Annotated in this window: 98 protein-coding genes, 1 tRNA gene and 2 rRNA genes (1 of these 101 only partly in view); 55 read left to right on the forward strand and 46 right to left on the reverse strand. The window is 67.8% G+C overall.

Annotated features, from left to right (window positions below; all coding sequences use genetic code 11):
* A protein-coding gene (locus tag VYI76_RS16060) for a M28 family metallopeptidase (RefSeq protein WP_326525819.1) crosses the window boundary here: on the reverse strand, positions 1 to 139 show its beginning. Its footprint begins 1523 nt before the window's first position; the window shows 139 of its 1662 coding nt (coding positions 1-139); its start codon is at positions 137 to 139; its stop codon lies beyond the left edge, outside the window.
* Between the two features lie 128 nt (positions 140 to 267).
* On the opposite strand from VYI76_RS16060, the gene VYI76_RS16065 reads away from it, so the two are divergent.
* Positions 268 to 2259, forward strand: a complete 1992-nt coding sequence (locus tag VYI76_RS16065) for an alpha/beta hydrolase family protein (RefSeq protein ID WP_326525820.1) — start codon at positions 268 to 270, stop codon at positions 2257 to 2259.
* Positions 2260 to 2391: 132 nt separating this feature from the next.
* Here the strand turns inward: VYI76_RS16065 and rpsD are convergent, their stop codons facing one another.
* From rpsD to VYI76_RS16085, 4 genes are all read right to left on the reverse strand, one after another.
* Positions 2392 to 3006: a 30S ribosomal protein S4 gene (gene rpsD, locus VYI76_RS16070; RefSeq protein ID WP_326525821.1), complete on the reverse strand. Its 615-nt coding sequence runs from the start codon at positions 3004 to 3006 to the stop codon at positions 2392 to 2394.
* 158 nt (positions 3007 to 3164) lie between these two features.
* On the reverse strand, positions 3165 to 3434 hold the full coding sequence (locus VYI76_RS16075; RefSeq protein WP_326525822.1) for a hypothetical protein: 270 nt from the start codon (positions 3432 to 3434) through the stop codon (positions 3165 to 3167).
* A 111-nt stretch (positions 3435 to 3545) separates the two neighbouring features.
* Entirely contained in the window at positions 3546 to 3803 is a 258-nt protein-coding gene (locus tag VYI76_RS16080) for a hypothetical protein (protein ID WP_326525823.1), read from the reverse strand.
* Positions 3804 to 3908: 105 nt separating this feature from the next.
* Positions 3909 to 4631 carry an RNA methyltransferase gene (locus VYI76_RS16085; RefSeq protein ID WP_326525824.1) on the reverse strand — a complete coding sequence of 241 codons (723 nt, stop codon included), beginning with the start codon at positions 4629 to 4631 and terminating at the stop codon, positions 3909 to 3911.
* A gap of 88 nt (positions 4632 to 4719) precedes the next feature.
* Here VYI76_RS16085 and VYI76_RS16090 point away from each other — a divergent pair, with 88 nt between their 5' ends.
* Both VYI76_RS16090 and VYI76_RS16095 read left to right on the forward strand, forming a co-directional pair.
* On the forward strand, positions 4720 to 5100 hold the full coding sequence (locus VYI76_RS16090) for a VOC family protein (protein ID WP_326525825.1): 381 nt from the start codon (positions 4720 to 4722) through the stop codon (positions 5098 to 5100).
* A complete protein-coding gene (locus VYI76_RS16095) occupies positions 5097 to 5282 on the forward strand; it encodes a hypothetical protein (protein WP_326525826.1) in 186 nt (61 codons plus the stop codon). The genes VYI76_RS16090 and VYI76_RS16095 overlap by 4 nt, the downstream gene beginning before the upstream one ends.
* A gap of 429 nt (positions 5283 to 5711) precedes the next feature.
* Here VYI76_RS16095 and VYI76_RS16100 read toward each other — a convergent pair whose 3' ends face one another.
* The 3 genes from VYI76_RS16100 to thrS all read right to left on the reverse strand — a co-directional run bounded on the left by VYI76_RS16100 (position 5712) and on the right by thrS (position 11379).
* Entirely contained in the window at positions 5712 to 8489 is a 2778-nt protein-coding gene (locus tag VYI76_RS16100) for a TonB-dependent receptor (protein WP_326525827.1), read from the reverse strand.
* Positions 8490 to 8761: 272 nt separating this feature from the next.
* Positions 8762 to 9292, reverse strand: coding sequence for a translation initiation factor IF-3 (gene infC / locus VYI76_RS16105; protein WP_326525828.1), 531 nt, complete (start codon positions 9290 to 9292; stop codon positions 8762 to 8764).
* Positions 9293 to 9372: 80 nt separating this feature from the next.
* Complete coding sequence (gene thrS / locus VYI76_RS16110) at positions 9373 to 11379, reverse strand: threonine--tRNA ligase (RefSeq protein ID WP_326525829.1); 2007 nt, start codon at positions 11377 to 11379, stop codon at positions 9373 to 9375.
* Positions 11380 to 11523: 144 nt separating this feature from the next.
* Between thrS and VYI76_RS16115 the strand changes: the two genes are divergently transcribed.
* A complete protein-coding gene (locus VYI76_RS16115; RefSeq protein ID WP_326525830.1) occupies positions 11524 to 11895 on the forward strand; it encodes a hypothetical protein in 372 nt (123 codons plus the stop codon).
* 83 nt (positions 11896 to 11978) lie between these two features.
* Here the strand turns inward: VYI76_RS16115 and VYI76_RS16120 are convergent, their stop codons facing one another.
* On the reverse strand, positions 11979 to 12809 hold the full coding sequence (locus tag VYI76_RS16120) for an LD-carboxypeptidase (RefSeq protein ID WP_326525831.1): 831 nt from the start codon (positions 12807 to 12809) through the stop codon (positions 11979 to 11981).
* 57 nt (positions 12810 to 12866) lie between these two features.
* On the opposite strand from VYI76_RS16120, the gene VYI76_RS16125 reads away from it, so the two are divergent.
* Positions 12867 to 14261, forward strand: coding sequence for a glutamate ligase domain-containing protein (locus VYI76_RS16125; protein ID WP_326525832.1), 1395 nt, complete (start codon positions 12867 to 12869; stop codon positions 14259 to 14261).
* 6 nt (positions 14262 to 14267) lie between these two features.
* Here VYI76_RS16125 and VYI76_RS16130 read toward each other — a convergent pair whose 3' ends face one another.
* Positions 14268 to 14564 (reverse strand): hypothetical protein, encoded by a 297-nt coding sequence (locus tag VYI76_RS16130; protein ID WP_326525833.1) that lies wholly within the window; start codon positions 14562 to 14564, stop codon positions 14268 to 14270.
* Between the two features lie 131 nt (positions 14565 to 14695).
* Between VYI76_RS16130 and VYI76_RS16135 the strand changes: the two genes are divergently transcribed.
* From VYI76_RS16135 to VYI76_RS16185, 11 genes are all read left to right on the forward strand, one after another.
* On the forward strand, positions 14696 to 15109 hold the full coding sequence (locus VYI76_RS16135; protein ID WP_326525834.1) for a hypothetical protein: 414 nt from the start codon (positions 14696 to 14698) through the stop codon (positions 15107 to 15109).
* A complete protein-coding gene (locus tag VYI76_RS16140; protein WP_326525835.1) occupies positions 15106 to 15315 on the forward strand; it encodes a helix-turn-helix transcriptional regulator in 210 nt (69 codons plus the stop codon). Before VYI76_RS16135 ends, VYI76_RS16140 begins: the two co-directional genes overlap by 4 nt.
* Positions 15312 to 16214 (forward strand): alpha/beta fold hydrolase, encoded by a 903-nt coding sequence (locus VYI76_RS16145; protein ID WP_326525836.1) that lies wholly within the window; start codon positions 15312 to 15314, stop codon positions 16212 to 16214. Before VYI76_RS16140 ends, VYI76_RS16145 begins: the two co-directional genes overlap by 4 nt.
* Positions 16215 to 16263: 49 nt before the next feature.
* Positions 16264 to 17361: a YjgN family protein gene (locus tag VYI76_RS16150; protein ID WP_326525837.1), complete on the forward strand. Its 1098-nt coding sequence runs from the start codon at positions 16264 to 16266 to the stop codon at positions 17359 to 17361.
* Entirely contained in the window at positions 17336 to 18424 is a 1089-nt protein-coding gene (locus tag VYI76_RS16155; protein ID WP_326525838.1) for a M48 family metallopeptidase, read from the forward strand. The genes VYI76_RS16150 and VYI76_RS16155 overlap by 26 nt, the downstream gene beginning before the upstream one ends.
* 189 nt (positions 18425 to 18613) lie before the next feature.
* Complete coding sequence (locus tag VYI76_RS16160; protein WP_326525839.1) at positions 18614 to 19321, forward strand: alpha/beta fold hydrolase; 708 nt, start codon at positions 18614 to 18616, stop codon at positions 19319 to 19321.
* Entirely contained in the window at positions 19318 to 20052 is a 735-nt protein-coding gene (locus tag VYI76_RS16165; protein ID WP_326525840.1) for a hypothetical protein, read from the forward strand. The genes VYI76_RS16160 and VYI76_RS16165 overlap by 4 nt, the downstream gene beginning before the upstream one ends.
* 50 nt (positions 20053 to 20102) lie before the next feature.
* Positions 20103 to 20552 carry a VOC family protein gene (locus VYI76_RS16170; protein ID WP_326525841.1) on the forward strand — a complete coding sequence of 150 codons (450 nt, stop codon included), beginning with the start codon at positions 20103 to 20105 and terminating at the stop codon, positions 20550 to 20552.
* A gap of 1 nt (position 20553) precedes the next feature.
* A complete protein-coding gene (gene gloB, locus VYI76_RS16175) occupies positions 20554 to 21282 on the forward strand; it encodes a hydroxyacylglutathione hydrolase (protein WP_326525842.1) in 729 nt (242 codons plus the stop codon).
* A gap of 40 nt (positions 21283 to 21322) precedes the next feature.
* A complete protein-coding gene (locus VYI76_RS16180) occupies positions 21323 to 21736 on the forward strand; it encodes a DUF6491 family protein (RefSeq protein WP_326525843.1) in 414 nt (137 codons plus the stop codon).
* Positions 21736 to 22128, forward strand: coding sequence for a hypothetical protein (locus tag VYI76_RS16185; protein ID WP_326525844.1), 393 nt, complete (start codon positions 21736 to 21738; stop codon positions 22126 to 22128). Before VYI76_RS16180 ends, VYI76_RS16185 begins: the two co-directional genes overlap by 1 nt.
* 25 nt (positions 22129 to 22153) lie before the next feature.
* Here the strand turns inward: VYI76_RS16185 and hslU are convergent, their stop codons facing one another.
* On the reverse strand, positions 22154 to 23446 hold the full coding sequence (hslU, locus tag VYI76_RS16190) for an ATP-dependent protease ATPase subunit HslU (RefSeq protein WP_326525845.1): 1293 nt from the start codon (positions 23444 to 23446) through the stop codon (positions 22154 to 22156).
* A 93-nt stretch (positions 23447 to 23539) separates the two neighbouring features.
* Positions 23540 to 24094, reverse strand: coding sequence for an ATP-dependent protease subunit HslV (gene hslV / locus VYI76_RS16195; protein ID WP_326525846.1), 555 nt, complete (start codon positions 24092 to 24094; stop codon positions 23540 to 23542).
* Between the two features lie 125 nt (positions 24095 to 24219).
* Here hslV and VYI76_RS16200 point away from each other — a divergent pair, with 125 nt between their 5' ends.
* Positions 24220 to 24831 (forward strand): Yip1 family protein, encoded by a 612-nt coding sequence (locus tag VYI76_RS16200; RefSeq protein ID WP_326525847.1) that lies wholly within the window; start codon positions 24220 to 24222, stop codon positions 24829 to 24831.
* A gap of 318 nt (positions 24832 to 25149) precedes the next feature.
* Here the strand turns inward: VYI76_RS16200 and VYI76_RS16205 are convergent, their stop codons facing one another.
* The 3 genes from VYI76_RS16205 to VYI76_RS16215 all read right to left on the reverse strand — a co-directional run bounded on the left by VYI76_RS16205 (position 25150) and on the right by VYI76_RS16215 (position 26878).
* On the reverse strand, positions 25150 to 25557 hold the full coding sequence (locus VYI76_RS16205; RefSeq protein WP_326525848.1) for a holin family protein: 408 nt from the start codon (positions 25555 to 25557) through the stop codon (positions 25150 to 25152).
* Positions 25558 to 25672: 115 nt separating this feature from the next.
* A complete protein-coding gene (locus VYI76_RS16210) occupies positions 25673 to 26236 on the reverse strand; it encodes a glycoside hydrolase family 108 protein (protein WP_326525849.1) in 564 nt (187 codons plus the stop codon).
* 225 nt (positions 26237 to 26461) lie between these two features.
* The gene (locus VYI76_RS16215) at positions 26462 to 26878 is read right to left on the reverse strand and encodes a hypothetical protein (RefSeq protein WP_326525850.1); all 417 of its coding nucleotides are present in this window, start codon (positions 26876 to 26878) and stop codon (positions 26462 to 26464) included.
* Positions 26879 to 27002: 124 nt separating this feature from the next.
* On the opposite strand from VYI76_RS16215, the gene VYI76_RS16220 reads away from it, so the two are divergent.
* On the forward strand, positions 27003 to 27632 hold the full coding sequence (locus tag VYI76_RS16220) for a hypothetical protein (RefSeq protein ID WP_326525851.1): 630 nt from the start codon (positions 27003 to 27005) through the stop codon (positions 27630 to 27632).
* On the opposite strand, the gene VYI76_RS16225 is transcribed toward VYI76_RS16220, so the two are convergent.
* Together VYI76_RS16225 and VYI76_RS16230 are read right to left on the reverse strand one after the other, a co-directional pair.
* Complete coding sequence (locus VYI76_RS16225) at positions 27629 to 28078, reverse strand: hypothetical protein (protein WP_326525852.1); 450 nt, start codon at positions 28076 to 28078, stop codon at positions 27629 to 27631. The genes VYI76_RS16220 and VYI76_RS16225 overlap by 4 nt on opposite strands.
* A complete protein-coding gene (locus tag VYI76_RS16230) occupies positions 28075 to 28605 on the reverse strand; it encodes a GNAT family N-acetyltransferase (RefSeq protein ID WP_326525853.1) in 531 nt (176 codons plus the stop codon). The genes VYI76_RS16225 and VYI76_RS16230 overlap by 4 nt, the downstream gene beginning before the upstream one ends.
* A gap of 152 nt (positions 28606 to 28757) precedes the next feature.
* Between VYI76_RS16230 and VYI76_RS16235 the strand changes: the two genes are divergently transcribed.
* Genes VYI76_RS16235 through VYI76_RS16250 form a run of 4 tightly spaced genes read left to right on the forward strand, consistent with a single transcriptional unit; the run spans position 28758 to position 34048 of the window.
* Entirely contained in the window at positions 28758 to 30926 is a 2169-nt protein-coding gene (locus tag VYI76_RS16235) for a primosomal protein N' (RefSeq protein WP_326525854.1), read from the forward strand.
* A gap of 56 nt (positions 30927 to 30982) precedes the next feature.
* Positions 30983 to 31711 carry a hypothetical protein gene (locus tag VYI76_RS16240; RefSeq protein WP_326525855.1) on the forward strand — a complete coding sequence of 243 codons (729 nt, stop codon included), beginning with the start codon at positions 30983 to 30985 and terminating at the stop codon, positions 31709 to 31711.
* A 26-nt stretch (positions 31712 to 31737) separates the two neighbouring features.
* The gene (locus VYI76_RS16245; protein ID WP_326525856.1) at positions 31738 to 33234 is read left to right on the forward strand and encodes a serine protease; all 1497 of its coding nucleotides are present in this window, start codon (positions 31738 to 31740) and stop codon (positions 33232 to 33234) included.
* 37 nt (positions 33235 to 33271) lie between these two features.
* On the forward strand, positions 33272 to 34048 hold the full coding sequence (locus VYI76_RS16250; RefSeq protein WP_326525857.1) for a transglutaminase-like domain-containing protein: 777 nt from the start codon (positions 33272 to 33274) through the stop codon (positions 34046 to 34048).
* A gap of 119 nt (positions 34049 to 34167) precedes the next feature.
* Here the strand turns inward: VYI76_RS16250 and ada are convergent, their stop codons facing one another.
* Positions 34168 to 35199, reverse strand: a complete 1032-nt coding sequence (gene ada / locus VYI76_RS16255) for a bifunctional DNA-binding transcriptional regulator/O6-methylguanine-DNA methyltransferase Ada (RefSeq protein WP_326525858.1) — start codon at positions 35197 to 35199, stop codon at positions 34168 to 34170.
* 267 nt (positions 35200 to 35466) lie between these two features.
* On the opposite strand from ada, the gene VYI76_RS16260 reads away from it, so the two are divergent.
* A complete protein-coding gene (locus VYI76_RS16260) occupies positions 35467 to 36828 on the forward strand; it encodes a DEAD/DEAH box helicase (protein ID WP_326525859.1) in 1362 nt (453 codons plus the stop codon).
* Between the two features lie 204 nt (positions 36829 to 37032).
* Here VYI76_RS16260 and VYI76_RS16265 read toward each other — a convergent pair whose 3' ends face one another.
* Positions 37033 to 37458, reverse strand: a complete 426-nt coding sequence (locus VYI76_RS16265) for an OsmC family protein (protein WP_326525860.1) — start codon at positions 37456 to 37458, stop codon at positions 37033 to 37035.
* 42 nt (positions 37459 to 37500) lie between these two features.
* Complete coding sequence (locus VYI76_RS16270) at positions 37501 to 38733, reverse strand: polyhydroxyalkanoate depolymerase (protein ID WP_326525861.1); 1233 nt, start codon at positions 38731 to 38733, stop codon at positions 37501 to 37503.
* 302 nt (positions 38734 to 39035) lie between these two features.
* Between VYI76_RS16270 and VYI76_RS16275 the strand changes: the two genes are divergently transcribed.
* Positions 39036 to 40802 (forward strand): ABC transporter transmembrane domain-containing protein, encoded by a 1767-nt coding sequence (locus VYI76_RS16275; RefSeq protein WP_326525862.1) that lies wholly within the window; start codon positions 39036 to 39038, stop codon positions 40800 to 40802.
* 189 nt (positions 40803 to 40991) lie between these two features.
* Complete coding sequence (locus tag VYI76_RS16280) at positions 40992 to 42080, forward strand: winged helix-turn-helix domain-containing protein (protein WP_326525863.1); 1089 nt, start codon at positions 40992 to 40994, stop codon at positions 42078 to 42080.
* Positions 42081 to 42177: 97 nt separating this feature from the next.
* On the opposite strand, the gene VYI76_RS16285 is transcribed toward VYI76_RS16280, so the two are convergent.
* Positions 42178 to 42822 carry a hypothetical protein gene (locus VYI76_RS16285; protein ID WP_326525864.1) on the reverse strand — a complete coding sequence of 215 codons (645 nt, stop codon included), beginning with the start codon at positions 42820 to 42822 and terminating at the stop codon, positions 42178 to 42180.
* Positions 42823 to 42931: 109 nt separating this feature from the next.
* Here VYI76_RS16285 and ispH point away from each other — a divergent pair, with 109 nt between their 5' ends.
* From ispH to rnhA, 3 genes are all read left to right on the forward strand, one after another.
* Complete coding sequence (gene ispH, locus VYI76_RS16290) at positions 42932 to 43885, forward strand: 4-hydroxy-3-methylbut-2-enyl diphosphate reductase (protein WP_326525865.1); 954 nt, start codon at positions 42932 to 42934, stop codon at positions 43883 to 43885.
* Positions 43886 to 44031: 146 nt separating this feature from the next.
* Positions 44032 to 44973: a homoserine kinase gene (thrB, locus tag VYI76_RS16295; RefSeq protein ID WP_326525866.1), complete on the forward strand. Its 942-nt coding sequence runs from the start codon at positions 44032 to 44034 to the stop codon at positions 44971 to 44973.
* Positions 44970 to 45413, forward strand: a complete 444-nt coding sequence (gene rnhA, locus VYI76_RS16300; RefSeq protein WP_326525867.1) for a ribonuclease HI — start codon at positions 44970 to 44972, stop codon at positions 45411 to 45413. Before thrB ends, rnhA begins: the two co-directional genes overlap by 4 nt.
* Before the next feature lie 9 nt (positions 45414 to 45422).
* Here the strand turns inward: rnhA and VYI76_RS16305 are convergent, their stop codons facing one another.
* Genes VYI76_RS16305 through VYI76_RS16320 form a run of 4 tightly spaced genes read right to left on the reverse strand, consistent with a single transcriptional unit; the run spans position 45423 to position 48361 of the window.
* Complete coding sequence (locus VYI76_RS16305) at positions 45423 to 45599, reverse strand: YegP family protein (protein ID WP_326525868.1); 177 nt, start codon at positions 45597 to 45599, stop codon at positions 45423 to 45425.
* 34 nt (positions 45600 to 45633) lie between these two features.
* Positions 45634 to 46326 carry a hypothetical protein gene (locus VYI76_RS16310; protein WP_326525869.1) on the reverse strand — a complete coding sequence of 231 codons (693 nt, stop codon included), beginning with the start codon at positions 46324 to 46326 and terminating at the stop codon, positions 45634 to 45636.
* On the reverse strand, positions 46323 to 47402 hold the full coding sequence (locus tag VYI76_RS16315; protein ID WP_326525870.1) for an NAD(P)/FAD-dependent oxidoreductase: 1080 nt from the start codon (positions 47400 to 47402) through the stop codon (positions 46323 to 46325). Before VYI76_RS16315 ends, VYI76_RS16310 begins: the two co-directional genes overlap by 4 nt.
* Positions 47399 to 48361: an alpha/beta hydrolase gene (locus VYI76_RS16320; protein ID WP_326525871.1), complete on the reverse strand. Its 963-nt coding sequence runs from the start codon at positions 48359 to 48361 to the stop codon at positions 47399 to 47401. The genes VYI76_RS16315 and VYI76_RS16320 overlap by 4 nt, the downstream gene beginning before the upstream one ends.
* Positions 48362 to 48411: 50 nt before the next feature.
* Here VYI76_RS16320 and VYI76_RS16325 point away from each other — a divergent pair, with 50 nt between their 5' ends.
* The 8 genes from VYI76_RS16325 to VYI76_RS16360 all read left to right on the forward strand — a co-directional run bounded on the left by VYI76_RS16325 (position 48412) and on the right by VYI76_RS16360 (position 56130).
* Positions 48412 to 49062 (forward strand): A24 family peptidase, encoded by a 651-nt coding sequence (locus tag VYI76_RS16325; RefSeq protein WP_326525872.1) that lies wholly within the window; start codon positions 48412 to 48414, stop codon positions 49060 to 49062.
* 49 nt (positions 49063 to 49111) lie between these two features.
* Positions 49112 to 50140: a Flp pilus assembly protein CpaB gene (cpaB, locus tag VYI76_RS16330; protein WP_326525873.1), complete on the forward strand. Its 1029-nt coding sequence runs from the start codon at positions 49112 to 49114 to the stop codon at positions 50138 to 50140.
* A gap of 1 nt (position 50141) precedes the next feature.
* Complete coding sequence (locus tag VYI76_RS16335) at positions 50142 to 51785, forward strand: type II and III secretion system protein family protein (RefSeq protein ID WP_326525874.1); 1644 nt, start codon at positions 50142 to 50144, stop codon at positions 51783 to 51785.
* Positions 51786 to 51811: 26 nt separating this feature from the next.
* Positions 51812 to 52447, forward strand: a complete 636-nt coding sequence (locus VYI76_RS16340; protein WP_326525875.1) for a CpaD family pilus assembly protein — start codon at positions 51812 to 51814, stop codon at positions 52445 to 52447.
* Positions 52447 to 53742 (forward strand): AAA family ATPase, encoded by a 1296-nt coding sequence (locus VYI76_RS16345; RefSeq protein ID WP_326525876.1) that lies wholly within the window; start codon positions 52447 to 52449, stop codon positions 53740 to 53742. Before VYI76_RS16340 ends, VYI76_RS16345 begins: the two co-directional genes overlap by 1 nt.
* Before the next feature lie 62 nt (positions 53743 to 53804).
* Positions 53805 to 54782, forward strand: coding sequence for a type II secretion system F family protein (locus tag VYI76_RS16350; protein ID WP_326525877.1), 978 nt, complete (start codon positions 53805 to 53807; stop codon positions 54780 to 54782).
* Between the two features lie 15 nt (positions 54783 to 54797).
* Entirely contained in the window at positions 54798 to 55793 is a 996-nt protein-coding gene (locus tag VYI76_RS16355; protein ID WP_326525878.1) for a type II secretion system F family protein, read from the forward strand.
* Between the two features lie 64 nt (positions 55794 to 55857).
* A complete protein-coding gene (locus VYI76_RS16360; protein WP_326525879.1) occupies positions 55858 to 56130 on the forward strand; it encodes a hypothetical protein in 273 nt (90 codons plus the stop codon).
* Here VYI76_RS16360 and VYI76_RS16365 read toward each other — a convergent pair.
* From VYI76_RS16365 to VYI76_RS16380, 4 genes are all read right to left on the reverse strand, one after another.
* On the reverse strand, positions 56127 to 56612 hold the full coding sequence (locus VYI76_RS16365) for a hypothetical protein (protein WP_326525880.1): 486 nt from the start codon (positions 56610 to 56612) through the stop codon (positions 56127 to 56129). The genes VYI76_RS16360 and VYI76_RS16365 overlap by 4 nt on opposite strands.
* Positions 56609 to 59266 carry a pyruvate, phosphate dikinase gene (gene ppdK, locus VYI76_RS16370; protein ID WP_326525881.1) on the reverse strand — a complete coding sequence of 886 codons (2658 nt, stop codon included), beginning with the start codon at positions 59264 to 59266 and terminating at the stop codon, positions 56609 to 56611. The genes VYI76_RS16365 and ppdK overlap by 4 nt, the downstream gene beginning before the upstream one ends.
* Before the next feature lie 121 nt (positions 59267 to 59387).
* Positions 59388 to 61673 carry a glycine--tRNA ligase subunit beta gene (gene glyS / locus VYI76_RS16375; RefSeq protein WP_326525882.1) on the reverse strand — a complete coding sequence of 762 codons (2286 nt, stop codon included), beginning with the start codon at positions 61671 to 61673 and terminating at the stop codon, positions 59388 to 59390.
* Between the two features lie 103 nt (positions 61674 to 61776).
* On the reverse strand, positions 61777 to 62616 hold the full coding sequence (locus VYI76_RS16380; RefSeq protein WP_326525920.1) for a glycine--tRNA ligase subunit alpha: 840 nt from the start codon (positions 62614 to 62616) through the stop codon (positions 61777 to 61779).
* Positions 62617 to 62809: 193 nt separating this feature from the next.
* Here VYI76_RS16380 and VYI76_RS16385 point away from each other — a divergent pair, with 193 nt between their 5' ends.
* The 10 genes from VYI76_RS16385 to VYI76_RS16430 all read left to right on the forward strand — a co-directional run bounded on the left by VYI76_RS16385 (position 62810) and on the right by VYI76_RS16430 (position 70130).
* Positions 62810 to 63013 (forward strand): helix-turn-helix transcriptional regulator, encoded by a 204-nt coding sequence (locus tag VYI76_RS16385; protein WP_326525883.1) that lies wholly within the window; start codon positions 62810 to 62812, stop codon positions 63011 to 63013.
* Positions 63006 to 63647 carry a hypothetical protein gene (locus VYI76_RS16390; protein WP_326525884.1) on the forward strand — a complete coding sequence of 214 codons (642 nt, stop codon included), beginning with the start codon at positions 63006 to 63008 and terminating at the stop codon, positions 63645 to 63647. The genes VYI76_RS16385 and VYI76_RS16390 overlap by 8 nt, the downstream gene beginning before the upstream one ends.
* A gap of 34 nt (positions 63648 to 63681) precedes the next feature.
* A complete protein-coding gene (locus VYI76_RS16395) occupies positions 63682 to 64596 on the forward strand; it encodes a TraB/GumN family protein (RefSeq protein WP_326525885.1) in 915 nt (304 codons plus the stop codon).
* A gap of 167 nt (positions 64597 to 64763) precedes the next feature.
* Positions 64764 to 65387: a 50S ribosomal protein L25/general stress protein Ctc gene (locus tag VYI76_RS16400; protein ID WP_326525886.1), complete on the forward strand. Its 624-nt coding sequence runs from the start codon at positions 64764 to 64766 to the stop codon at positions 65385 to 65387.
* A gap of 134 nt (positions 65388 to 65521) precedes the next feature.
* Positions 65522 to 66091, forward strand: coding sequence for an aminoacyl-tRNA hydrolase (gene pth / locus VYI76_RS16405; RefSeq protein ID WP_326525887.1), 570 nt, complete (start codon positions 65522 to 65524; stop codon positions 66089 to 66091).
* Positions 66088 to 66666, forward strand: coding sequence for a TIGR02466 family protein (locus VYI76_RS16410; protein ID WP_326525888.1), 579 nt, complete (start codon positions 66088 to 66090; stop codon positions 66664 to 66666). The genes pth and VYI76_RS16410 overlap by 4 nt, the downstream gene beginning before the upstream one ends.
* A 206-nt stretch (positions 66667 to 66872) precedes the next feature.
* Complete coding sequence (ychF, locus tag VYI76_RS16415) at positions 66873 to 67973, forward strand: redox-regulated ATPase YchF (protein ID WP_326525889.1); 1101 nt, start codon at positions 66873 to 66875, stop codon at positions 67971 to 67973.
* A gap of 74 nt (positions 67974 to 68047) precedes the next feature.
* Positions 68048 to 68287, forward strand: coding sequence for a hypothetical protein (locus VYI76_RS16420; RefSeq protein WP_326525890.1), 240 nt, complete (start codon positions 68048 to 68050; stop codon positions 68285 to 68287).
* Between the two features lie 68 nt (positions 68288 to 68355).
* Positions 68356 to 69636, forward strand: coding sequence for an alkaline phosphatase family protein (locus VYI76_RS16425; RefSeq protein ID WP_326525891.1), 1281 nt, complete (start codon positions 68356 to 68358; stop codon positions 69634 to 69636).
* Positions 69637 to 69674: 38 nt separating this feature from the next.
* The gene (locus VYI76_RS16430; RefSeq protein ID WP_326525892.1) at positions 69675 to 70130 is read left to right on the forward strand and encodes a MaoC family dehydratase; all 456 of its coding nucleotides are present in this window, start codon (positions 69675 to 69677) and stop codon (positions 70128 to 70130) included.
* A 4-nt stretch (positions 70131 to 70134) separates the two neighbouring features.
* Here VYI76_RS16430 and VYI76_RS16435 read toward each other — a convergent pair whose 3' ends face one another.
* The 4 genes from VYI76_RS16435 to petA all read right to left on the reverse strand — a co-directional run bounded on the left by VYI76_RS16435 (position 70135) and on the right by petA (position 73557).
* Positions 70135 to 70680 (reverse strand): hypothetical protein, encoded by a 546-nt coding sequence (locus VYI76_RS16435; RefSeq protein ID WP_326525893.1) that lies wholly within the window; start codon positions 70678 to 70680, stop codon positions 70135 to 70137.
* Positions 70681 to 70801: 121 nt separating this feature from the next.
* Complete coding sequence (locus VYI76_RS16440) at positions 70802 to 71644, reverse strand: cytochrome c1 (protein WP_326525894.1); 843 nt, start codon at positions 71642 to 71644, stop codon at positions 70802 to 70804.
* A 13-nt stretch (positions 71645 to 71657) separates the two neighbouring features.
* On the reverse strand, positions 71658 to 72965 hold the full coding sequence (locus VYI76_RS16445; protein WP_326525895.1) for a cytochrome b: 1308 nt from the start codon (positions 72963 to 72965) through the stop codon (positions 71658 to 71660).
* A gap of 16 nt (positions 72966 to 72981) precedes the next feature.
* A complete protein-coding gene (gene petA / locus VYI76_RS16450) occupies positions 72982 to 73557 on the reverse strand; it encodes a ubiquinol-cytochrome c reductase iron-sulfur subunit (protein ID WP_326525896.1) in 576 nt (191 codons plus the stop codon).
* Positions 73558 to 73737: 180 nt separating this feature from the next.
* Here petA and VYI76_RS16455 point away from each other — a divergent pair, with 180 nt between their 5' ends.
* Genes VYI76_RS16455 through VYI76_RS16470 form a run of 4 tightly spaced genes read left to right on the forward strand, consistent with a single transcriptional unit; the run spans position 73738 to position 75891 of the window.
* Complete coding sequence (locus VYI76_RS16455) at positions 73738 to 74232, forward strand: tRNA (cytidine(34)-2'-O)-methyltransferase (protein ID WP_326525897.1); 495 nt, start codon at positions 73738 to 73740, stop codon at positions 74230 to 74232.
* An 11-nt stretch (positions 74233 to 74243) separates the two neighbouring features.
* Positions 74244 to 75086, forward strand: coding sequence for an oxygen-dependent coproporphyrinogen oxidase (gene hemF / locus VYI76_RS16460; protein ID WP_326525898.1), 843 nt, complete (start codon positions 74244 to 74246; stop codon positions 75084 to 75086).
* A gap of 55 nt (positions 75087 to 75141) precedes the next feature.
* Positions 75142 to 75294, forward strand: coding sequence for a YodC family protein (locus VYI76_RS16465; protein ID WP_326525899.1), 153 nt, complete (start codon positions 75142 to 75144; stop codon positions 75292 to 75294).
* A gap of 3 nt (positions 75295 to 75297) precedes the next feature.
* Positions 75298 to 75891 (forward strand): GNAT family N-acetyltransferase, encoded by a 594-nt coding sequence (locus VYI76_RS16470; RefSeq protein ID WP_326525900.1) that lies wholly within the window; start codon positions 75298 to 75300, stop codon positions 75889 to 75891.
* Here the strand turns inward: VYI76_RS16470 and VYI76_RS16475 are convergent.
* Together VYI76_RS16475 and VYI76_RS16480 are read right to left on the reverse strand one after the other, a co-directional pair.
* Positions 75861 to 76637 (reverse strand): hypothetical protein, encoded by a 777-nt coding sequence (locus VYI76_RS16475; protein WP_326525901.1) that lies wholly within the window; start codon positions 76635 to 76637, stop codon positions 75861 to 75863. The genes VYI76_RS16470 and VYI76_RS16475 overlap by 31 nt on opposite strands.
* Positions 76638 to 76640: 3 nt before the next feature.
* Entirely contained in the window at positions 76641 to 77474 is an 834-nt protein-coding gene (locus VYI76_RS16480) for a hypothetical protein (protein WP_326525902.1), read from the reverse strand.
* Positions 77475 to 77566: 92 nt separating this feature from the next.
* Between VYI76_RS16480 and lipB the strand changes: the two genes are divergently transcribed.
* The 3 genes from lipB to VYI76_RS16495 all read left to right on the forward strand — a co-directional run bounded on the left by lipB (position 77567) and on the right by VYI76_RS16495 (position 79485).
* The gene (gene lipB / locus VYI76_RS16485) at positions 77567 to 78235 is read left to right on the forward strand and encodes a lipoyl(octanoyl) transferase LipB (protein ID WP_326525903.1); all 669 of its coding nucleotides are present in this window, start codon (positions 77567 to 77569) and stop codon (positions 78233 to 78235) included.
* Positions 78236 to 78327: 92 nt separating this feature from the next.
* Positions 78328 to 78588 carry a hypothetical protein gene (locus VYI76_RS16490; RefSeq protein WP_326525904.1) on the forward strand — a complete coding sequence of 87 codons (261 nt, stop codon included), beginning with the start codon at positions 78328 to 78330 and terminating at the stop codon, positions 78586 to 78588.
* A gap of 222 nt (positions 78589 to 78810) precedes the next feature.
* A complete protein-coding gene (locus tag VYI76_RS16495; RefSeq protein ID WP_326525905.1) occupies positions 78811 to 79485 on the forward strand; it encodes a hypothetical protein in 675 nt (224 codons plus the stop codon).
* Positions 79486 to 79503: 18 nt separating this feature from the next.
* Here VYI76_RS16495 and queE read toward each other — a convergent pair whose 3' ends face one another.
* The 7 genes from queE to VYI76_RS16530 all read right to left on the reverse strand — a co-directional run bounded on the left by queE (position 79504) and on the right by VYI76_RS16530 (position 85752).
* Positions 79504 to 80136, reverse strand: a complete 633-nt coding sequence (queE, locus tag VYI76_RS16500) for a 7-carboxy-7-deazaguanine synthase (protein ID WP_326525906.1) — start codon at positions 80134 to 80136, stop codon at positions 79504 to 79506.
* 10 nt (positions 80137 to 80146) lie between these two features.
* Complete coding sequence (gene queC, locus VYI76_RS16505; protein WP_326525907.1) at positions 80147 to 80881, reverse strand: 7-cyano-7-deazaguanine synthase QueC; 735 nt, start codon at positions 80879 to 80881, stop codon at positions 80147 to 80149.
* Positions 80882 to 81005: 124 nt separating this feature from the next.
* Complete coding sequence (locus tag VYI76_RS16510; RefSeq protein WP_326525908.1) at positions 81006 to 81419, reverse strand: DUF3617 domain-containing protein; 414 nt, start codon at positions 81417 to 81419, stop codon at positions 81006 to 81008.
* Between the two features lie 99 nt (positions 81420 to 81518).
* Entirely contained in the window at positions 81519 to 82433 is a 915-nt protein-coding gene (gene hslO / locus VYI76_RS16515; protein ID WP_326525909.1) for an Hsp33 family molecular chaperone HslO, read from the reverse strand.
* Positions 82434 to 82545: 112 nt separating this feature from the next.
* Positions 82546 to 83487 (reverse strand): ornithine carbamoyltransferase, encoded by a 942-nt coding sequence (gene argF / locus VYI76_RS16520; protein WP_326525921.1) that lies wholly within the window; start codon positions 83485 to 83487, stop codon positions 82546 to 82548.
* Between the two features lie 135 nt (positions 83488 to 83622).
* Positions 83623 to 84819 carry an aspartate aminotransferase family protein gene (locus tag VYI76_RS16525; RefSeq protein ID WP_326525910.1) on the reverse strand — a complete coding sequence of 399 codons (1197 nt, stop codon included), beginning with the start codon at positions 84817 to 84819 and terminating at the stop codon, positions 83623 to 83625.
* 81 nt (positions 84820 to 84900) lie between these two features.
* Positions 84901 to 85752: an ABC transporter permease gene (locus VYI76_RS16530; RefSeq protein ID WP_326525911.1), complete on the reverse strand. Its 852-nt coding sequence runs from the start codon at positions 85750 to 85752 to the stop codon at positions 84901 to 84903.
* Between the two features lie 58 nt (positions 85753 to 85810).
* Here VYI76_RS16530 and VYI76_RS16535 point away from each other — a divergent pair, with 58 nt between their 5' ends.
* On the forward strand, positions 85811 to 86497 hold the full coding sequence (locus VYI76_RS16535) for a GcrA family cell cycle regulator (RefSeq protein WP_326525912.1): 687 nt from the start codon (positions 85811 to 85813) through the stop codon (positions 86495 to 86497).
* A gap of 6 nt (positions 86498 to 86503) precedes the next feature.
* On the opposite strand, the gene VYI76_RS16540 is transcribed toward VYI76_RS16535, so the two are convergent.
* Positions 86504 to 86935: a MarR family transcriptional regulator gene (locus VYI76_RS16540; RefSeq protein ID WP_326525913.1), complete on the reverse strand. Its 432-nt coding sequence runs from the start codon at positions 86933 to 86935 to the stop codon at positions 86504 to 86506.
* A 195-nt stretch (positions 86936 to 87130) separates the two neighbouring features.
* Between VYI76_RS16540 and VYI76_RS16545 the strand changes: the two genes are divergently transcribed.
* Positions 87131 to 87412 (forward strand): hypothetical protein, encoded by a 282-nt coding sequence (locus tag VYI76_RS16545; RefSeq protein WP_326525914.1) that lies wholly within the window; start codon positions 87131 to 87133, stop codon positions 87410 to 87412.
* Here the strand turns inward: VYI76_RS16545 and VYI76_RS16550 are convergent.
* The 3 genes from VYI76_RS16550 to VYI76_RS16560 form a co-directional block, all read right to left on the reverse strand.
* Positions 87383 to 87459 (reverse strand) — tRNA-Met (locus tag VYI76_RS16550). The genes VYI76_RS16545 and VYI76_RS16550 overlap by 30 nt on opposite strands.
* Positions 87460 to 87528: 69 nt before the next feature.
* Positions 87529 to 87643, reverse strand: a 5S ribosomal RNA gene (gene rrf / locus VYI76_RS16555).
* A gap of 111 nt (positions 87644 to 87754) precedes the next feature.
* Positions 87755 to 88139, reverse strand: a 23S ribosomal RNA gene (locus tag VYI76_RS16560); the annotation flags it as partial.

Here is an 88139-nt window from a genome sequence, read left to right on the forward strand (position 1 = left end):
ACTCATCGGACGAGAGCTGCTGGACGAGACGCTGCATCGTCGGGATCGCTGGCGCGACCTCCGCAGCGGTATCTCCGCCCCCGCCGGACTGGCAGGCAGCGAGCAGAGCGAGCGGCAGGAGCAGGGAAAGACGGCGCATCGGCGCACTCCGGAAAAAACGGTCGGGATGGTGGAGGGTGTGACAGCGGACGCGCGCCCGGACAAGCCCGGTTGCCATCGACGGCGCGCGGGCTAGGCTGGACGGCATAACAATACAGGGGTGGATCGATGCGTTTCCTGAAAGGCCTGGCGAGCACTACCGCGATCCTTACCCTATCGACCGCGCAAGCGCAGACGCAGGCGCCGATGAGCGCGACCGATGCCGCCGCCGCGTTCGGCGCGCGAGAGAATCTGCAAGGCATCAGCCTGTCGCCGGACGGCAGCAAGGTGGCGATGATCGTAGCGGGGCAAGGGCGCAGCGCGATGCTTATGATCGGCGATCTGGTGGCCGGTGGCGCACCGAAAACGCTCACGCGGACATCGGGCGATCCCGATCAGCTGAACGGCTGCGACTGGGCGAGCACGACGCGGCTGATCTGTTCGGTGACGATCCGCCAAAACGTGAACGGCCAGCATCTGTCGTTCGGCCGCCTGATCGCGATCAACGCCGACGGCACCGACATGAAGGTGGTGTCGGCCCGCGACAGCAGCCGCGCGATGGGACTGATGCAGCACGGCGGCCGGCTGATCGATTGGGGCGGCGGCGATTCGGGCGGCGCCACCGCGCTGGTCACGCGGCAGTTCGTTCCCGAGGACTCGCTCGGTACCCGCATGGCGGAGACGCGGCAGGGACTGGGCGTCGAGATGGTCGACACGAAATCGCTGAGCCGCCGGGTGGTCGAGCCGCCACGCGACGACGCGGTGGACTATATCAGCGACGGGCACGGCACCGTACGCGTGATGGGGATGCGGCCGCCCAATGCGCAGGGTTATGACGGATCGCGGATCATCTACCTGTACCGCAAACCCGGCAACCGCGGTTGGGACCGGCTGAGCGAATATGAAGTCGCCACGCGCAACGGGTTCAATCCCTACGCCGTCGATCGCGACCTGAACGTCGTCTATGGCTTCGACAAGCTGAACGGGCGGCTGGCGCTGTTCAAGGTGGCGCTGGACGGCAGCCTGAAGAAGGAACTGGTCCATGCCCATCCGCAGGTCGATGTCGACGGGCTAGTCCGTGTCGGGCGGCACCAGCGCGTGGTGGGCGTCAGCTACGCGACCGATCACCGCGTCGCCGAGTTCTTTGATCCCGCGACCAAGGCGCTGCGCGACAGCCTGTCGCGCGCGCTGACGGGCAAGTCCTTGAGCGTGATCGACGCCAGCACCGACGAGAGCAAGCTGCTGGTGTTCGCCGGCAGCGACGTCGATCCGGGGCGCTACTATCTGTTCGACAAGGCAGCGAAACGTCTGGAGGAAGTCGCCGCGGTCCGGCCTCCGCTGGGCAAGGTCACGCTGGCGGCGGTCCGGCCGGTGACCTACCCAGCCGCCGACGGGACGACGATCCCCGGTTATCTGACGCTGCCGCCCGGCGCGACATCGGCCAAGGGCCTGCCCGCGATCGTCATGCCGCACGGCGGGCCGGAGGCGCGCGACGAGTGGGGCTTCGACTGGCTGTCGCAGTTCTTCGCCAACCGTGGTTACGCGGTGCTCCAGCCCAATTTTCGCGGATCGTCGGGCTATGGCGACGCGTGGTTCCAGAAGAACGGCTTCCAGTCATGGCGCACTGCCGTCGGCGACGTGAACGACGGCGGCAAGTGGCTGGTGAAACAGGGCGCCGATCCGGCGAAGCTGGCGATCTTCGGCTGGTCCTATGGCGGCTATGCCGCGCTGCAATCGCCTGCGCTGGACCCGGCGCTGTTCAAGGCGATCGTCGCGGTCGCCCCCGTCACCGACCTGGACATGACCCGCGAGGAAGCGCGCGGCTATACCCATTTCCCCCAGGTCGATGCGTTCATCGGGCGCGGCGCGCACCTCCGTGACGGATCGCCCGCACGCAACGCCGGCACGATCAAGGCGCCGGTGCTGCTGTTTCACGGCACCCGCGACACCAATGTCGGTCATGCCCAGTCACGGCTGATGGCGGATCGCATCCGCGACGTGAAGGGACAGGTAGACTATGTCGAGTTCGACGCGCTCGACCATTATCTGGACGACGCTGCCGCGCGGACGCGGATGTTGAGCCAGTCGGACGCCTTCCTGCGCAAGGCGATGGGGATGTGAACGAAGAAGGGCGACTCCCGTGAGGGAGCCGCCCTTTTTCTTTCCCGGCATCGCGCCGCGGCGAAGCCGCGTCGTCGGACGGCGCATCGGCGCCGCCGGCCGAGCGCGAACCTCTGCTCATTCCATTCGCGCTTAGCGCGAATAGAATTCCACGACGAGGTTCGGCTCCATCTTCACCGGATAAGGCACTTCGTCCAGCGTCGGTACGCGGATGAAGGTCACCTTGGCCGCGCCGTCCGGGGCGACATATTCGGGGATGTCGCGCTCGGCGAGGCTCTGCGCTTCCATCACCAGCGCCATTTCCTGCGCCTTCGAACCCAGCGTGATTTCCTGGCCCGGGAAGACGCGGCGCGAGGCGACGTTGCACTTCACGCCGTTCACGCGGACGTGGCCATGGCTGACGAGCTGGCGCGCAGCGAAGATCGTCGGCGCGAACTTCGCGCGATAGACGATCATGTCCAGGCGCTGTTCGAGCAGGCCGATCAGGTTCTGGCCGGTGTCGCCCTTCATCCGGGCGGCCTCATGATAGCAGGCGCGGAACTGCTTTTCGGTGACGTCGCCGTAATAGCCCTTGAGCTTCTGCTTGGCGCGCAGCTGGATGCCGAAATCCGACATCTTGCCCTTGCGGCGCTGGCCGTGCTGGCCGGGGCCGTATTCGCGCTTGTTGACGGGCGACTTCGGACGACCCCAGATGTTCTCGCCCATCCGGCGGTCGAGCTTGTACTTGGCGCTGGCGCGCTTCGACATATTCAGTCCTTTGGCAATCGGTTGACGTTGGTTCCGGTATCCGCCGACCGCGCGCCATATGGGCGCGACCGGGCCACCGCTTCACCGGAATGCGGGGCCATTGCGAAGGCGCGGCCACTAGGGCCATGGGCGGCCGAGGTCAAGCCTCGGCCACGGGATCACATGCCCGGATAGCCCGACTGCACCTTGCCGGTGCCCTGGGCACGGCTGCCCATCGGGTCGAGCGCGCGGCCGTTGGGATCGATGCTCTTGTAATATTCGGCCCATTCCGAGGCGGTACGGCAGATGCGCTTGGCGCCCATGCGCGATCCGGTCGCGTCCTCGCGCTTGCAGACCATGCGGTCCTTCTTGGCGTCGGCGGCGGCGGCAGGCGGCGCGGCCTGGACGGGGGCGGCCGCGAGCAGCGCGGTAACAAGTACGGAAATCATCGGTCACTCCACAAGGAAAACTGCATATTCCCCCACGCAATGCTGATCGTCGGCAGGACCACAACCTGCGATGCCACCAGTTGCCGCAACTGCGCAGCAGGGCGACGGCGGCTATCGATTGGCAGCCTGCTCGTAGTTACCGAGCCCCCCGACCCGGCTGCCCATGGGGTCGAGCGCGCGGCCGTTGGGATCAATGCTCTTGTAATATTCGGCCCATTCCGAAGAGCGCTTGCAGATGCGCTTGGCGCCCATGCGCGACCCGGTCGCGTCCTCGCGCTTGCAGACCATGCGGTCCTTCTTCGCCTCCGGGCCGGGATCGGCCGCCTGGGCGGGAGCCATCGCAAGCAGCGCGGTCAGCAGGATGGACATGTCGACGTGCCTTCGAACAGAAACGGGATGCGCCGAAAGTCCCTCAAATCGCCGAATTTTGCAAGATGGCGCGTCACGAACGACAGCCGTGGTACGACGCAGCGCTCAACCGCGCGGCCCTTTCTTGCCCTCCAGCGCCGACAGCACGCCGCGGAAGGTGCGTAGTTCCATGGTGGTCCAGCCGGGCTTGGTCAGCATGCCGCGCAGCGTGCGGCGCGTCGTCGGCACGCGATCGGGCGGATAGTAGAAGCCCGACCGTTCGAGCATCGCATCGATCTGGCCGAACATCCCCTCCCATTCCTCCTGCGGCGCGGGGGGATCGAGCTCGGTCGCCGGCGGGCTCGCCAGCCCCTGCCCCTTCGACCATTCATAGGCGACCAGGATCACCGCCTGCGCCAGGTTGAGGCTGCCGAAATCGGGATTGATCGGCACCGTCAGGATCGCGCGGGCGAGCGCCACGTCGTCGGTCTCCAGCCCCGAGCGTTCGGGACCAAACAGGATAGCGGAACGGCCGGCAGCGGCGTGGATCGCGCCGGCCGCGTCCTCCGGCGTCAGCACCGGCTTGGTCACGCCGCGCTTGCGCACCGTCGTCGCATAGACGTGCGCGCAATCGGCAACCGCATCCGCCACACTGTCGAACACGCGGGCCTCGGCCAGCACGACATCCGCGCCGCTTGCCGCGGGACCTGCGGCCGGGTTGGGCCAGCCGTCACGCGGCGACACCAGCCGCATTTCCGTCAGCCCGAAATTGAGCATCGCGCGCGCCGCCTTGCCGATATTCTCGCCAAGCTGCGGGCGGACGAGGACGATGACAGGCGGCTGGTTCATAGCCTGTGCCTATCCCCCCGTTCGGCGGGTTCGACAAGCCTTGTCGCCCGCCCTATCCTGTCGCCCGGACGATCCGGGGAGAGACGCGATGCCGGTGCTGGGAATGGGTGGCCTGTTCTTTCGCGCGAAGGACCCCGACGCGCTCAATGCCTGGTATCGCGAGCATCTGGGCATCGGCGCGGGATGCGATTCGACCGGCGAGGGCGCGCCCGACGAATGGGCGTGGAAGGTCCAGGGCGGACCGATGGTGTTCGCACCGTTCAAGGCCGACACCGATTATTTCGCCGCCGACAAGGCATTCATGCTCAACCTGCGCGTCAGCGACCTCGATTCGCTGCTCGAACAGCTCAATGCGGCGGGCATCGCGGTGACGGTGAAGCCCGAATGGAATTCGCCCGAGGTGGGCCAGTTCGCGCGCATCCATGACCCAGAGGGGAATGCGATCGAATTGTGGGAGCCGCCGGCATGATCGCAGTCCTGGCGGTGGCGTTGATCGTCGGCGCCGGACTGGTGCTGGCGATGGTGCTGGCGAGCCGTGGTCCGGCCACACGACGGGGCGATGCCGGCGCGGGCGGCGAAGGCGGCGATGGCGGCGGCTGGAGCAGCGACAGCGCATCGAGTTGCGGCGACGGCGGTGGTGGCTGCGACTGACCCCGCCCCCGGCAAAGGTGACGGAAACGCGGTCAATTCGTCCTCGCTTGTCACTTTTGCTACCTTTGCCACCTTTGCCCCGGCCGCGAGTGGACGTCGATACTCGCCGCGGCCCCATCCGGGTGGAAGCAGAAGAAATCCAACTTCTCAAGGCTGGGAGACCGTGGATCGGGTGGTTTAAGGCGTCCGTGGCTAACCGTGATCGGGCGTATGCGTGCGGTTCCAAGGTTCGCCGGGAAACGAACGGCTCGCGCTCCAACCGACGGGCAAGTCAGCGATCAAAGAAACAACAGCCGGACATCTACTGGGATGCCCGGCTGTTGTTTCTCTCGTCTTTCCGCCACGCCGTCGGACGTGTTCGGCGTTGCCGAACCCGCCGCCCGACGTGGCGAGTCCTCGCTTAGCTCGCGCTAAGCGAGGCCGCCCGTGTCAGAACCTCACCCGGCCCGTCACGCCATAGGTGCGCGGTTCGGCCAGATATTGCGAGAAGATCTGGCGGCCGCCGGGATATTGCGGATCGGCGAACGGCGCCGCCGTCGTGCCCGCCTGGAACGGCGAGTTGAACGCGACCTGGGCGTAATCCTTGTCGAAGATATTCTGGCCCCAGAATTCGAGCGCCCAGCGTTCACCGGGCCCGCGGATGCCGATGCGGGCGTTGGCGACGAAGAAGCTGTCCTGCGCCTTCTGTGGGAACAGATCGGAACCGGTGTTGTAATCGTCGCTCAGGCGGCCGTCGATGTAGAACAGACCCGACAGGCCCGATCCGCCGAGACGCGGCGTCCAGGCGAACGAGCTGGTCGCCACCCATTCCGGCGCGTTCGACAGGCGTTTGCCCGGCAGCACGCGCAGCGCCGGATCGAGCGGCAGGCCCGCCTGCGACCCGACCAGGTTGCTGCGATAGCTGGTGTCCGACCAGGTGATGCCGAGCGCGAAGTTCACGTCGCGCGCCGGCTGGAGGTTCGCCTCCAGCTCGACGCCCTGCGAGCGCACGCCGTACTTGACGTTATCGGCCGCGCAGGCGCCGGTCGCCGCGCTCAGATCGCGGTCGGCACCGGCCAGATCGGTCGAGCAGCTGTTCACCGTCGCGACCAGGAAGACGGTGCCGTTGAAGGTGTTGAGCTGGAAGTTCTTGAATTCCTGGCGGAAGGCGGCGGCGGTGATCGTCACCGGCCCGCGCGCGTACTTTGCGCCGATTTCGAAGGCGTTGACCTTTTCCGGATCGAACTGGAGCGCGCCGGCCAGCGCCTGCGCGCCGCCCACGGTCGCCGCGAACGGCAGGACCGGCGACTTGAGCGCCGAGCGGTCGAGGTTGAAGCCGCCCGCCTTGTAGCCGCGCGAATAGCTGGCGTAGAGCAGCAGCGGATCGGACGGCTTGTACGACAGCACGGCAGTGCCGGTGATCTCGTCTTCCTTGCGGCTGGAATTGATGCTGACGCCGTTCAGTTCGGCCGTGGAATTGCCCTGGCACGACAGGCCGATGATGCCGCCCGCCACCGGCGCGAGGCCGGCGTTGGACAGGAACGGCACCAGCGCGGTCTGATTCTGCACGCAGGCGACGTTGTCGTTGGTGAAGCTGGCGTTCAGCCGCTTGCGTTCGTTGGTGTAGCGGGCGCCGAGGGTCAGATCGACCCGGTCGGTGATGTGGAAGATGTTGTGCGTGAAGAACGCATAGTTGCGGCTGTTCTGGTGATAGCGATCGGCGATCGAACCCTTGTCGTTGATCCCGTCGAGCCGGTTGATCGCGGCGACGAGCGCCGGGCCGGCGGCGCCGAACGGCGAGGCCACGCCAGGCACCAGGCCCGACAGCACCGCGGAACCGGTCGGCGAGAGACAGCCCGTGCTGGTCGGCGAATAGAATTGCGCGAGCGCGCCGCCCGAGACGAGGCGGCAGGTGGCGAAGCGGCCATACTGGTTGCCGAAGCGCAGATTATCGACGACGTCGAGATCCTCGTCGGCGAAATAGCCGCCGACCAGCCAGTCCAGCTTGCCGCCGAACGCCTCGCCCTGCAGGCGCAGTTCCTGGCTCAGCGTCTTGAATTCGCGACCCGACAGGCCGTTGGCGGCGCGATAGAGGATGTCGACCGCCGAATAATCGGTGTCCGAACCCTGATCGGACTTGTAGTGGCGATAGGCGGTGATCGAGGTGAGCGTGGCGCCGCCCAGGTTCCAGTCGACCTGGCCCGAAACGCCCCAGTCCTTCGTCGTCCCGGCGAAGCTGCGGCCCGGCGAGGTCGAGATCGTGCGATCATAACCGGCGGCATTCACCCGTGCCAGCGGCTGGCCGAGATCGCGGATCACGTTGATGATGTTGTTGCCGTTGGCATTGGGAAGCGCCGCGGTGGTCGGCAGGGTCGAAAGCTCGTTGAGATCGCCGATGAACGGGTTGATCGACCGGCCGACATAGGTCGCGGCGCAGCATTTCTCGTCACGCTTGGTATAATCGGCGATCAGGCGGATGCTGAGGTCGCTCGACGGCTCGAAACGCAGCTGGCCGCGCACGAAATAGCGGTTGCGATCGTTGACGTCGGTGTTGTTGGCGGGATCCCAGTAGAAGCCGTCGCGCTTCGCATAGACGCCATCGACGCGCAGCGCCGCCGTCTCGCCCAGCGGGGCGTTGAGCGCGCCCTGGAAGCGCCAGGCGTCGTAATTGGCGTAGGTCGCCTCCGCCATGCCGCTGAAGCCCGAGAAGCTCGGCTGCTTCGAGATGATGTTGATGACGCCCGCCGACGCGTTGCGGCCCGACAGCGTGCCCTGCGGCCCGCGCAGCACCTCGACGCGCTCGACCTCGCCCAGCTCGTTCATGCCGACGCCCGAGCGCGAACGATAGACGCCATCGATGAACACCGCGACCGAGCTTTCGAGGCCCGGGTTGTCGCCGACGGTGCCGATGCCGCGTACACGGGCCGAGGTGTTGGCCTCCGACCCCGTCGACGAGACGAGCAGCGACGGCGCGAGCTGGTTGAGCTGGCGGATGTCGTTGGCGCCGGAGAGCTGGAGCTGCTCGGTCGAAACCGCCGACACGGCGACCGGAACGTCGGCCAGGCGCTCTGCGCGGCGCGTCGCGGTGACGACGACGTCGCCCGCGCTGGTATAGCCCTGATCCTGTTCCGTCCCGGCGGTGTCCTGCGGGCCGGCCGCGGTCTGCGCCGCGGCGGGCAGCGCAATCGCGGACGCGGCAACGGTGACGAGCAGTGCGAGCTTACGCATGGTCGGCAATCCTCTCTTTTCGAATTCTGTTTTTATCGTTGCCGCACTGTGTGCCGCGCCGCGCGGCACTTGGCTAGCCCCCCGCCATACCGGAAGATGCGGATTTCCTAGGGAAAGTGCGCAATTGACACAGTTGCAAGTAGCAACTCATCTCCCGCGGCGGCATTTTTTGAGTGATCCCGGTGTGTTAATGACGGAACGGGCGCAGAAAAACGGCCGCCGGCGGAAACCCCGCCGGCGGCCGAAATTTCAATACCCGGCTTTCGAAAAAGCTATTTCGGGGCCAGCACCATCAGCATCTGGCGACCTTCCATGCGCGGATATGCCTCGACCTTCGCCACCTCGGCGACCTGCTCGGCGACGCGCTGGAGCACATTCATGCCGAGCTGGCCGTGGCTCAACTCGCGCCCGCGAAAGCGCATGGTGACCTTCACCTTGTCGCCCTCGCCGATGAACTCGACCACCTTCTTCATCTTGGTGTCATAGTCGTGGTCGTCGATGTTCGGACGCATCTTGATCTCCTTGATCTCCTGCGTCTTCTGCGACTTGCGGGCGAGGTTCGCCTTTTTCTGCGCCTCGTACTTGTACTTGCCGACATCGAGGAACTTGGCGACCGGCGGATCGGCGTTGGGCGATACCTCAACCAGGTCCAGCCCGAGCTCGCGCGCCTGCTCCATAGCTTCGCGCGTGTACATCACACCCAGATTCTCGCCCTCGTGATCGATCACGCGGACCTTGGGGGACTGGATGAATTCGTTGAACCGGGGGCCGGTCAATGCCGGCTGCATCGGCCGGCGCATCATGGGCGGACGGATAGTCTGGTCTCCTGTAGCAATCTGACGGGCGCTATATAGGGAAAACGCTCAACAAGCGAAAGTACCCGTCAGCAGAGGTCCGGCGGCGTCGCTTCCACGTTCAGTCGGGCCACGATTTCGTCGAGCGGCACGAATTCCTGGCGGTCAGAGCCGAGGCGGCGAACGGCGACCCTGCCCTCCTCCGCCTCGCGCTTGCCGACGACGAGCAGCGCGGGAACCTTCGCCAGCGAGTGCTCGCGCACCTTGTAGTTGATCTTCTCGTTGCGCAGGTCGGTATCGACGCGGATGCCGGCGGCGCGCAGCCGTGCCGCGACCTGGCGGGCATAATCATCGGCGTCGCTGACGATCGTCGCGACCACCGCCTGGACCGGCGCGAGCCACATCGGGAAGCGGCCGGCGTGATGCTCGATCAGGATGCCGATGAAGCGTTCGAACGTACCCAGGATCGCGCGGTGGAGCATCACCGGCCGGTGGCGCTCGCCATCCTCGCCGACGTAGCTCGCGTCGAGGCGATCGGGCAGTACGCGATCCGACTGGATCGTGCCGACCTGCCACGTGCGGCCGATCGCGTCGGTCAGGTGAAATTCCAGTTTCGGGGCGTAGAAGGCGCCCTCGCCCGGCAGTTCCTCGAACTTCGCCTTGATCGCGTCGCTGAGCGAAGATTGCTGGACGGCCTGGCGCAGTTCCTCCTCGGCGATGTCCCACATCTCGTCCGAACCGAACCGCTTCTCCGGGCGCAGCGCCAGCTTCACGGCGTAATCGGTGAAGCCCAGATGCTCGTACACGCTGTCGAGCAGCTCGCAGAACTTACGAACCTCGGCCACCACCTGATCCTCACGGACGAAGATGTGCGCGTCGTCCTGGGTGAACTGGCGCACGCGCATGATGCCGTGGAGCGCGCCGTGCGGTTCGTTGCGATGGCAGCAGCCGAATTCGGCCATGCGGATCGGCAGATCGCGGTAGCTCTTGATACCCTGCTTGAAGATCAGGACATGCGCCGGGCAGTTCATCGGCTTCAATGCCATCAGGTCGGCGTCGGCGGAGATAACCGCGCCCTCATCCTCGGTGTTCGGCACCTCGTCGGGCACCACGAACATGTTCTCGCGATACTTGCCCCAGTGGCCCGACTGTTCCCACTGGCGGGCGTCCATCAACTGCGGAGTCTTGACCTCCGCATAGTCGGCGGCGTCGAGGCGGCGGCGCATGTACGCCTCCAGCTGGCGCCACAGGATGAAGCCGTTGGGGTGCCAAAATACCGAACCCTGCGCCTCCGACTGGAGGTGGAACAGGTCCATTTCCTGTCCGATCTTGCGGTGATCGCGCTTGCCCGCCTCCTCCAGCATGTGGAGGTGTGCGTCGAGTTGCTTCCTGTTCAGCCAGCCGGTGCCGTAGATGCGGCTGAGCATCGCGTTTTTCTGGTCGCCGCGCCAATAGGCGCCCGATACGCGCGTGAGCTTGAACGCCTGGGGATCGAGCTTGCCGGTCGAGGCGAGGTGCGGCCCGCGGCACATGTCGAGCCAGGCGCCCTCGCCCTTCCCCGCGCGGTACACGGTAAGTTCCTCGCCCTCGGGCAGTTCCTGCGCCCACTCAGCCTTGAAGCTTTCACCCTGCGCCGCCCAGCGATCGATCAGCGCCTGGCGCGTCCACACCTCGCGGATCAGTGGTTCGTCCTTCGCGATGATCTCACGCATCTTCGCCTCGATCGCGGGCAGGTCCTCCTCGGTGAACGGACGATCCTTCGGCGCGAAATCATAGTAGAAGCCGTCGTCGGTGGCGGGTCCGAAGGTGATCTGGGTGCCGGGGAACAGCGCCTGCACGGCCTCCGCCAGCACATGCGCGAAATCATGGCGGGCGAGTTCGAGCGCGTCGGCCTCGTCCCTCGCCGTCACCAGCGCGAGTTGTGCATCACCCTCGAACGCGCGGCCGATGTCGCGCAGTTCGCCGTCGACCCGCGCGGCGATCGCCGCCTTGGCGAGGCCGGGCCCGATCGCCGCGGCGATATCCGCCGGGGTAGTCCCCGGGGCTACCTCACGGACGGAACCGTCGGGCAGCGTGATGCGGAAATGCGCGGACATGGGGGTGGGCCTTACTTGAAATGGAGCGCGCGCCTATGCCGTGAGAGACCGGCGTAAGGCAAGCGGCCACTATCCGTCGCCCCAGCGAACGCTGGGGCATCACGCTAAGCTTGCCGCCCCACCGGCCTGAGCTAAGATGTTGTCATGAGATTGCCGCTTGCCGATCTATCCGAACCCGGCCGGTACCGCCTGACGGCGTTGGGGCTGCTGTGCATGGCGATCGGCGCACCAATAGCAATTTCCGTCGCCGGCTGGCCTGACTGGCTTCGACTCGCCGTTGGAGCACCGGCATATATCTGGTTGATCGTCTTGACATATCGCCGCCTGCGCGACGCGGCACTAGCCGAGGCATGGATCGGATTCATGGTGATCCCATTCAACGTCGGTCCCGCATGGGAACCCACCGATGGAATAGCCATCCATGTTGGAAATATCATGATCTTGCTGCCAATCATGTTGGCGTCAATCACTCCCACTGGATTCGGCGCAAATCCGGCAGAATCGACTACGGGATAGCCTGACGCCGCCCCGCCGTCAGACCTGACCGGCGTTGCCGGTCCCGCTGCCCGACGTGGCGAGTCCTGTGATTGCTCTTGCAATCACAGGCCGCCCGCGACTCCGAACGGCACGACCATATTGTCCGCGTCATGCCCCACCCGCGCGCGGCCGAGGTAGGGCACGCCCATGTCGCGGCACCAGCGCTCCATCATCTGGTCCAGCGTCTCCCCGAACTGTTCGGCGCCCTCGTCGGCGGGGACGTCGGTGACGCTGCCCAGGCGGACGCCGGCGATGCCCTTCAACTGCGTCGCGTTCGCCATCTGGAACAGCAGGCGGTCGATCCGGTAATAGCTCTCGCCGACTTCCTCGAGGTAGAGGATGTGATCGGTCAGGTCGGGCACCCAGGGCGTGCCGAGCAGCGCGCACAGGATGACGAGGTTGAAGCAGGCCGCCGGGCGACCATCGAGCGTCGGCTCCAGCACCCGCCGATCCTGATCGACCAGCCAGCCGAGCGCGCGGCCGACGGGGATACCGCTCGACCGTTCGGTGACGTTCGACGCCATCGGGCCGTGCACAGGCTTGCCGATCCGCCGGGCGTAGAGCGCGCCGAGCAGGAAGCCCATGTCGGAAAAGCCGAGATAGCTCTTGTCGCGCGCCGCCGCGCCCAGCTCCGGCATCACCTCGCGCAGGATTCGGTTCGAGCCATAGCCGCCACGGCCGAACCAGATCGCGTTTACGCTCGGGTCATTGGCGTATTTCAGGAAGGTCTCGGCCCGGACCCGGTCATTGCCGGCGAAATGCCCCTCTACCAGGAAGGATTGCGGATCGATCACCAGTTCGACCTGCGGATAATAGAGCGCGGCGAAGGCGGCGACGCGGGCGGCGCCGGCCGGGCTGATCGAACGCGCCGGCGCGCAGACGGCGATCTTCACCGGCGGAGGATCGCGAAAGGGGTGGCGGAGCGCATCAGCCCGCGATAGCGCGGCGCGATGCTAGTCGGCAAACGCTTCTTCTTCGTGGGTATCGGCGGTTCGGGGATGATGCCGCTGGCGATGATCCTGGCCGGGCGCGGCGCGCTGGTCGCGGGATCGGACCGCAGCCTGGACGCCGGGCGCGTGCCCGCGAAGTTCGACGCGCTGAAGGCACTGGGCATCGCGCTCCACCCGCAGGACGGCAGCGGCGTCGTGTCGGCCGACCAGACCGTCGTCGCCTCCGCCGCGGTGGAGGGCAGCGTGCCCGACATGATCGCCGCGGCGCGGATCGGTGCCGCGCGGATGACGCGGGCGGAACTCAACGCGCTGCTGTTCAACCAGGCGGCGCTGTCGATCGGCGTCGCGGGGACCAGCGGCAAGTCGACCGTCACCGGCATGATCGGCTGGATCCTGCACGCATGCGGCCGCGACCCGACGGTGATGAACGGCGCGGTGATGAAGAACTTCGTCGCTCCGCACGCGCCCTTCGCCTCCGCGCTGGTCGGCGATCCCGCGACTTATGTCAGCGAAGTCGATGAGAGCGACGGATCGATCGCGCTGTACGATCCGCGGATCGCGGTGCTCAACAACGTCAGCCTCGACCACAAGTCGCTGGAGGAGTTGCGGACGCTGTTCGGCGACTTCTCTGCAAAGGCGCGGGCGACCGTGGTCAATGTCGGCGATGCCGAAGCGGCGGCGCTGGCGGTGACGCTGGATCGCGACCGGCTGACGACGGTGGCGATCGGGCGACCGGCGGACCTGACGGCGGAAAACCTCGCGCCGGAGCCGTTCGCGATCGGGTTTGACCTGATCACGGGCGACACGCGACGGCGGGTGCGGCTGGCGGTGCCAGGCGCGCATAACGTCGCCAATGCGCTGGCAGCGATCGCGGCGTGCGTCGCGGCGGGCGTGGGCCTGGACGACGCTGTCGAAGCGATCACGGGCTTCACCGGCCTCCGCCGCCGCTTCGAGCTGGTCGGCGAGGCGGGCGGCGTCGCGGTGATCGACGATTTCGGGCACAACCCGGACAAGATCGCCGCCACACTGGCGACGCTCCACGCCTTTCCCGGCCGCGTGCTCGCGCTGTTCCAGCCGCACGGCTATGGCCCGCTGAAGGTGATGCGGCGCGAACTCGTCGCGACCTTCGTCGAGCATCTGGCGGCGGACGACGTGCTGGTGCTGCCCGACCCGGTATATCAGGGTGGCACGGTGGCGCGCGAAGTGGGCAGCGCGGAGATCGCGGCCGACGTCGCCGTTTCCGGGCGGCAGGCGCTGCATATCCCCGATCGCGCGGCGGCGGCGGCGCACCTGGTGGCGACCGCTCGGCCCGGCGACCGCATCGTCGTGATGGGCGCGCGCGACGACACGCTGAGCCTGCTGGCGAACGAGATGGTGGAGCGGCTGAGGGGCTGACCCCATTCAGTTCTTCGCCGTCTCCTCGCCGCCGCCGACGACCTCGGCCGGGTCGAGGCCGTTCTTCTTGAGATAGTCGAACAGCGCGATCGCCAGACGCTGCGCGCCGGGCACCGTCATCACCACGCGGGCGTTGGCGACGAAATGCATCGGCGACGGCGCCGCCGGCTCCGCCATCTTGAGCGTCGCCAGCGTAATGCGGATCGTGCCGTTGACATAGTCGAACGCGATCGCCTCGTCGGTGAAGACATCGGCGACGAACGGGTTGGACACGACGGGAAGCCCGCCTGCTCTATCGGCCATGGCCGGTCTCCTTGGAAATTGGCCGAGCCTATGCGGACGCCGGCGGCCGGGCGCAAGGATGGAAAGTTCACTTGACATGACAAGCACACTTTACGTAAAGCGTGCTTGTCATGATTCGAAAGGACTTCCCGATGCCCACCCGTCCGATGCCGCCCGCGATGCGCCGCTATACCTGGCGGCTGATCGGCATGATGACGCTCTATGTCGTCGCGCTGGTCGGCGCGAACCTGTGGTTCCGGCACGCGACCCCGCAGGGCGCGCTGGCCTATCTGGTCGCCGCGCTGCCCGCCCTGCCGATCATCGGCGTATTCGTGGTGATCGGCCGCCTGCTGATCGAGATGGAGGACGAATATGTCCGCATGCTGCTGGTCCGCCAGTCGCTGATCGCCACCGCCTTCATGCTGTCGGTCACGACTGTCTGGGGTTTTCTGGCCGGGTTCGGCCTGGCCCCGGAAATCTGGAACGGGGTGGCGGTGCTGTGGTTTTCCGGCCTGGGCGTCGGCGGGATCGTCAACTGGATCATCGAAAGCCGGGGCGCGGCATGAAGAACCGCCTGAGGGAATTGCGCGGCGAGCGCGGCTGGAGCCAGCAGGCGCTGGCCGAGGCGCTGGAGGTATCGCGCCAGAGCGTCAACGCGATCGAGACCGGACGCTATGATCCGTCCCTGCCCCTCGCCTTTCGCATCGCCGACCTGTTCGAACTGGCGATCGAGGATATCTTCGTCAATCCCGCGCTGGAGACCGAGCAATGATGATCCGGCTGCTGTGCCTTATTGCCGCCATCGCCCTGTCGATGCCGCTGCACGCCGAGATGCTGGAGAGCAAGCGCATCACCGTGCTTGTCGAAGGGAATGGGCCGGACGTGGTGCTGATCCCCGGCCTCTCCTCCCCGCGCGAAGTGTGGGACGCGACGCGCAGGCAGCTTGCCGGTCGCTATCGCCTGCACATCGTCCAGGTCCGCGGGTTCGCGGGCGACGATCCCGGAGACAATGCCGCAGGCCCGGTGCTGGAGCCGCTGACACGCGAGATCGCCGACTATATCGACGACGCGATCATCGACCGCGACCGGCCAGGCCATATCGGCCCGCGCAACCCCGCGCCGGCGGTGATCGGGCATTCGATGGGCGGGCTGATCGGCATGAAGATCGCGGCGCAGGAGCCGCAGCTGGTCGGGCGGCTGATGGTGGTCGATGCCCTGCCCTTTTTCGGGACGCTGCTGATGCCCGACGCCACCGCGGACAAGGTCGCGCCCCGCGCCGCGCAGATGCGCGACTTGCTGCTGGCCCGCGCCGACGCGGCGAAGGCGGTGGCGGACCCGGCCGTGACCGCGGACCCCGGCGGAAACCTGTCCATCACGCCGGAGGGACGGATGCAGGTCGCGCGCTGGGCCGCAAAGGCCGACCTGCGGGTCGTGGCGCAGGCGATGTACGAGGACATGATCCTGGACCTGCGCGGCGATCTGGGCAGGATCGCCGCCCGGCCGTTCACCGTGCTGTACGCCGCCGCCGCGCCCGAGGCGAAGCCCATGTGGGAACGCGACTATGCCGGATCGCGCGCGACGCTGGTCGGCATTGCCGACAGCCGGCACTTCATCATGCTGGACCAGCCGGCGCGTTTCGCGAGCGAGGTGGACGCCTTTCTGGGGCGATGAGGGAAAGCGCTTGACCGCCGCCGCCGCCTGGCGCTCAATCCGGCGCGATATGGGGGTATCATCGATGGATCAGGACGAGGCGGCGCCGAGCGCGTTCGCATTCAGGGGCACGTGGCAGGAATTCGCGCCGATCGCGTTCACCAACCTGCTGCTGACGATCGTGACGCTGGGCGTGTACAGTTTCTGGGCGCGGGCACGCGAGCGGCGATATCTGTGGAGCCGCACGCGCTTCATCGACGAGCGGCTGGAATGGACCGGCACGGGGCTGGAGCTGTTCATCGGCTGGGTGCTGGTGCTGGTGCTGTTCCTGGCCCCGCTGCTCGCACTGCAGTTCGGCATCCAGGCGCTGATCCTGCGCGGGCACAACGGCATCGCCGCGTTGCTGGGCATCGTCGCCTATCTGGCGATCTTCTACCTGATTGGCGTCGCGGTGTTCCGCGCGCTGCGCTACCGCCTCAGCCGCACCTTCTGGCACGGCATCCGCGGCGGCAGCGACGACCAGGGCTTCGGCTATGCGCTCCAGTACATGTGGCGGACGATCGTCGGCTTCGTGGCGTTCGGCCTGATGGTTCCGTGGTCGATGACCAGCCTGTGGAACCGCCGCTGGAACGCGATGAGCTTCGGCCCGTACCGCTTCAGCGCCGATGCCGACTGGAACAAGATCATCGGGCGCTACCTGCTGATCTTCGTGGCAGTCATCGTTATGGGTTTCGTCATGGTAGGCGGCGGCTTGATGGCAGCATCGGCCTTGGGACCCGAGCGTACAGCCCAAGACGCACGTGCCGCCATGGGCATTGCATTGCTGGTCGGGCTTCTGGGTTTCTATATCATCGTCCCGCTCCTGTCCCTCGCCTTCTACGCCGCCTATTTTCGCGAGGCGGTGGGCAAGCTGTCGCTCGGCGGACTCGATTTCGGGTTCGAGGCGCGGACCAAGGACTGGCTGAAGCTGTTCCTGGGCAACATCGCGCTGGTGATCGTGACGCTGGGCATCGGCATCATCTTCCTCGGCTATCGCAACTGGAGCTTCTTCATCCGCCACCTGCACGCATATGGCGAACTCGACCTCGACGAACTGACCCAGTCGACCACGCGGCTGCCGGGCCAGGGCGAAGGGCTGCTCGATGCGTTCGATGTCGGCGCGATCTGACGTCGTCGTCGGCCATTATGACGGGCTGAGCGGTGTCCGCCGCCGTCCCGTCCTGATGGCCGAGGGCGATCATTTCCACCTGATCGACGACGATCGCCGCGACGGGCCGTTCGCCTTCGCGATGCTGACCGCGCTGGGCGCGCACGACGGCGTCGCGCAATATGGGCTGAAGGGGCGGCCCGGCTGGCGGATCGACATCGAGCTGCCGCTGCCCGAGGGGCTGGCGACGAGGCTGCCGGGCGAGGTGCGCTATGGCGGGTTCCTGGACCGCGTCGGATTGTGGGGCGGCGCGGCGATCTGTGCCGCGATCGCGGCGGTGACAGTGTTCACCGTGGCGCAGATTCCGACGCTGGCGGCGCGGTTCGTGCCCCGCGAGGCGGAACGGCGGCTGGGCGACCTGATGGTCGGCGATTTCGGCAACCGCACCTGTGAGGCACCCGCCGGCAAGGCCGCGCTGGAACAGCTCGTCACCCGGCTCGGCCCGGATGCCCGCATCGCCGACATCCGCGTGGTCAATGTCGGCATGGTCAACGCCGTCGCGCTGCCCGGCGGGCATGTGCTGGTGTTCGAAGGCCTGCTGCGCCGCGCGCAATCGCCCGACGAGGTGGCCGGCGTGATCGCCCACGAACTCGGCCATGTCGAGCACCGCGACGTGCTGGCCGCGCTGATCCGCCAGATGGGGCTGTCGGTGGTGCTGGGCGGCCTGGGCGGCGATGTCGGCGGCTGGGTCAACACCGTGCTCGCCGCCGGCTATTCGCGCGAGGCGGAAAGCCGGGCCGACGGCTATGCGATCGACGTGCTGGGCGAAGCCGGCGTTTCGGCACGCGGCACGGCGGACTTCTTCGCCCGGATGGCGAAGGGCGAGGCGGCGCTGGGCAAGGCGGGGCGGCTCGCGGTCTACATGTCCACCCACCCGATGTCCGACGAACGGCGCCAGCGGTTCGAGGGCAAGGCCAGGGCGCAGGCGAACGCGACGCCGGCGCTCGACGCCCGGCAATGGCGCGACCTGCGCGCGATCTGCCGCGACGATCCCGACGTGTCGAAGAGCGAGATGCGGTTCTGAGGGGGAGCAACTGGCCCCCCTCCCCGTTCGTGCGGAGCTTGTCGAAGCACCGCTCTGTGATCCGCGCGCACTGAACTTGCGGCACTAAGCACGGTGCTTCGACAAGCTCAGCACGAACGGGGGAGACGTAACGTTGCGCCGTTCCGGCCGCCCTTCCCCCGCCACGCCCCCTCCCCTACAGCCGCCGACATGACCGATCGCACGCTTGCCTGCCACCACACGCCCGGCCGTGGGCCCACCCTCATCTTCCTGCCCGGCTATGCCAGCGACATGACCGGCACCAAGGCGCTGGCGGTCGAGGCGTGGGCGAAGGCGCATGGGCGTGCGTGCCTGCGCTTCGACTATGCCGGCTGCGGGGCCAGTCCGGGGCGGTTCGAGGATTACACACTGGCCGACTGGCGCGACGATGCGCTGGCGGCGATCGACGAACTGGTCACGGGCCCGGTGGTGCTGGTCGGATCGTCGATGGGCGGTTGGATCATACTGCTGGCCGCACTCGCGCGGCCGGACCGCGTCGTCGGGCTGGTCGGCATCGCGGCTGCCCCCGATTTCACCAGCTGGGGCTTCACCCCCGAGCAGAAGGCGACCTTGCGCGAACACGGGCGACTGGAGGAGGCATCCCCCTATTCGGACCAGCCGACCGTCACCACGCTCGCCTTCTGGGAAGCCGGCGAGCGGCTGCGCGTGATGCAGCCGGTCATTGCGATCGATTGCCCCGTGCGACTGATCCATGGACAGGCCGATCCCGACGTGCCGTGGGAACTGTCGGTGAACCTGGCGAACGCAATCCGTTCAGCCGATGTGCAGACGGTGCTGGTCAAGGACGGCGACCACCGGCTGTCGCGCGATGCCGATATCGGCACGCTCATCAGCACGATCGAGATGCTGACGCCATGATCCTGCTCGCCCTGATGCTCCAGAGCGCCGCGCCGCCCGAGGCGAGCGAGGCGCGCTACGATCGCTGCGTCGACCTGGCGACGGCCGATCCGGTCGCCGGCCAGCGGGAGGCGACCGGATGGGCGCTGGGCAGCGGCGGACCGCCCGCGCGCCAGTGCCTGGGCATCGCCTATGCCAACCAGGGCAAATATGCCGCCGCCGCCGGCACGTTCGAGGATGCGGCGCGCGCGGCGGCGACCGCGAAGGACGCCCGCGCCGGCAATTACTGGGCACAGGCGGGCAATGCCTGGCTGGCGGCGGGCGATGCGGCCAAGGCGCGCGTCGCGCTCGACGCCGCGCTGGCGGGCGGGACGCTGAAGGATCTGGCGCTGGGCGAGGCGCATCTGGATCGTGCCCGCGCGGCTGTCGCGGCGGGCGACAGCGCGGCGGCGCGCGGCGACCTCGACCAGGCGCTACTCCATGCGGCCGCAGATCCGCTGGCGTGGCTGTTGTCGGCGACGCTGGCGCGGCGCACCGGCGACCTGCCGCGTGCGAAAGCGGACATCGCGCAGGCGCTGGAGCGCGCGGGCGACGACGCGGCGGTGCAGCTCGAAGCGGGCAACATCGCGGCGCTGGCCGGCGACGAGGCCGGCGCGCGCGGCGGCTGGACGAAGGCGGCGCAACTGGGCGGCGACGGACCGGTCGCGGCGTCGGCCAGGGCCGCGCTCGCGCAGTTCGAGGCTGGCAAATAGCCGGCCGGAGCCTATCTTCGGCCTCGATCCATTCCAGCGAGGCCCGTTCGATGCATTATCTCCACACCATGATCCGGGTGACCGATCCCGACGCGACGATCCGCTTCTTCGAGGTGCTCGGCCTGAGGGAAGTGCGGCGGATGGAGAATGAGAAGGGCCGCTTCACGCTGATCTTCCTCGCCGCCGACGAGGACATGAACGCGCCGGGTGAGCGCGCGAAGGCCGAGGTCGAGCTGACCTACAACTGGCCCAACGAAGGCGGGACGGGCGAAACCTATACCGGGGGGCGCAACTTCGGGCACCTCGCCTACCGGGTCGGGGATATCTATGCGACGTGCCAGCGGCTGATCGACGCGGGCTACACGATCAACCGCCCGCCACGCGACGGGCATATGGCGTTCGTCCGCACCCCCGACAATATCTCCATCGAACTGCTGCAGGACGGCGTACTCGAGCCCGCCGAACCGTGGGTATCGATGCCCAACGTCGGCGAGTGGTGACATGGCGCTGGAGATCCGTCGCATCCCGGCGCTGACCGATAATTACATCTGGCTGATCCATGACGCGGCGAGCGGCGAGACGGTGGTGGTCGATCCGTCGGAGGCCGAACCGGCGCTCGCCGCGGCGGAGGCACGCGGCTGGACGATCGGGCAGGTGTGGAACACGCACTGGCACCCCGACCATACCGGCGGCAATGCCGGGATCGTCGCGGCGACCGGCGCGATCGTGACCGGGCCGGAGGCTGAACGCGCGAGGATCGCGACACTGCAACGCGGCGTCGGTGAAGGCGACACGGTACAGATCGGCGATCACGTCGCGCAGGTGCTGGAGACGCCGGGGCATACCGCCGGGCATGTCGTGTTCCATTTCGCCGACGATAGGCTGCTGTTTTCCGGCGACACGCTGTTCGCGATGGGCTGCGGCCGGCTGTTCGAGGGGACGGCGGCGCAGATGTTCGCCAACATGCGCCGGTTCGCCGGCATGCCCGACGAGACGGTAGTTTACGGTGCCCACGAATATACGCTGTCGAACGGGCGATTCGCGCTGACGGTCGAGCCCGACAATACCGCGCTGATCGAGCGGATGGCCGAGGTCGAGCGGCTGCGCGACGCCGGCGAGGCGACGTTGCCGACGACGATCGCCCTCGAACGCGCGACCAGCCCGTTCCTGCGCGCGGAGAGCATCAAGGAATTCGCCGAACGCCGCGCCGGCAAGGATGCATTCAGGTGACAATATGCTATGTTCGCCGCAGGGGGACATGGAGGCCAGTATGATGCGTTTTATCCTTCCCGCGGCGGCATTGGCGCTGTCGTCCTGCGCGGCGACGCCGGCGCAGATCGCGGCCGAGCAAGCCGAAGCCCAGCGCGACGATGCGGCGCTGGCGAAACGACTGGCGGGCTACAGCCCCGGCGAGGTACGCGACTGCATCCGGCCGTATAACGCCAGCGTCGATATCTATGGCGACACCCTGGTGTACCGCGACAGCGGATCGCGGCTGTACAAGACGACGACCACCGGCGGCTGTTTCGGGCTGCGGCGCGACGACATCATCGTCACCAGGAGCTTCAACGGCCAGTTGTGCCGCGGCGACCTGGTGCGCACGGTCGACCGCAGCAACGGCTTCCCGTCGGGGGCCTGCTCGTTCGGGGATTTCCAGGTCTACAACCGCGAACGGCGCGGGTGATGATCGGGCGGACGGGCCTCGCGGGACTGGCGCTGACGCTGGTCGGCTGCGCGACCACGCCGCCCGATTATGCCGCCAACGACGCCGCCGAACTGGCCGACGCGGTCAAGGGGCGGATCGCCGGTCAGCCCGTTCGCTGCCTGCCGAGCAGCAGCACCGACGCACCGCGGATCATCGGCGAGAGCCTGCTCTACCGCGACGGCAGGCGCCTGTTGCTGAGCGAGGCGATGGACGGTTGCCCGTCGCTGCGCGGCGACCCGATCGTGATCGTCGAGGTGCGCGGCGGCCAGGTCTGTTCGGGCGACAGTTTCCGCACCCTGCCGCGCGGCGGCAGCATACCGGGGCCGACCTGCCGGTTCGGCCCGTTCGTGCCCTACACACTGCCGCGCTGACGCCTCCGCGTTGACGACGGCGTGATTACAACACGTAGCGGCTGAGGTCGGTGTTGCGGGCGATGCCGGCCAGCTGCTGGTCGACATAGGCGGCGTCGACCGTGAGCGTGTCGCCCTTGCGATCCTCGGCATCGAAGCTGACGTCCTCCAGCAGCTTTTCCATCACGGTCTGGAGCCGGCGAGCGCCGATGTTCTCCACCTCCCCGTTCACTTCCGCCGCGATGCGGGCGACCGCGCGGATGCCGTCGTCGGTGAAGGCGATGTCGACGCCCTCGGTGCCGATCAGCGCCTTGTACTGCTGTGGCAACGACGCCTTGGTGTCGCTGAGGATCGCGACGAAATCCTCCTCGGTCAGGCCCTTCAGCTCGACGCGGATGGGCAGGCGGCCCTGAAGCTCGGGCAGCAGGTCGCTGGGCTTCGCGACATGGAACGCGCCCGACGCGATGAACAGGATATGGTCGGTCTTCATCGGGCCGTATTTCGTCGCGACCGTCGTACCCTCGATCAGCGGCAGCAAGTCGCGCTGCACGCCCTCACGGCTGACCGATCCGCCACGCACGTCGCTGACCGCGATCTTGTCGATCTCGTCGAGGAAGACGATGCCGTTGGCCTCCGCGTCAGCCAGCGCGGTGCGGCTGACCTCGTCCTGGTCGAGCCGCTTGTCGGCTTCCTCCTCGACCAGCTTTTCCCACGCGGCGTGGACGTTCATCTTGCGCCGCTTCTTTTGCGCGCCGCCGAGCGACTTCATCATCTCCCCCAGATTTATCATCTGCGGGCCGGCGCCGGGGATTTCGAACGGGGCGGCGGGTGCCGCGTCCAGCTCGATCTCGATCTCGCTGTTGTCGAGATGACCTTCGTTGAGGCGCAGACGGAACGCCTCGCGGGTCGCCTGCGAGCTGTCTTTGCCGGTCAGCGCGTCGAGCAGGCGGGTCATCGCCGCGGCCTCCGCCTTGTCCTTCACCGCCAGGCGGCGGCGTTCCTTCTCCAGCCGGATCGCCTCCTCGACCAGATCGCGGGCGATCTGTTCGACGTCGCGGCCGACATAGCCGACCTCGGTGAACTTGGTCGCCTCGACCTTCACGAACGGCGCGTCGGCGAGCTTCGCCAGCCGCCGGCTGATCTCCGTCTTGCCGCAGCCGGTCGGGCCGATCATCAGGATGTTCTTCGGCGACACCTCGTCGCGCAGGTCGGCGGACAGCTGCTGGCGGCGCCAGCGGTTGCGCAGCGCGACCGCGACGGCGCGCTTGGCGTCCTTCTGGCCGATGATATGTTCGTCGAGCGCGGCGACGATCGCCTTGGGGGTCAGGGTGTCGTTCATTCTTCTTCTCGTCATCCCAGCGAACGCTGGGATCTCGTGCGGCAAGCGCACGCTTCATAAAAACGATGCCCCAGCTTTCGCTGGGGCGACGGATCAGGTGGCCGAGTCTAGCACTTCGATCGTCGTCCGGTCGTTGGTGTAGACGCACAGCTCGGCGGCGATCGCCATCGCCTTTTTCGCCAGCACCTCCGCATCGGGTTCATAGTCGGTTAGGGCGCGGGCGGCGGCGAGGGCGAAATTGCCGCCGGACCCGATCGCGGCAATCCCGGCCTCCGGCTCCAGCACGTCGCCGTTGCCGGTCACCACCAGCGTCACGTCCTTGTCGGCGACGATCAGCATCGCCTCCAGATTGCGCAGATATTTGTCGGTCCGCCAGTCCTTGGCGAGCTCGACGGCGGCGCGCAGGAGCTGGCCCTGGTGGCGCTCCAGCTTCGCCTCCAGCCGTTCGAACAGGGTGAAGGCGTCGGCGGTGGCGCCGGCGAAGCCCGCAATCACCTTGCCGTCCCCCAGCGGGCGGACCTTCTTCGCATTGGGCTTCATCACGGTCGGCCCCTGGCTGACCTGACCATCGCCGATCACGACGACCTTGCCGTCCTTGCGCACGCTCAGGATCGTGGTGCCGTGCCACACCGGTGTCTTGTCACTCATGGCAACGCATGTGGCATGTTCGTCGCGAGCTTCAAGGCCGCGCATCAGAACGCTTGTGCAACGGTAGCGATTCGGCATGCTGCGAACGGCTCGCGACTCGGGCCGCATCCGCAGGGGGACCGCGCATGATCGACCGCATCAAGAACATCCTTCTTTCGCCCAAGACCGAATGGCCGAAGATCGATGCCGAGCCGATGACCGAAAAGGGCATCTTCCTGAGCTGGGTGCTGCCGCTGGCGGCGATCGGGCCGGTCGCGGGACTGATCGGGCAGCAGTTGCTGGGCGGCGGCAGCTTCATGGGGATCAGCTGGAAGCCCTCGCTCGGCTTCAGCGTCTCGGTCGCGGTCACAGGCTATATCATGAGCCTGATCGGTACCTTCCTGATGGCCAAGATCATCGACGCGCTGGCGCCGACCTTCGGCGGCGTCAAGAACCCGGTCGCTGCGCTGAAAGTGGTCGCCTTCTCTTGGACCGCGGCGTGGCTGGCGGGCATCTTCACCCTGATGCCGTCGCTCGCCATCCTCAGCTTGCTGGGTCTTTACAGCCTGTACCTGCTCTACCTCGGCCTGCCCGTACTGATGAAGGCGCCGTCGGAAAAGGCGCTGGGCTATACCGTCGTCGCCTTCCTCTGCGCGATCGTGATGTTCGTCATCATCAGCACGATCACCGGCGCGGTTTCCAAAGCGCTGATGCCGGAACCGGATCTGGGCTCGATCACGATCCCGGCTTACCAGTAACTGCCGACCGGCGATCTGCGCAGGCAAGTCGCCGGACTTGCCACGTCGGGCAGCGGGGCCGGCAAAGCCGGGCCCGTCTGACGGTGTGACGTTGCCGTACCCTGTTCCCCGGCGGAGGCCGGGGTCCAGGTGCGCCATGCCCGGAATGCGGCCGGAACCTCGCCGGTCCGGCGTACTGGACCCCGGCCGTCGCCGCGGAACGGGTTTTGCAGGAAACGAAAGCCCCGCGCCACGTCGTCAGACGAGAGCAGCCTTGCCGCCCTCGCTGCCCGACGTGGCGACCCCGTCGATATGCGATCGCATATCGACGGGGGCCCACTACGCCGCCCGCGACTTCCCCCATTCCCGAGCCACCGTATACCCCAGATACCCCGTGCCGAAGAGCGCGTAGAGCGGTTCGGGGATGCCACTGAGATAGGCGTTCATGCCGCGCGCGATCGCCTGCGCCGTCTCGGGCCGCACCGCCGAGATCAGACCCATCGGGATCGACCACAGCAGCAGCGCGTACATCACGTAGAGGAAGCTCGGCCGCGCGCGACTGGTCCACGGGTCGGGCGATTGCGCCTCCGCCAGCACCGCCGCCATCTGCGCCCTGGTTCGCTCCATCTCCATGCTGCCTTCGAGCCGCAGCAGTTCAAGCTTGGCGGCGTCACGCGCCTTGGGATCGGGAATGATCTTGTCGAGCAGCCCCGCCACGGGGCCGATGATACCGTCTATGATGCCCATTTCGCCCTCCTTCGGGCCGCGTAAGTTGAGAAAGTTGAGAGTTGCCACGCGAGCGCGGCGCCACGCCGTCGGACGGAAGCGCTGGCGCGCCACCGCCGCCCGCCGTGACGAGTCCTCAGCCGGCTTCGCCGGCCGAGGCCGTCCACACCCGGTTCGCCAGCCAGCCGTAGAGGAAGGCTTCATTCGCCGGCCGTGTCTCCGCCAGCCGGACATAGCGTTCGCCCTGGAGCGCCTCGATCGCCTTGAGCAGCACACGCTCGCCGGCACGGCCCCGGACCTTGAGGAAGCCGTCGAGGGCGGCGAGCGTGCGCGGGCCGACCTGGCCGTCGGCGACCACATCCGCAAAATCGCCGGCACCACGATTCAGCGCGTTGAGCGCGCGCTGAAGGAAGCCGGTGGCGACCGCCGGCCCCATGTTCACCCCGGTATCGAACAGTTCGGCGGCGATCGCCGGTGCGCGGCTGGCGACCCGATCATAGGCCGGGCGCAGCCAGTAGAGCCGGCGATAGACCGCCGCCGCCTGGTCGCGCGGGAAATGGCGCATGTCACCCGAATAGCCATGCGTGCGCGCGACCCGTTCGGTCACGCCCCATCGCGTCGGCCCGCCGCGATCCGCCGGATGGTTGGAATAGCCGCCTTCGCGGCCGATCACCGCGTCGATCAGGTCGTCGATGTCCATATGCCCTCCCGTTGACAGAGGGCAGTTCATCTAACCGGATAAATCCAACATTGGTAGGTATAATGAACCTTTTTGGTTATATCAGCGTTGGCACGTGTGCCGACGGAATGCCGTAAGGCGACGGATGGCCGACTCGCCACGTCGGGCAGCGGGGACGGCTTCGCCGACCCCGCTGCCCGACGTGGCGAGTCGGCGGTTTGCTTTCGCAAACCGCACGCCGCCCGGTTAGCGACACCTCACATTATTCTTGTCGATCGCCTCACCCGCCGCGGCCCCCGCCGCGCCGCCGAGCAGCGCACCCAACAGCCCGGAACGGCCCGGCGCGATGATCGCGCCCAGCGCGCCACCGGCGATGCCACCGACGATCAGGCCGGTCGTGCCGTCGTTGCGGCGGCAGTAATAGCGGCCGTCGCGGCCGGTGTAGACACGATCGTCGGTGCCCAGCCGGCGTTCGCGATAGCGCGCGTTGTCGACATAATATTGGTCGGCGTAATAGCCGCCCGCCGTCGGATCGGGGCGATCCCAATCGTAGCTGGAATAGGTGCGATCGCGCGGAGCCGTGTCATAGCGGTCGCCGTACTGGCCACAGGCGCCGAGCGTGGTCGCGGCGGCGGCGAGGCCGAGGATGGTCAGGGTACGCATGCGGAAAATTCCTCCTGTTTTGCCCGCCCCGACAGGCGCAATGCGCGAGCGGCGGGGAAGGTTGCGGTGGCGGCACCAATACGCCTAGCGTGAGGGCCGGGCAATCTGCGGAGGCGCGCGGCACATGACCGGCTTCGATTTCGTCTTCGCGCTGTTCTCGCTGATCCTGGGCCTGGCGGTGGCCGAGGTGCTGGGCGGCTTCGCGATGGTAATGAAACTCCACGCGCGGGCGCGCGCGGGGAAGGCGAAGGACGTGCGCGTCGGCTGGCTGGTGCCGCTGCTGGCGACGTACGTCACGCTCAACCAGCTCAGTTTCTGGATGACCGGATACGCTGCGCGCGACAGCCTGCCGTTCAGCTACATCACCTTGCTGGCCGTCCTGGTTATCGTGGGCGCCTATTATCTCTTTTCGGTTCTGGTGTTCCCGGACGAACCGGAAGACTGGCCAGACTTCGACGTCTGGTACGACCAGAACAACCGGTTCATCCTGATCGGCCTGACGGTCATCAATCTGCTGGTCCAGGTCGCCACGGCGCAGGTTCGGCCGGCTGCCACCCCCGAGCAGACCGCGGCGTTCGAGGCGCTGGGCGCCGGCATGTGGATATTGGTGTTCGGCGTCTGGTTGCAGATCGTGCTGCTGATCGTCCTGATCTTCGTGAAGCGGCGCTGGCTGAATGCCGTGCTGCTCGCGCTGCTGAGCCTGATGACCGTCGCGGCTGCCGGCTACGTCGCCTATGCCGGGCTGGTCTTCTAGCCTCTGACCAGCATCAGCTTCGCGCTGGCACCCTCCAGCTCGCCGATCACCACGCGGTACTCCCCCGGTACCAGATCGAAGCGGACGATCTTGCGGATGCCCGAACAGACGGGCCCGTGGCCGTGCTTCGCGGACTTGAGCGGCGTGGAGCCGCCGGCGGCGTAGAGGTCGATCCAGCCCCGCTGGTCGAGCGCGACGCCGTAGCTGCCCGCCGCGGTGACGCGGAACGAGGCGACGACCATGTTTCCCGGCCGCGCGGGCGGCGGCACGTCCTTGAGGAGCGCGACCTTAGGATCGACCGTGGCGAGCGTCACCGCCTTGCCGCTCGACAAATCCGCCCCGCTCTCGCGCCAGCCGGCGAGATCGGCGGGAAGCGGCGCCGGGGTGGCCGGGCAGGCCGGCTGGGCGGCGGCGGCCTGGGCGAGGAGGAGCGCGTAGACGATCATGGCACCGGTGTAGCGGCTTCGTCGCCGGAGACATAGAGCATCACGTCATGGTCCGCGCCGGGCAGACGGACCGGGCGGTCGGCGACGAGGCCGATCGCCTCCAGCACCGCGATCGACTTGGCGTTGCCGGCGTTGACGATCGCGACGACGGGCGCGATTCCCTTCTCCCGCGCCAACGCCATTACCGCGCGCGCCGCCTCCAGCGCATAGCCCCTGCCGCGCGCGGCGGGCAGGAACGCGTAGCCGATATCGATGTCGTCGAGCCCGTCGCGGTTCACCAGCCCGGCCATGCCCAGCGGGACCCCGTCCGCCTTGCCTTCGACCGCCCACATGCCGAAGCCCTGCTTCGCATAGGCCGCGCCGTAGCGATCGCGGATCGCGATCTCTGCGTCCTCGACCGTCTTCACGCCGCGATCGCCGATGTTGGCAAGGAAATCGGCGTCGGTCAGCAACGCGTGGAGGAAGGACGCGTCGGCCGGCACGATCTCGCGCAGGATCAGCCGGTCGGTCTCGGTGATGACGGTCATCAGCTTCCCACCCGTTCGTGCCGGGCTTGTCGAAGCACCGTCCGTCGTGCCGCAAGCCACGCGCGGGTTTATCGCAGAACCGTGCTTCGACAAGCTCGGCACGAACGGTTTGGGGGTTCACCCGCGCCGCTTTCGGCACGATATGCAGGCCCATGTCCTCCCGCGCCCGCGTGATCGTGATGAATGCCGCATTGGGCCCGCTCGACTATCGCGTGCCGCAGGGCATGGCGGTCGAGCCGGGATCGGTCGTCATCGCGCCGCTCGGCCCGCGCCAGCTCCTGGGCGTGGTGTGGGAGGCGGACCGGCTGAAATCCGAGCATGTCGGCGACAATCGCCTGCGCAACCTGATCGGCGTGGCCGACGTGCCGCCGCTGCCGCGCCCCTTGCGGCGGCTGATTGAGTGGACCGCCGACTATTACCTCAGCCCGCTCGCCGCCGTCGTCCGCATGGCGATGCCGTCGTCGTCGGCGCTGGAGGGGCAGAAGCTGGTCGTCGAATATCGCGCGACCGGCCACGTCCCCGACCGGCTGACCCCGCAGCGTGCGCAGGCCCTGGAAAGAATCGGCGACCGGCAGGGGCTGGTGCGCGAGCTCGCCGCGATCGCCGACGTCAGCGACGGGGTGATCCGCGGCCTCGTCAAGGCGGGCGCGATCGAGGGCGTCGAGGTCGATCTCGATTCGCCTTTCCCGGAACCCGACCCCGATCACGCGCCACCGGTGCTGTCGAGCGAACAGGGCTATGCCGCCGGCATATTGCAGGCGTCGGTGGCGACGGCGGAGTTCGACCCCTTCCTGCTCGACGGCGTGACCGGATCGGGCAAGACCGAGGTGTATCTGGAGGCCGTTGCCGAAGCCGTCCGCGCGGGCAAGCAGGCGCTGATCCTGTTGCCCGAGATCGCGCTGACCGAACCCTTCCTCAAGCGGTTCCACGCGCGGTTCGGGGTGGAGCCGGTGGCGTGGCACTCCGGCCTGCGCCAGTCGCAGCGGCGCCGCGCGTGGCGGGCGATCGCCAGCGGGCAGGCGAAGGTGACGGTGGGCGCGCGATCGGCGCTGTTCCTGCCCTACCCCAGGCTTGGCGTCATTGTCATCGACGAGGCGCACGAGACGTCGTTCAAGCAGGAGGACGGCGTCCATTATCACGCGCGCGACGTCGCAGTGATGCGCGGGCATTTCGAAGGCTGCCCGGTGGTGCTGGCGAGCGCCACCCCGGCGATCGAGACCCGCGCCCAGGTCGAGGCGGGACGGTATCGCGAGCTGAAGCTGCCCGGCCGCTATGGCCTGGCGCAGATGCCGGCGATCGAGGCGATCGACCTGCTGGCCGAACCGCCGCCGCGCGGGCGCTGGATCGCGCCGCGGCTGGTGACCGCGATGGACGCGACTCTGGCGCGCGGCGAGCAGGTGCTGCTGTTCCTCAACCGGCGCGGCTATGCCCCGCTGACCCTGTGCCGGACGTGCGGGCATCGCTTCCAATGCCCGAACTGCACCGCGTGGATGGTCGAACACCGGCTCATCAACCGCCTGTCGTGCCACCATTGCGGCCATGCCTATCCGACGCCCAAGGCCTGCCCGGAATGCAAGGAGGAGGATAGCCTGGTCGCCTGCGGCCCCGGCGTCGAGCGGATCGCCGACGAAGTGACCGCGCTCTACCCGGACGCGAAGGTGGCGATCGTCACCAGCGACACGATCTGGTCGCCGGCGAAGGCGGCGGAGTTCGTCGGGCGGATGGAGGCCGGCGACATCGACATCGTCGTCGGCACGCAACTCGTCACCAAGGGCTATCACTTCCCCAACCTGACCCTGGTCGGGGTGATCGATGCCGACCTGGGCCTGGAGGGCGGCGACCTGCGCGCGGCGGAACGCACCTTCCAGCAGATCATGCAGGTCGCCGGGCGCGCGGGGCGTGGCGAAAAACCGGGGACGGTGCTGATCCAGACCCACGCGCCCGGCGCGCGGGTGATCGAGGCGCTCGTCTCGGGTGACGCCGAAGCCTTCTACGCCGCCGAAACCGAGAACCGCCGCGACGCCGACGCACCGCCATTCGGCCGCTTCGCCGCGATCATCGTGTCGAGCGAGGACAAGGGCGAGGCGGACTCGGCTGCGCGCATGATCGGCCGCGCCGCGCCGCAGGTGGAGGGCATGGACGTGTTCGGCCCCGCCCCCGCCCCGCTCGCGATGCTGCGCGGGCGCCACCGATTCCGCCTGCTCGTCCACGCGCGCCGCAGCCTGGACGTACAGGACCTGATCCGCGACTGGCTGGGCGCGCTCGACTGGGGCGCGAAGGTGCGCGTGGCGGTGGACGTCGACCCATATAATTTCCTGTAGCTGTCGGATTTGCGTTTCACCGGCGCCTCCGCCACGATCCGGGGCGGGGGCTCGCCATGACCGACACCGTGCGACCCGGCCGCGACCGGCCGCAGTTCTTCGCGACCAGCGCGCTCGTCATGCTCGCGCTGGTGCTGGCGAGCTTTTCCTTCACCTATTTCTGGCCGGTCGCGACGCGGACGCGCAGTTTCTCGATCGTGCTCCACATCCACGGCGCCGCCTATTTCGCGTGGGTCGCGCTCTATGCGTGGCAAACCCGGCTGGTCGCGAAGGGTCGCGTTGCGCGGCACCGCGAATGGGGGCTGGCGGGGATCGCCCTTTCGGCGCTGATGATCCCGCTGGGCATCGCGATCGCCATCGCCGCGGCGCGCAAGCGAACGGCGCGGGGCGACGCCCATCCGTTCGATTTCACCATCTACAACGTCGTCGACGTCACGACCTTCGCCATCCTGATGACGGCGAGCATCGCGGCGGTGACGCGGCATCCGCAGTGGCACCGGCGCTTCACTTTCGGCGCGGCGCTGTGCCTGGTCGGGCCGTCGCTGTCGCGCTGGCTGCAGATCATCACCGAGGTGCCGCCGTGGACGGACCTGTTGCCCAACCTGGCCGCCGACCTGTTCCTGATCGCGCTGGCGCTGCACGACCGGCGGACGCTGGGTCGCGTCCATCCGGCGACGTGGGTGACGGCGGCGGTGCTGGTGCCGATCCATGTCGCGACACCGTTCCTTGCGACGAGTGACGCGTGGCGTGCGATCGGGCCGTGCATCATGGCGCTGGCGGTGTAGCCGAGGGAATTATAGAGACGCCCTCGATGCGCCTGCTCCTCGCCTTACTCGCACTGTTCGCCCTCGCCGCGCCGGCACGCGCCGACGACATCTCGGCCGCCGGGCGCGGCGTCGTCCGCATCGTCACCATCGCGGTCGCCGGGGACGAGGTGGTCGGCTTCGGTCACGGATCGGGCTTCGCCGTCGCGCCGGACCGCATCCTGACCAACGCGCATGTCGTCGAGCTCGCCGCGCGCTATCCGGGCAACGTCGTCGTCGGCGTCGTGCCGTCGCAGGGCGACAAGTCTTTCCAGGGCAAGCTGGTCGCGGTCGATCCCAACCGCGATCTCGCGCTGATCGAGGTGACCGGCGTGCGGCTCGCTCCGCTGGCCTTCTACGCCGGGCCGGGGAACGAGGGCGAGGCGCTCTATGCGCTGGGCTATCCCGGCAACGTCGATCTGGCGACCGCGCGATCATCGGCCGATTTCATCACGCCGATGTCTCCGGTGCGCTCGCAGGGCGTGTTCAGCGGACGCCGCAACCTGATGGGCACTGCGATGCTGCTGCACACCGCATCGATTGCGCGGGGCAATTCGGGCGGGCCGCTGCTCGATCGCTGCGGGCGCGTGCTGGGCGTCAATTCGGCGCTGACGCGCGGCGACGACGGCGACGCCAGCTTCGCCTTCGCGATCGCCGACAGCGAGGTGATGGCGTTCCTGCGCGAGGCGAAGCAGCCGGTCGTCAGCGTCGGCGGGCCGTGCATCACGATGGAGGACCGGCTGGCCGCCGATCGCGACGCCGACGAGGATGCGCTGTCGGCCAGCGCCGCCGCGACGCGCGAGGCGGCCGAACAGGCGCGGCTGGTGCGCGAGGCCGCGCTGGTCGAGGCGCGCGCCACGAACGAGGTCGCCCGCGAGAACTACATGGCGGGCGCCGCATTGGCGCTGGTCGTCGGTGCGCTGGTGCTGGGCGGCGGCGGATTGCTGGCCTCGCGCGGCGACCGGCGGTGGCGCTGGGCGGCGGGCGGCGGCGGGGCCCTGATGATCGGTGCGGTCGCGCTGTTCTTCCTGCGGCCCGGCTTCGATCCCGGAAGCGTCGCGCAGGCGGTACGCACCACCACCGCGTCGGCCGATCCGATCGGCCCGCTCACCTGCGCCTTCGTGCCCGAACGCAGCCGCGTCACCGTCTCCAGCCCGGAGGAACTCAAGCTCGCCTGGGGCGCGGACGGGTGCATGAACGGCCGCACCCAATATGCCGAGGACGGCCGCGGCGGCTGGACGCGCGTGCTGGTGCCCGATGGAGACGCCACCGTATCCGTCGTGTCGTTCGCCCCGGCGACGGGCAGCTACAGCGAGACACGCTGGTTCCTCGACGAGGCGCGGATGACCGAGGCGCGGCGGCTGCGCAGGGATGTGGACGTGAAGGCGTGCAGCGCCGACCAGTCCGCGCGCGGCAACCTGGCGGGGCAGCAGGCCGCGATCCGCGCGGTGCTGCCCCCGGTGCCGAACGAGAAGCTGGTGTACGCATGCAAGCCTGCGGGGTGACGCGGCACCTTTGCCCGATCCGTCCGTTACGCCGCTCATGACGATCCGCATCCACGCCGCCTTCGCCTATGACTTCGCGGAAACCAGCGACGTGCTGTTGCAGGTCGAGGCGGCGGCGATCCCCGAACAGGCGATCATCGATGCCCATATCGACCTGTCCACGACCGAACATTTCGCGCGGGTGGCGGCGCAGGACGATATCGGCGAGCGGATCTGGCTGCGCGTCACCGGGCGGCTGAGCGTGGATTATCGCGCGACCGTGCGGGTGGACCGGGTGATCGCCGATATTCCCGCGCTGGCGGCGGTGCCGTTCCACCTGCTGCCCGGCGATACGGTGCAGTATCTGATGGCCTCGCGCTACTGCCCGTCGGACCTGTTCGAGGATTTCGTGAAGGCCGAGTTCGGGGCGGAACCGAGCGGGGCGCAGGTGGCGGCGATGCGCGACTGGATCGAGCGGCACTTCACCTACCAGTCGGGCGTCAGCACGTCGGCGACGACCGCGCTGGAAAGCTTCGTCCAGCGGCAGGGGGTGTGCCGCGACTATGCCCATGTCCTCATCACGCTGGCGCGGGCGGCCGGCATTCCGGCACGGATCGCCAGCGTCTATGCGCTGGGCGTCGATCCGCAGGATTTCCACGCGGTGGCGGAAGTGTTCCTGGGCGGCGCGTGGCACCTGATCGACCCGACGGGAATGGCGGTGGCGGGCGAGATGGCGAAGATCGGCGTCGGCCGCGACGCGGCGGACGTGTCGTTCCTGACAAGCTACGGCAACGCCGATTTCTGCGAGCAGCGGGTGGAGGTTTCGGCGGGGTGAACCTGTCCCGCCGCCGTTCGCCCTGAGCCTGTCGAAGGGCTGCCCTTCTTCGTGCGGCGGACCATGCGGCGCGAAGAAAAGGGCAGTGCTTCGACAGGCTCAGCACGAACGGGGATGGTTCACTCCCCCACCCCCTCCCGTTTCCTGAGCGCCAGCTTGCGGTCCACGCCATAGGCATAGCCGCCCATCGACCCGTCGCCGCGCTGGACGCGGTGACAGGGGATGACGATGGCGACATTGTTCGCGCCGCATGCCGTGCCGGCCGCGCGCACCGCGTCGGGCTTGCCGATCGTCGCGGCGAGTTGGGCATAGCTTCGCGTCTCTCCCGCCGGGATCGCGCGCAGGGCGTTCCACACCGCTTCCTGAAAGGCCGTGCCCTGCACGTCGAGCGGCAGATCGGTGTGGCGACCGGGGCTCTCCACCTCGCCCACAACGCGCGCGGCCAAGTCCGCAAGCGCGGCGCCGCCCTGCGCGATTTCCGCATTGGGGAAGCGGCGGGTGAGGCTCGTCCAGTCCTCGTCGAAGGCGACGCGGCACAACCCCTTGTCGGTCGCCGCGATGAGGAGCGGGCCTAGGCTGGTATCGGCGACGGTCCAGCGGATCGTCACCCCCGCCCCGCCGCGCTTCCAGGCGGACGGCGTCATGCCGAGGCGAGCGCCCGCCGTCTCGTAGAAGCGGCTGGGCGCCGAATAGCCGGCGTCGTAGATGGCACTGGTCACGCTTTCGTCCCCCGACAATGCCTGTGCGGCGCGGCGCGCCTTCAGGCCGCGCGCCCAGGCGGCGGGCGTCACCCCGGTCGCGCGCTTGAACAGGCGGTGGAAATGATGCGGGGCATAGCCGACCCGCGCGGCGAGTTCGTCGAGTGCGAGGGGCTCGTCGGCGCCCTCGATGATCGCGATCGCCCCCGCCACGGCGACGCGATCGCGCCCCACCTCGTCGGGCTTGCAGCGCAGGCAGGGACGAAACCCCGCCGCCCGCGCGGCGTCGGCATCGGGGTAGAAGACGACATGCTCGCGCTTCGGCCGACGCGCCGGGCACGACGGTTTGCAATAGATACCGGTGGTGGTCACCGCGCCGATCACCCGCCCGTCATAGCGACGGTCGCGATGCTCGAAGGCGGTCCAGGCGGTGGTGTCGTCGATCTGCGTCATGGAGCGGATATAGCGGGCAAATCCGGCTAGCACGTCCCGCGACTTGCGATCAAAGCGGGCGACATTGACTTTTTGCACCGCACAACGTATCTGACCGCCAGCGAGGCCCCTAGAACGGCTGCGTGATCGGACGGCTCTGCCGCCCCGGCCCGGACTTCGCTTCACCCAGCTTCCCCATTCACGCGGGTCGCCATTTTGGCCCGTCGTATCGCGTCGTCCGCTGTGGATCGAACGCGCGCCGACTCCCATTACGAGTCCAATATACCCATGAAATTCACCGATCTCGGGCTGTCGAAGCCCGTCACCGACGCCCTTGCCGCCAAGGGTTACGAAACCCCGACGCCAATCCAGGCGCAGGCGATCCCGGCGCTGCTGAAGGGCCGCGACCTGCTGGGCATCGCCCAGACCGGCACCGGCAAGACCGCCGCCTTCACCCTGCCGTCGATCGATCACCTGGTCGCGTCGAACAAGCGCGCGATGCCGCGCCAGTGCCGCATGCTGGTGCTGGCCCCCACGCGCGAGCTGGCGGCGCAGATCGCCGACAATGCGCGCGGCTATTCCAAGTTCGCGCGCCTTTCGGTCGTCACCGTGTTCGGCGGCACGTCCGTCCACAAGAACAAGGTCGAGCTGTCGAGGGGCTGCGACATCCTGGTCGCCACGCCGGGCCGGCTGCTCGACCTGATCGACGAGGGGCATCTGAGCCTGTCGGCGGTCGAGATCTTCGTGCTCGACGAAGCCGACCAGATGATGGACCTGGGCTTCATCCACGCGCTGAAGCGCGTGGTGCGCATCCTGCCGCATCAGCGCCAGTCGCTGTTCTTTTCGGCCACCATGCCCGCGGCGATCCGCGACCTGTCGAGCCAGTTCATCAAGGACCCGGTCGAGGTGAAGGTGACCCCCGTCGCCACCACGGCCGAACGCGTCGAGCAGCAGGTGATCTTCGTCAACCAGACGGAGAAGCAGGCGCTGCTGACCATGGCGCTGGAGCAGTTGAAGATCGACCGCGCGCTGATCTTCACCCGCACCAAGCATGGCGCGGATCGCGTCGTGAAGCTGCTGGCCGCCAATGACATCGCATCCAACGCGATCCACGGCAACAAGAGCCAGCCGCAGCGCGAGCGCGCGCTGGGCCTGTTCCGGTCGGGCGAAGTGCCGATCCTGGTCGCGACCGACATCGCCGCGCGCGGCATCGACGTGTCGGGCGTCAGCCATGTGTTCAACTTCGAACTGCCCAACGTGCCGGAGCAGTATGTCCACCGCATCGGCCGTACCGCCCGCGCGGGCGCGGACGGCATCGCGATCAGCTTCTGCGCCGAGGACGAGCGTCCCTATCTGCGCGATATCGAGAAGCTGACGCGCCAGAAGATCGCGGTGCGCAGCCTGCCCGACAATTTCATGGCCGAGGCGGAGCGGATCGTGAAGTCGCGCAAGCCGGTGCCGGTCAGCCGTGACGAGTCGAACGGCCGGCGCGGGCGCGAGATGCAGCGCGGCGGAGGTGGCGGCGGCAAGCCGCAGGGCGACGCCGGCGAGCGCCGCTATTTCCCCGCCAAGAAGCGGTTCAGCGCCAAGCCGGCCGGGGCCGGCGGCGGGCAACGCCGCGCTGGCGGCGGTGGTGGCCGGGGACGCTGACGCCTTGCAGCCCCTTTCCTCCGGAGGAAAGGGGCTCACCTTCGAAGCGTCGAGCGCCAGACTTGAACCTTTCGCCCTGAGCCTGTCGAAGGGCTGCCTTTTTCTCCGTGACCTATTATTTGGCGCGAAGAAAAGGACAGTGTTTCGACAAGCCCGGCACGGACAGAGTGCCCGCCAGCCTGATCTGACGCGCCTCCCGCCCGATCAGTTCAGCGTGTGCTCCAGCGTCACTTCGGCGTTGAGCAGCTTGGAGATCGGGCAGCCGGCCTTGGCCTCTTCGGCGATCTTCGCGAACTCGTCCGATCCGATACCGTCGACGGTCGCGGTCAGGCTCAGCGCCGACTTGGTCACCTTGAAGCCATCGCCGTCCTTGTCGAGGGTGACCTTCGCCTCGGTATTGAGCGTGCCGGCGGTATAGCCGGCCTTCGCCAGCGCGAAGCCGAGCGCCATCGTGAAGCAACCGGCATGGGCCGCGGCGACCAGTTCCTCGGGATTGGTGCCGGGCTCGTTCTCAAAGCGGGTACCGAAGCCGTAGCGGCTTTCCGACAGCACGCCCGACTGGGTGGTGATGAAGCCCTTGCCGTCCTTGCCAAGACCTTCATAGCGGGCGGATGCGGTGCGGGTGACCATGAACGGAACTCCTTGCCTTGAGTGAGATCGCCCCGTTTCAACTCACCCGGCGTGCGCGACGATCCATTTTTCCACCACCGGGGCGATTTTCCCGCGCCATTTCGAGCCGTTGAAGATGCCGTAATGGCCGACTTCGGGGGCCATATGGTATTTCTTCATCGCCTTGGGCAGATTGGTGGCGATCGTCAGCCCCGCCTTCGTCTGGCCGAGGCCGGAGATGTCGTCGCGCTCGCCCTCGATCGCCAGGATCGCGATATCGGTGATCGCGCCCGGATCGACCGCGCGGCCGCGATGCGTCATCTCGCCCTTGGGCAAGGCATGATCCTGAAACACGGTGCGGATCGTCTGGAGATAGAATTCGGCGGTCATATCGCACACCGCGCGATATTCGTCGTAGAACGCCTTGGTCGCGTCGCTGCTTTCGCCGTCGCCGGCGACGAGATGTTTGAACATCTCCCAATGCGACATCATGTGGCTGCCGAGGTTCATCGTCATGAAGCCGGCAAGCTGGAGGAAGCCGGGATAGACCCGCCGCCCCGCGCCCGGATAGGTCGCCGGGATTTCCGCGATGACATTCTGTTCGAACCACGCGAAAGGCCGCTCGGTCGCCAGCGTGTTGACCGCGGTCGGCGCCTCGCGCGTATCGACCGGACCGCCCATCATCGTCAGCGTGCGGGGCCGGTTGGGGTGCTCGTCCGCCGCCATCAGGCACGCCGCGGCATAGGCGGGCACCGACGGCTGGCACACCGCCAGCACGTGCGGACGCGGATCGCCGTCACCGCCGATCTCTTCCAGGAAAGCGACCAGATAGTCGATATAGTCGTCGAGATCGAAGCGCCCCTCGCGCAGCGGCACCAGCTTCGCGTCGCGCCAGTCGGTGATATAGACGTCGTGGGCGGGCAGCATCCGTTCCACCGTGCCGCGCAGCAGCGTGGCATAATGGCCGGACATCGGCGCGACGATCAGCAGCTTCTCGCCGCCGGTCACGCCTTCGCGCACGAAATGCTTGAGCTGGCCGAACGGCAGCTTGAGCGCGATTTCCTCATGCACCGCGACCTCGCGGCCGTCGACGGTCGTGCGATCGAGCCCGAACGCCGGCTTGCCGCGCGGGGCGGAGGCGTGAGCGAACACCTCCAGCGCGGACGACAGCACCGGCCCGCCGCCGAAATAGGCGAAGGGGTTCGCGGGATTGCTGAGCCAGCCGGCCGAAAAATTGGCGAGCGCGCTGGCGCCCGCCAGCATCGACCGCTGCATTTCATACGCGTTGTAGAGCATCGGGTACGGCCCCTTGCCGACGCCCCCCGGGGCCGACTTCGAAAAAGCGGGTATAGCGCGCAAAGGTTATGACGCAATTGCGAAGGTAACCGGTTGCGACGAACGAAAGTTCCTCCACAGCCGGCCCGGGATTGCGATCGCAATCCCGGGACTCGGCAGGGCCGGGCAGCGGAGACGGCGCAGCCGTGTTCGTCTGACGGCCTTGCCGCCGCCGCCCGGCGCGCGACTGCAACACGACGGCGACTTCATCGCTGTCCCCTCCCCCATTGCCGCATCGCCGCATCCGGCCTAACCGCACGCGCATGGCCGACGCCCCCGCCCCCCGCGCCCCGATCTCCAGCCTGGCCACCGTCTGGCGGCTCGCGATGCGCTATCCTGGGCAAATCGCCGCGGCGCTGGGCGCGATGCTGGTTGCGGCGCTGGCGACGCTCGCCATCCCGTCGAGCTTCAAGCTCATCATCGATCGCGGTTTCGCCGGTGGCGGCGACATCGGGCGGTGGTTCCAGTACCTGCTGCTGATCGTCGTCGTCATGGCGATCGCGACGGCATTCCGCTTCTACTTCGTGTCGTGGATGGGTGAGCGCGTCGTCGCCGACCTGCGTATCGCGGTGCAGCGCAACCTGCTGCGCCTGTCCCCCGCGTTCTTCGAAGAGAACCGCCCGTCGGAAATCGCCAGCCGCCTGACCGCCGACACCACGATCATCGAGGGTCTGGTCGGCACGACCATCTCCGTCGCGATGCGTAACATCGTCGTCGGCGTCGGCGGGATCCTCTATCTGTTCACCCTGTCGCCCAAGCTGACGGCGATGCTGCTGCTCGGCATCCCGCTCATCATCCTGCCGATCGTGCTGCTCGGCCGGCGCATCCGGCTGATCTCGCGATCGAGCCAGGACCGGGTGGCCGACGTCGGCGCAATGGTGAGCGAAGTGCTGGGTGCGATGAAGATCGTTCAGGCTTTCGGGCAACAATCGCGCGAGGGCGACCGCTTCAGCGGCGCGGTGGAACGGGTGTTCGGCACCGCCAAACGCCGCATCCTGCTGCGCGCGATCATGACCGCGACCGTCATCGGGCTGGTGTTTTCCGCCATCACCTTCGTGATGTGGCAGGGCGCGATCGATGTCAGCGAAGGGCGGATGACCGGCGGTACGATCGCCGCCTTCGTGCTGACCGGCGGCCTTGTCGCCGGCGCGTTCGGCGCACTGACGGAGGTGTGGGGCGACCTGCTGCGCGGCGCGGGCGCGGCATCGCGGCTGGCCGAATTGCTCGCGGAGACGCCCGGCATCGCCGCCCCGCCCGTTCCGCTCACCCTGCCCGAGCCGGCACGCGGCGATATCGCCTTCGACGCCGTCGAGTTCCGCTATCCGACCAGGCCGGACGTGAGCGCGCTCCACGATTTCTCGCTGGCGGTGACGCCGGGCGAGACGGTGGCGATCGTCGGGCCTTCTGGCGCGGGCAAGACGACGGTGTTCCAGCTCGTCCAGCGCTTCTATGATCCGCAGGGCGGCGCGGTGCGGATCGACGGCATCGACCTGCGTGATGCCGATCCCGAGGACGTCCGCCGCCGCATCGCCGTAGTGCCGCAGGAAATGGTGATCTTCGCCGCATCCGCACGCGACAATCTGCGCTACGGCCGGTGGGACGCCGACGACGACGCGCTGTGGGCGGCGGCGGAGGCCGCCAACGCCGCGAACTTCCTGCGCGACCTGCCCGAAGGACTCGACACCTATCTCGGCGAAGGGGGCGCGCGGCTTTCGGGCGGCCAGCGCCAGCGCATCGCGATCGCCCGCGCGCTGCTGCGCGACGCGCCGATCCTGCTGCTCGACGAGGCGACCAGCGCGCTCGACGCCGAAAGCGAGCGGCTGGTGCAGGACGCGCTCGAACGGCTGATGGCGAACCGCACCACCCTGGTCATCGCGCATCGGCTGGCGACGGTGCGCGCCGCCGACCGCATCGTGGTGATGGACGGCGGACGGATCGTCGAACAGGGCACCCACGCCGCGCTGGCGGCACAGGGCGGCCTCTATGCCCGGCTGGCGAGCCTGCAGTTCGACGCGGGCGGCCTCGTCTAGCTCAGCGTCCCCGCAACGCGCGCAGGCTCGCGATCAGACAGGCGACAGGACGGGGCATCGCTCCACCCTGCCCGTCGCGGGCTATCCTCACAACAGCGCCCGTCCTTTGCGATTGCGGCGGCGGGAGACCAGGCATAGACCCGCCATCCACGGGGGCCGATCGCGTCCCCGCGGGGGAAGCAGCGAACCTTGACCGACAGCGAGACACCCCCGCACCGCTACCGTTTCGACCGGTTCACGCTCGATCCCGCCGATCGCCGGCTGTTCGACGGCGCCGCGCCGGTCGAGCTGAGCGCGCGCTACCTCGACGCGCTGGCGCTGCTGGTGCGCGAGGCGGGGACGCTGGTTTCCAAGGACCGGTTCATGGACGAGGTGTGGCGCGGCGTGCCCGTCACCGACGAGGCGCTGACCCAGGGCATCCGCAGCCTGCGCCGCGCGCTGGGCGACGACGCCACCAACCCGCGCTTCATCGAGACGGTGCCGAAATACGGCTATCGTTTCGTCGCGGCGGTGACGACGGGGGATGCGGTGGTGCAGGAGCCCGCGCCCGTCGCCCCCGCCCTGCCGCCGATGCACCCGCTGCGGCGCGCGCTGCTGCTCACGGGCGCCGGGACGATCGGCGCGGGGCTGGCGGGGCTCGTCGGCGGGCTGCTCTATGGGTTCATCGGCGCCGCGCAGCCGCTCCAGCCCGGCATGGGCGCGGCGTCGGTGCTGCTGGTGCTGCTGTGCCTGACGATCCTGGTCGCGCTGCTCGGCGGCGCGGGGGTGAGCGCCGGCATCGCCGCGAGCGGCCTGCTACCGGGCCGCGCGTTTCGGTTGAGCATCGCCGGAGGCGCGCTGGGCGGGTTGGTGGTCGGCGCGGTCGCCAAGCTGCTGGGGCTCGATGCGTTCAACCTGCTGCTCGGCCGCTCGCCGGGCGACATCACCGGCGCCGGCGAGGGGCTGGTGCTGGGCGGCGCGGCGGGGCTGGGATTCTGGCTGGCGGTGCGGGGCGCGGCGCCGCTCGCCCGGCAGGTTGCGATCGCGGGCGGCATCGGTGCGATGGCGGGGCTGGGGATCACGCTGGCCGGCGGGCGCCTGCTGGGCGGCAGCCTCGACCTGCTGGCACGCGGTTTCCCCGAGTCGCGGCTGCGGCTCGATCAGGTCGGCGCGCTGTTCGGCGAGACAGGGTTCGGGCCCGCAGCGCAGGCGGTGACCGGGGCGCTGGAGGGCGGGTTGTTCGCGGCGTTCGTGGTGGGCGCGATACTGGTGGCGCGGCGGGGGTTGGGCGCGGGCTGATCCGGCTACCGCCACGTCGTCAGACGGCGCCGCTGCGCGGCACCGCTGCCCGACGTGACGACTCCTGCGATTGCTGGCGCAATCGCAGGGCGCCCGCTCAACGCGTCGCGTTGTAGCGGAGCTGTTCGTCGGTGAGCTGGAAGCCGACCAGCGCCTCGAACGTCGCGCGCGCCACGGCGGCGCGGACGGCGGGATCGGACAGCGGATCGACCGCGGCATCGGCATCGCCGGGCTTGCGCTGGCGCGTCACCTGGGCGCGGACTTCCTCCGGCAACGTAGCGGCGGCGCGGGTGACATAGGTCACGCCGGTCGCGGTGGCGCGGGCGCGGGCCTGTCCGGGTTCGAAGCGCAGCGCGACCTGGCCGATACGCTTGGCGACAACCACGGTCCCGCCCTGCAGCACCGTGGTGAAATAGGGCACACTGACGTCGCGGGCGCCGTCGGTGTTGCTGCGACGTGCCAGCACGTCGAAGCTGATCTGGGTGACGATCGGGTCCGCCGCATCGTTGCAGGTCGACCGCACATTGGTGATGATCGCGTTGACGTCGATCGCGTCGGCGCTGCGATCGGTGGGCGAGGTGAAGGTGGTGATGTCGCCGGTCGCCGCCGGAACCGCCACCGCCGGGCATACGCTGCGCACCGCTGTGATGCCCCCGGTCGCGTCGATCTCGCCGCTGCGCTTGCACGCGGTGGTCGCCAGCAGGGCGATGGTGGAGGCGAGGACAAGCTTGCGGGCGGTCACTGGGGAAGCACCTTTCGAAATCACTGGCGCGTCTCGAAGCCCGCGCGGGAGCCTTGCGCTACCAAGCGCCTTCCGCCCGCGCAAGCAATCGCGTAGGGACGACGCCACGATGACCGATGCCGCAAAGCCCCCGCTCGACCTGTTGATCGCCGCGCCGCGCGGCTTCTGCGCCGGGGTGGACCGGGCGATCCAGATCGTCGAACTGGCGATCGAACGCTATGGCGCGCCGGTCTATGTCCGGCACGAGATCGTCCACAACAAGTTCGTCGTCGACAGCCTGAAGGCCAAGGGCGCGGTGTTCGTCGAGACGCTGGACGACGTGCCCGACGGCGTGCCCGTGGTGTTTTCCGCCCACGGCGTGCCCAAGGCGGTGCCGGCCAAGGCGGCGTCGCGCGGGCTGTCCTACCTCGACGCGACCTGCCCGCTGGTGAGCAAGGTTCACCGCCAGGCCGAACGGCTGGTCGCGGCCGGGCGCCATATCCTTTTCGTCGGCCATGCCGGCCATCCCGAGGTGATCGGCACCTTCGGCCAGGTGCCCCAGGGGCACATGACGCTGATCGAGACAGAGGCCGACGCGGAAAGCTTCGTCGCGGCCGACCCGGACAACCTCGCCTTCCTGACCCAGACGACATTGTCGGTCGACGATACCGCCGCGATCATGGCGGTGCTGCAGCGCCGGTTCCCTTCGATCGTCGCGCCCAAGGCCGACGACATCTGTTACGCCACGTCGAACCGGCAGGCCGCGGTGAAGGCGATCGCCGCACAGGTCCAGCTGGTGCTGGTGATCGGCGCGCCCAATTCGTCCAACTCGCTGCGGCTGGTCGAAGTCGCGGAGCGCGAGGGGACGCCGGGCAAGCTGGTGCAGCGCGCGGACGATCTCGACTGGGCATGGCTCGACGGCGTGGGCGCGGTGGGCATCACCGCCGGCGCCTCCGCGCCCGAGGTGCTGGTACGGGAACTGGTCGACAAGTTGGCGACACGCTTCACCGTGACCGAACGCGAGGTCGAGACGACGCGCGAATCGATCGCGTTCAAGCTGCCGCGCGAATTGTGGGCCGCCTGACGGGTTGCGATGTTGGATTGCGTCTGACACCTGCCGGTCGATGGCGAATCCGAAGGGGCTGACGTGCCTCCGGAATCGGCCAAAAGTGACGAAAGTGGACGAATAGTGCGCGTTTGCGTGCACTTTGGATGCGGGCGCGGGGGACGATGGCGGTCTACACACAGGTTTCGGCCGAGGCGCTCTCCGCGTTCCTCGCACGCTACGACGTCGGCGAACTCGTCTCGGCCAAGGGCATCGCCGAAGGTGTCGAGAATTCGAACTACCTCGTCGATACGACGCAGGGCCGCTTCATCCTGACGCTGTATGAGAAGCGCGTCGCGGCGGGCGACCTGCCCTATTTCCTCGACCTGCTCGATCACCTCGCGGGAAAGGGTCTGCCGGTGCCGCCCGCGATCCGGGACCGCGCGGGCGTGGCGATCCAGGAGCTCGCCGGGCGCCCGGCCTGCCTGATCCGCTTCCTGACCGGGGTGTCGGTGACGCACCCGACGCCAGCGCAGGCGCGGGCCGCTGGCGCAGCGCTGGCGCGGATGCATCTGGCGCTGGAGGATTTCACTGGCACCCGCGCCAATTCGATGGGGATCGCCGAATGGCGACCGCTGCTGGCCCGCTGCGGCGCCAGCCTCGACGGGATCGCGCCGGGCCTGTTCGCGCGGATCGACACCGCGGTTGCCGATATCGAGGCGCGCTGGCCCACAGGGCTGGAGACCGGCGCGATCCACGCCGATCTGTTTCCGGACAATGTGTTGATGCTGGGCGATACGGTGACCGGCCTGATCGATTTCTATTTCGCCGCGACCGATATCCGCGCCTACGACCTGGCGGTGATGCATTCGGCCTGGGCGTTCGACGGCGACGGCGTGCCGGTCGACCCGGCGATCGGCGCCGCGCTGCTCGCCGGCTACAAGGAGGTTCGCGGCCTGACGGCGGGGGAGGACGCGGCCTTCCCCGTCCTGGCGCGCGGCGCGTGCGTCCGCTTCTTCCTGTCACGGGCGTGGGACTGGCTGAACACGCCCGCGGATGCGCTGGTCACGCGCAAGGACCCGCTCGCCTATCTGCGCCGGCTTGAATGGTATGAGGCGCAGGCGTGAGCGACCTGCCCTTCGTCGAGATCGCGACCGACGGCGCGTGCAAGGGCAATCCCGGCCCCGGCGGCTGGGGGGCGCTGCTGCGGTTCGGCGAGCGCGAGAAGGAATTGTCGGGCGCGGAGACGCCGACCACCAACAACCGAATGGAGTTGACGGCCGCGATCCGCGCGCTGGAGGCGCTGAAGCAGCCATGCCGCGTCAAGCTGTCGACCGACAGCCGCTATGTGATGGACGGGCTGACCAAGTGGATCCACGGCTGGCGGCGCAACGGCTGGAAGACCGCCGACCGCAAGCCGGTCAAGAACGCCGAGCTGTGGCAGGCGCTGCTGGCGGCGAGCGAGCGCCACCGCATCGAATGGACCTGGGTGAAGGGCCACGCCGGCCATCCCGACAACGAACGCGCCGACCGCCTGGCGAGCGACGCGGCGCTGTCGGTAGCTTGAGGCGCCGACTCAGCTGTTGTCCTCTACGTCCGCGGCCGGGCCGTTCTTCTTGATCGAATCGATCGCGTTCTGCGCGGACGCCTTGCTCGAATAGCCCTCGGTCGAGAACATCGTTTCGCTATTGTACTTGAAACGCACGCGAAACTCGCCGGCCTTGTCCTTGTAGATCTCGAACTTGTGGGCCACCGTCGATACTCCTGCGGTTGATACGCAGACGAAACTATCGCTTTCGTTGCGTCTGCGGAAGGGGCTTGCGCCAAGGCGGCGGCGCGGCGGCGGGTTTCCAGCACGGCTCGACCAGCGTCGCGAATCGATTTGCCCATTCGGCGGGCGACCCCGGCGCGATCCAGCCGTCATAGGTCGCGGACCTCAAATGATCCGGGAACTCGACCCGGATTCGGTCGGCGTGGAGGACGATCATGATATCTTGCGAGGGCGCGGGGGCTAAGCCATCCGGCACCCAGCGGGTATCGGAGGCGCTCGCCAATGCCTCCAGCGCGCCGGGACAGGTCGTGAGGTCCGCCTCGACCCATTCGACCTTTGCGGTATCGAGCGCCGCCGCGACCGCCGCCACATCGGCTGGCTTGCGGCCAGCGACATTGGTCACCAACGCCACGCCGCGCTGGCGGGGCCGCTCAGCCCCCTGCGGCAGCGCGGCGCGAACCATGCGGGCGATCCGCCGTTCGCCGCAGCCCTCGCGCGCCGCGCCGGGCAGGCAGCCGGTGCGGATGGCGATCGACCAGACCGGCCAATCGTAATCGTCGCCGCGATAGGCGATGCGGACGAGGTCGGGGCCGGCATCGAAGAAGCGCGCCGGATCGAACGCCAGCGCGGTCACCTCACGACGGACGTCGATCACGCCCCGCTCCTGCGGCGCGGAGGCGGCAGCGACGAGCAGCAGGGCGACGATCACGCGAACCTCTCCGGCGAATAGATGGCCGGATCGATATGCGCGATATCCGCGTCACGCGCGCGACCCAGCAACAGCGACGCGGCGAGGCGGGCAGCGGCCGGGGCGGTCTGGATGCCGAAGCCGCCCTGCCCGGCACACCAAAAGAAGGCCGAAACGCGCGGATCAAAGCCGTAAACGGGCCGCCGGTCGGGCGCGAAGCTGCGCAGGCCGGCCCAGCGCCGCTCGACCGCGACGACGCGCCAGTCGACTGCCCGCTCCATCCGGTCGATCGCGACGGCGACGTCGAGTTCCTCTGGCGCCGCGTCGCACGGATCGACCGGCGTTTCGTCGGCCGGCGACAGCCACAGCCGGCCACCCGCCTCTGGCTTGAAGTAGAAATGCTCGCCGATATCGACGACCAGCGGCATGCCGGCGCGCGGCGAGGGATCGGTGCGCAACTGGGCGATGGTGCGGCGATAGGGCTGGATGCCGATCGGCGCGACACCCGCCGCCAGCGCGACGCGATCGGCCCAGGCACCCGCCGCGTCGACCAATATGTCGGCGGCAAGCGGCCCCGCGGTGGTCTCGATACGCCAGGCGCCGCCTTCGCGGGCGGCGCTGGCAAGGTCCGCGTCAAGCCACAGCGCACCGCCCGCGCGGCGCACCCGGCCGAGCGCATCGGCATGCAGCGCCGCGACATCGATATAGGCACAACTCGGCTCGAACACGCCGAGCGTCCATTCGGGGCGCAGGCCGGGCACCTGCGCGGCCGGGGCGACCCGGTGCAGTTCCACTCCGGTGCCGGCGAATTCGTCGAGGAAGGCGTCGATCGCCGCCGCATCGCCGGTCCGCCCGATATGGAGCGCGCCGAGCCGTTCGAGATAGGGCGCAAGCTCCTTCGCTGAGGCGGTGGTCAGCGGCTGGATGTGCGGCCCGCCATAGGTTTCGGACCAGAAGGCCGCGGACCGCCCGGTCGCGTGGTAGCCTGCGGCGGATTCGCGCTCGATCACAACGAGCGATGCATGCGGTGCCAGTTCGGCCGCCAGGGTCGCGCCGGCGATGCCCCCGCCGACGATCGCGATGTCGAAGCGTGTCACACCGGCGCCTGTGCCCGCGCCGACAGGAAGGCGTCAATCTCCGTCAGCGCGCGGGTCCGGACGGCGTCGCCCTCGCGCAGGATTTCGTGCGCCGATTCGGCCCCGAAGCGGACCACCCGGCAGTCCGGGAGCCGAGCCGCGACCTGCAGCGCCGCGGCCGGATCGACCAGCCGGTCCGCCTCGGCGACGAGCATCAGCACCGGCGTGTTCGTCATCGCGAGCGCCGGTGAGTCGCGCAGTTCGCGCGTCGACGCGAACGCCCGGGTGAGCCAGCGCCAGCTGGGCGGCCCGGTATCGAGCGTCGCATCCTGCCCGCGCCACCAGAGTTCATCGGCATAGCGTGCGGAGTCGCCGGTCAGCAGGCTCTGCCGCGACACGGTGGTATACGGCCGTTCGTTACCCTTCCACGCGGCGCGTTCGGGCCGGCCGAGACGAGCCATCACGCGCGCCAGCCGCTCGCCGAAACGCGGGCCGATCGGCGCGTGCAGGCCGAGCATCGGCGCGACCAGAACCGCCGCCTGCGGATCGATCGCGCGTTCGACGAGCGCCCGCAGGACCAGGTGGCCGCCCATCGAATGGCCGATCGCGACATGCGGTTTCGGTGTCCGCGCCGACCAGTCTGACCAGAAGGCACCGAGATCGGCGATGAAGGTGGCAAAATCCTCGATATGGCCGACGTGCGGGGCGGGCGTCGTGCGGCCCGATCCGCCCTGCCCGCGCCAGTCGAACGCGGCGATCGCCCAGCCGCGTGCATTCCAGTGCGCAAGGCTTTCCAGATATTTCTCGATGAAGTCGCCGCGTCCGCCCTGCACCAGCAACGCGCCGCGCGGAGCCGCACCGTCCGCCGCCGGCCAATCCAGCACGCGCAGCCGCCAGCCATCCGGCGCCGTCCAGTGCCGCACCGTCGCGCTCGCGGGGATCACGCGGCGCAGCGCCGCCCCTTCATCCAAATCGGCCATTCACCATGGTTACGGTTTGGAAAGGCGTAGCGTCTAGGACTTTGCGATTGATGGGGGATTACGTCGCTCTTGTATTGCTCGGCGCGCTCGCGCTGCTGCTGGTTTCGGCCGGCATCCAGGATGCGCGCACCCGCGAGATCGCCAACTGGAAGAACATCGCCATCGCCGCACTGGCCCCCGTGTGGTGGCTGGCGATGGGGCTGGCGCCATGGCCGGACATGGCGTGGCAGGTGGGCGTGGCCGCAGCGGTCTTCGCCTTCTTCGTCGGCGCCTTCGCGCTCGGCCAGATGGGCGGCGGCGACGTCAAGCTGATCGGCGCGCTGGCGCTGTGGCTGCCGCCGGTGCCGCTGGTGACCACGCTGGTGTGGATGACGCTGGCTGGCGGCGCGCTGACGATCATCATGGTCGCCGACGAATGGATCCGCCGCCGCGCGGCCCCGCCCCAGCCGTCAAAGGTTGCGCTGGCCACGCTGTCGGCGGTCGGAATCGCGCTGGTGCTTGCCACGCGGCCCGATTCGCTGGGGCCGGTCGCATGGCTTCTGGCGATCATGGCGGCGCTCTTCGGGATCGGCGTGCTGCTGGTGCTGGGCATCCGCTCGGCGCGGCGCCGGGGGATTGCGCCGGAGACGCCCTACGGCGTCGCGATCGCCATGGCCGGGCTTCTCGCGATGCGGGAACCGATAATTAACCACTTCGGATGATGCTTAACGGCGGATCAACCCGCCCGACTGCGAAAGGCACGTGAAGGCAATGGACGGACGCAAGATTTTCCTGCTGGTGGGCGCCCTACTGGTCGCCGGCATCACCGCGTTCATGGCCCGCAACCTGATGTCGGGCGCACCTGCCCCGACGGCAGCCGGGCAGCCTGTCGTGATCGACGGCCCCGAAGTGCTGGTCGCCACCAAGGCGCTGCCGGTGGGCACGATCATCGACCAGACCGCGCTGAAATTCCAGCCATGGCCCAAGGAACTGGTGGAGAACGCCTATTTCCTGCGCCAGGGCACCGACCTCAAGAACGTCGTCGGCACCGTGGTGCGCTTCGCGATTCCCGCCGGCCAGCCGGTGACGCAGGGCGCGCTGGTGAAGCCGGGCGATCGCGGCTTCCTGGCCGCAGCACTGGGTGCCGGCATGCGCGCGGTGACGGTGCCGGTGTCGGCACAGTCGTCCGTCGCGGGCTTCGTGTTTCCCGGCGACCGCGTCGACCTGTTGCTGACCCAGTCGGTTTCGGGCGGCGGCGACGGCGCCCCGCTGAAGACCACCGAGACGTTCCTGCGCAACCTGCGCGTGCTGGCGACCGACCAGAAGACCGACAAGGCGACCGACGACCAGGGCAAGACCGTGGTCAACGCCTATTCGACCGTGACGCTGGAAGTGACGCCGCAGATCGCCGAACGCATTTCGGTGGCACAGACGGTCGGCACGCTGTCGCTGTCGCTGCGCTCGATCGCAGACAACGCCGGCGAGCTTGAGGAAGCCATCGCCAGCGGCGAGGTGAACGTGCCCGAGGGCACCGATCCCAAGGATGAAAAGGCGATGCTGGCCCGCGTCGCCGCCCGCCCGACCGAGGGCAAGGGCAGTTTCTCGACGGGTGCCGACGTGTCGCGCTTCCAGCGTTCGTCGGTGCCGGGCAAGCCGCAGGCCGATCGTCCGATGATGACGCCGGGCGTGCCTGTCACGCCAGGCACCTTCGGCGCCACCGCCGGGGTGCCGGTCGGTCCGGTCGTCCGCGTGTCGCGCGGCAACAATGTCACCGTGGTTCCGGTGGGGGGGAAGAATTAACATGCGCGTGTTCGACAAACCGCTGCGCCTGCCGCTGGCGATCTGCCTGGCGACGACGGCCTTCGCCGCCGCGCCGGTCCAGACCGTCGCCCAGACCGTGACGCGGGCAAGCGACGTGACCCAGCTCAACACCGGCCGTGGACGGCTGGTGACGCTGTCGGCGCCGATCAGCGACGTGTTCGTCGCCGACGACAAGATCGCCGACGTGCAGGTCCGCTCGCCCACCCAGATCTACGTTTTCGGCAAGGCGCCGGGCGAGACCACCATTTCCGCCACCACCAAGGCGGGCCGTGTCGTCTATGCCTCCACCGTCCGGGTCGGCAACAATTTCGATTCTATCGGTTCGATGCTCCAGATGGCGCTGCCCGAATCGCGGATCGTCGCGACGCCGATGAACGGCCTGGTGCTGCTGACCGGCGTGGTCGCCACGCCCGAGGACGGCGCCGAGGCCGAACGGCTGGTGCAGGCGTTCGTCGGCGAGCAGACCAAGGTGCTGTCGCGCCTGAAGACGGCGACGCCGCTGCAGGTCAACCTGCAGGTCCGGTTCGCCGAGGTGAGCCGCAGCTTCGTCAAGAACATCGGTGTGAACGTCACCGCGCAGGACACCACGTCGGGCTTCCAGTTCGGCGTGTCGTCGGGCCGCAACATCGGTTCGATCGGGACGGTCGACACCTCGTCGCTGCCGCGCCTCGACGCATCGTCGCGCTTCGGCCTGCCGGCCGGATCGATCAGCCTGCCGTTCGATCCCAAGCTGGGCGACTTCGTCTATCCGAACACCGGCACGGCCTATAATTTCGCGAACCTGGCGAACACGCCGCAGCGCACCGCGCTGGGCTTCGCGGGCAAGCTGCTCGGTCTCGACATCCTGTCCGCGCTCGACCTGGGCGAGATCAACGGCCAGGTCTCGACGCTCAACACCACCAATCTGTCGGCGCTGTCGGGCGAATCGAGCTCGTTCCTGGCCGGTGGCGAAATCCCGATCCCGATCAGCCAGGGGCTGGGCGCGGTTTCGGTCGAGTACAAGCAGTACGGCGTCAGCCTGGCCTATACACCGACGGTGATGTCGGACGGCCGCATCTCGTTGCGCGTCCGCCCGGAGGTGTCGCAGCTGTCGGCCGCGGGCGCGGTGACGATCGGCGGCGTGCAGATCCCGGCGCTGACGACCCGGCGCGCGGAGACGACGGTCGAGCTCGGCTCGGGCCAGAGCTTCATGATCGCAGGCCTGCTGCAGAACCGCCACGACAACCAGATCAGCAAGGCGCCGGGCATCGGCGACATGCCGATCCTGGGCGCGCTGTTCCGCTCCAACGGCTTCCAGCGCAACGAAACCGAGCTGGTCATCGTCGTCACGCCGTATCTGGTGAAGCCGGTCGACGCGAACAGCATCGTGCTGCCCACCGACGGATACAAGGCGCCGACCGATGCCGACCGCATCCTGCTGGGTTCGCTGGCAAGCGGCGACAGCCACGGCGACCGCCCCAAGCCGCAGATGATCGCCCCCTCCGCCCCGCCCCCTTCGGTCGGCGCGGTGACGCCGAGCCCGGTGATCCCGGCGCGGCGCGAGGAGAAGGCACCCGTGCCCGCCAAGGGCAAGGGCAAGGACAGGAAGGGTCCGGCCGCCGCGCCGGGCTTCAGCTTCAAGTGAGAACGCGCGTGAGGGAGAAGACGACCATGGCAGGCACGCTTCGCATGGCCCTGTTGGGCGCGGTCGCCGCGACGCTGGCGGGCTGCGGCACGCCCAACCGCGGCCTCGAATCGGTCCACCAGCCGGTGGTCGAGCGCAACGACTACGCCCTAGACGTGGCGGCCGCCGGCGACGGCCTGGCGCCTGGCGAGGCGCAGCGCCTGGCCGGATGGATGGCCTCGCTGCGGCTCGGTTACGGCGACCGCCTGTCGATCGACGCCAACACCGGCGGCGATGCCGGCGTCCGTGATGATGTGGCGGCGCTCGCCGCGCGCTACGGCATGCTGGTGTCGGAGGACGCGCCGATCACGGTCGGCCAGGTCGCGCCGGGCACCGCGCGGGTGATCGTGTCGCGGATGCGCGCATCGGTGCCGTCGTGCCCCGATTTCAGCCGCAACACCGGCATCGAGCTGGAAGGCAACACCACGTCGAACTTCGGCTGCGCGATCAATTCGAACCTGGCGGCGATGGTCGCCCGGCCCGAGGACCTTGTACGCGGCCAGCCCGGCGCGCCGTCGTCCGACCCGGCTGTGTCGTTCAAGGCGATCGACACGCTGCGCAAGGCGCCGACCACAGGCGCGGGCGGGCTGAAGTCCGAATCGACCAAGTCGGGAGGCAATTGATGAACGCGCCGTGGAACCCCGCGCGCGCCGGAACGCGTGAACCCTTCGTCGCCTTCGTGTGCGACGAGACCACCGCCGAGGCCATCCGGCCGATCGCGGTCGAGATGGGCTGGGCCGGCGAGAAGGTGAACAAGGGCGGGCTGCGCAACGCGGTGCAGACGCTGTCGGTATCCGCCAGCCCGCACGTGCTGTTCGTCGATCTGTCGGAAAGCGGCGACCCGCTGAACGACATCAACGCGCTGGCCGAGGTGTGCGAGCCCGGAACGGTGGTGATCGCCGCCGGACAGGTCAACGACGTGCGGCTTTACCGCGATCTCGTCGCCAGCGGCATTCAGGATTACCTGCTCAAGCCGCTCAATCCCGACATGCTGCGCGATGCCTTCGCCCAGGCGCAGGCGCTGCTGAGCGCCCCACGTGCGGCGGAGGCCTCGGTGGAACGCCCGCATTGCTCGATCGCCGTGATCGGCGCTCGTGGCGGCGTCGGCGCCTCGACGCTCGCGACCTCGCTTGCATGGCTGTTCAGCACCAAGAGCAAGCGGACGACAGCACTGCTCGACCTCGACGTGCATTTCGGCACCGGCGCGCTGGCGCTGGACCTGGAGCCCGGCCGCGGCCTTACCGACGCGATCGAGAATCCCAGCCGTATCGACGGGCTGTTTATCGAACGCGCGATGGTGCGCGCGTCGGACATGCTGGCGGTGCTGTCGGCGGAAGCGCCGATCAACGCGCCGATCGTCACCGACGGCGCGGCCTTCTTTCAGCTGCAGGAAGAAATCCGCGGCGCCTTCGAATGCACCATCGTCGATCTGCCGCGGGCGATGCTGGTCAACCATCCGCATCTCGTCAGCGACGTCCAGGTCGCGGTGGTGGTGACTGACTTCACGCTCGCCTCCGCGCGGGACACGATCCGCATCCTGGCGTGGTTCCGCTCCAACGCCGCGCACACCAAGGTTGTGGTGGTCGCCAACCGCGTCCAGCCGGCCGCGCAGCAGGAGATCAACCGCAAGGATTTCGAGGGCTCGATCGAACGCAAGGTCGATTTCGTGCTGCCGTTCGAACCCAAGTTCGCCGCGCAGGCGGCGAAGCTGGGCAAGCCGCTGGCCGAAGTCGCCAAGGGGCAGAAGCAGCTCGCGCCGCTGGGCGAACTGGCCCAGCACCTGCTGGCCTGCACCGAGGCCGATGGCCCGGAAACCGGCAAGTCCGCAGGCGGCGGAAAGCCCGCGAGCGCGGGCGGCGGTTCGCTGCTCGGCAAGCTCGGCGCCCTGACGGCCAAGCTGCCCGGCAAGAAGAAGTGATGACGCGCGGGGGCGCGGGCGACCGCCCTGCCCCCGTCGCCTGAAGGAAAGGTCTGGTCCGCGTGGAAGTCGTGCCGTTCATCATGGTGTGTTGCGGGGCGCTGGTCGTGCTGGCGATGCTCGCGATCGCCCTGTCCGGCCCGTCGGCCGCCAAGGCCGGCTCGCGCCGCCTGACCGGCCTGCGCGATCGCCATGCCCACGCGGCATCGGCGGGCGCGATGGAGGCACAGGTTCGCAAGATCGCCGCCGGTCGCGCGACGCGGATGGACCTGACGATGGGCCGCATCCTGCCGAACCCGGCGCTGCTGCAGAAGCGGCTGGCGATGACCGGCAAGGACTGGACGGTCGGCAAATACGGCGTCGCGACGCTGGGCATCGCGATATTCGTCACGCTGGCGCTGGCGCTCCAGGGGCTGCCGGTGCTGCTCGCGTTGTTCGTCGGCCTGTTCGCCGGCGTCGGCATTCCGCACGCGACGGTGGGTTTCTTCATCGCCCGCCGTCTGGCCAAGTTCAACGCCAAGTTCCCCGACGCGATCGAGCTGCTGGTGCGCGGCCTGCGTTCCGGCCTGCCGATCACCGAGACCATGGGCGTCGTCGGCGCGGAGGTGGAAGGCCCGGTCGGCGAGGAATTCCGCAGCGTTTCCGACAAGATGAAGATCGGCAAGACGATGGACCAGGCGTTGCAGGAAACGTCGGACCGGCTCGGCACCCCCGAATTCCAGTTCTTCGTCATCACCATCGCCATCCAGCGCGAGACCGGCGGCAACCTCGCCGAGACGTTGGCCAACCTGGCCGAGGTGCTGCGCAAGCGCGGGCAGATGAAGCTTAAGATCAAGGCGATGTCATCGGAATCGAAGGCGTCGGCCTATATCATCGGCGCGTTGCCGTTCATCGTGTTCGGGCTGATCTGGTTCATCAACGGCAGCTACATGCAGAACTTCTTCGTAGACGAACGCCTCATCATCGCCGGCGGCGGTGGCATGGTGTGGATGGCGATCGGCGCGCTCATCATGCGCCAGATGATCAACTTCGAGATCTGACGGGAGGATATCGACATGACTCCCGCAAATGGCCCCACCCTTCTCGGCATCGACGTGCTGTGGGTCGCGACGATCCTGTCCGGCGTCGCCGCGCTGGCCGTGATGTTCGCGATCTATACCGTCATGACGGTCCACGATCCGATGGCGAAGCGCGTCAGGGCGCTGAACGATCGCCGCGAACAGCTGAAGGCCGGCATCACCGCATCGACCAGCAAGCGCCGCGCCAAGCTCGTCCAGAAGAACGAGGCGACCGACCGCATCCGCGCGCTGCTGTCGTCGATGAAGGTGCTACAGGATTCGCAGGTCAAGACCGCGCAGTTGAAGCTGATGCAGGCCGGCATCCGTTCGAAGGAATGGGCGGTCGCGGTGATCTTCGGCCGGCTGGTGCTGCCGGTCGTCTTCGGAGCGGCCATCACCTATCTGGTATATGTCGCGGAAATCTTTCCCGAATGGGGCCCGCTCAAGCGCTACGGCCTGGTCGCGGGCACCTTCATCCTGGCGTACAAGGCGCCCGATCTTTATCTGAAGAACAAGATCCAGAAGCGCCAGACCGCGATCCGCAAGGGCCTGCCCGACGCGCTCGACCTGCTGGTGATCTGCGCGGAAGCCGGCTTGACCGTCGACGCGGCCTTCCACCGCGTGGCAAAGGAGCTTGGCCGCGCCTATCCGGAGCTGGGCGACGAATTCCAGCTGACCGCGATCGAGCTCGGCTTCCTGACCGACCGGCGGCTGGCGTTCGAGAATCTGGCGATGCGCACCGATCTCGATTCGATCAAGGGCGTCGTCACGACGATGATCCAGACCGAGAAATACGGCACCCCGCTCGCCTCGGCGCTGCGCGTACTGTCGGCCGAATTCCGCAACGAACGCATGATGCGCGCCGAGGAGAAGGCCGCGCGCCTGCCGGCGATCATGACGGTGCCGCTGATCCTGTTCATCCTGCCGGTGCTGTTCATCGTCATCCTCGGCCCCGCCGCATGCAGCATCAATGACGCGCTGCTGACCGGCTGAAGCCGGTCGCGGCGGGAACGGCCGGCAGGCAAGCCCGTTGTCCCTCCGTAACAGGAGAGACACGATGCTGTTCACCACGCCGACGCAGTTCGCCGTCCTTGCGCTGTGCCTGATCGCGGGCTGGATTTTCGGGCTGGCGAGCGCGCCGGGCGGCAGGCGCGCCAAGACGAAGCTGCGCGAGGTCGAGGCGGAGTACGCCGCCTACCGGAAGGATGCCGAGGCCCGGATCAAGGCGGCGGACGCCGAACGCGATCGAATCGCTCGGGCAGCCCCGGTGACCGCATCGACGATGGGCGTGCAGCCGCACGACGACGCGCGACCGGCGGATCGGATTTAGGTCAGGCCGGGCTTCCTTGCGAGGATCGCGGCGGCGTAGCGTTCCTCGACCAGCGCCAGCGGCTGACCATTACCGCCGCGTACCAACGCGCGCACCATCAGTATCGGATCGCCCGAGAGCCGCTCGCACGCCAGCGTTTCGCGGCGCGGCTGGAGCGGCGCGATGACGGCGCCGAACGGCGTGTCGCTCCGGTCGAGCGCGACGCGCATATCGGGCGCGAGACGATCGGGAACGAACCAGTTGTCGGCCTGCGAAAGCAGACTGTCGCCCCGCATCAGCCGCACACGGCGGTGGCCAAGCGGGCTATCGTCGCCCACGCCGAGCATCGTGCGGATATCCGCCGGCGCGGGCGTGCCGCTCCCCACCAATTCGGCATGGACACGACCGCCGGACCACGCCTCCAGCACAGCCGTGGCCGTGCCGGAGGCGATCAGATCGGCGATGAAGGCATCGAGCGTGGCGAGGGTCGTCGAAGGCGTCACGCCGCCCCGGACTGCGCCTTGAGCGCCGCCTGCGCCGCCGCCAGCCGCGCGATCGGCACGCGATAGGGCGAAGCGCTGACGTAATCGAGCCCGACCGATTCGCAGAAGGCGATGCTCGCCGGATCGCCACCATGTTCGCCGCAGATACCCAGCTTGATGTCGCCCCGCGTCGCGCGTCCGCGATCGGCCGCGAGCTGCACCAGTTCCCCGACTCCCTCGACGTCGAGGCTGACGAACGGATCGCGCGCATAGATGCCCTGTTCGACATAGTCGGTCAGGAAGCGCGCGGCGTCGTCGCGGCTAACGCCCAGCGTCGTCTGGGTCAGATCGTTGGTGCCGAACGAGAAGAATTCAGCCCCTTCCGCGATTTCGCCGGCGCGCAGTGCGGCGCGGGGCAGTTCGATCATCGTGCCGACGAGATAGTCTACGCGCTTGCCGGTTTCAGCGAACACCGCCTGTGCCGCCCTGTCGACGACAGCCTTCATCAGTTCGAGCTCACGCTTCGTGGCGACCAGCGGGATCATGATTTCCGGCACCGGCGCCTCGGCCAGGCTGACCGCCGCCTCAAAGATCGCGCGCGCCTGCATCTCGTAGATTTCGGGATAGGTCACGCCCAGCCGGCAGCCGCGATGGCCGAGCATCGGGTTGAATTCGTGCAGTTCGTTCGCGCGGCGCTTCAGCGTCTCGACATCGAGCCCGGTCGCCTTCGCCACTTCCGCGAACTCGGCATCGCCGTGCGGCAGGAATTCGTGCAGCGGCGGATCGAGCAGGCGGATCGTGCAGGGCAGGCCGGCCATCGTCTGGAAGATCTCGACGAAATCGCTGCGCTGTTCGGGCAGCAGCTTGTCGAGCGCGGCACGGCGACCGGCCTCGTCCGACGCCAGGATCATCTGGCGGACGGCGGTGATGCGGCCGGCGTCGAAGAACATGTGTTCGGTGCGGCACAGACCGATGCCCTCCGCGCCGAATTCGCGCGCGGTGCGGCAATCGTGCGGCGTTTCGGCATTGGCGCGCACCTTCATGCGACGGATGCCGTCGGCCCATTCCATCAACGTGCCGAAATCGCCCGACAGCTCGGGCTGGACGGTGGGAACGGCGCCCGCCATGACCTCGCCGGTCGAGCCGTCGATGGTGACCACCTCGCCCTCGCGCATCTCGCGGTCTCCGACGCGCATCACGCCCTGGCCGATCGACAGCGCCCCGGCGCCGGACACGCACGGGCGGCCCATGCCGCGCGCGACGACGGCGGCGTGGCTGGTCATTCCGCCACGCGCCGTCAGGATGCCGCGCGCCGCGTGCATGCCGTGGATGTCCTCCGGCGACGTCTCGACGCGGACGAGGATCACGTCCTGTCCGTCCTTTGCGGCCGCCTCGGCGGCGTCGGCGGTGAACACGACCTTGCCCGATGCCGCGCCGGGCGACGCCGGCAGCCCCTTGGTCAGCACATCGCGCGGCGCCTTGGGATCGAGCGTCGGGTGGAGGAGTTGATCGAGCGCGGCGGGATCGATCCGCGCGATCGCCTCCTCGCGGGTGATGAGTCCCTCGCTCGCCATGTCGACCGCGATCTTCAGCGCCGCCTTCGCGGTACGCTTGCCCGAACGCGTCTGGAGCATCCAGAGCTTGCCCTGCTGCACCGTGAATTCGATGTCCTGCATGTCGCGGTAATGGCGTTCGAGCAGGTCGAACACGCCCGCGAGTTCACCGTAGACCTCCGGCATCGCCTCTTCCATCGAGGCGGGCTTGGCCCCGGCGGCCTCACGCGCGGCCTTCGTCAGATATTGCGGCGTGCGGATGCCGGCGACGACGTCTTCGCCTTGAGCATTGATGAGGAATTCGCCGTAATAGGCGTTGTCGCCCTTCGCCGGATCGCGGGTGAACGCCACGCCGGTGGCCGACGTATCGCCCATGTTGCCGAACACCATCGCCTGCACGTTCACCGCGGTGCCCCATTCGGACGGGATGTCGTTCAGCCGGCGATAGACCTTGGCGCGTTCGGACTGCCACGATCCGAACACCGCGCCGACAGCGCCCCATAATTGCTCATGGACGTCCTGCGGGAACGGCTTGCCCCACAATAGCTGCACCAGCGCCTTGTACTCATCGACCAGCCCCTGCCAGTCGGCGGCGGTCATATCCGTATCGAGGTAATAGCCGCGGTCTTCCTTGGCGATCTCCAGCGCTTCCTCGAACCGGCTGTGATCGAGTTCGAGCACGACATCCGAATACATCTGGATGAAACGGCGATAGCTGTCCCACGCGAAGCGATCGTCGCCGGACACGGCGGCGAGGCCCTGTACCGTCGCGTCGTTCAGCCCCAGGTTGAGGACAGTGTCCATCATCCCCGGCATCGACGCGCGGGCGCCCGAACGGACCGAGACGAGCAGCGGATCGGCGGCATCGCCGAAACGCTTGGCCGTGATCCCCTCGATATGCGCGATGCCGTTCGCCACCTCGGCGCGCAGGCTGTCGGGGAACGCCCCGCCGGACTCGTAATAGACCGCGCACATCGGCGTCGAGATGGTGAAGCCCGGCGGCACCGGCAGGCCAATCGACGCCATCTCGTCAAGGTTCGCGCCCTTGCCGCCGAGCAGGTTCTTGTCGCCCCGCCCGCCATCCGAAACCCCGCCGCCGAAACGGTAGACATACTGCGTCATTTGAACTCCCTCTCCCCTTCAGGGGAGAGGGTCGGGGAGAGGGGCAGCGCCTCATATCCCCGACCCTCGGTTGATCTCGACTGCCCCTCTCCCAACCCTCTCCCGTCAGGGGGAGAGGGCTTTAACCTTCGATCCTCGAGAAATCGGCGACCGCGTGAACCGCGTCGCGCATCCGCGCGAGCAGGCCGAGCCGGGCCTCGCGCTTTTCCGGTACGGGATCGTTGACGATCACCGCGTCGAAGAACGCGTCGATCGGTGCCCGCAGGGTCGCCAATGCCGCCATCGCCCCCTCGAAATCCTCGGCCTCCACCGCGGCCTTCGCCTTCGGCTCCGCCGAATCGAGCGCCGCGATCAGCGCCTGTTCGACCGGTTCGGGCGTGTATGAAAGCGGATTTTGCTGCGACGCGGTAAAGCCTTCCTTCTTGAGGATGTTGGCGGCGCGCTTGTAGCCGGCGAGCAGGTTGGCGCCGTCCGGGGTGGCGACGAAGGATTGCAGCGCGTGGACGCGGGCGAGCAGGCGGACGAGATCGTCCTCGCCACCCAGCGCGAACACCGCGTCGATCAGGTCGTGGCGGACGCCGGCTTCGCGTTGCTGGACCTTGAGGCGGTCGGCGAAGAAATCGAGCAGTAAGGGACCTGCAACTGCTGCCCGCTCATGGATCGCAGCTCTGACTTGCTCATACGCCTGTCTTTGCGCCGGATCCTCGAGAACGTCTTCCGGCAGTGATCGGGCTTGTTCACCTGCCCGCGCAGCTGCTCTCTCGTAATATATTCGTGCTCGACCGGCACGGCGGCCCGCCCGGTACAGTCCACCAAAAACCATTTGCTGTTCAATGATTTTCGACAACGAGAGCTTGAGTTGCCCATCGATCAACAACGCCAAAATAGCCAATGCTTGTCGGCGTAAGGCAAACGGATCCTTCGAACCGGTCGGGGTCAACTGTTCAAAAAAGAACTGGATCAGAGTATCCAGCTTGTCCGCCAGTGACACAGCGGCTGTCACCGGATCGGTCGGTATGTCGTCGCCCTGGCCGACCGGCTTGTAATGATCGCGGATCGCGTTCGCGACGGCCGCGCTCTCGCCCTGTGCGGCGGCATAGTAACCGCCCATCAGCCCCTGCAATTCGGGAAACTCGCCGACCATGCCGGTGACGAGGTCGGCCTTGGCGAGCCGCGCGGCGCGGTCGGCCTGGGCGGCCAACTGCTCTTTCGTCACTCCAGCGAACGCTGGGGTCTCATGCGGCCCATGCCCCTCGCCATCGCCGGAGGTCCCAGCGTTCGCTGGGACGACAATGTCGGATTCGACCAGCCACCGCGCCAGCTTCGCGACGCGGTCGACCTTGTCGGCGACGGTCCCGAGCTTTTCGTGGAAGACGATCTTCTCGAGCTTCGGCGTCAGGTCTTCGAGGCGGGTCTTGAGGTCTGTTTCGTAGAAGAAGCGCGCGTCGCTCAACCGCGCGGCGAGCACCTTGCGGTTGCCCTCGACGATCTTCGCACCGCCGTCCGCCGCATCGATGTTGGCGACGCAGACGAAGGCGTTGGCGAGCTTTCCATCGGCGTCGTTGGCGACGAAATATTTCTGGTTCACCCGCGCGGTGAGCTGGATCACTTCGGGCGGGACGGACAGGAACTCCGCGTCGAACCGGCCCAGCAGCGGCACCGGCCATTCGGTCAGCCCGGCGTTCTCCGCCAGCAGCCCCTCATCGCGCACCAGCGTGAGCCCGGCCTTTGCGGTCAGCATCGTCGCGCCCATCGCGATGATGCCGGCGCGCTCGTCGTGATCGACGATGACGTGGCAGGCGCGCAGCTTCTCGACATAGTCGCTCGCCGACCCGATCGTGATCGCGCCGGGATGGTGGAAGCGGTGGCCGACCGTCGCGGCGCCGGAACGCACCCCGGCGATCTCGCAATCGATCACGTCGTGGCCGAACAGCGCGACAATGCCCTGCAGCGGGCGGACCCAGCGCAGGCTTTCGGTGGAGAGCGAGGCGTCGCCCCAGCGCATCGACTTGGGCCAGGGGAAGGCGCGGACGATCGCGGGGATCGCCTCGGCCAGCACATCGGCGGTCGCGCGGCCGGGCTTTTCGATCACCGCGAACCACACGCCGTCGCGGTCGACGAGCTGGTCCTGGCTGAGGCCGGTCTTGCGCAGGAAGCCTTCCAGCGCCTGGGGTGGCGCGGAGGTGCGCGGACCCTTGGCCTCCTCACTCACCGCCTCGGTCGCTTCGGGCAGCCCGCGCGCGATGAGGGTCAGGCGGCGCGGGGTGGCATAGGTGATCGTCTCGGCAGCGGTCAGCCCGGCCTTCGCCAGTTCGCCCGCGAACAGCTTCGCGAGATCCTCGCGCGCCTTCGCCTGCATCCGAGCGGGGATTTCCTCCGAGCGGAGTTCGAGGAGGAAATCGGTCATCGTATCCAATCCGTCGCCCCAGCGAACGCTGGGGTCTTAACCCGTCGAGCGTGCGCTTGCGGCACGAGATCCCAGCGTTCGCTGGGATGACGATGGTGGCAGGTCACGCCGACCACCCGTTCTTGTCCATCCACGCCGCGCAGCTGCCCTTGGCCAGATCGCGGACGCGGCCGATATACGCCTGCCGTTCGGCGACGGAGATCACGCCGCGCGCATTGAGCAGGTTGAACACATGGCTCGCCTCGATCGCCTGTTCATAAGCCGGGATCGGCAGGCCGGCGGCCAGGCAGTTCTCGCACTCGGCCGCAGCCTTGCGGAACTGGTCGAACAGCGTGTCGGTGTTGGCCACTTCGAAGTTCCAGGTCGACATCTGGCGCTCGTTTTCCAGGAACACGTCGCCATAGGTCACGCCATCATCGTTGAAGGCGAGATCGTAGACGTTGTCCTTGTCCTGGATGTACATCGCCAGCCGTTCGAGGCCGTAGGTCAGCTCGCCGGCGACGGGCTTGCAGTCGAACCCTCCCATTTGCTGGAAATAGGTGAACTGCGTCACCTCCATCCCGTCGCACCACACTTCCCAGCCGAGGCCCCAGGCGCCCAGCGTCGGCGATTCCCAATCGTCCTCGACGAAGCGGATGTCGTGCGTCCGCATGTCGATGCCGATCGCCGCGAGGCTGCCCAGATACAGTTCCTGCAGGTCGGGCGGGCTGGGCTTCAGCACCACCTGATACTGGTAATAATGCTGGAGCCGGTTGGGGTTCTCCCCATAGCGGCCGTCGGTCGGGCGCCGGCACGGCTGGACGAAGGCACAGTTCCACGGATCGGGACCGAGCGCGCGCAGCGTCGTCGCGGGGTGAAAGGTGCCCGCCCCCATGCGCATGTCATAGGGTTGCAGGATCACGCAGCCCCGCGCCGCCCAGTAATCATGGAGCGTCAGGATCATGCGCTGGAACGAGAGCGGTCCGGTGCCAGATGCGTTTTCAGTCACGCGCGGGCGTTTGGCCGATGGGCGGTGAGGGGTCAAGCGAGGCGAAGGTCAGGATATAGCGACATTGTGTCAGGTAATGTTGACATCAACCGCGAATCACCCTAGTTGTTGTCAGGTAGAGCTGACATTTGGTCAGGGAAGGACGACTTTGCGCAACCGCCTGAAAGTGCTGCGCGCGGAACGCGACTGGAGCCAGGCGGAGCTTGGCGGCCGGCTGGGCGTGTCGCGACAGGCGGTGAACGCGATCGAGACGGGCAAGCATGATCCGTCGCTGCCGCTGGCGTTCCGCATCGCGCGGCTGTTTGACCTGACGATCGAGGAGGTTTTCGATGACGGGGACGGCGATGACTGATCGTGACGATGCGCCACGTTCGCGGCGGACATTGTGGCTGGTGGTGGCGGGCGTGCTCGCGATGCTGGGGCTGCCGTTCGTGATCGGCATCTACCAGGGCTATACCGGCGGCGAGGCGCGGCCGATGCTGCCCTGGGCGGTGCTGGCGGGCATCGCCGGGCTGGTCGGGGTGATCGCGACCGGCGTGTGGCTGGCGGCGCGCGACCGCGCAAGGCATCCGCCGAGCGGGCCCGGCGAAGCGGCCGCGGTACGCAACAGCCGGTCGTTCTGGCTGATCCTGGGCACGTTGTTCTTCGTCGGCATGCTGGTCGGCGCGGGCGCGGCGATGTTCGAAATCGACGCCGGCGGCTTCATGACCGGAACGCTGCCGGCCTGGTTCGCGATCGTCGCGGCGGTGGTGACGGTGCTGGCGCTGACGGTCGGGACGGTGTTGTTCCTGCGCCGCGTCGACGAGGTCGAGCGCGCCGACAATATCTGGGCCTCCGCTGTCGGGGCGAACGCGCTGCTGATCGTCTATCCGCCGTGGTTCTTCCTGTGGAAGGGCGGCTGGGTGAGCGAGCCGTCGCACTATGCGATGGCGGGCATCCTGTTCGCCGCGATGATGATCGCCTATGGCTATCGCAAGATCCGCTGATATTTTCCGCTTCAACTCCAAAGGGATAAAAGACATGTATTACTCGTTCCGCAAATCCTTCGCGCTTGCCGCCGCCGGCCTGTTGGCGACGACCGCCCTGCCCGCCTGCGCGCAGCCGGCACCCCAGCCGCAGACGCAGGACGCCGATCCCGCGCTGTGGGTGGTGAAGGACGCGGATACCACCATCTACCTGTTCGGCACCGTCCACGTGCTGAAGCCGGGCCTGTCGTGGTTCGACGAGGCGGTGAAGACCGCGTTCGACGATTCGAAGGAACTGGTGCTCGAAATGGTCGAGCCCGACGCCCAGACGATGCAGGGCATCATCATGTCCAAGGCGATCGCCGCGCCGGGCACGCCGGCGCTCAGCACGCAGCTGCCCGAGGACAAGCGCGACTATTATCTGAAGTCGATCGGCGAGCTGGGCATCCCGGCGCAGGCCGCCGACCGGCTGAAGCCGTGGTTCGCGGGCATGACGCTGACGATGGGTCCGGTGATGAAGGCGGGCTATGACCCCAAGCAGGGCGCGGAAAAGGTGCTGACCGAGGCCGCCAAGGCCGCCGGCAAGCCGGTGTCCGGGCTGGAAACCGCGGAGCAGCAGATCGGCTTCTTCGATGGAATGACGGCCGAGGCGCAGCTGACCTTCCTCAAGACCACGCTCGACGAACTGCCCAAGGGCGTCCAGACGCTCGACACGATGATCGTCGACTGGGCGAAGGGCGATCCCGACGCGCTGGCCCGCACGATGAACGAGGGGCTGAAGGACTCGCCCGAGGTGGCGAAGACCATCCTCTACGATCGCAACGCCCGCTGGGCGACGTGGATCCACGAGCGGATGAAGCAGCCGGGGACCGTATTCGTCGCGGTCGGCGCCGGCCACCTGGCCGGCGACAACAGCGTCCAGGCGAAGCTCGCCGACTACCAGCTGAAGGCGACGCGGATCGAATATTGATCCCGTCGCCGACTGCCTGGTCGTCGCCCGCGCACATGCCCCGCGCGGGCGGCGATCTTGCCATGCGGCCCACCTTCCGCTAAGGGCGCGCGCTTGCTTGGGCGGGGTCATCCCTGGAGGCCCGCCTACGCAAGCCACGAAACACTAGCATATCGGATTTGAGACACATGAGCGACACGCTTACGCTGTCGGCCGAGACGCGCGACCGGGCTGGCAAGGGAGCCTCCCGTGCACTGCGTCGCGAAGGCCGCGTCCCCGCCGTGATCTACGGCATGAAGCAGGACCCGCAGAGCATCAGCGTCAACGAGCGCGAGCTCGCCAAGATGCTGAACACCGGCCACTTCATGAATTCGGTCGTGATGATCGACGCCGGCGGCAAGCCGGTGCGCACGCTGCCGAAGGATGTCGCTTTCGACGTCGTCACCGATCGTCCGCTGCATGTGGACTTCCTGCGCATCGGCGAGCACACCACGGTTACCGTCGCGGTGCCGATCGTGTTCGCCGACGAGGATGACGCACCGGGCATCAAGCGCGGCGGCGTGCTGAACATCGTTCGCCACGAGCTGGAGCTGGTGGTCGATGCCGCGCAGATCCCGAGCGAGGTGACCGTCTCGCTCAAGGGCCTGGAAGTCGGCGACACCATCCACATCTCCAACGTCACGCTGCCCAAGGGCGCGTCGTCGGCGATCGACGACCGCGATTTCACCATCGCCACCGTGATCGCGCCGTCGGCCCTGAAGTCCGAGACGCAGGACGCCGAAGCGCCGGCCGAAGAGGCGAAGGGCGAATAATCCCGCTTCCGGTCCCCTCCCCTTCAAACGGGGCGGGGACCGGCAAAGGGGAAACTCCGCGGGTGGACGGCCCCGGCGACGCGCCGTCCGCTTTTCCCCGCCCCTCCCGTCGCCGGGCAGAGGACGCGTACCGGATGCAACTCTGGGTCGGCCTGGGCAATCCGGGACCCGAATATGCGCTGAACCGGCACAACGCCGGGTTCCAGGCGATCGACGCGATCGCCGCGCTGCACGGATTTTCGGCGCCCCGTAAGGCGTTCCAGGGCTGGACGCAGGACGGCCGCATCGGCGGCGACAAGCTCGTCCTGCTCAAGCCCGGCACCTATATGAACGAAAGCGGCCGCAGCATCCGCGCGGCGATGGATTTCTACAAGCTGACGCCGGCGGACATCACCGTCTTCCACGACGAACTCGACCTGTTGCCGCTCAAGGTGAAGGTGAAGGCGGGTGGTGGCACCGCCGGGCAGAACGGGCTGAAATCCACTGTCCAGCACATCGGCCCCGATTTCCGCCGCGTCCGGATCGGCATCGGCCATCCTGGGCACAAGGACCGGGTGACCGGCCACGTCCTGTCGAACTGGCACAAGTCCGAGATCGAGCCGCTCAGCGACCTGCTCGGCGCGATCGCCGCCGAAGCGGCCTGGCTGGCGCAGGGCGACGACGTGCGGTTCATGAACGATGTCGCGCTGAGGCTCGGCGAATGACCACCCGCAGCCTGTTTCCCACCCACTTCTACGAAGCCGCGCTGGGCGACGAGGAACTGGTTTCCGAACTGGTCGAGGCGTGCCGCGAGCTGGCGCGGGAGGATCGCGCGGGCCGGGCCTGGTCGAAGGACAAGGGCTATCGCGGCTACACCAGCTATGCCTCGCTCAACGACCTGCCCGCCCGCGATCCGCGGTTCGGGGATCTGGTGAAGCTGCTCAACCGCCATGTCGCGCGGTTCGCGAAGGATTGCGGGTTCGAGCTGGGCAGAAGGCTCAGGCTCGACAGCCTCTGGGTGAACGTCTTGAAGCCCGGCGGCACCCATTCGGGGCATATCCACCCGCACAGCGTGGTGTCCGGCACCGTCTATGTCGCCGTGCCGCCGGGATCGGGCGCGCTGAAGCTGGAGGACCCGCGCCTGCCGATGCTGATGGCCGCCCCCGCCCGCCCCGACACCTTCGTCTACGCCGAACCGGCGGAAGGCAGCCTGTTCCTGTGGGAAAGCTGGCTGCGGCACGAGGTGATGCCCAATGCGGCGAAGGACGATCGCATCTCGATCAGCTTCAACTATCGTTGACGGCGCGCCGGAACGGTTCCGGCTCTCTCCGATTTCCGGCTGATGGCGTTGCCGCAGGCCGACCGTCTCCAGCGGCGCGGCGAGATCGGCGATCGCCTGCCGGTCGCGGTGCAGGAAACGCGGGGCGCTACGCGCGTCGATGCTGGCGTCAATCGCGCTTCTGGCCTATCGGGCGCGCTTCATCGACAATCGAGACGAGTGTTTTCATGGGATTCCGCTGCGGCATCGTCGGGCTGCCGAACGTCGGCAAATCGACGCTCTTCAACGCGCTGACCGAGACGGCCGCGGCGCAGGCCGCCAATTATCCGTTCTGTACGATCGAGCCGAACGTCGGCAACGTCGCGGTGCCCGATCCACGCCTGTCGAAGCTGGCCGAGATCGCCGGATCAGCCAAGATCATCGAGACGCAGCTGGGCTTCGTCGACATCGCCGGGCTGGTCCGCGGTGCGTCGAAAGGCGAAGGGCTGGGCAACCAGTTCCTGGGCAACATCCGCGAGGTGGACGCGATCGTCCACGTCCTGCGCTGTTTCGAGAACGACGACATCCAGCATGTCGACAACAGGGTCGATCCGATCGCCGACGCCGAGACGGTCGAGACCGAGCTGATGCTGTCGGACCTCGAATCGCTGGAGAAGCGCGTTCCCAACCTCGCCAAGAAGGCGGCACAGGGCGACAAGGAGGCGAAGATCGCCGCCAGCGTGCTGGGCCAGGCGCTGGACCTGCTGCGCGACGGCAAGCCCGCGCGGCTGACCGTACCAAAGGACGCGGAGGAGGAGCGCCTGTTCGCCAGCTCGCAGCTCATCACCGCGAAACCCGTCCTCTACGTCTGTAATGTGAACGAGGAGGACGCCGCGAACGGCAACGCGCTGTCGGCGAAGGTGTTCGAAAAAGCGAAGGCGGAAGGCGCGCAGGCCGTCGTCGTTTCCGCGGCGATCGAGGCGGACATCGCAACGATGCCGGCGGAGGACCGCGCCGAATTCCTCGCCGAACTGGGGCTGGAGGAAACCGGCCTGGCCCGCGTGATCCGCGCGGGCTACGATCTGCTGCACCTGCTGACCTTCTTCACCGTGGGGCCGAAGGAAGCGCGGGCGTGGACGACGCATGTCGGCGCGAAGGCCCCGCAGGCGGCGGGCGAGATCCATACCGATTTCGAACGCGGTTTCATCCGGGCCGAGACGATCGCGTTCGACGACTATGTCCAGTTCAAGGGCGAGGCGGGCGCGCGCGACGCCGGCAAGCTCCGGTCCGAGGGCAAGGATTATGTCGTCAAGGATGGCGACGTGATGCTGTTCCGCTTCAACGTGTGACGCCGGCCGCGCGGGTGGTGACAATCGTTACGGTCGCCATTGCGGCTTGCGGCGAATCGGTGTATCGTCGCGCTATGACGCTTCGTCCGCTCCTTGCCGGTATCGCGCTGTTCGCAGCTTCGCCGGTAATCGCCGCAGACACGACGAACCCGCAACCGTCGCAGACGATCGACACGGTGCAGGCTCGCGCGCCCGCACCGCGCCTGCCCGAACGCAAGCCGTCGCTGCCGATGAAACCCCGCGTGCTGGAGGCGCCGGGCGCCGCCTGGATGATGATTCCGGCAAGCTGGTCGCCGGCCTCGCGCCGCATCTGATCGCCGGCGATCGGGCCCGGCCCATTATCGTCACCGCCGTGTAACCTGGCTGGGCTCTTAACGCGGTCATGCGCCCGACATCAGCCCTGTTCCTCCTGTTCGCCGCCCTCGCGGGCTGTGCCGGTGCGTCCGCGCCGCGGCATCCGGCAGCCCCCTCCACGCTGGCCGCCGATGCCGCCGAACAGCGCGCGCCGGTCACGATCCTGATCTCCATCGACGGGTTCCGGCCGGATTATCTCGATCGCGGAATCACGCCGTCGCTATCGCAGCTCGCGGCGGCCGGCGTCCGCGCGGAAATGCGGCCATCGTTTCCCTCCAAGACGTTTCCCAACCACTGGACGGTCGTCACCGGGCTGCGCCCCGATCGCAACGGCATCGTCTCCAACCGGATCGAGGACCCCGAAGGAAAGCGGCGGGCCTTCACCATGGCCACGGACGATCCGTGGTGGTGGAACGCCGCGCCGCCGGTCTGGGTCGATGCGGAGAAGGCCGGCATCCGCACCGCCGCGATGTTCTGGCCAGGCTCGAATGTGGCAGTGGGTGGTACGCGCGACGATCAATGGCCCAACGACATCACCGGCGGCGTGCGGCCGGACGACTGGGTTCCGTTCAGCGGATATGTCGACGATCGCCAGCGCGTCGATACCGTCGTGGACTGGCTCCGGCGCCCCGCGACGAGCCGACCGCGCTTCGTCACGCTGTATTTCGACATCGTCGACACCGCCGGGCACCGTTTCGGCCCGAACGATCCGCGCACCGATGCGGCGATCGCCGAGGCGGACGCTGCGGTAGGGGCGTTGGTCGCGCAGCTCGTGGCGCTTCGGCAACCCGCCGATATCCTCATCACCTCGGATCACGGCATGGCGCAGGTGACGGGCGACCGCATCGTCCAGGTCCGCGACCTCGCATCGCCCGAGGACGGCCGCGTCGTCGAGGACGGGGTGTTCGCCAGCTTCGCCCCGCTGCCGGGCCGCGAGGCCCAGCTCGCCGCCAGCCTGTCGCGCAGCCGGCCGCATGTGCAATGCTGGCCCAAGGAGCAGATTCCCGCGCGCTTTCACTACGGCCGCAACCCGCGCGTCCCGCCGTGGTTCTGCCTGGCCGATCCCGGCTGGCGGATCGTCGAGGGAAAGCCCAACCGCGAGGAAGGCGGCGAACATGGCTATGACAACGACGCGCCCGACATGCGCGCGCTGTTCATCGCCAGCGGCCCGGCGTTCCGACGCGGCGTGACGCTACCGAGTTTCGACAATGTCGATATCTATCCCCTACTGCGTCGCCTGCTGGGGCTACCGCCGGCAACCGACGTGGACGGCAGCGACGCGGCTTTCGACGACGCGCTGACACGCTGAGGCTTGCCAGCGAAGGGTTTCGGCGCGAAACCTAGTTGATGCGCTACTGGGAAGATATTCGCGTCGGCGATCGGGCCGCCTTCGGACGATATGAGGTGACCCGCGACGAGGTGATCGAATTCGCGCGGAAATATGATCCACAACCCTTCCACCTTTCCGACGAGGCCGCCGCCGCCACGCACTTCAAGCGGCTGGCGGCGAGCGGATGGCATACCGCCGCGATGACCATGGCGATGAACGTCGCCCACTGGCAGACCGAGACGGGCGGCAGCGCCGGGCTGGGCGCGGCGGGGATCGACGAACTGCGCTGGCTGAAGCCGGTCTATCCCGACGACATCCTGCGCTGCGAGACCGAAGTCGAAGAGGTACGCGCGTCGAACAGTCGCCCCGACATCGGCAGCGTCCGCAGCCGCATGACCGTATTCAACCAGGACGACGTGCCCGTGATGAGCTTCGTAGGGATCGGGCTGTACCGGCGACGGCCGGTCAACTGAACCTTCAGTCGCGCCGCTCCCGGCGGTTCTCGCGACGCACGTCGCGGCGGTCGTCGCGGCGTTCACGGGAATAGTCGCGCCGATCGTCGGCACGCTCGCGGCGGAACTGTTCGCGCGTCACTTCGCCGCGACGATAGTCCTGCCAGTCGCCGCGCCGGCCGTCGCGATATGCCCGGTCATCCTGCCGGCGATCGCGCGCATGGTCGCGCCAATTGTCGCGGATCTCCGTGCGATTGCCCTGCCAGCCACGGCGGCGACCTTCCCAATAGGCGCGCTGCGCGTCGCTCCAGCGGTGCGGCCGTCGGTAGCTGTCATAGACGTAGGTGCCGGTGCCCGGGTAATAATAGTCGCCGTGCCAGCCCCAATAGGGCGAGCCGTAGCCGGGATAGCCGCGATCATATCCGTACCCGCCATGGGGATCGCCGTAATATCCGCCGTAGCCGCCGCTCGAATAGCCGAGCGAGACGCCCGAATAGCCATAGCCGTCGGTGCAGGCGGAGAGACCGAGCCCGGCGGCGGCGACAAGGGCGAAGGTGCGAAGGCGGAGCATGTCACTCTCCCGGATGCAGGATGGCGTCTCGCCAGAAACGACAAGGGCGGCGCAACGTTCCGCTGCACCGCCCCTGCCCTGTTCATCAGTGGGCGGAGGACATGTCCGCCCGGCAGTCGCCTCAGTGCTTCACGCCCCGCCAGACGCTCTGATAGGCGCCGTAGGTGAGGAAGCAGAAGATCAGCAGGAAGCCGATCACCGCCCAGCCGGCCGAATGGCGCGACTGCAGCTTGGGTTCGGCCGTCCACACCAGGAACGCCGCGACGTCCTTGGCCATCTGGTCCTTGGTCGCGCGGGTGCCATCGACGTAGGTGACCTGATCGTCCGCCGTGATCGGCGGCGCCATCGCGAGGTTGAGCGTCGCGAAATAGCGGTTGAAGTGCAGCCCCTCCGGCGTCTTGGCGTCGGGGAAGCGCTTCAGCAGATCGGCCGGCTGGTTCGAATAGCCGGTCAGCAGCGAATAGATGTACGCCCCGCCGTCGTGGCGCGCCTTCGCCATCAGCGACAGATCCGGCGGAATCGCGTTGTTGTTCGCGGCGCGCGCGGCGATATCGTTGGCGAAGGGCGACGGGAACTTGTCCGACGCCATGTTCTTGCGCGTCGCCATCTCGCCCGTTTCGGGGTTCGGAGCGGGCGTCTCGATCGCCCACTGGCCAGCGATCGCCTTCACCTCGGCCTCGTTGTAACCGATGCCCTGCAGGTCGCGGAACGCGACCAGCTTGAGCGAGTGGCAGGCGGCGCAGACTTCCTTGTAGACCTGGAAGCCGCGCTGGACCTGCTGGTTGTCGAACTTGCCGGCCACGCCGTTCGACGGCAGGTCGAGTTCCTTGGGCTTCAGGTGGAAGGCGTGTTCCGCCGTCTCGGGCGCAGGCTCCCGGATCGCCCCCACCACGGTGGTGAAGAGGCTCAATGCCAGCACGAAGGCGAAGCCGATACCGACCAGGAAGCCGATGATACGAACCATTGTCCTAGCGTCCTTATTCGGCCGGCGCGGCAGCGCCGCCGGTCATCGCGGTGTGGGCCGGGCTGGTGCCGCCCTTGCCAGCCAGCACGGCTTCGGTGATCGAATTGGGCAGCGGTCGCGGCCGTTCCATCGACGACACGATCGGCACGATCACCAGGAAGTGCAGGAAGTAATAGGCGGTCGCGACCTGGCCCAGGATGACGTTGCGCGCGATCGGTTCCGCCCCGCCGACATAGCCGAGCACCAGCACGTCGACGACGAGGATCCAGAAGAACACGCGGTAGGTCGGGCGGTAATTGGCCGAGCGCACCGGCGACGTATCGAGCCACGGCAGGAAGAACAGCACGAGGATCGACGCGAACATCGCGAGGACGCCCCACAGCTTGGCCGACAGGATGAAGTCGAAGGTGAACGACTTCAGGATCGCGTAGAACGGCAGGAAATACCATTCGGGCACGATATGCGCCGGCGTCGACAGCGGGTTGGCCGGAACGTAATTGTCCGGGTGGCCCAGCAGGTTCGGCGCGAAGAAGATGAGGCCTGCGAAGATCAGCAGGAACACCGCGACGCCGAAGCCGTCCTTGGCCGTGTAATAGGGGTGGAACGGCACCGTATCCTGCTCATCCTTCACCTCGACACCGGTCGGGTTCGACGAACCCGGAATGTGCAGCGCCCAGATGTGCAGCACCACGACGCCCAGGATGACGAACGGCAGCAGATAGTGGAGCGAGAAGAAGCGGTTGAGCGCGGCGTTGTCCGGCGCGAAGCCGCCCAGCAGCCACACGCGCAGCGTCTCTCCCACCATGGGTATCGCCGAGAAGAATCCGGTGATGACCTGCGCGCCCCAGAAGCTCATCTGGCCCCACGGCAACACATAGCCCATGAACGCGGTGGCCATCATCAACAGGAAGATGACGACACCCAGCAGCCACACCATCTCGCGCGGCGGCTTGTACGAACCGTAATAGAGCCCTCGGCCGATGTGGATGTAGACGACGGCCAGGAACATCGACGCGCCGTTGGCGTGGGCGTAGCGGATGAACCAGCCGGCGTTGACGTCGCGCATGATGTGCTCGACCGAGTTGAACGCGAGATCCGCATTCGACGCATAATGCATCGCCAGCACGATCCCGGTGACGATCTGGATCGCCAGCGCCGCGCCGGCGAGGACGCCGAAATTCCAGAAATAATTGAGGTTGCGCGGCACCGGATAGCCGGCGCCCACCGCGTTGTAGACGAAGCGCGGCAGCGGCAGCCGGTCGTCCACCCACTTCATCAGCGGCAGCTTCGGCTCGTAATGCTTGGCCCAGGGAAAGCTCATGATCCGTGTCTCTCCCTTACCCGACCGTCACGACGGTGTCGGACGTGAATGCATAGTCCGGCACGTGCAGGTTGGTCGGCGCCGGGCCGGTGCGGATGCGCCCGGCGGTGTCATAGGCTGAACCGTGGCACGGACAGAAATAGCCGCCGAACGGCCCCTTGTTCTCGCCCTCGCCCGCGCCCAGCGGCACGCAGCCGAGGTGGGTGCAGACCCCCAGCGTGATGAGCCAGTTCTTCTTGCCCTCCTTGGTGCGCTCCTCCAGCGTCTGGGGATCGCGCAGGTCGGACACCGGGGTCGCATCGGCCTCGGCGATTTCCTTGGGCGTCAGGTTGCGCACGAACAGCGGCTGCTTGCGGAAGGTCGCCTTGATCGACTGTCCGGGCTGGATCGCCGAGATATCGAGTTCGGTGGTCGACAGCGCCAGCACGTCCGCCGACGGGCTCATCTGGTTGATGAGCGGCAGCGCGACCACGCCGACGCCGACACCGGCGAAGGCGACGGCGCCGATCTGCAGATAATCGCGGCGGCGGGGATCGGCCAGCCCGTCATGGGCGGCGTCTCCGGCCGGAACAGCGTCTTCAAGCGTTGCCATGCACTAGCCCTTGCACTTCAAATTCGGTGGCGCAGTAACGCGCGCCGGTACGGGATTCCCCGCGGATAGCCGCGAGGGGCCGCCCGGTGCCCCCGGTGGCTGGGGCGCTGATAAACGGCCACGCCACGCTTTGCCAACAGCAATTTGCGCGCGCGCCCGCACGGCGCTAGCCGCACCACCATGCGGATCGCTCTCTACCAGCCCGATATCGCCGGAAACGTCGGCGCGGTGATGCGCACCTGCGCATGCCTGGGCGTCGCGCTGGACCTCATCGAACCGATGGGATTCATGTGGGACGATCGCCGCGTCGCGCGCGCGGCGATGGACTATATCGACCATGTCGACCTGACGCGGCACCGGTCCTGGGATGCGTTCGAGGGCCAGGCGCGCGGGCGGCTGGTGCTGCTGACCACGCGGGGCGCGACGCCGCTGCACGACTTTGCGTTCGACTCCGACGACATCCTGCTGTTCGGCCGCGAGAGCGCGGGCGTACCCGACCACGTCCACGCCCGCGCCGATGCCCGTGTCGTCATCCCGATGGCCCCGCCGCTCCGCTCGCTCAACCTCGGCGTATCGGCGGCGATCGTGCTGGCGGAAGGACTGCGGCAGACGGGGCGCTGGCCGGCGACGGGTGGACAATTCGTCCCATCGACTCCGCCGTCCACGCTTCGCTAAGGCCCCTTTCCATGCAACCGCTCGACGCCGAACAGACCCAAGCCCGCCACTGGTTCGAGACCCTGCGCGACCTGATCTGCGCCGAATTCGAGGCCGTGGAGCGCGAGGCGGGATCGGACGCCGCGTTCGAATACACGCCGTGGGACCGCGCCGATCCGAGCGGCGAACCCGGCGGCGGCGGCGTGCGCGGCGTGATGAAGGGCCGCGTGTTCGAAAAGGTCGGGGTCAACGTCTCGACCGTCGGCGGCACCTTCGAGGGCGAATTCGCCAAGTCGATCCACGGCGCGGGCGACAATCCCCGCTTCTTCGCCACCGGCATCAGCCTGGTCGCGCACATGGCGAACCCCCGCGTCCCGGCGGTGCACATGAACACGCGCTTCCTGGTGACCACGAAGCGATGGTTCGGCGGCGGCGCGGACCTCAATCCGCCGATCCCCGACCAGTACGATACCGATGATTTCCACGCCGAGCTGAAGGCGGCATGCGACCGGCATGATTCGACGCATTATCCGCGCTTCAAGGAATGGGCCGACGACTATTTCTGGATTCCGCACCGTGGGGTCCACCGCGGCGTCGGCGGCATCTTCTACGATCATCTGGAGGGGGATTTCGCCGCGAACTTCGCGTTCACCCAGGATGTCGGGCGCGCCTTCCTGGAGGTTTATCCGCGAATCGTGCGACGGCGCATGAACGATGGGTGGACGCCACAGGACGAGGCGGCGATGCTCGAATGGCGCGGGCGCTATGCCGAATTCAACCTGGTCCATGATCGCGGCACGCTGTTCGGGCTCAAGACCGGCGGCAACATCGACGCGATCCTGATGAGCCTGCCGCCCCGCGCGACGTGGAGCTGATTGCGCACTTGTTACATTCTTGTTATGTTCCGCGCTCAATGCGAAGGAGGGGGAAATGGAAATTGTTGCGGGCGATATCGTGCAACTGAAGTCGGGTGGTCCGTACATGACAGTTGAATGGATCGAAGATGGCGTGGCCTTCTGCTCTTGGTTCGATGTTAAGAAACAGATCAAAGATCGCTTTCAGATAGTGGCTCTCACAAAATAGAAGATGAGCCTGACGCCCGTAGCCGACACACAGGTGGCGACGATCGTCACCACGCTGGAGATGCGCGCACGGCCCCGCCCCCGGCCGCTGCCCGATTCGCGGCTGCGGCTGGCGGCATGGGACCGGCCATCGCCGGACAAATATCGCGCGCTGTTCGCCCGCGTCGGCGCGCCGTGGCTGTGGTTCTCGCGGCTGGTGATGGACGACGCGCGGCTGTTGTCGATCATCCACGATCCCGATGTTTCGATCCTCGCGGTGCTCGACCCGGCGGGAATCGAGGTCGGGATGCTCGAACTCGACTTCCGTGAGCCCGGCCAGTGCGAACTGTCCTATTTCGGGCTGGTTCCCGAACTGGTCGGACAGGGCCAGGGTCGCTGGCTGATGGGGCATGCGCTGGCGCGAGCGTGGCGCAAGGGCGTCGAGCGGGTGTGGGTGCACACCTGCACGCTCGATCACCCGCGCGCGCTGGGCTTCTATCGGGCTGCCGGCTTCGTGGCGGTCACGCGGAAGGTGGAGACGTTCGACGATCCGCGCGTCACGGGTGTGCTACCGGCCGACGCCGCCCCTCATGTGCCCTTGCTCGCCAGTCGGCGATAGGCGGCGACCGCGACCAGCGCGAGGGCAAGCGCGCCGATCGACGAGAAGATGCCGGCGACGACGGCGCCGACCGCGAGCAGCACCGGGTTCGGCCCCGCATCCGACGCGCCGAGCGCGCCGATCGACAGGCCCAGGCTGCCGAGCAGCGCCGGAATCAGGTAGATGGCGGCGTAGAGCGACGCCATGATCCAGCCGTTGCCGCGCGTCATCCGCCAACTGCGCGCCACCGCCTCGACCGCGCCGACGGGCGCCTCGGCGACGATCACCGGCCCCATCAGCATCGTTCGGCCATAGACATAGAAAATCGGCGCCGCAGCGAAGAGCATTAGCACCGGCGCCGAAACCGCGCCCGCCAGCAGCATTCCCATCGGCAGCGAGACGAGGATCGAGGCGAGCAGGAAACGCAGGTACAGCGCCCCTGCGCGCGCAAGCGCCCCGCCCAGCGTCGGCCGCTGCGGCGCGAGGTAGAGCGCCATCACCACGAGCGCGCCGAACAGCGCGATCATCGGCGCCAGCAGGAACCAGCCGCCATGCTGGCCCGCCCAGGCGACCACCGCGTCGCGCCACGCCGCCATCGCCGCCTCGCCTTGCGCCTGCGGATCGAGCGGCGGCAGGCCGGGCAGCAGCAGTTGCACGCCGAGCTGCGGCAGCAGGAAGGTCAGGCCGGCGAGCGGCAGCAGCAGCGCGCGATCGCGCCGCCATGCCGACAGGGCATCGGCGAAGGGCGCCTTGAAATCGAGGATCATGGATCAGGCCGATATCGGCGTGGCGGCATCGCGACCAGCGACAATCGCGGTATAGAGCTTTCCGCAGAACGCGGCGGCCAGAACGGTGAAGATCGTCTTCACGCCCGCCACGACAATCGCGGTGATGATCGCGGCGATCGAAATCGGCCCCTCGCCGCCCGCGACCAGCCTCAGGATCGATCCGAATACGGTCTGCGCCGCGAGGATCGCGACGAGGGCGACGACGGTGTAGAGGATGACGACGCCGACCAGCCGCCAGCCGATGCCGCGCGACAGCGCGAACGCGCGGGCGATCGCGCCCGTCCCGCGCCGCTCCGCGACGATCACCCCCGACAGCGGCAACAGCCGCGCGGCGAGGAACAGGGCGACCGCGACGATCACGATCCCCGCCAGCAGCAACGCGAGCGCATAGCCGCCGCCGAGGTTCGCCTGCGCCCCGCGCCCGTCCTGCATCGCGGCGAAATCGGCGCCGCTCAGCCCCGCGATGACGACGATCGGCAGCGACAGCAGGATCGCGCCGACGAGCACCATCAGGAACACGCCGACCGCGGGCAGCAGCCGCTGGGTGGCGACCGTCGTCATGCGCCGGCCGATCGCCGGATCGATCGCCAGCGCGACGATCGCCAGCTGCACCCACAACGACAGGATCGCGAAGGCGAGCGAAAGGATGGCGAAACCCAGTTTCAGCCCGAACCCGCCGGACGCCGACACCTCCGCCAGGCTGTCGGCGATCGAGGTCGGAACGAACAGCGCCAGCAGCACGATCGGCAACAGCAGCGTCAGATTGTCGCCCAGGAATTCGACCGTGCGGTCCCAGACATCGCCCATCTTCACCATTGCCGGCCCCTCGTTCGCGCCTTTCGGCCCGCGCACTTAGCCGAACGCCGCACCGCTTGCCAATCGCGCCCGCGCCCCGCATCTGATCCGCCATGACCGATCTTCGCGAAGGCATCGAATGGCGGACCGCGCCGGCCCCGGTCGATTACGCGCAGGCGCTGGCCGAGATGGAAACGCGGGTCGCGGCGGTGCAGGCGGGCACCGCGCCCGAACTGGCCTGGCTGCTCGAACACCCGCCGCTCTACACCGCCGGCACCAGCGCCGACACGGCCGAGCTGATCGACCCGCGTTTTCCGGTGTTCGCGGCGGGGCGCGGCGGGCGCTACACCTATCACGGCCCGGGCCAGCGGATCGGCTATCTGGTGCTCGACCTGGGCCGGCGCGGGCGCGACGTGCGCTGTTTCGTCCATGCGCTCGAAGGCTGGGTGATCGCGGCGCTGGCGCGGATCGGCATCGACGCCTTCCGCGCCGACGGGCGGATCGGCATCTGGACGCGCGATCCGGTGCGGGGCGAGGCCAAGATCGGCGCGATCGGCGTGCGCGTGCGCCGCTGGGTGACGATGCACGGCTTTTCGGTGAACCTGTCGCCCGACCTCGCGCATTTCGGCGGCATCGTGCCGTGCGGCATCGCCGATTACGGCGTGACGAGCGCCCAGGCGCTGGGCAAACCGCATGATTTCGCAACTTTCGACGCCGCCCTGGCGTTGAGCCTGCCCGCCTTTCTCGACGCGCTTTCGTGCCGCCTGCAAAACGAGGCTTGAGGGCGTGGGCGGAACCGATTAATGTCTACCGCGATTTGGGTAATATAAAGTGCATCCAGCCAGCCCGGATCGCCTTATCTAGGGAGCTTCCAATGCGTGCAATTCTTTCCAAGGCCCTGACGGGCTCGATGATCGCCGGTGCGGCGCTGCTCGTGTCCGCTTGCGGCGGCACGACCGAGACCACCACGACCGAGAACACCGTCGTGACCGACCTGAACGCGACCGACACCATGATGGACGGCACGATGACCGACAACATGACTGCGGTCGACGGCGCGTTGGGCAACGACGTGCTGGCGAACGACACCGTCGTCACCAACACCACGACCACGACGACCACCAACGCGATGTAATCGCGCTGGCGGAAGCGTCTGGCTTTCGTCGAGGGGCCGCCCGGATCCGTCCGGGTGGCCCCTTTCGATTCGGGAGGTCGGACACTCATCGGGACGAGCGGTGGAGAAAGCGCTTGGGCCGTGCCACAAATCTGCCTAATCGTGGCGTCACTTGAGGTTAACGCCGGTTGGGAGACGGGGCGGCAAGGCCCCGGAGCGAGACGCCGAAGCGAGAGGGTTGTCATGATGTTGCGTATCCTGGCCGGGTTGTCGGCCACCACGCTGGCGCTGGGCGCCGCGGCGCCGGCGAAGGCGCAGTTCTTCTTCAAGTCGCCGGACCTGCGCGGCCCGGTGGTGGACGGCACCGAACCGGGCATGATCGCCCAGCCATTGCCCGGCGCGACCCCCAACGAACTGAAGGCGGCGCTGGCGTGGAACCTGCGCGCCGCGCTCAACGTAGCGGCGCTCCAGTGCCAGTTCGCGCCGATGCTGATGACGCTGCCCAACTACAACAAGCTGCTGAAGGACCATGCGGTCGAACTGGACAAGCAGTATGACGTGCTGGAAGCCTATTTCAAACGCGTCAACAAGACGCCCAAGGCCGGGCAGACCGCCCTCGATCAATATGGCACGCGCGTCTATTCGAGCTATTCGACGGTGATGGCGCAGCTCACCTTCTGCCAGACGGCGGGCGAGATTTCGCACATGGCGGTGTTCACACCGCGCGGCAGCTTCACCACGCTCGCTCAGGAACGCCTGCGCCAGATGCGCAACAGCCTGGTTCTGGCCGGCGAGCAGCGCTTCTACCACGGCTTCCACGTACCGGCGCCGGCGATGCCGCGCTTCGACGACGTCTGCTGGCGCCGCGACCAGTGGCAGCCCAAGAAGTGCGGCGCACTGAACTGGCCGCCGGCATAGGACGCAAAGCCGGGCGCCTCAGCGCAGGCCCAGCGCCTTGTGCGTCTGGAGCGACAGGCGCCATTTCGGCCGCGCCATCGCGAAATCGACCGCGGCGCGGACATTTTCCACGCCCGCCGCATCATCCATCGGCTGAACGAGGAAATGGGCGAAGTCCCAGCCCTCCATCACATCGGCGTCGCTGCCGGGCTGGGGCCAGACCAGCTTGAGTTCGTCGCCCGAACGCTGGACCACCTCGCTCCCGGCCTTGGGACTGACGCAGACCCAGTCGAGGCCGGGATGCGCCGCAATCGTGCCGTTGCTTTCCATCGCAATCTCGAAGCCGCGCGCGTGGAGCGCGTCGACCAGCGCATCATCGACCTGGAGCATCGGCTCACCCCCGGTCAGCACGACGAAGCGGCGCTCGGCGCCCGCGCCCCAGTGCAGTTCCACTGCATCGACCAGCGCCGGCGCATCGACAAATTTGCCGCCGCCCGCTCCATCCGTGCCGACGAAATCGGTGTCGCAGAAGCGGCACACCGCAGTCGCGCGGTCCCGTTCGCGGCCCGACCACAGATTGCAGCCGGCGAAGCGCACGAACACCGCGCGTCGGCCGGCGTTCACGCCCTCGCCCTGGAGCGTGAGGAACATTTCCTTGACGGCGTAGCTCATTCCCGACTCTTCAGGCCCGCGCGGCGTAGACCGTGGGATCGGGCAGGCCGGCGTCGATGAAGCCCTTGGCGCGCAGCCGGCAACTGTCGCACAGCCCGCAATGCACTCCGCCGGGCGCGGGATCGTAGCAGGACCAGCTCATCCCCGCGTCCAGCCCCAGCCGCGCCGCCTCGACGACGATTTCGGCCTTCGTCATGTTCTGGAGCGGCGCGCGGATACGGAAGGGCGCGCCTTCGACCCCGGCCTTGGTGGCGAGTTCCGCCAATTGTTCATAGGCGGCGATGAATTCGGGCCGGCAATCGGGATAGCCGGAGTAATCGAGCGCGTTGACGCCGATATAGATGTCGCGCGCGCCCGCCGCCTCGGCCCAGCCCAGCGCGAGGCTGAGGAAGATCGTGTTGCGCGCGGGTACATAGGTGACGGGGATGCCTTCTCCCACGCCGTCTTTTGGCACGTCGATGTCGTCGGTCAGCGCCGATCCGCCGAACGCCGACAGGTCGAGCGGCAGGACGACATGGGCGGATGCGCCCAGATGCGCGGCGATCCGGCGGGCGGCGGCGAGTTCGAGGCGGTGGCGCTGGTTATAGTCGATCGACAGCGCGAACAGCCGATGTCCGTCCTCGCGCGCGCGCGCGGCCGAAACCATCGAATCGAGCCCGCCCGAAATCAGGACGACCGCCGCCGTTACTTCCTCTGTCATGATGTCGGCATCGCTACGCCGTTGGACGGCATCCCGCAACCACATGAAGAAAGGGCCGCCCGATCAGGACGGCCCAGGACTTCTCAGCTAGGGAGATAGGCGTGCCCGCTGACTGGCACCAAATCCCTATATATCGATCTTGGTTAAGGCCCGGTGAACGCGGAAGGCGTCAGTTGGCCGGACAGCTGCCGGTCCGCCGCCCTTCGAGTTCGAGCGAAAAGGGGGCGCCGTTATCGATCCCCTCGCTCTCGATGCGCACCAGCCGCGGGGTCTCGACCGAAATGGTCGTCCGGCCGTGCCCGCGACCGGGGCAGGTGTAATGGACGGTCGCGGTGGTCGCCGTGTTCTCGATGACGAAGCGCGAGCATTGCGCGCCATTGCCGCGCAACTGGAACAGCGCGGCGGGATCGCGGACGCACGTCGCGCGCGCGCCGCCGCCGGTCTCGCGCAGTTGCCACATCCCCTGCTGCATCGTGTCGAGCGCGATGAAGCGCGGCGCCTGGGCCGGCGCCGCGAACGCGGTCATTCCCGATAGCAGCAGCGCGCCGGCGAGTGCCGGGCGCACCAGGCGCCAAACCGTCATCTCCCCGACTCCAGGCCGAAACCGTCGCGGCCGGGCAGATCCGGTGCGACGATCGGTCCGATAGCATGTGGGAGGCGGCCCGCGACCTTACAATGACGGTTACGAAACGATCCCGGATACCGGCACGGGAAACTTGGTAGAGCAGAAGGCGCAGTCGACCGAAATCACGCCGTCCGAATCGGCCATTTCGGCCCGATCCTCGGGGGCGAACTTGGCGAGGACGCCGGCGATATAGTCGGCGTCGCAGCGGCAGCCCTTGGCGAGCGGCGTCGCGGCGAGCACGCGCACCTCGTCCTCCTCGTTGAACAGCCGCCAGACCAGCTCCTCCAGCGGGACCGCCGGATCGGCGAGTTCATCGACGCCCATCGTCGCACCCAGCGCCTCGACATGTTCCCATTCGGAATGCTGATCGCGCGCGTGAAGCCGCTCGCCGCCATCCTCGCCTTCCGGCATATGCTGGAGGAACAGGCCACCGGCGATGCACTTGCCGTCCGCGCCATGGTTCGTCCCCAGCCGGATCAGGCTGGGGATCTGTTCCGACTGGTCGAAATAACGTTCCGCCGCCTCCGCGAGCGAGGCCCCGTCGAGCGGGACGATACCCTGGTAACGCTCGCCGCTCGTCGCCTGGTCAAAGGTGATCGCGAGATAGCCCGTGCCGAACAGCGCGAACAGCGATGGCGCCTCGCCGGCCTCGACCAGCCGGTCGGCGTCGAACTGGAGGTAGCCGCGCAACTCGCCGTCGCGGTAGTCGCACACCAGCAGCGACACGATCCCCCCCCGCGTCTGCGCCTGGAGCGTGAGCTGGCCGCGCGCGTCCTTGAGCAGCGCGCCGAGCAGCGCGGTGAGCGTCAGCGCCTCCGCCAGCAGCGCCTCGACCGGCTTGGGATAGGCATGCGCGTTGAGGATCTGCTCGAGCACTGGCCCGACGCGCACGATCCGTCCGCGGGCATGGCGCGCCGGGATGGCGAAGCCGACGACGCGGTCGAGATCGGAAATGGGGGGAGTGTCAGCCATAATACCTCGTCACCCCGGCGGACGCCGGAATCTCATGCCGCACACGCGGGTCAATTGCCTGAGATGCCAGCGTGCGCTGGCATGACCGATTTGGGAAGCCGTCGCTACCGCGTCAACCGATCTGCCCGAAGCACCAGCGCAGAACCGATTTCTGCGCGTGCAGCCGATTCTCCGCCTCTCGCCAGATGCGCGATTGCGGCCCGTCGATCACCCCTGTGACAACTTCCTCCTCGCGATGCGCGGGCAGGCAGTGGAGGAAGATCGCGTCCGGCGCGGCCTGCGCCATCAGCGCCTCGGTCACCTGATACGGCATCATCGCCGCCAGCTTTTCCTCGGCATGGGCCTGGCCCATCGAAATCCAGGTATCTGTGACGACCACGTCGGCACCGGCGATCACCCGTGCCGGATCTCGATCGATGTCGATCCGGGCGTTGGTGCCGGTCAGCGCGGCATTGGCGGCATCGCCCCAGCGCGGGTCCGGATCATAGCCTTCCGGACAGCCGGCCATCACCGAGAATTTGAACAGCCCGGCCGCCTCGATGATCGAATGCAGCACATTGTTGCCGTCGCCCAGCCACGCCCATTTGCTGCCGGGCAGCGCCTTACCTTCCTCTACGACGGTCAGCAGGTCGGCGACGATCTGACACGGGTGCGAGGCATCGGTCAGCCCGTTGATGACGGGCACGCTGGCATATTCGGCCATCTCCAGCAGCTTGGCGTGATCGTCGGTGCGCACCATGATCGCGTCGCAGAAGCCCGACAGCACGCGCGCGGTGTCCGCCACCGTCTCGCCGCGGCCGAGCTGCGACGTACCGCTGTCGAGGATCAGCGCCGATCCGCCGAGCTGGCGCATTGCCATGTCGAACGACACGCGGGTGCGGGTCGATGACTTCTCGAACACCATCGCCAGCGTCCGCCCGGCGAGCGGCGCATCGGCGTCGGGCGCGCCCTTGGGCAGGTCACCACGCGCGCGCTTGCGGTCGAGCGCATCGGCCAGGATCGCAGCGATGCCATCGGCACCGGCATCGGACAGGTCAAGGAAATGGCGCATCAGGATCCCTCTCCCGCCGGGAGAGGGAAGGGGCCCGCTCGGCGCAGCCGAGTGGGAAGGGTGAGGACGGCTCGCCGCCCCCTGCCCTCACCCTTCCGCCGCTCCGCGGCTCCCTCCCTCTCCCACAGGGAGAGGGAGCTAATCATCGCTCACCGGCGCATAGCTGCGCGCGCCCGCGCTCAGCCGCTCGACGCATTCGGCGATATGCGCGTCCTCGATCACCAGCGGCGGCAGCACGCGGAACACATTCTCGCCCGCCGCGACCGTCAGCAGCCCGTGGTTGTCGCGCAGGTGCGCCACGAAATCGCGCGCGACCGCCGGTTCCTTCAGCTTGATGCCCAGCATCAGGCCCTTGCCCCGGATTTCCTCGAACAGATGGTCGTGGTTGGGAATCAGTTGCTCGAACGCGGCGCGCAGCCGGTCGCCCTTCGCAGCGACGCCGTCGAAGAAACCCGGCTCCAGCATCACGTCCAGGATCGCCTGCCCCGCCGCCATCGCCAGCGGATTGCCGCCATAGGTAGAGCCATGGGTGCCGACGACCATGCCCTTGGCCGCCTCCTCGGTCGCCAGGCACGCGCCGAGCGGGAAGCCGCCGCCGATGCCCTTCGCCACCGTCATGATGTCCGGCACGATGCCGTAATGTTCATAGGCGAAGAACTTGCCGGTGCGGCCGTAGCCGCACTGGATCTCGTCGAGGATCAGCAGCAGGCCGTGCTCGTCGCAAGCCTTGCGCAGGCCCTGGATGAACTCGGGGGTGCCGGCGGTCATCCCGCCCTCCCCCTGCACCGTCTCGACCATGAAACCCGCGGTCTGATCGTCGATCAGCGCGAGCGCCGCCTCCAGATCGTTGAACGGCGCATAGGCGAAACCGGGCAGGAGCGGTTCGAACCCCTCGCGCATCTTGGCCTGGTTGGTCGCGCTGATCGTCGCCATCGTCCGCCCGTGAAAGGCGTTGTGGAAGGTGATGATCTTGTGCCGTTCGGGCCGCCCTTCGACGTGGAAATAGCGCCGCGCCGTCTTGATCGCGCATTCGACCGCCTCGGCGCCCGAATTGGTGAAGAACACCGTGTCGGCAAAGCAGTTGTCGACGATCCGCTGCGCCAGCGCCTCGCCCTGGGGGCTGCCGTACAGGTTGCTGACATGCATCAGCGTCGCGACCTGATCCTGTAACGTCTTCGTCAGGTGCGGGTGGCCGTGGCCCAGCGCGTTGACGGCGATGCCGGCGGCGAAATCGAGATATTGCTCGCCGCGCTCCCCGTACAGGTACACGCCCTCGCCTCGCACCGGCCGCACCCCGCACCGGGGATAGACGGGCATGAGGGGAGTGATCGCCACGAGCGTGTCCTTTCAAAAAGCAAAAGGCGGCCCCGGATGGGACCGCCGGAACGTGCTTCTATCGGCGGTCGGGGCGCAGCGTCAATTCTTGAGCTTCCATCCGCTTTTGAGCAGCGCATAGACCCCGATCGCCATCACGATATCGATCGCCCCGATGATCGCGCCCGACGCCCAGATCGACATATAGCCGTCGGTCGCGCCGACGAAGCCGTAGCGGAAGCCAGAGATGATGTAGAAGAACGGGTTGGCGTGGCTGATCGCCTGGAACGCGGGCGACAGCCGATCGACCGAATAGAAGGTACCCGACAGGAGCGCGAGCGGCCCGACCACGAAATTGGTGACCGCGGCGGCGTGATCGAACTTCTCCGCCCATGTCGATGTCAAGACGCCCAGCAGCGCAAGGAACACAGATCCCATGATCCCGAACCACAGGATCGCCAGCGGCTGCACCGGCGTGACGTGGACGCCCGGCCACAGCGCCATTGCCAGCCACACGGCCAGCCCCACGCAGATCGCGCGCGTCACCGCGCCACCGACCAGCGCCGCAAGCAGTTCGGCGGTCGACAGCGGCGGCATCAGATAATCGACGATCGTGCCCTGGATCTTGCCGACCAACAGCGAGAAGCTGGCGTTGGCGAAGGCGTTCTGCAGCATGCCCATGACGATCAGGCCGGGCGCGATGAAATCGGCGAAGGTCACGGTCGCGCCGCCGAGGTGGACGGCCGTGCGCCCGCCCATCGCGACCGTGAAGACCATCAGGAACAGCAGCGTCTGGATGGCCGGCGCCCAGATCGTCTGGAGCTGCACCTTGAAGAACCGGCGCACCTCCTTCACATAGAGGGTCTTCAACCCGCCCCAGTTTACGTTCCGGATCGTCGGGACGCCGGGGGCGGGTTGCTGGTTTCGGGCGCCATGGGAGGGCTGGTCGAGCATCGCGGCATCGCGTAATCGACCCCGCCTGCCCCCGCAAGCGCGACAATGGGATTAGAGAATGAGCTGGACCGACGAGCGGATCGATACGCTGAGAAAGATGTGGGAAGGCGGCCAGACCGCCAGCCAGATCGCCGAGGCGCTGGGCGGTGTGAGCCGCAACGCGGTGATCGGCAAGGCGCACCGCCTGGGCCTGCAATCGCGCCCCTCGCCGGTCAGGCCGAACGACTCCGACTCGAAGAAGGCCGCGGAGCCAAAGGCGCCGGCCGCTCCCCCCGCCCCGCGCCCTGCGCCACCGCCGCCCCGTGCCGCCGAGCCGCCAAAGGTGGCCGCTCCCGCGCCGTGGGAAGGGGATGAGGAGAAGTCCGAGACGCCGGCCGCTCCGGCCACGCCGCGCCCGGCGCCCGACGCGCCCGTGCTGCGTTCGGTCGGTCCCGGTGGCTTTGTGCGGCAAAATCCCGGCGAGCAGGCTCCGCCGATCGCCCCGGCACCGCCGCGCCGCCTGGTGCCGGCCAAGCCGAGCAAGGAGATCGAGGGCAAGACGAGCCTGCTCGATCTGAACGATCGCATCTGCAAATGGCCGCTGGGGCATCCCGGCGAGCCCGATTTCCATTTCTGCGGGGAGAAGGTGAACCCCGGCTTCCCCTATTGCGTCGATCACTGCGGCCATGCCTATCAGGCACAGCTTCCGCGGCGCGACCGTCGCCCGCCGCCGCCGTTGCCCTATGGCGGTCCGCGCGTCCGCTGACGGGGTCTATTCCAGCGCGGCGCGCGCCTCGCGGACGAGGCGGGTCGCACTGGGCAGGCGGCGTTTCTCCAGACCGGACAGGCGTTCCTGGCTGAGTTCGGCGCACACGCGGGTCAGCTCGCGAAGCAGCGGCGCCGCCGCGGCGGTCGGGCGAATCGTCTTCGCACGTCGATCGGTGGCGACCGCGACGCGCTCGATCAGTGCCAGATCCTCCAGCGCGTGGAGCAAGCGCACCAGGGTCGGCCCCTCGATGCCGACCACATCGGCCAGATCGCGCTGCGTGAAGCCCGCCGGCAGTTCGTCGACCCAGTAGAGCACGGTGAAGCGCGCCAGCGTCATGCCCGTCGGCTTCAACCGCTCATCCACCCGCGCGCGCCAGCGACGTCCCAGAAGGACGCACTCGCGCACGAATTCGAACGGCATGTCACCTTCAGTCATCGTGCGTCTCTCGCACGACGGCAACGGCTTGCCAATCGGCGCGGTCAGGCCATGCCTCCGGCCGCGAGGCGGCCACCCTCTCGCAATGTGCCAGCGTTTCGCGCCGATGCGCGACAGGGGCAATGATGGGCGGCGGCCGGTGGGCGCTTGCGGCGACCCGCGCCATGTCGCCAACGAGCAGGGCATGACAGGGGCGTGGCGCAGCGCGATGCCCCGCGACCACGGCAGCCGCGCCTCACCCCGCAGGCGCATCGCATCGACAAAACCGGCCCGCAACCGGGCAAGCCCCATATCGCGCAAGTGGAGCGTCAATCCCGGCAGCCCGCTCGCGCAGGCGCCGACAACGATAGGGCTGAAAAGTCGGCATTCCGACTGCGGAATAGTCGAAATGCCGATCCGCGCCGGACACAAAAAAACCGCCAAGCCATTGGCCTGACGGTGTTTTATTGGTTGCGGGGACAGGATTTGAACCTGTGACCTTCAGGTTATGAGCCTGACGAGCTACCGGGCTGCTCCACCCCGCGCCAAGGCGCGTAGAGACGTTGACGTCCCTGACATTGTGAATGGGTTTTCGCGAACACACCGGCTGCAATGCCTGGCGACGACCTACTCTTCCAGAGCTTGAGCCCTAGTACCATCGGCGCAGTCTGGTTTCACGGCCGAGTTCGAGATGGGATCGGGTGGGTCACAGACGCTATGGCCACCAAGCAATGAAGCCGGTGTATGCGCGAAGTTTTTCAAATCAGATGCCGTGCACTTAGGCTGGATATTCAACCATCGTAACAGTCTTGTCAGAGCTGTCATTGATGGTGGGACTCATCAAGCGCGAATAGGACAATTAGTATCGGTTAGCTCCACACGTTACCGCGCTTCCACATCCGATCTATCAAGGTCGTGGTCTTCGACCGTCCTATGAAATCTTATCTCGAGGGAGGCTTCCCGCTTAGATGCTTTCAGCGGTTATCCCGTCCATACATAGCTACCCTGCTGCGCCGTTGGCACGACGACAGGTACACCAGAGGTATGTTCAACCCGGTCCTCTCGTACTAGGGTCAACTCCTCTCAAATTTCGACGCCCACGGCAGATAGGGACCAAACTGTCTCGCGACGTTCTGAACCCAGCTCACGTACCACTTTAATTGGCGAACAGCCAAACCCTTGGGACCTGCTCCAGCCCCAGGATGTGATGAGCCGACATCGAGGT

The organism is Sphingomonas sp., from assembly GCF_035910975.1.
Taxonomy (GTDB): Bacteria; Pseudomonadota; Alphaproteobacteria; order Sphingomonadales; family Sphingomonadaceae; genus Sphingomonas.

Excerpts from the sequence above, each read along its gene's own strand:
- VYI76_RS16400 (WP_326525886.1), top strand. The coding sequence starts at position 64,764 with ATGAGCGACACGCTTACGCTGTCGGCCGAGACGCGCGACCGGGCTGGC.
- VYI76_RS16210 (WP_326525849.1), bottom strand. The coding sequence starts at position 26,236 with ATGGACATCGACGACCTGATCGACGCGGTGATCGGCCGCGAAGGCGGC.
- VYI76_RS16200 (WP_326525847.1), top strand. The coding sequence starts at position 24,220 with ATGATCGACCGCATCAAGAACATCCTTCTTTCGCCCAAGACCGAATGG.
- VYI76_RS16445 (WP_326525895.1), bottom strand. The coding sequence starts at position 72,965 with ATGAGCTTTCCCTGGGCCAAGCATTACGAGCCGAAGCTGCCGCTGATG.
- VYI76_RS16185 (WP_326525844.1), top strand. The coding sequence starts at position 21,736 with ATGATCGGGCGGACGGGCCTCGCGGGACTGGCGCTGACGCTGGTCGGC.
- VYI76_RS16170 (WP_326525841.1), top strand. The coding sequence starts at position 20,103 with ATGCATTATCTCCACACCATGATCCGGGTGACCGATCCCGACGCGACG.
- VYI76_RS16205 (WP_326525848.1), bottom strand. The coding sequence starts at position 25,557 with ATGGGCATCATAGACGGTATCATCGGCCCCGTGGCGGGGCTGCTCGAC.
- VYI76_RS16180 (WP_326525843.1), top strand. The coding sequence starts at position 21,323 with ATGATGCGTTTTATCCTTCCCGCGGCGGCATTGGCGCTGTCGTCCTGC.
- VYI76_RS16150 (WP_326525837.1), top strand. The coding sequence starts at position 16,264 with ATGGGGGTATCATCGATGGATCAGGACGAGGCGGCGCCGAGCGCGTTC.
- VYI76_RS16095 (WP_326525826.1), top strand. The coding sequence starts at position 5,097 with ATGATCGCAGTCCTGGCGGTGGCGTTGATCGTCGGCGCCGGACTGGTG.
- VYI76_RS16065 (WP_326525820.1), top strand. The coding sequence starts at position 268 with ATGCGTTTCCTGAAAGGCCTGGCGAGCACTACCGCGATCCTTACCCTA.
- VYI76_RS16510 (WP_326525908.1), bottom strand. The coding sequence starts at position 81,419 with ATGACGGTTTGGCGCCTGGTGCGCCCGGCACTCGCCGGCGCGCTGCTG.
- VYI76_RS16165 (WP_326525840.1), top strand. The coding sequence starts at position 19,318 with ATGATCCTGCTCGCCCTGATGCTCCAGAGCGCCGCGCCGCCCGAGGCG.
- VYI76_RS16090 (WP_326525825.1), top strand. The coding sequence starts at position 4,720 with ATGCCGGTGCTGGGAATGGGTGGCCTGTTCTTTCGCGCGAAGGACCCC.
- VYI76_RS16480 (WP_326525902.1), bottom strand. The coding sequence starts at position 77,474 with ATGGTGAAGATGGGCGATGTCTGGGACCGCACGGTCGAATTCCTGGGC.
- hslV (WP_326525846.1), bottom strand. The coding sequence starts at position 24,094 with ATGAGTGACAAGACACCGGTGTGGCACGGCACCACGATCCTGAGCGTG.
- VYI76_RS16490 (WP_326525904.1), top strand. The coding sequence starts at position 78,328 with ATGCGTGCAATTCTTTCCAAGGCCCTGACGGGCTCGATGATCGCCGGT.
- VYI76_RS16245 (WP_326525856.1), top strand. The coding sequence starts at position 31,738 with ATGCGCCTGCTCCTCGCCTTACTCGCACTGTTCGCCCTCGCCGCGCCG.
- VYI76_RS16325 (WP_326525872.1), top strand. The coding sequence starts at position 48,412 with ATGGGGGATTACGTCGCTCTTGTATTGCTCGGCGCGCTCGCGCTGCTG.
- VYI76_RS16265 (WP_326525860.1), bottom strand. The coding sequence starts at position 37,458 with ATGGTCACCCGCACCGCATCCGCCCGCTATGAAGGTCTTGGCAAGGAC.
- VYI76_RS16145 (WP_326525836.1), top strand. The coding sequence starts at position 15,312 with ATGATGATCCGGCTGCTGTGCCTTATTGCCGCCATCGCCCTGTCGATG.
- VYI76_RS16340 (WP_326525875.1), top strand. The coding sequence starts at position 51,812 with ATGGCAGGCACGCTTCGCATGGCCCTGTTGGGCGCGGTCGCCGCGACG.
- VYI76_RS16430 (WP_326525892.1), top strand. The coding sequence starts at position 69,675 with ATGCGCTACTGGGAAGATATTCGCGTCGGCGATCGGGCCGCCTTCGGA.
- VYI76_RS16155 (WP_326525838.1), top strand. The coding sequence starts at position 17,336 with ATGCGTTCGATGTCGGCGCGATCTGACGTCGTCGTCGGCCATTATGAC.
- VYI76_RS16540 (WP_326525913.1), bottom strand. The coding sequence starts at position 86,935 with ATGACTGAAGGTGACATGCCGTTCGAATTCGTGCGCGAGTGCGTCCTT.
- VYI76_RS16140 (WP_326525835.1), top strand. The coding sequence starts at position 15,106 with ATGAAGAACCGCCTGAGGGAATTGCGCGGCGAGCGCGGCTGGAGCCAG.
- VYI76_RS16495 (WP_326525905.1), top strand. The coding sequence starts at position 78,811 with ATGATGTTGCGTATCCTGGCCGGGTTGTCGGCCACCACGCTGGCGCTG.
- VYI76_RS16435 (WP_326525893.1), bottom strand. The coding sequence starts at position 70,680 with ATGCTCCGCCTTCGCACCTTCGCCCTTGTCGCCGCCGCCGGGCTCGGT.
- hslU (WP_326525845.1), bottom strand. The coding sequence starts at position 23,446 with ATGAACGACACCCTGACCCCCAAGGCGATCGTCGCCGCGCTCGACGAA.
- petA (WP_326525896.1), bottom strand. The coding sequence starts at position 73,557 with ATGGCAACGCTTGAAGACGCTGTTCCGGCCGGAGACGCCGCCCATGAC.
- VYI76_RS16270 (WP_326525861.1), bottom strand. The coding sequence starts at position 38,733 with ATGCTCTACAACGCGTATGAAATGCAGCGGTCGATGCTGGCGGGCGCC.
- VYI76_RS16355 (WP_326525878.1), top strand. The coding sequence starts at position 54,798 with ATGACTCCCGCAAATGGCCCCACCCTTCTCGGCATCGACGTGCTGTGG.
- VYI76_RS16135 (WP_326525834.1), top strand. The coding sequence starts at position 14,696 with ATGCCCACCCGTCCGATGCCGCCCGCGATGCGCCGCTATACCTGGCGG.
- VYI76_RS16160 (WP_326525839.1), top strand. The coding sequence starts at position 18,614 with ATGACCGATCGCACGCTTGCCTGCCACCACACGCCCGGCCGTGGGCCC.
- VYI76_RS16130 (WP_326525833.1), bottom strand. The coding sequence starts at position 14,564 with ATGGCCGATAGAGCAGGCGGGCTTCCCGTCGTGTCCAACCCGTTCGTC.
- hslO (WP_326525909.1), bottom strand. The coding sequence starts at position 82,433 with ATGGCTGACACTCCCCCCATTTCCGATCTCGACCGCGTCGTCGGCTTC.
- VYI76_RS16535 (WP_326525912.1), top strand. The coding sequence starts at position 85,811 with ATGAGCTGGACCGACGAGCGGATCGATACGCTGAGAAAGATGTGGGAA.
- ychF (WP_326525889.1), top strand. The coding sequence starts at position 66,873 with ATGGGATTCCGCTGCGGCATCGTCGGGCTGCCGAACGTCGGCAAATCG.
- VYI76_RS16440 (WP_326525894.1), bottom strand. The coding sequence starts at position 71,644 with ATGGTTCGTATCATCGGCTTCCTGGTCGGTATCGGCTTCGCCTTCGTG.
- queC (WP_326525907.1), bottom strand. The coding sequence starts at position 80,881 with ATGTGGTTGCGGGATGCCGTCCAACGGCGTAGCGATGCCGACATCATG.
- VYI76_RS16080 (WP_326525823.1), bottom strand. The coding sequence starts at position 3,803 with ATGTCCATCCTGCTGACCGCGCTGCTTGCGATGGCTCCCGCCCAGGCG.
- VYI76_RS16345 (WP_326525876.1), top strand. The coding sequence starts at position 52,447 with ATGAACGCGCCGTGGAACCCCGCGCGCGCCGGAACGCGTGAACCCTTC.
- VYI76_RS16530 (WP_326525911.1), bottom strand. The coding sequence starts at position 85,752 with ATGCTCGACCAGCCCTCCCATGGCGCCCGAAACCAGCAACCCGCCCCC.
- VYI76_RS16075 (WP_326525822.1), bottom strand. The coding sequence starts at position 3,434 with ATGATTTCCGTACTTGTTACCGCGCTGCTCGCGGCCGCCCCCGTCCAG.
- VYI76_RS16085 (WP_326525824.1), bottom strand. The coding sequence starts at position 4,631 with ATGAACCAGCCGCCTGTCATCGTCCTCGTCCGCCCGCAGCTTGGCGAG.
- lipB (WP_326525903.1), top strand. The coding sequence starts at position 77,567 with ATGACCGATCTTCGCGAAGGCATCGAATGGCGGACCGCGCCGGCCCCG.
- VYI76_RS16260 (WP_326525859.1), top strand. The coding sequence starts at position 35,467 with ATGAAATTCACCGATCTCGGGCTGTCGAAGCCCGTCACCGACGCCCTT.
- rpsD (WP_326525821.1), bottom strand. The coding sequence starts at position 3,006 with ATGTCGAAGCGCGCCAGCGCCAAGTACAAGCTCGACCGCCGGATGGGC.
- VYI76_RS16465 (WP_326525899.1), top strand. The coding sequence starts at position 75,142 with ATGGAAATTGTTGCGGGCGATATCGTGCAACTGAAGTCGGGTGGTCCG.
- VYI76_RS16100 (WP_326525827.1), bottom strand. The coding sequence starts at position 8,489 with ATGCGTAAGCTCGCACTGCTCGTCACCGTTGCCGCGTCCGCGATTGCG.
- VYI76_RS16250 (WP_326525857.1), top strand. The coding sequence starts at position 33,272 with ATGACGATCCGCATCCACGCCGCCTTCGCCTATGACTTCGCGGAAACC.
- VYI76_RS16470 (WP_326525900.1), top strand. The coding sequence starts at position 75,298 with ATGAGCCTGACGCCCGTAGCCGACACACAGGTGGCGACGATCGTCACC.
- VYI76_RS16235 (WP_326525854.1), top strand. The coding sequence starts at position 28,758 with ATGTCCTCCCGCGCCCGCGTGATCGTGATGAATGCCGCATTGGGCCCG.
- VYI76_RS16475 (WP_326525901.1), bottom strand. The coding sequence starts at position 76,637 with ATGATCCTCGATTTCAAGGCGCCCTTCGCCGATGCCCTGTCGGCATGG.
- VYI76_RS16390 (WP_326525884.1), top strand. The coding sequence starts at position 63,006 with ATGACTGATCGTGACGATGCGCCACGTTCGCGGCGGACATTGTGGCTG.
- VYI76_RS16240 (WP_326525855.1), top strand. The coding sequence starts at position 30,983 with ATGACCGACACCGTGCGACCCGGCCGCGACCGGCCGCAGTTCTTCGCG.
- VYI76_RS16360 (WP_326525879.1), top strand. The coding sequence starts at position 55,858 with ATGCTGTTCACCACGCCGACGCAGTTCGCCGTCCTTGCGCTGTGCCTG.
- VYI76_RS16275 (WP_326525862.1), top strand. The coding sequence starts at position 39,036 with ATGGCCGACGCCCCCGCCCCCCGCGCCCCGATCTCCAGCCTGGCCACC.
- cpaB (WP_326525873.1), top strand. The coding sequence starts at position 49,112 with ATGGACGGACGCAAGATTTTCCTGCTGGTGGGCGCCCTACTGGTCGCC.
- VYI76_RS16225 (WP_326525852.1), bottom strand. The coding sequence starts at position 28,078 with ATGATCGTCTACGCGCTCCTCCTCGCCCAGGCCGCCGCCGCCCAGCCG.
- pth (WP_326525887.1), top strand. The coding sequence starts at position 65,522 with ATGCAACTCTGGGTCGGCCTGGGCAATCCGGGACCCGAATATGCGCTG.
- VYI76_RS16455 (WP_326525897.1), top strand. The coding sequence starts at position 73,738 with ATGCGGATCGCTCTCTACCAGCCCGATATCGCCGGAAACGTCGGCGCG.
- VYI76_RS16115 (WP_326525830.1), top strand. The coding sequence starts at position 11,524 with ATGAGATTGCCGCTTGCCGATCTATCCGAACCCGGCCGGTACCGCCTG.
- VYI76_RS16380 (WP_326525920.1), bottom strand. The coding sequence starts at position 62,616 with ATGATCCTGACGCTCCATGATTACTGGGCGGCGCGGGGCTGCGTGATC.
- thrS (WP_326525829.1), bottom strand. The coding sequence starts at position 11,379 with ATGTCCGCGCATTTCCGCATCACGCTGCCCGACGGTTCCGTCCGTGAG.
- glyS (WP_326525882.1), bottom strand. The coding sequence starts at position 61,673 with ATGACCGATTTCCTCCTCGAACTCCGCTCGGAGGAAATCCCCGCTCGG.
- VYI76_RS16425 (WP_326525891.1), top strand. The coding sequence starts at position 68,356 with ATGCGCCCGACATCAGCCCTGTTCCTCCTGTTCGCCGCCCTCGCGGGC.
- gloB (WP_326525842.1), top strand. The coding sequence starts at position 20,554 with ATGGCGCTGGAGATCCGTCGCATCCCGGCGCTGACCGATAATTACATC.
- VYI76_RS16395 (WP_326525885.1), top strand. The coding sequence starts at position 63,682 with ATGTATTACTCGTTCCGCAAATCCTTCGCGCTTGCCGCCGCCGGCCTG.
- VYI76_RS16215 (WP_326525850.1), bottom strand. The coding sequence starts at position 26,878 with ATGCGTACCCTGACCATCCTCGGCCTCGCCGCCGCCGCGACCACGCTC.
- hemF (WP_326525898.1), top strand. The coding sequence starts at position 74,244 with ATGCAACCGCTCGACGCCGAACAGACCCAAGCCCGCCACTGGTTCGAG.
- VYI76_RS16125 (WP_326525832.1), top strand. The coding sequence starts at position 12,867 with ATGCTAGTCGGCAAACGCTTCTTCTTCGTGGGTATCGGCGGTTCGGGG.
- VYI76_RS16410 (WP_326525888.1), top strand. The coding sequence starts at position 66,088 with ATGACCACCCGCAGCCTGTTTCCCACCCACTTCTACGAAGCCGCGCTG.
- thrB (WP_326525866.1), top strand. The coding sequence starts at position 44,032 with ATGGCGGTCTACACACAGGTTTCGGCCGAGGCGCTCTCCGCGTTCCTC.
- VYI76_RS16320 (WP_326525871.1), bottom strand. The coding sequence starts at position 48,361 with ATGGCCGATTTGGATGAAGGGGCGGCGCTGCGCCGCGTGATCCCCGCG.
- VYI76_RS16420 (WP_326525890.1), top strand. The coding sequence starts at position 68,048 with ATGACGCTTCGTCCGCTCCTTGCCGGTATCGCGCTGTTCGCAGCTTCG.
- infC (WP_326525828.1), bottom strand. The coding sequence starts at position 9,292 with ATGATGCGCCGGCCGATGCAGCCGGCATTGACCGGCCCCCGGTTCAAC.
- VYI76_RS16230 (WP_326525853.1), bottom strand. The coding sequence starts at position 28,605 with ATGACCGTCATCACCGAGACCGACCGGCTGATCCTGCGCGAGATCGTG.
- VYI76_RS16220 (WP_326525851.1), top strand. The coding sequence starts at position 27,003 with ATGACCGGCTTCGATTTCGTCTTCGCGCTGTTCTCGCTGATCCTGGGC.
- ada (WP_326525858.1), bottom strand. The coding sequence starts at position 35,199 with ATGACGCAGATCGACGACACCACCGCCTGGACCGCCTTCGAGCATCGC.
- VYI76_RS16335 (WP_326525874.1), top strand. The coding sequence starts at position 50,142 with ATGCGCGTGTTCGACAAACCGCTGCGCCTGCCGCTGGCGATCTGCCTG.
- queE (WP_326525906.1), bottom strand. The coding sequence starts at position 80,136 with ATGAGCTACGCCGTCAAGGAAATGTTCCTCACGCTCCAGGGCGAGGGC.
- ispH (WP_326525865.1), top strand. The coding sequence starts at position 42,932 with ATGACCGATGCCGCAAAGCCCCCGCTCGACCTGTTGATCGCCGCGCCG.
- ppdK (WP_326525881.1), bottom strand. The coding sequence starts at position 59,266 with ATGACGCAGTATGTCTACCGTTTCGGCGGCGGGGTTTCGGATGGCGGG.